This is a genomic window from Mesorhizobium sp. RCAM 06353 (genome assembly GCF_059683585.1).
This window is the reverse complement of sequence record NZ_CM185031.1, coordinates 3,541,995-3,653,902: the sequence shown is the minus strand read 5'-3', so window position 1 is coordinate 3,653,902 and position 111,908 is coordinate 3,541,995. Positions and strand designations below refer to the sequence as shown.

Genomic DNA, 111,908 nt, shown 5'->3' with positions numbered 1-111,908 from the left:
GGTAGACCGGGATATTCTGCGCCAGTTCGCTGACCTGCGTGGCGACGATGAAGCTGAACAGGGCAAGGGCCGCGAAGGCGCCCAGCACACTGGCGATGACGGCGGCGATGCGGGGAATGCCGACCCGTTTGAGCGCCGAGACCAGCGGCGCCAGCGCGAAGGTCAAAAGCAGCGCGATGGCGATCGGCAGGAACACCTCGCGCCCGAAATAGAGCGCCGCCACCGTCGTGACGGTGGTCGCTACATTGGGCAACGAGGTTCGCGGGTGGGGTGCTGCGGCCGCAAGAATGTCGTCCAGCCCATGCGCCGCAGACGCCGTCCCATTTCGACGATTGGCCACTCTTTGATCTCTCCCCCTGCCGGCGGCCATGGTCTGATATATTGAGCCGGCGTGCAACCTTGGCCGACGACTAGCCGGTTACCCTTCAATTTCGGACGCGGCGGTATGTTCCACGACCCGGGGTAATGGAGAGAAATGACTTAATCCGCTCATGCGGATCCGCGTTCCAGGGCTGCGGAAACCCTGGCATGACGCGGCACGGAGCGGATCACCGCGCCCCATATCTCGCCAGCGCATGCTCGATCAGCGCGTCGATGACCTGGCTGTAACCAATGCCGATCGCCGCCAGCGCCTTGGCGTACATCGAAATGTCGGTGAAGCCGGGCAGCGTGTTGACCTCGTTGACCAGCAGCGAACCGTCGGCGCGCAGGAAGAAGTCGACGCGCGCCATCGCCTCGCAGCCGAGCGCCCGGAAAGCTTGGCGCGCCATCTCCGCCGTCCTGGCAACGACATCAGCCGGGACGTCGGCGGGCACCTTCACCACCGCGCCGTCGGCGTCGAAATACTTCGCTTCGTAGGTGTAGAAGCCATGCTTGTCGGCCGGGATGATCTCGCCGGGCGGCGACACCGTCAACGAGCCGTCGGCCCGCTCCAGCACCGAACACTCGATCTCGCGACCGGCGACGAATTCTTCCACCAGCAGCTTGCTGTCGTGCCGGAACGCCGCCGCGACGGCTGCGGCGAAGCCGGCGCTGTCGGCCACCTTGCTTACCCCAAAGGACGAGCCCTGGCGCGCCGGCTTGACGAAGACCGGCAGGCCGAGCCGTGCCGCGATATCCTCGAACGCAACGAGCTCGCCGCGCCGCAAGGTGACGGAGCGGGCAACTGCAAGCCCGGCCTCGCGCAGCAACCGCTTGGCGGCATCCTTGTCCATGGCGGCGGCCGAAGCCAGGATGCCGCAGCCGACATAAGCGACATCGGCAACCTCGGCATAGCCTTGCACCGAGCCGTCCTCGCCGAACGGCCCATGCAGCACGGGAAAGACGACATCGACCGGGTCAAGCTGTTCGCCACCCCTGGTGACAGCCACCAGCCGGCCCTTGCCGCCCGGCAACAGGGCGACCTCCACGCCATCTTCCGACACCGCAGCCCCTGCCCCGTCGCCGCCGGGCTCGAACGACGGTTGCAGCAGCCATCTGCCATCCCTGGAAATGCCGATCGGCACCACCGCGTAGCGCGTCCGGTCGATCGCCTTCAGCACATTGGCCGCCGACAGCCGCGACACGTCATGCTCGGCCGAGCGCCCGCCATAGAGGATGGCAACCCTGATCTTGTCCTTCATCGAAAATCCCTCGAAATCAAATGCTGACGGCAATGCCGCGATTGGCAAAGAAGCGGTCGAAATCAGCTGGCGCCAACACTGCGTTTTCTTGTGTGGCCCTGGTATGGCCGGATGGGTTGTGAAAGCGGACACCGTCATCCGAGGCCGCAGTCACCAGCACCAAATGACCGCCTTTCGACGGCGGCTCGCGCTCGGGCCAGCGGATCGCGCTGCTGACCGAAGCAATGAAGAAGCGCGACCGCTGCATGATCGCCGGAATGTCCGCAGTCGCGACATTGGTCATCACCTGCGCCTGCAGGCCGAATTCCGCCTGCACGAAGGTGACGAAGGGCGCGTAAATCAGGCCTTTGATCGACCCTTCACTGACGACATAACCGCCATATCCAGTGCACCGCCTCGCCAGCTCGATCGTCGGCACGACCTCGCCGCGCGTCGCCAGGATCATTTTCAGGCACGCCATGCCGCAGATGTTGGCGGCCCAGACCGCGTATTCGTCCAGGCTCGCCGCGCCGGACCCCCGCCACAGCGGATCGCGCCTGAGTGCTGCCTCCGCGCCATCGGCCAGCACGTCCAGCGTCATGTCGGGCGTCTCCCACTGGCTGAAAAACGGCACGGTTTCAGGCAATGGGTTCATGGATTTCTCGGGTTGCATGCATCAATCTCGTATACGAGAATACGAGATTGATGCAAAGCCGCTTAAGGCCTGTCTTAAAAATTCGCTTCCAGCATACCTCCGCGATGGGCGCAGACATCAACCGTTTCGTCATCCTATGGCGGAGCAAGGAGCGCAGCGACGCAGCGCAGACCATAGGATCCATGCCGGGACTCCGGAGCGTTGCCTCGGTCCAGAATTCTGCTCCGTTGCACCCGTCAGCAAGGTCGCGGCATGGATCCTCGGGTCTTCGCGACGCCGCTACGCGGCTGCTCCGCCCGTGGATGACGACCTTGGGAGGCTTCGGCCAACCCCGAACTATGCTCCACCGAGCCGAACGACGAGACAGGTCATCAACCCATCCCCCCGTGCAACGCTCCTAGCGCGCCGCGCCGCCGTCTACTCAGTCTTCGTCCAGCCGAAAACCTGCCAGGCGTATTTCGATTTTTCGTCGGGTTCGACCGTGTAGGTCATCTGCATATCGCCGTCCTTGGCGTAGATGTCGAGCCTGGGCGCCGTATCGAGCTCGAGCCATAGCGAGCTCTTTTTGAAGGACCAGGTTCCGCACCAGACGCAAGGCCCCGATGTTGGATCGCCCGGCTGATGGAAATTGTAGCGGCCGTCCGCAGTGATCTCGAGATAGTCGAACGCGCCGTAAAACGCCGTCAGCGACTGCTGGAACTCGGTGGCCGCCGCTTCCTGCTCCGCCGTCGGCGCATCCGTCATGTCGCGCGGTGGCCGGATGGCTCCGCCGCTGAGTTTCCATTTGCCGACAAAGTCCTTCTCGGTCGGAAGATATTCCTCCTGAGCCCGCGCAGATGAAATATAAGCAACAGATGATATGATAGACAGACCCGTGGTTCCGACCGCAAGTAGAAGCGCGGCGGCACAGATCGCCCTGGTTGGATTTTGCATAAAAAATAGTCCTCGACGGTAAGGTAATGGATCTCAGTTCGGGAGTTCTATTGAGCAATTTTGGCGCGGGTTGCCTCGTTGCCGATTCCCGCCGCCATTTGCACGGTTAGCATCGGGCCACCAATCCGGCAACGCAACGCACCATCCCCTGCAAGGCCGGCCGCCGGACCTTGCAAACGAAAGCCCGCCGGGAGGGGGGTTCCGGCGGGCTTTTGGAAAGCTGATTTCCAGCTTTCATATGTCTGACGGGGGATCAGACGCAATGACAACTTTTATTGACCACAGAGGTTCCACCCGAAACAAAAGAATGGCGGCGGCTCGTTCAAATGCCCGGAATTCGAACGGTGGCGGCGATTTCTTTTCGCGGGACCACGTCCCACTGGAACCTTCCACTGCCGACCGAGTTTTGTGCCGCGGTCGGGAGGACTTGAATTGGACAGTTTTCAGAGGCTTGAAGCGCTGCTCGATAGCGCCGGCGGCGATGACATCGGCGAAGCGAACGCCTTGCTGCGCCGGTTCAAGGGCAAATCGCAAGAGGTCGCCGCAGCCATCGACGAGTTCATGCTCGACTTCAAGACCTTGGTCTTCGTTGTCGAAACCGGCGAGGAAGGGTCCCAGAAATCGCTACGCGAGTTGGCGCGCGTCAGGCTTTCCAATCTCAGGCAGCTCCTGAACGTGGCGGCATAGGGGTCCCCGGCGCCGGCTCACCCCTTCAGCAGCGCCGCCAGCCGTGGGATGCCCTCGCTCACCGCACGCCGGTCGGCCAGCGTGAAGGACAGCCGCAGCGTGTTGCGTCCGGTGCCGTCGGCATAAAAGGCATTGCCGGGCACGAAGGCGACGCGCGCCTCCTTCACCGAGCGTGCCAAGAGTTCGGTGGCGTCAGCCCCTTCCGGCAACGTCGCCCAGACGAACATGCCGCCTCCCGGGCGGCTCCAGCTCACGCCCTCCGGCATGTTGGCTTCGAGCGCGCCAAGCAGGCCATCGCGGCGCTCGCGATAAGCGCCGATGAGTTTTTCGACCTGGCCGTCGAACACGGCCTCGGCGACGCGGTGCATGACCAGCTGGTTGATCGACGGGCTGTGCAAATCGGACGCCTGCTTCATCAGCACCAGTTTTTCCACCACATGGCGCGGCGCGCAGACCCAGCCGACGCGCATGCCGGGCGACAGGATTTTCGAGAACGAGCCGCAATAGAGCGTGCGCGCCTTGTCGATACCGCCGGAGCGCCCGCAGTCGAGCGCCAGGATCGGCGGCACGCCCTCGCCGTCATAGCGCAGCGCCCGATAGGCGGCATCCTCGATGACGGCGATGTCGAGTTCGCCGGCAAGGTCGAGCACCGCTTCGCGCTGTTTTTTGTCCAGTGTGTTGCCGGTCGGGTTGGCGAAGTCGGGCACCAGATAGGCGAACTTGACCTTGCCGCCATTGGCGGCAGCCGCCGCGCGATAGGCATCCGGCGTCATGTTGCCGCCTTCGGGGCGCAGCCGGTCATAGCGCGGCTCGTAAGCGTTGAACGCCTGCAGCGCGCCGAGATAGGTCGGCCATGTCACCAGCGCGGTGTCATTGGGCGACAGGAACAGTTTTCCCAGATAATCCAGCGCCTGCTGCGAGCCGGAGGTGATGAAGATGTTGGCCTCGCCGCAGGCAACGCCGAGCTTGCCCATCTGCCCGGCGATCCAGCGCCGCAGCGGCAAATAGCCTTCCGAAACCTGGTATTGCAGCGCCGCCCCCGCCTCCGCACCGCCCAGCACTTCGGCATAGGCATCGCGAATGGCGTCGGCCGGAAACAGCGCCGGATCGGGAATGCCGCCGGCAAACGAGATGATATCAGGCTGGTCGAGCAGCTTCAGCAGCTCGCGGATTTCGGAGGCTTTCATGCGCGACGAACGCGAAGCCAAGAGGTTCATAAGGGTCAAGTCACGCCTCCCCAGACGATTTTTATATAGGTCAACCTGGCTGACCTATATCCGCTTTCTCGGGCGATTTGAATAGTGCCTGAAAGCCTTCCGCTATACGCCAGTCGTCGCAGGGGTGGAACGCTACAGCGCTTTCTTGTAACCAATATGGCTGCCGGTGAAGCCGAGGCCTTCATAGAAGCGGTGCGCGTCCGCCCGCCCCTTGTCGGTGGTCAGTTGCACGTGACTGCATCCACGCGCCCGGCATTGATCGATCGCCCACTCGAACATCAGCCGGCCGATGCCACCCGAGCGCCGATGGCCGGCGATACGAACCGCCTCGATCTGCCCGCGCCAGGCGCCCTTGCGCGACAGTCCGGCAAGGAAGGTGATCTGCAACGTACCGATCACCTCGCCGCCATCCACGGCAACCGCCAGCAACTGGTTGGGATCGGCATCGATGGCCTTGAAGGCCTCGACATAGCCTTGCGCCAGCGGCAGCGAGGCATCCTCGCGGGCGGCACCGAGCGGATCGTCGGCCAGCATGGCAACGATGACAGGCAGGTCGGCGGCTTGCGCCTTGCGGAAGGTGATCATGGTAGCGAGATAGCGCGAGGCGCCAGCCGGGGCAACGTGCCACTTGAGCCGAACGCGATCGGCTGCGATCATGCCCGTCCCACCATCTCACAAGAGGGCCGGCACGCATGCCAAGGAACCGCTCTACCGCAAAGTGAACACCCGAACCCGCCTGGTTCATCATGACCGTGGCGGCGAGTACAGATGGTCGCGAAACACAGGTCGCGAAGATCGGACCAACCGGGGTTCGATGCATGGCGGACACCAACGTGGTCTGGATTACACGCCGTTGTTCAAATTCCTGCTGTCGCATCTCGGCGACGACTGGGCCGCGGTTCACAGCGAGGCGGTGGCACGCCTGGACCGCGCCGAGCCAATCTTCTGGATGGTGGCGCGCAGCGAGGCCGAAAGGAAGCCGTTCATCAGGGTCGGCGAAAGTTCCTACTATAGCGGCCTCTATGTCGACGGCGACAACCGCATTGCGCGCGTCGATCCCGACTTGCGGGTGGAGGATATGGAACCATCCTGTTCCTGCTGTACCCACACATTCAACGGGTTGCCATTTACCAGAGCCTTCAGGCCCTTTGCTTCGCGCGCAACATAGCGCGGTCAGGAGCACATGCAGCCAACTACACCCCACCCTCGTAAACCCGCTGCGCCTGCGTCAACGCCGCGTCCAGCCTCTCGCCCTCGGCATATCCAGCTAGGTTCCCCGGCCGCTCTATCCCAGGCAGGATCCTCGGGCATGGCTCGGCCGCGCCGATCACCATCCGCACCGGGATGACGCCCGCCCACACCGGATGGCCGTAATCCTCCTCATCGTCGCCGACGCCCTTGGCGCGCACCTTGGCCGAGGCCTCTTCGATGCGCATGCCGATCACCGTCGTCGCCTTGGCCTCCTGCGCCGAGATCGGTCGCAAGGTTTCGCTGCGGCCGGGGTAGAAGCGGTCGACGACGCCGGCCAGCGCCTTCATCTTCGCTTCCGGCTCATCGACGATCCGCGCCGTCCCAAAACACATCGCCGAGCGGTAGTTGGCGGAATGGTTGAAGCCGGTGCGCGCCAGCACCAGCCCGTCGAGATGCGACACCGTCAGACAGGCCGGCGTGCCGCCGCGCAGCTGGCGCAGCATGCGGCTGGCCGACGAGCCGTGCCAGTAGAGCATGTCGCCCTCGCGCCAGTGGATGGTCGGTGTGCAATAGGGCTGGCCCTCGAACGTGTATGCGACGTGGCACAGCAGCCCGGCATCGAGCACCGCGAAGACGGCCTCGTGGTCGTAGCTGCCGCGCTCATGCAGGCGCTTGACCCGATTGCGGCTGGTGGTCGGAAAGCTGGCGGCAACGTCGTTCACGGCTTGCATCCTTGTCTCTGGTCTGCCAACCATGCGCTGTGATATTGGTCGATAAAAGGACCAATCGAATGGATAAAATTCAGACCAATCAGCCGGATTGGTCGGCGCTGATCCCCGTCCTGCCGGGCGATGGCCCGCGCAGCCGTGAACTATACGTGGCGCTCCGCCGGCTGATCGAGACCGGCGCGCTGCCCGCAGGCGCCAAACTGCCGACCACCCGCGATCTTGCAGGGCGTTTCGGCCTGTCGCGTTCGGCCGCGGTCGCCTGCTTCGAAATGCTGATCTCGGAGGGCTTTGCAACAGCCAAGGTCGGCGCCGGCACCTTCGTCGCGCCAGACGTGCCGCATTTGCCGGTGACGCTGATCAAGCCGCGCCCGCCCGAGATCGATGCCGCCACCTCGCTGCCTTGCGGCCTTGGCGTGGCGGTGTCCGACCCACGCACGCTTGATTTGTTCCGCATCCTGTTGTCGCGCCACCTCGCCCGCCCCGCGCCTGAGCATTTCCGGTATGGCGATCCGCGCGGCGGCCTCGGCCTGCGCACGGCGATCGCCACGTATTTGCGAACCGCGCGCGGCGTGCGCTGCGACGCCGGCCAGATCGTCCTGACCTCGGGGACACAGCAAGGGCTCGACCTCCTGGTGCGAACGGCGCTTCGCCCCGGTGATGCTGTCTGGATCGAAAACCCCTGCTATCCCATGGCGCACGCCGCGCTGGCCGGCAGTGGCGCCAAGATGGTTGGCGTGCCGGTCGACGCCGAAGGGCTCGATCCCGAGATCGGCGAAAGCCTTTGCCCGAACGCCCGCGCTGCCTATGTCACGCCCTCGCATCAATATCCGCTCGGCGTGACGATGACGATGCGCCGCCGCCTTGCCTTGCTCGACTGGGCTCGGCGCAACGATGCCTGGATCATCGAGGACGATTACGACAGCGAGTTCCGCTATGCAGGCCCGCCGCTGACCTCGCTGCAAGGCATGGATGGCGCGAACCGCGTCGCCTATCTCGGCACGTTCTCGAAAGTGCTCTTCCCCGGCCTGCGCATCGGCTATGTCGTGGTGCCGGAGCCGCTGCTCGATGCCGTCATGGCGGTCCGAGCGCGCTCCGACCGCTACCCCTCTACACTGGCCGAGGGCGCGCTGACCGATCTCCTCAACGAAGGCCACTTCGCCGCCCATCTCAGGCGCGTACGCCGCCGCGTGCAAGCCGCGCGCGATGTGCTGGTGGCGGGGCTAGAGGCGCATTGCGGCGATATGCTCGACGTGACGGTGCCAGAACAGGGCCTGCATTTGATGGCGATGCTGAAGGGCGGCGGGTCGGACACAGCCATTGTCGAGGCGGCAAAGGCGGTGGGCGTTGGCGCGCGTGCCCTGTCCGCGATGTTCATCGCCGGGGCGCCGGAGCACGGGCTGGTGCTCGGGTTTTCCGGGTTTTCGGATGAGGAGTTGAGAGCGGCTACGGTGCGACTGGGTGAGGTGATGGGGCGGCATCCCCTCCCTTGGTCATCCTAGGGTCTGCGCCGCGTCGCTTCGCTCCTTGCTCCGCCCTAGGATGACGAAGCCGCGGTTGTCGCCCCCTCAATCTCCATCCGCAGCAGGCTTCGCCTTGCCGCACTGCGCCAGCACCTTGCCGATGGCCCCGCTCGATCCCTTCAGCGGAAAGCTGACCGCACCGTATTTCGCCGCACTGACCGACACGTCGCCCTTCGAACGCAACAGGTCGAGCAGTGGATCGGCCTTGGCCAGATCGACCACGAAATAACCGTACATTTCCTCGAGTTGCAGCGTCTTGGTCACCGTCTTGCCGTCGGCCTTGAAGTCGAACGAGCCGCTGACGCCGGGCTCCGTCTGCTGGCCGCTGGCGCCCAGATCGTAGCTCAGCACCGGCGTGCCGAAACAGGTCAGCATCAGATAGGCATCGCCCTTCGGTCCGCCACAGACCGAGGCGGTCAGCACCTTGCCTCCCTCGTCCTCCTCCATCTTCGCGCTCCAGCCGCTGCACGACGCGGCAAAGGCCGGCTGCGCGGCCTGCAATGCGGCCAAGGCACCGACAACGACGAGATATTTTCTCATGACTTCCCCCCAATTGACTGCCTGCAAGACATTTGCAGCACCGGCCGACAGCATATAGGTAAAGCCTTCCGCTGGCATTGCCTGTTCGGCAAGGTTGTTCTGTCCCGGTCTGGAGAGAGTGGTGCTGAGAGTTCGTCTGTGTCTTCTGCTGGCCGCCCTGATAGCCTTGCCGCTCACCGCCCATGCCGAATGGAAGCCGGTGGAGAAGGTAGAGACCTATGCCATTTCAGGTCAGTCCGGACCGGAGCTCTACCGGTCGATCGGCGAGAACGGGCCGAATGTCGGCGTTGGCCGCGCCATCGCCCACACCAATTTCAAGCTGACCTGGACCAGGGACTATCAGGCGCGGGCCGGAGCCTGCGTGCTGGTGTCGGCCAGGCCCAAGCTGATCATCACCTACACCTTGCCCAGCCCCTCGTCGCCCTTGCCGACCGCCGTCGAGAAGAACTGGGAGGTTTTCCTCGCCGGCGTCAGCGCCCATGAAAGGGTGCATGGCGCGACCATTGTCGACATGGTGCGCAAGATCGAGGCGGCGACCGTCGGCCTCACGGTCCCAGATGACCCCAAATGCAGCAAGATCCGGGTAGAGATGACCAAGCGCCTGTCCGCACTCTCGCAGGCGCAGCGCCAGGCCAGCCGCGATTTCGACCGCGTCGAACTTGGCCAGGGCGGCAATCTGCAAAAACTCATCCTTGCCTTGGTGAATGGCGGCTGAGCGCCATCAAGCCTCGGACACCAGCCCCTCGAGAAGCGCCAAACCTTCCGGCCAGTCGCCCAGGCCGCTGTCGGCATTGATGTGGCCGAACGGACCGATGACGACCAAACGGCTGCCCCATTGCCTCGCCCGCGCCTGCGCATACTCCTGCGAGCCATAGGGGTCGTCGGTGCTGGTCACCACCAGCGAGGCAAAGCGCAGCCGGCCCTGCGGAATTTTGGCAAAGGCCATGCCGTATCCAGGAAAGACCGTTGACGCCGGATCGGGCACGCCTACCAGCAAGGCCGCCTTCACCGCCCGTCGCGAGATCTTCTGCCAGTGCGCGATCAGCAGGCAGGACAGGCTGTGCGCGATAAGTACCGGCGGCTCCGGTGCCGCGATCACCGCACCCTCCAGGGCCGCCAGCCAGTCGGTGAAATCGGGCAGGTCCCAGCTTGACGGCTGGAAGCGCCGCATCGCCGGATTGGCGCTTTCCCAGCGCGATTGCCAATGGCCCGGACCCGAACCGCCGCTTCCCGGCAGGATGATGAAATGCGTCATGTCGCCTTGCTCCTATCGATTGGAGGTGCATGGTGGTGTCTTGCGCCGGCAACAGGAATGGGAAACCATCGGAAAAATCACGTTGTTGCCGATGGATTCAAGGTGCCCATGAAGACCAACGATGAGCGCGCGCCGCTCGATCCGACCGACATCGCCATCATCGAGGCCATGCAGGAGAACGGCCGCATCGGCATGTCGGAGCTTGGCCGGCGGGTCGGCCTGTCGCAGCCGGCGACGTCCGAGCGGGTCAAGCGGCTGGAAGAGCGCGGCATCATCGCCGGCTACACCGCGGTGATCGATCCGGCGGCCCTCGGCCTCGGCATGATGGCCATCATCCGCGTGCGCACCACGCATGAGCACATCCGCCCCTGCCTGAAGCAGTTCACCGAAATGCCTGAGATCACCGAGGTGCACCGGCTGACCGGCGAGGATTGCTTCATCCTGAAAGTGGTCGTGCCCTCGCCCGCCCACCTTGAAACCATCGTCGACGCCGTGGCGCGCCATGGTGCGGTCACCACGGCGCTGGTGCTGCGCAGCGAGACGCCGAAGCCGATCGGCCGCGCGCTGATCCGGCGATCAGGCGGTTAACGGCTCAAGCCTAGCGGCTGAGATCGAGCGCCGCACTCAGGTCGCCCATCGGCGGCTGGTCGTTGTTGCGCAGCGCCTTGTCGCGGGCGACGATGCCGGTCAGCACCGGCAAATCGTAGCGCGCGGTGATGAAGCGCAGGATCGACGTCGTGTCGTATTGCGTGTGGTCGACCGTGCCCATCTTCGCATAGGGCGAGATGATGAAGGCCGGGATGCGGTTGCCCGGGCCCCAGCGGTCGGCCTTGGGCGGCGCGACATGGTCCCAGAAGCCGCCATTCTCGTCATAGGTGACGACGACCAGCATGTGGCTCCATTGCGGGCTCTTCTCCAGATGCGCGACGAGGTCGGCCAGATGCTGGTCGCCGCTTGCCACGTCAGTATAGCCGCCATGTTCGTTGAGGTTGCCTTGCGGCTTGTAGAAGCTGACGGCCGGCAGCTTGCCGTCGTCGATCGCCTTGATGAACTCGGTGCCGTCCAGGCCGCCATCCCTGAGATGCTCGGTCCGCGCCGCGGTGCCGGGCGCATAGGCAGCGAAATAGTTGAACGGCTGGTGATGGAACTGGAAGTTCGGCACCGGCGTGGCGTTCTTGCCGTCGAGCGTCGCCTGCCAGGCGCCGGCATACCAGGCCCAGTCGATGCCTTTGAGCGACAGCAGGTCGCCGATGGTGATGTCGTGCTGCGGCGGCAGCGTCGTCGGCTGCGCCGGGTCGGCAAGCGCCTTGTCGCCGCCTTCAACCGGCTTGTTGGCGCTCGGCTGATAGGGCGGCTGCATGGTGTTGACGGCATAGAAGTCGGGCGTGATGGCGCCGTCATTGACGAATTTCGGCGCGCCACCAAGTGCGGAGGCGGGCGAATTGTCGGCCACCTTCAGCGTCTTGCCATCAGCCTCGACGACGGCGATCTGCCCCTTCACCGGGCTGGTGTCGGCGTTGGGATAGACCGGCGCGCAGGCGCAGGCGAGCATGATGTGGTTGAGGAAGGAGCCGCCGAAGGCGCCCTGGAAGAAATTGTCGGCCAGCACGTATTTCTTTGCCACCGCCCACATCGGCAGGCCGGAGCCATCATAATGGCCCATCACCAGACCGCCGGAATCGGCCCAGGCGGCGAATTTGTCATTCTTCCCGCCGTCGATCTGCATCTGCTCCTGGTAGAAGCGATGCCAGAGGTCGCGTGTGATGACGGAGGTCTTCTCGTTGAAACCGCTGGCATCGTCGATGGCGAAGCTGGCATTGGCGAGATGCGCCGACTGCGCCTCGGTCACAACAGGCGTCACCCCCTTGCCGGTCAGCCCGCCCCAGGCCGGCGGCAGTTCGGCAAGCGGCTTGCCGTCGCGGTCAAGCTGACGGACCTGATCGGCCGAGAGATTGGCCAGCCCATTGGCGCCGGGGAAGCCGCCATAGAGATTATCGAAGCTGCGGTTCTCGGCATAGATGACGACGACGGTGTCGATCTTGTCGTAGCCGGGAGGAGCGGCGTTGGCCACGCCGGCGAACGATGCCAGCGCAGTGGAGGCGAGGCAAAGCGAGAGGAAAGATCTGGTCATGGTCGATTGGGTCATGGGGAAGATGCCTCGTGGCTGGCTAGAGGACGACACGCATGGGCAACGGAAATGCAGGAATGGAGCTACTTCCATGCCTTGTCACCTTTGTGACATTTGCCGACCCGTCGAACACGGTTTCGTGAACGCCGGGCTGGGTCATGAATCCGTTGCACAGGATACTTAGTTGCGGGATCGAAACCGGACTTCAGGCATGGCAACGGGACGATGGAAAAGCCGGGCGGCGGTGATCGCCGCGGCATCGGTGGTAGGCTTCGCCGCGCCCGCAAGCACGGCAGCACCGGATGGCGTCCACCCCGGCCCAATGTCGCGCGCGCAGGCCTACGCACGCGCCGAGGCGCTGACAGCGCTTGGCAAAAAAATGTTCTTCGACCCGGCGCTGTCGGCCTCGGGCAAGCAGGCCTGCTCGTCCTGCCATGATCCGCACCACGCCTTCGGCCCGGTCTCGGCCTCGGCGGTCGAAATGGGCGGCCCGAACCTCGACCAGCCGGGCGTGCGCGCCGTGCCGTCGTTGCGCTATCTCCAGGCGGCGCCTGCCTTCACCGAACATTTCTACGATTCCGAAGACGAGGGCGACGAGAGCGTCGACAATGGCCCGACCGGCGGCCTGACCTGGGACGGCCGCGCCGACCATGGCAAGGACCAGGCGAAAATACCCCTGCTCTCGCCCTTCGAGATGGCCAACAAGGATGAGGCCGCCGTCGCCGCCGCCTTGCGCAAATCAGCCTATGCCGACGCGTTCAAGGCCGCCTTCGGCGCCGACGTGTTCGACCACCCCGGCGACGCCTTCGACGCCGCCGCCGAGGCGCTCGGCACCTTCGAGCAGAGTGCCGCCGACTTCTATCCCTATTCCAGCCGCTACGATGCCTTCCTTGCCGGCAAGGCTGAGCTCACGGCACAGGAAATGCGCGGCCGCGCGCTGTTCGAGGACGAGACCAAGGGCAATTGCGCCAGCTGTCATCTCAGCGAACCGGCCAATGACGGCGAGCCGCCGCAATTCACCGATTTCGGCCTGATCGCCATCGCCGTGCCGCGCAATGCCGCCATCCCTGCCAATGCCGATCCGGCGTATGTCGATCTCGGCCTGTGCGGCCCGCTGCGTACCGATTACAAGGGACGGACCGAATATTGCGGCCTGTTCAAGACGCCGACCCTGCGCAACGTCGCGCTGCGCAAGAGCTTTTTCCACAATGGCGCCTTCCACACGCTGCGCGACGCGGTCGCCTTCTACGCCAGCCGCGACACCGATCCCGGCCATTGGTACCCCAAAAATGCCGACGGCACGGTCAGGAAATACGACGATCTGCCAAAGGCTTACTGGCCGAACTTGAATCAGGATCCGCCCTTCAGCGGCAAAAAGCCCGGCGACAGGCCGGCGCTGAACGATACAGAGATCGATGACATCGTCGCCTTTCTCGGCACGCTCACCGACGCCGACCAGCAGGCAGCGCCAGCGAACTGAACCGCCTTGCCCGTTTGGCCTGCCTGCCGGCGAAAGAAAGGTTCTGGATTTGCCGGATTTGACGCGCCCGCAACGCTTGGGACCGGTAAAGAAGGACATATCCCATTAGCGCTTCCTAAACCGCTTTCCGGTAATCCTCGTCACTCCATGGTGGGGCGCTGATGAACGCATTCAGGCGAGCGGCCGGATTTGTTGTGATCCTGTTGACCGGCGCGGCGACGCTGGCGGCGTTGCACATCGATGCCCAGCGAAACTTCGCGCTGGCCAAGGAGCGCTATCTCGAGAATTCCCAGGCAGCTTCCAGAGCGACGGCCAAGACCGTCGAGGACGCCTTGCGGGCCGTCTATGAAAATGTCCGGACCTTGACCTATCTGCCCAGCGTCCAAAACCTCGACCGGCATGGCACCAATCTGGGCGACGAAGGCCGCGCGACAATCCAGCAGATCTACAACAACCTCGCCAACAACGTCTCGATTTCCGAGGTCTACTTCCTGCCGCTGGATTTCGATCCGGACCGCTTCGATGCCGAAACCGGCAAGCTCGAGGAGCCGATCCTTCAGTTCGACCAGCTGATCGTGAATGCCAAGGCGAGATCCGATGCCGCCGGCGGCGCCAAGCACGCGAAGCTGGACGAAAATGCGCTGACCCGCCCCCCGGAGGAGGTCGAAACCTATGAATACCATGAGCTGGCAAAGCAGCTTGCCTGGCTGAAGGCCAACTATCCGAATTCGAGCGCCATCGACGGGCTCAACGTGCCGATCATCGGCACCAAGGAGCTCATCACCTGCGACAACACCGATTTCATCCATACCGGCAATGACGCGGACCGCTCCGGCTTCATCCTCTCCGTCCCGGTGTTCGGCCAGGACGGCGGCCTGCGCGGCTCCGTCTCGGCGATCATGCTCACCTCGGCGCTGCGCAAACTGTTGCCGAGCACCGACTACGTCATCGTCAATTCGGGCTACGGCTTTGAATCCGACCAGCACAAGATGTCGACGGCGCTGGCGGCCGATTCCCGTGCCTTCACGGCGGCCGACCCCAATCTGATCTATTCAGAAGTCATCCCGCTCTCGCTCAACGACCCCAGAAGCGCATGGCGTCTTTGGGCTGGTTTTCCCAACAGCCGGTTCGACGCCAACATGGACGCCCAGTCCGTGCGGGAATTCGAGCTGGCCGGCTATGCGGCGGTCGCTGTGGTCACGCTGCTGGCGCTCGCCTGCTGGTATGCGATCGGGCGCGCGATGATGATGCAGGCGAATGCCGCCGAGACGTTGGAACTGCGGGTCGAGGAACGAACCGCCGAGATCCAGCATCTCGCCACGCATGACATTCTCACCGGCCTGCCCAACCGGGGCCTCCTGGCCGACACCATGGACGAAGCGCTGACAAGCCTCAGGCACGGAGAGAAGCTGGCGGTCCATTGCGTCGACCTCGACCGTTTCAAGCCGGTCAATGACACGCTCGGCCATCCCGTCGGCGACGAGCTTCTCGGGGCGGTGGCGAAGCGGTTGAAACAGCATGCCGGCGAAACCGCCATGGTGGCGAGAATTGGCGGCGACGAGTTCGTTATCCTTCAGCTCCTGCTCGACGGCAACGACGAGGCCGGCGTGCTGGCAAGCCGCGTCATTCATGCCCTGTCCGACGAATTCTCCATCCAAGGCCACAAGATCAACATCGGCGGCAGCATCGGCATCGCCGTCTTCCCCGACGACGGGCAACGTTCGGAGACCCTTATCCGCAATGCCGACCTTGCTCTGTACAAGGCCAAGATGGAGGGTCGTGGCACCTGCAGGTCGTTCGAGCCGGGAATGGATGCAAGGCTGCAGGAGCGGCGCCTGCTGGAATCCGAACTGGCCCTTGGCGTGACCAGAGAGCAATTCGTTCTGCACTACCAACCGCTGCACGATGCAAAGACCTCCAAGCTCACCGGCTTCGAAGCGCTGGTGCGATGGAACCATCCGCGCCTCGGTCTGCTGCCGCCGTCGGAGTTCATCCAGTTGGCCGAGGAAACGGCTGTCATTGATGCGCTTGGCGAGTGGATCATGCGGCGTGCCTGCGCCGACGCCGCGAAATGGCCCCAGCCCGTCAAGGTCGCGGTCAATCTCTCGCCGGCCCAGTTCAAGCAGCAGGGGCTATCGCTTCAGGTTGCCTCGGCGCTCGCGGCTTCGGGCCTGCTGCCGTCGCGGCTGGAGCTGGAGATCACCGAATCGGTGCTGCTGGCGAACAACGAAAACACGCTAAACACGCTGCACAGCCTGCGCGACCTCGGCATCAGCATAGCCATGGACGATTTCGGCACCGGCTATTCCTCGCTGAGCTATCTCAGGTCGTTCCCGTTCAACCGCATCAAGATCGACCGCAGCTTCGTCAGCCTGATGTGCGAAAGCAGCGAAAGCCGGGCGATCGTCAAGGCCGTCGCCGAACTCGGCACCACGCTCGGCATGACGACGACCGCCGAAGGCGTCGAGACCGAGGACCAGTATCGCCTGGTCCGGGAGAATGGCTGCACGGATGTCCAGGGCTGGTTGTTCGGCCGCCCGATGCCGGCCTCCGAACTTCATACGCTTTTCGAACAGCCGGAAGCCTTGACCGCGTAGGCAGCGTGGAGCGCTAGCCGGCTATTACTGCGCGTCCGCGTTCGCCCTCAACTCCGCCCGCTTCTCGGCGACCTGTCGACTTGAGCACAGGAGCTTCAGCCAGCACGATCATCCGGCTGCCTTCCGAGCCCATTGCCAGAACGGATCGTCCGAAAAGGCTGCATCCATATCCGCCACGCACGTGACGATCTCGGAAGCAGTCCTTGGCACGGTCACATGAAAAGTGGATTCGACCCAATGCCTGAACTCAACGGGCGCGCGGTAAGGAATAGCGTGCTCATCCCCGCGATGCTCATTTGTGTAGGCCTCCTCAGGCGTCAGTGTGAAGACTTCTGGCCAGCAGATTTCTTCGTAGCCGATGGCTAGCAAGCGCAAGAAATCGACGGCATTGTCCGCCAGCACACAGGACAAGGTCGATCCTGATCCGGATCCCAGATGCACGAAGCGCTGCACGCCGTTGTCGTCCATCCAAATTCCTGCCTGCGACCCATCGCCTCCAGTAACAATGAACGGAGCCACCCGGCCCGTCACGGAAGGATCGTCATTGCCCAGCCACGCACTCATCAGGTCGGGATCGACCACGGTGAAATAGCTATTGGCTATCGCTTGTCTTTGGACCACTGTTGCCGGGTACAGCGAAGCACAGCGAATGGCCTCGTTTCGAACGAAGCCGTTTTCCTCCATCCAGCGGAATGCCATCTGCAATTCTTCCGGCATTCGCAGCATTGGAGGAAACGTGCGTTCGACCTCGTTCAAAAAGCTCGTCATGCCACGCCTCCGATGCTTGGTTCCGCCATCAACTGAGACGCGTTCGACATCCTCACAGATGCTGCCAGATCACCTTCAGCGGCGCGCCCATGGCTTGCTCGATCGTCCGCAATTGCTCGCTGGCGAGCGATGCCACACCGGGATTCACCACGGTCAGCGCGCAGACCCCGAACGCCGCCGGCCAGACATAGCGCAAATCGTTCAGCGACGTGGCCTTATGACAGCATGGCGTGGTGACCGAAAGGTCTTCGAAGCGTGACGCGGCGGCCTGGTCCATTGCCTCGCCCCACCAGTCCTCCAGATCGCTGCCACAAAACGGGCAATGGATGCTTTCCGTGTTGGCTCCGGCGTCGAAGAACGTCATGCCTTCCTCATATTCGACGGTGACATGCTCGGCCAGCGGGAACAGGCCGAGCGCAATCTTCACGGTTGCCGTGGCAGCCGCTTCGTCGGGATGCCAATGTGGGTCATTCGGAACCAGGCGCAGAAAAGTGTCGGACATGGCCCCTCCTCCTCATGGATTGAGGATGATCGTTCGAAGCGTGTCGCGCAATGGTCGAACGCCGATTGCCGGATCCAACCACCTCGACATCAGTGCCCACCGAGATGCGGCACCCGCCTGCCTCACAGCGCCCTGATGACACCCCCATCGACACGAATGTTCTGGCCGGTGATATAGCCGGCGCCTTCCGAGGCCAGGAACGCGATCGTCGCGGCGACCTCCTCCGAGGTGCCGTAGCGCTGCATCGGCACGTTGTCGCGGCGCTCTTCGGTGGCCGGCAGGCTGTCGATCCAGCCCGGCAGCACGTTGTTCATGCGCACATTGTCGGCGGCGTAAGTGTTGGAGAAGATCTTGGTGTAGGCGGCAAGGCCGGCGCGGAACACGGCCGAGGTCGGGAACATCGGGCTCGGCTCGGCGACCCAGGCGGTCGAGATGTTGATGATGGCGCCGCCCTTCTGCTTGACCATTTGCGGCGCCACGATGCGCACCGGCCTGACGACGTTGAGCAGATAAACGTCCATGCCGGTGTGCCACTGCTCGTCCGTGATTTCCAGGATCGGCGCGCGCGGGCCGTGGCCGCCGCTGTTGACCAGCACGTCGATGCGGCCATAGCGCCCGAGCGTCAGGTCGACGAGGCGCTGCAGATCGTCATTCGATTGGTTGGAGCCGGTGACGCCGAGGCCGCCCAATTCCTTGGCCAGCGCCTCGCCCTTGCCGGACGAAGACAGGATGGCGACCTTGAAGCCGTCCGCCGCCAGGCGCTTGGCCGCCGCCGCGCCCATGCCGCTGCCACCGGCCACCACAACAGCCACTTTTTCTACACTCATTGGATTTTCCTTTTCGCGGGCACCGCTAGCGGTGATTTTGGATTGTAGGTGCTGATATAGCTGGTTTTTCTACCCGGTTCGAACCAGAATGCCTGAAATCAACCAGTAGAAAAACTCCTGCATGCCCGAAGCCTTCCTCAGCCTGCCGCCATTGAATGCGCTGCGCGCCTTCGAGGCCTCGGCGCGCCATCTCAACTTCCGCATCGCCGCCGAGGAGCTGAACGTCACGCAAGGGGCGGTGGCCCAGCACATTCGCGGACTGGAGGCCGATCTCGGCACGAAGCTGTTCGAGCGGCTGCCGCGCGGCCTGGCGCTGACCGACGAAGGCCGCGCCTATGTGCCCAACATCCGCCGCGCCTTCGACCTGATCTCGGAGGCGACGCTGCTGTTGCGCCCTGAGCCGGCGCGGCTGACGATCAGCGTGACGCCGAGCTTCGCCACCAAATGGCTGATCCCAAGGCTGCAGGATTTCGTGACACACAATCCGCTGGTCGACCTGCGCGTGCTGGCCAGCGAAAGCCTGTCGAGTTTCCAGGCCGACGGCGTCGACATCGCGGTGCGCCAGGGCCGCCCGCCCTTCGGCGCCGGCCTGATCGTCGACCTGCTGTTTCCCCAGCAGATCATCGCCATCTGCAGCCCGGCCCTGCTGCCGGCCGGCACGACCGAAATCGCGGCAGCCGAAATCCAGCATCACGTTCTGCTGCACGATGCGCACAATCTGTGGCCGGAATTCATGGAAAAGGCGGTCGGCCTGAAGATGACGACCGAGCTGAAACGCATGCGCTTCAACCAGACCAGCCTCGCCATCGACGCCGCCATCGCCGGCCAGGGCATCGCGCTGGCCAGCCGCTTCCTCGTCGCCGCCGATCTCGCCGCCGGCCGCTTGGTCCAGCCGGTCAGCGGCGAAATGCGCGGCACGCAGGATTTCTATGTCGTCATGCCAAGAAAACAGCGCCACCCCGAGCCGACGCAAGCCGTGCGGCAATGGCTGCTGGATGCAGGGGAAGGCGCGCCGGTCTAGATCGGCGGCAAAGCGTCGGGCTTCAAGGCGCAAACGACCGAGGGGTGGTCGCGCGGTTTGACTGGGTACGAAATCATTTTTACGACTGTTGGATGCATTCGAATCCCTCCCCAAAAATCGTCGTCATCGGTGGTGGCATTGCCGGGCTGTCGCTGGCTGCCGCCGTGCGGGACTGGGCCGCCGTCACCGTCCTCGAGCGCGAGCCGCATCTTGGCTACCACGCCAGCGGCCGCTCTGCCGCTTTGTTCACCGAGACCTATGGCAACCGGGTGGTGCGCGGGCTGACGCTGGCCAGCCGGCAGGCAATCGTCGAGGGCGGCTTCGTCGCCCATCGGCGCGGCGCGCTGCATGTCGGCTGGCGCGGCGACGGCGCGGCAATAGACCGGCTGGCCGACGAATTGCAGGCGCTGGTGCCCAGCGTGCGCCGCCTGTCGGCGGCCGAGTTGCATGCGATGGTCCCGGTCATTGCCACCGACGACACCTGCGGCGGCGTCTATGAGCCGGACGCGGTCGATGTCGACACGGACAAGATGCTGGCAGCCTGCGCCTCGGCGCTGAAGTCGAGCGGCGGCACCATCCGCACCGGCGAGGAGGTCCGCGAGATCGCCCGTACGGGAAACGGCTTCCGCGTCACCACCAATGCCGGCACCCATCAGGCCGACATCGTCGTCAACGCCGCCGGCGCCTGGGTCGATGTCGTCGCCGGCATGGCGGGGCTCCCCGGTCTCGGCTTCCAGCCGAAACGGCGCACCGCCTTCCTGTTCGACCCGCCTGCCGGCACCGACATCGCCAGCTGGCCGCTGGTGGTCGATCTGCACGAACAATTCTACTTCAAACCGGATGCCGGCAGGCTGATCGGCTCGCTCGCCGACGAAACCGATTCCGAGCCTTGCGACGCGTATCCGGAAGACATCGATGTCGCCATCGGCGTCGACCGCATCGAGCAGGCGACCTCGATGCGCATCGGCCGTCCCTCGACACCGTGGGCGGGCCTGCGCACCTTTTCGCCCGACCGCACGCCGGTCGCCGGCTTCGACCCGCGCCTGCCCGGCTTCTTCTGGCTCGGCGGCCAGGGCGGCTACGGTTTCCAGGTGTCGCTGACGCTGGCCAGGCTGAGTTCGGCGCTGATGCGCGGCGAGCCTCTGCCCGGCGATGTCACGGCCGTCGGTGTCACCGCCGCGGCGCTGGCGCCAGATCGTTTCCTGACCGCGGCGACGACACCATGAAACCCACACTGCCGCTGCTGCTGAGCCTCAATGGCGGCTATGTCGATACGGCCGGCTTCCTGGCGCTGCAGGGCCTTTTCACCGCGCATGTGACAGGGAATTTCGTCACCCTCGGCGCCTCGCTGGTGCTGGGCATTTCGGGCGTGCTGGCAAAGCTGCTGGCGCTGCCGGTGTTCTGCATCGTCGTCATCCTGACCCGGCTGGCCGGCGAGCACTTGCGCCGGCGGGGGCATCAGGCGCTTGGGATCCTGCTGGCGACCAAACTGGCGCTGCTTGTCGTCGGCGCCGCTCTGGCGATCCGCTTCGGCCCCTTCGCCAGCGGCGACAGCGCGGCCGCGATCGTCACCGGCATGGTGCTGGTCGCCGCAATGGCAATCCAGAACGCCGTGCACCGGGTCCATCTGGCGGCCGCCCCGCCCTCGACGCTGATGACCGGCACCACCACCCAGATCATGCTCGACCTCGCCGACCTCATCGGCGGCACAGCACCGGAGGCCCGCCCGGCGCTCGTCGCCCGCCTGCGGCGCATGGCGGCAGCGGTCGCCGTCTTCGCCGCGGGCTGCGCGGCAGCCGCGCTCGGCTATGCCTTCGCCAATGTCTGGTGCTTCGTCGTCCCGCCAGTGATCGCGCTAGCAGCGCTGGTGCTGCGGCTATCGGCGCCGGATGAAGAAACCAGGTAGGCAGTCGACCAGTTCTGGCTCGCCGGAATCCTCGTGCAAGCTATCCCTAGCGCCGCGCGGGTCTCGGCGGGATGGAAAAGATCGATCGCCCTTTGCGGTGCTTCTTTAACGCGTTATAGAAGTTATCTGGGATGCAGACGAAGGCGAGATGACCGTGACGCGAAGGACATGCTTACTGTGCCTTATCCTATTCGCGATCTGCTTTAGCTCCATCGTATTTCTCGCGATCAGCGGCCTTGGACAATCGAGCTATGCAGAAACCCTTTCGCCAGTTTTCAATCTCTTCGTCGTAGCCTGCATACTTCTTTTCCCCGTCAGCATTGTTAGTCTAATGCTTAGTTTGGCATTTCCGCTGTTTGCCAGTGATTCTGTTTATCGGTCTCAACTCAGAGGAAATCCGATATTGATCCTTATCTGGCGCGATTTGCTGGTGAAGTACAAATTATTAGATTGAAATTTCTCGTGGATCGGGACCGAGCGACAGGGCACGAGGTACTGGTACCCGGCAACCACCTTAGCCGCCGCCGACCCGTCAGTCTTCTTCCACCCAGATCAGGCGCAGCAGGCGCAGCAGCGTCGCCCGCTCCTTTTTCGTCAGTCGATGCAGGAACCGGTCCTCGTGCCGGCGAACCTGTTGCCGCCAGCCCGGCATGGCCTCCCTTGCGGCCTGCGTCAGGGTCAGCATCCGCACGCGCTTGTCCTGCGCATGGTCGTCGCGTTCGACCAGCCCGCGTTCTTCCAGTTCGGCCAGCAGCGGCGCCATGTTGGCGCTCTTCATGCCGAGCAGGCGGCACAGTTCAGCGGCGCGGATGCCGGGTCGCTCATCGATCAACGCCAGCATGCCGTAGGTGACCGGGCGCAGGCTCGCATCGGCCAGCTCGATCGCAAAATCATTGAGCGCGAAAGCCGAGGCACGCCTCAGATTGTAGCCGATCTGCGCGTCGAGCGCGTCCTCGGACCTCAGGCCTGGCGCGCCGCTGCTGGCATGAACCTCTGTATTATCCATGCTGCAACCGATCGCCGCGATCACCCTCTCTTGTCAAGCGAAAAAGACTATGCGACATAGCAATCATGATAGCTATGATGCATAGCAATATTCGTCAAAGCCAATACAGAGTGGGAGGACACCGACCATGACCGACGAGACCGTTGCCTTCGATGTCGAGAACGGCATCGCCTGGGTGCGCTTCAACCGGCCGGACAAGCGCAATTGCATGAACCCCGCCCTCAACCGGCGCATGATGGAGGTTCTCGACGAACTCGAGTTCCGCGATGATGTCGGCGTGCTGGTGCTGTCGGGCGAAGGCAGCGCCTGGTCGGCGGGCATGGACCTCAAGGAATATTTCCGCGAGACCGAAGCCAAGGGTCTTGGCGCCATCCGCAAGGCGCAGTCAGAAGCCTATGGCTGGTGGCGGCGCCTGCGCTGGTACGGCAAGCCGACCATCGCCATGGTCAATGGCTGGTGTTTTGGCGGCGGCTATGGTCCGCTCTTCGCTTGCGACCTCGCCTTTGCCGCCGACGAGGCGCAGTTCGCACTGTCCGAGATCAACTGGGGCATCCTGCCCGGCGGCGGCGCCACCAAGGTGGTGGTCGACCTCCTGTCGATGCGCGATGCCATGTACCACGCGCTGACCGGCGAGCTGATCGACGGCAAAAAGGCGGCCGCCTGGAAGCTGGTCAATGAAAGCCTGCCGCTGGCGGATCTGAAGGCGCGCGTCACCGAGGTCGCCAACACCTTGCTGAAGAAGAACCCGATTGCGCTGAAGGCGACCAAGGATGCCATCCGCCGCGTCGCCGAGATGACCTACGACAATGCCGAGGACTATCTCGTCCGCGCCCAGGAGGCGGCGAACTTCCACGACAATTCGGGCCGCAAGGAAGGCATCCGCCAGTTCATCGACGAAAAGAGCTACAAGCCGGGCCTCGGCGCTTACGACAAGGCCAGATGACGCGATCGACGCAATCTTGGAGGAGATGCGAATGCCGGCCTGGACAACGCCCGATCCCGTGGCCCTGCATGCGAGCGCCCAGCCGGATCGTCTTGCTTGTGTCGACCTCGCAACCGGCCGGCGCTGGACCTATCGCGCGCTCGACGAGGCCATCCAGCGCGCCGTCGGCGTTTTCGAAACCGGCCACGGCGTCGAACCGGGACAACGGATCGCCACGCTTGCCCGCAACAGCGCCGATCTGCTGATCCTGCAGCAGGCCGCCATGCGCCTCGGCGTCATCTTCGTGCCGGTCAACTGGCGGCTCGCCGCCGCCGAACAGCAGGCGATCCTCAAGGATTGCGACCCGGTGTTGCTTCTGCATGACACCGCCATCGACCTGGCACTAACCAGCCGCTGCATGTCCGTCGAAGTCGCCAGCTTCGCGAAAGCGGTCGAGGCGCAGGCTCCGGCGCCGCGCCGTCCTCTGCCCGCCAGCGATGCGCCGTCGATCATCCTCTACACATCAGGCACGTCGGGCCGGCCGAAAGGCGTCATCGTCAGCGAGCGCAATGCGTTGGCCACGGCAGTCAATTTCGGTGTGCTGGGGCGGGTCGGCAATGCCAGCATCTTCCTCTGCGACGCGCCGATGTTCCACGTCATCGGCCTCATCACCAATTTGCGTCCGCCGCTGCTGCAGGGCGCCACGGTGCTGATCTCGGCCGGCTTCGACGCCGGCGCCACCAACCGTCGCCTCGCCGATCCCGCCCTTGGCGTCACCCATTATTTCTGCGTGCCGCAGATGGCCAGAATGCTGCGCGACCATCCGGATTTCGCGCCGGCGAACTGGACCTCGCTGACCGCCATCTTCACCGGCGGCGCACCCAACCCGGCCGCCGACATCAATTGGTGGCTGGCGCAAGGCGTGCGCATGGCCGACGGCTTCGGCATGACGGAAGCCGGCACGGTGCTTGGCATGCCGGTCGAGGCCGACCGCATTGCAGGCAAGGCAGGCTCGGCCGGCCTTGCCGCACCGATGATCAGCCTGCGCATCGTCAACGACAATGGCCGCGACGTCGCGGCCGGCGAACCAGGCGAGATCTGGCTGTCCGGCCCCTCGATCACATCAGGCTACTGGAACCGATCGGAAGAGACGGCTTGCGCCTTCACTGCCGATGGCTGGTTCCGCACCGGCGACATCGCACGGCAGGATGAAGAAGGCTTCATCACCCTGGTCGACCGCCGCAAGGACATGTTCATTTCCGGTGGCGAGAACGTCTATCCCGTCGAAATCGAGATGGTGCTGCTCGACCATCCAGACATTGCCGAGGTAGCGGTGATCGGCATCGCAGACGAACGCTGGGGCGAAGTCGGGCGCGCCTTCGTCGTGGCGAAAGCCGGTTGCGCACTCGATCCCGCTGATCTGGCTGCCCACTGCACCGCCCGCATCGCGCGGTACAAGGTGCCGAAAGAGTTCCTGCTCACCGAGGCGCTGCCGCGCACCGCCTCCGGCAAGATCCAGAAACACATTTTGCGCACATGGACAGCACCAGCCGGCGGCCAGGACTGAGCCATTCAGCCGGCCGACCGGAAGATAGCGACGGCCGCGGCAACGATGTCCCCATTGTCCCTCGCCACCGTCCCGTCAGGCAGCGTCCTGCCATCCTCCAGCCCGACCCGCGTCGACCAGCGCTTTTTCTGCGCCAGTTCCACGAACGGCCAGACCGTGGCGTCAACGCCATGCAGCAGGATCGGCCGCCGCACTTCGGCGCGCTCCAGCACGGCGGCAATGCCATGCGCCTGGTCGAGCGCGGCGGACAAATTCTGGATGTCGATCTCGATCAGGATGCGCAGCACCCGGCCGTGGTCGGCAAGCGCCACGAAGCGCTCGGCATCGGCAATCGTGGCAAGCCCGGCCTCGATGCCGACGCCGCGCTGGCGCAACAGCTCCATCACGGCGGGCGCGTCGGCCTCCGACAGATTGACCGAGGCATAGTCGGGCAGTTCGCGCCAGCCGGCGATCGCCGCGCGGGTGCGCGAAACATCGTTCTCGATCCAGGCGCCGGTCGACACGCCTATCAGCGTGCCCGGGCAGGCATGGCGCACGGCAAGCACCGTCGCGTCGACAGCGGCCAGGCTTTCGCGCCCGTCCGCACCGCGCGGATGGATGTGCAGTTCGGCGGCACCCGCGGCGACGCAGGCCGCGGCATCGCTGGCCATGGCCTGCGCGTCGAGCGGCAGCTTCGGATGGAAATCGCGCGGACGCGCGCCATTGATGCAGGCCTGGACGATCATGGTCCCTCCTCGGAAAACGCTAATCTAGCCGTGCCGCCAGGCATGGCAAAGCTTTGGGCAGCGTCACTCCTGACAGCTGCCCCTGACAACTCCTTGTCGAGGCGAATCACTGCCATTGGCCACGAGCATGGATGGGCACGTAGAAACAGCATCCCAGACAAATACCGGCCACTGATTTGGTCTCGGCGTCCATGCGCGAGCTTTTCGCCTCCTCCATTTTAGATATTTTTTGTCTTTAAAACAACGATAATCGATATTCTTGCAGAAGTTACGCTAAATTAGCGCTATATTAGGTCGCAAAGCAAGAATTTACGCGACTTTAAACCTAGTAAAATTAAGTATGCGCAATCTCTAAAGTACATCGATATTTTTGCTTTCCGCTTACCGCTCCTTATCACTCATATTAACTTTTCGTTAACTGTAAAGAACATAAATATAGAGAGAGATAATCTTGAAGTAAGCCTGCAAGCGGGAGGGCAAAACATGCCTGGGCAGACTCGTTCGTGCCGCTCCAATCGAATTGCCCTGCTTCTGGGTGTTTCGAGTCTCGCTGTAGCAATCGCATCGGTCGCCGGACCGGCATCCGCGCAAGACGCGACATGGACCGGCGTCGGCGGTACCTGGAACAGCGGCTTGAGCTGGAACCCGATCGGCGTTCCAACCGGAACCGCGACGTTCGACACGCTGGGAGTTCCCGCTGTCGCCTTCACGCCGGGGTCGTCGACCACGATCGGCGGCATATCGTTCACCGCCACCGCGCCGGTCTACACGTTTGCCGTCACCGCCCCGGCCTTGAACACCTCGCTGACGCTGACAGGTGCCGGCATCCAGAACAGTTCCGGGATCACGGCGCCGATCTTCAACATGTCCGGCACGCTTGGCGGCACCGGGACGCTGACCCTCAACGGGGCCGGCACCAGCGCCGGCAATGCCATCGTCAACGCCAGCCTGGGCGGCATTGTCAATTTCGCTGGCACCAGCACGGCCGCCAACGCGGTCATCACCGCCAGTGCCGGCGGCGACATAAATTTTGCCGGCAACAGTCTCGGCGGAAACGCCCAGATCATCGTCGGCGGCGCCGGCAGCACGCTCAATTTCAGCGGCTCGAGCAGCGCCGACAATGCCGCCATTTCGGTCAATGTCGGTGGTGCGGCGAATTTCGCCGGTACCAGCACCGGCGGCAATGCCGCCATCACCCTTGCCGGCGGCAGCCTCGGCCTTTCCGGCCTGACATCAGGCGGCATGAGCATCGGCTCGCTGGCGGGCACCGGCTCGGTCGATCTCGGCGCCAAGGCGCTGACGCTCGGCGGCATCGGCGGCAACACCAGCTTCAGCGGCACCATTACCGGCGTCGGCGGCTCGCTGATCAAGACCGGCACCGGCTCGCTGACCTTGTCCGGCGCCAACAGCTTCACCGGTGGCGTCGCCATTGGTGCCGGCACCCTTGTCGCCGGCAGCAACGGCGCGCTCGGCACCGGTGCCGCTTCGCTTGCCGGCGGTGCCACGCTTGGCCTCGCCAGCGGCGTCACGCTCGGCAACACCATCAGCCTGACCGGCGCCGGCAGCGCGACGCTTGACGTTGCGCTCGGCACCGGGACATTGAACGGTGCGATCAGCGGTGGCACCGCCCTGGTCAAGACGGGCGCCGGACAGCTCACGCTGGGCGGCGTCAACACCGGCCTCACCGGCGGCCTGACCATCGGCGCCGGTGGCGTACTGGCAACCAACGTCGATGCACTGGGCAGCGGCCCCGGCGGCATCGGCCAGGTCACGCTCGGCGGTGGCGCCGGGCTGACACTGGGCGCCAATGGCACCTTCAACAACGCGCTCAATCTCGGCGCCGGGCTCGGCGGCACGCTGTCGGCCGGCACCGGCCTCAATGTGACGCTGGGCGGCGGGCTGAACATCGGCACTGGAGCGACGCTTGGATTGGGCACGGCGGCTTCGCTGGGCAGCCTGACACTGGCCGGCCCCTCCACCATCGGCGCCGGTGCGACCTTGTCTGCCGATTTCGGCTCGGTGAAGTTTGGCGATGCCTCGATCGGCGCTCAGCTGGCCGGCGCGACGCTGAACATCGGTGCCGCCGGCGCGGTCGACATCAACGGCTTCGGCGCCACGATCGGCAATCTGACCGGCGCAGTCGGCGCAAGTCTCACCAATACGGGCGGAGCGGCCACCCTCAACATCGATGCCGGTAACTTTGCCGGTGTGATCTCCGGCAATATGGGGCTGAACAAGATCGGCGCCAGCACGCTGACCCTGTCGGGCGTCAACACCTTCACCGGTGGCGTATCGATCAGCGGCGGTGGCTCCTTGGTCGTGGCCAACAATCTGGCATTGGGATTGAACGCGGTGAGCCTTGGCGCCGGCACTTCGTTCGGCATCGGCGCCGGCACCATACTCACCAATGATCTCAACATCGCAGGCGCTGCGTCGCTCGACGTCTCCGCCGGCATCGGGACACTGAACGGCGCCCTCACCGGTGCGGCTGCGCTGACCAAGACCGGCGCGGGCCAACTCACGCTGGGCGGCGTCAACACCGGCTTCACCGGCGGGCTCACCATCGGCGCCGGCTCCGTGCTGGCAACCAACGTCAATGCATTGGGCAGCGGGCCTGGCGGCATCGGCCAGGTCACGCTCGGCGCCGGCACCGAACTGACCCTGGGCGCCAACGGCACCTTCAACAATGCGCTGAACCTCGGCGCCGGACTTGGCGCCACGCTGTCGGCGGGCCCCGGCATTGCGGCGACGCTCGGTGGCGGACTGAACCTCGGCGCCGGCGCCACGCTCGGCATCGGGACAGTGATCAACAATGGTGTCGTCGCCCTTGCGGGTGCCAGTACGATCGGCGCCGGCGCAACGATCTCGGCCAATTTCGGCACGCTGCAGCTTGGCGACGCGGCGATCGGCGCGGCACTTGGCAATGCGACGCTCAATGTCGCCGCCACCGGCGCCGTCGACCTCAATGGTTTTGGCGCGACGATCGGCAACCTGACCGGCGTCGCCGGCGGCACCATCGGCAATGCCGGAGCAGCCGCCACACTCGGCATCGCCGCCGGCAATTTCGGCGGCGCGATCACCGGCAACATCTCGCTCGACAAGACCGGATCGGGTACGCTGACCCTGACCGGCAACAACAGTTTCACCGGCAGCGTCACCATCGGTGGCGGCACCCTGATCGCCGGCAGCAACAATGCGCTCGGGCTCGTCGCCAATCCGGTGTCCCTGGCCGGGGGTGCCGCGCTCGGCATCGGTGCCGGCATTTCGCTCGGCAACGCTATCGGCCTGACCGGCGCCGGTAATGCCTCGCTTGATGTTTCCGCCGGCATCGGCACTTTGACCGGTATCATCTCCGGCGGCGCCGCCAACGGCCTCATCAAGACCGGAACCGGTACGCTGGCGCTCAACGGCGCCAACACCTTTGCCGGCGGCATCGACGTCAATGCCGGCATCGTCATCGCCGGCAACAACAGCGCGCTGGGCAGCGGTGCGGCCAATCTCGCCGGCGGCGCTACGCTCGGCCTCGGCGCCGGCATCACGCTGGGCAACGCCATTGGCCTGGGCGGCACCGGCGACGCCACGCTCGACGTCGCGCTCGGCATCGGTACGCTCAACGGCGTCATTTCCGGCGGCGCCGCGAATGGCCTGATCAAGACCGGCGCCGGGGTTCTGGCGCTGAACGGCGCCAACACCTTTGCCGGCGGTCTCGATATCACCGCCGGCACTGTCATCGCCGGCAACAACACAGCGCTCGGGACCGGCGCGGCCACCTTGGCCGGTGGCGCAACGCTCGGCCTCAGCGCCGGCATCATGCTCGGCAACGCCATCGGCCTCACCGGCGCCGGCGACGCCATGCTCGATGTCGCGCTCGGCAACGGCACACTCAACGGCGTCATTTCCGGTGGCGCCGCCAACGGCCTGATCAAGACCGGCCTCGGCACGCTGGCGCTCAACGGCGCCAACACTTTTGCCGGCGGGATCGACATCACGGCAGGCACCGTCATCGCCGCTAACAACCTCGCGCTTGGCACCGGTGCGGCTTCGCTTGCCGGCGGCGCGACGCTCGGCCTCGGCGCCGGCATCACGCTCGGCAACGCCATCGGCCTGACCGGCGCCGGCGACGCCACGCTCGACGTCGCGCTCGGCACCGGCACACTCAATGGCATCATCTCTGGTGGCGCCGCCAACGGCCTGATCAAGACCGGCGTTGGCACGCTGGCGCTCAACGGCGTCAATACCTTTGCCGGTGGCATCGATATCAATGCCGGCACCGTCATCGCCGGTAACAACAGCGCGCTCGACACCGGTGCCGCAACGCTTGCCGGCGGCGCCGCGCTCGGCATCGGCGCCGGCATCACGCTCGGCAACGCCATCGGCCTGACCGGTGCCGGCGATGCCACCCTCGACGTCACGCTCGGTACCGGCACACTCACCGGCATCATCAGCGGCGGCGCCGCCAACGGTCTGATCAAGACCGGCACCGGAACGCTGGCGCTGAACGGCGCCAACACCTTCGCCGGCGGTCTCGACATCACCGCCGGCGCCGTCATCGCCGGCAACAATCTCGCGCTTGGCACCGGTGCTGCTTCGCTCGCCGGCGGTGCCACGCTCGGCCTTGGCGCCGGCATTACGCTCGGCAACGCCATCGGCCTGACCGGCGCCGGCGATGCCACGCTCGACGTATCGCTCGGCACCGGCACCTTGACCGGCATCATCAGTGGTGGCGCCGCGAATGGCCTGACCAAGACCGGCGCCGGCGTCCTGGCGCTCAACGGCGCCAACACCTTTGCCGGCGGCATCGACATCAATGCCGGCACCGTCATTGCTGGCAACAACAGCGCGCTCGGCACCGGCGCGGCCACATTGGCCGGCGGCGCTGCGCTCGGCCTCGGTGCGGGCATCTCGCTCGGCAACGCGATCGGCCTGACCGGTGTCGGCGATGCCACCGTCGACGTCACGCTCGGCACCGGTACTTTGGCCGGCATCATCTCGGGCGGCGCTGCAAACGGCTTGATCAAGACCGGCGTAGGCACGCTGGCTCTGAACGGCGCCAACACCTTTGCCGGCGGGCTCGACATCAACGCCGGCACCGTCATCGCCGGCAACAATCTCGCTCTCGGCACCGGCGCGGCCTCCTTGGCCGGTGGCGCCACGCTCGCCCTCGGCGCCGGCATCACGCTCGGCAATGCCATCGGCCTCACCGGCACCGGCGACGCCACGCTGGATGTGGCGCTCGGCACCGGAACGCTGACCGGCATCATCTCTGGTGGCGCCGCCAACGGTCTCATCAAGACCGGCGCCGGAACGCTGGCGCTGAACGGCGCCAACACGTTCGGCGGCGGTATCGACATCAATGCCGGCACCGTGATTGCCGGCAACAACACCGCTCTCGGCACCGGTGCCGCAACGCTTGCCGGCGGTGCCACGCTCGGCGTCGGCGCCGGCATCACACTCGGCAACGCCATAGGCCTGACCGGCGTCGGCGATGCCACGCTCGACGTCGCGCTCGGCACCGGCACCTTGACCGGCATCATCTCTGGCGGAGCTACCAACGGTCTCATCAAGACCGGCACCGGCACGCTGGCACTCAACGGCGCCAACACCTTTGCAGGCGGTCTCGACATCACGGCAGGCACCGTCATCGCCGGCAACAACGCCGCTCTCGGCACCGGCGCGGCCACATTGGCCGGCGGCGCCACGCTCGGCCTCCGCGGCGGCATCACACTCGGCAACGACCTCGGCCTGACCGGCGCCGGTGATGCCACGCTCGACGTCGCGCTCGGCACCGGCACCTTGACCGGCATCATCTCCGGTGGCGCCGCCAACGGCCTGATCAAGACCGGTACCGGCACGCTGGCACTCAACGGCGCCAACACCTTCGCCGGCGGCCTCGACATCACCGCCGGCACCGTTATCGCCGGCAACAACAGCGCTCTCGGCACCGGTGATGCCAGCCTCGCAAGCGGCGCCACCCTCGGTCTCGGCGCCGGCATTTCGCTCGCCAACAATATCGGCCTGACCGGTACCGGCGATGCCACGCTCGACGTCACCGCCGGTACCGGCACGCTTGGCGGCATCATCTCGGGCGGTGCCGCCAACGGCCTCATCAAGACCGGCGCCGGCACACTGGCGCTGAACGGCGCCAACACCTTCGGCGGCGGTCTCGACATCGCGGCCGGTGTCGTCATTGCCGGCAACACCGGCGCGCTCGGCACCGGTGACGCGACGCTCAGTGCCGGAACCCAGCTGATCCTCGGCGCCAACGGAACCTTCGACAACGGGCTCGCCCTGGCCGCGGGCACAGCGGCGACGCTTTCCGCCCAGGCCGGCATCGACGCGCTTCTTGCCGGACCGCTGACGCTTGGCGCCGGCGCGGATCTGCATATCGGTTCGGCCGGCAACACCGGCACCGTCGCCCTCGATGGCGCCGGCGCCTCGGTTGGAGCCGACACGACGCTGTCGGTCGACTTCGGCACCTTGCGGCTTGGCGATGCGGCCGCCGGCATGCTGACGGCGGGCAACGGCGCAACGCTCGATGTTGGCGCGCAAGGCACGTTCGACCTCAACGGCTTCGGCGCGACGGCCACCAACCTGACCGGAGCGGCCGGCGCCACCATCACCAATGACGGCGGGGCAGCGGCAATCCTCAGCGCCGGCGCCGGCAGTTTCGCCGGCACGATCGAAGACGGCTCTGGCAGCCTTGGATTGGACAAGATCGGCAGCGGCCTGCTGACACTGTCTGGAACCAACAGCTTCACCGGTCCAACCACGGTGCTTCGCGGAACGCTCGACATCGCCGGCTCGATCGCCAATTCGGACGTCACCATCAATGCCGGCGGAACGCTGGCCGGCATCGGCACCGTCGGCGGCATCAATGCGGGCGCCGGAGCAACGGTCGCGCCGGGCAGCCCGACTGGCGCAAATCCAGTCGGCACCTTGAACGTTGCCGGCGACGTCGCCTTCGCCGCAGGCTCGACGCTCGCAGTCGATGTGACGGGGACTGGTACCAGCGACCTTATCGCGGCAACCGGCACGACCACGCTCACCGGCGGCACGGCCAGTGTCAGCGGCATGCTCGCCGCCAACACCGCCTACACGCTGATCACTTCAGGCACCGGCGTGAACGGCACGTTCGACACGCTGCTGGCGGGTGGCGGTTCAGCCTTCCTGACGCCGACGCTGGTCTACCAGCCGGACGCGGTGGTGCTGCAAGTGGACCGCAACGACGTCTCGCTTGGCGGCATTGGCCAGACCCCCAACCAGCAAAATGTCGGCGCCGCTGTTGACACACTCGATCCTGCCAATCCGATCCTGATCGCGGTTCTCAACAGCTCGGAGGCGCAGGCGCGGACGGCGTTCGACCAGCTCTCGGGCGAAGTCCATCCGAGCGCGACCAGTGCCCTGATCGACGAGACACGCTTCCTGCGCAAGACGATGGTCGACCGCATCATCACTGGCCTTGCCGGCGACGCGCGAGACCCCGACTCCTATGTCGACCTCAAGGATCCGCTCCTGAGCCGCTCCGAGGCCACCCCCGCGCCCGATCGCTTCGCGGTGTGGTCGCAGGCGATCGGCAGTTGGGGGAATTTCAGCAGCGACGGCAATGCCGCCGAACTCCACCATTCCCTCGGCGGCCTGCTGATCGGTCTCGACGGACCGGTTGGCGACAACTGGCTGGTGGGTGCCGCCGCGGGCTACTTGCGCTCCTCGTTCGACGTCGATGACCGCCAGTCCTCGGGTTCCGCCAACAGCTATCACATCATGGCTTATGCCGGCACGCAGCTCGACAAGATCGGCCTGCGCTTCGGCGCCGGCCACAGCTGGCACACGATGAAGACCGGTCGCACTGTCGACTTCCCAGGCTTTGCCGACCGGCTGAGCGCCGACTACGACGCCTCGACGAGCTATGCGTTCGGCGAGATGGGCTACAGCATGAGCGCCAACGGCATCGACTTCGAGCCATTCGTCAACGCTGCCTATGTCCATCTCGACGCCGACGGCTTCACCGAGACCGGCGGACCGGCGGCGCTGACCGGCGGCGGCATCACGCGCGACGTACCCTACACCACGCTCGGACTGAGGACAGCGACCGACATCACGACCGGCACGACGATGCTGCGCGTGCATGGAATGGTCGGCTGGCAGCACGCCTATTCGGATGTGGTGCCGACCGAGACCTTTGCCTTCATCGGCAGCGATGCGTTCGATGTTAGCGGTGTGCCGATCGCCCGCGAGGCGCTGGTGCTGGAAGCGGGTGCGAACTGGCACCTGCCGGAAAAAACCAACCTTGACCTCACCTATAGCGGGCAGCTTGCATCCGGCGCGCAGGAGCACAGCCTCAAAGGTACGCTCAGCGTCAAGTTCTGACGACACGAGCTAAGCAGCCAGCGCAGGGGCGGCGCGGACAGGCTCCGTGCCGATCCCACGCCGGCATGTTCGGCGGCATTTGAATAAAACTCGCCTGTGGATATTTACCCCGCGTTCCGCTGGGCCGGCCAAGATACATTAGGGCGGGATCATGGAGGGACCATTGACCAGCGACTTTTCAGCCGCCCGTATCCATCTCGAACGCGCCTATCACTATCTGCGCGGCAATGACGAGACGAGCCGCTTGACATGCGAGGCCCTCGACCTGCTGATCGAGACGGTGGCGGAAGCACAGCACAGGCGGCCCGAGACCGGGGTGCTGGAATTTCCGCATCAAACGGTACGGCAAACTGGCTGATCAGGATGCCTTGCGGACTCGGCTTGCGGGACCAGTCGCCCGCGCCACGATCTGTTCCAGCGGTTCCGGCCGGTGCAGCAGAAAACCCTGGCCGAAATCGACGCCCATCGCCTGCAGGATGCCGAGCGTCTCCGGTTCCTCAATCTTCTCGGCCACAACCGCGCAGCCGAGGCTGCGGGCAATGCCTGATATGGCCGAGACGATTTCGCGGTCGAAGCGGCTCTCGGCGATGTGCTCGATGAAGGAGCCGTCGATCTTGATGGCATCGACGGGAAAACGCCTGAGATATTCGAACGAGCTCATGCCGGCGCCGAAATCGTCGAGGCTGACCTTGCAGCGCCGCTCGCGCGCCTTGCGCACGAACGTCTCGGCGGCGTCGAAATTGGTGACGGCGGCGGTTTCGGTGATCTCGAAACCGATGCCGGAATGCGGCGCCCCGGTTTGTTCTATGATGCTGTCGACGAAGTCCCACAGCCCGGGATCGCTCAGCGTCTGCGCCGACAGGTTGAAGCCGAGCGTCAGCGCGCCTGAGCGCAACGCCGTGCCATGCCGCGACAGCGCCGTGCGGATGATCCAGCGATCGAGCCTGGCGGCAATGCCGAACCGCTCGGCCACCGGAATGAATTCGCAGGGCGGTACCAGCCGGCCGTTGCGCGCCGTGAGCCTGGCCAGCACTTCGACATGGCGGCTCTCTTGCCAGGGCTTGCCCAGCAGATGGATTTCCTGGCCGAACAGCTTTAGCCGTCCGTCTTCCATGGCGTCGACCGTGTCGGCAGCAATGCGCGCGGCGTTAAGCCCACCCGACCCCGATTCCACCGTCGCGGAAAACACCGCGAAGCGGTTGCGCCCGGCAGCCTTGGCCGCGTAGCAGGCATCGTCGGCGCAGGCCAGCGCGTCGGCCACCGTGGTGTTGGCGTCGTCGATGAAGGCGATGCCGATCGAGGCCGCCAGCTTGCGCGATGACGTGGCTGGGCCGAGATCGGCCTCACGCACCGCGCCAAGCACGGCTGTGGCAATCCGCTCGGCCTGCGAGGCGTCACAATGCGGCACCAGCAGCGCGAATTCGTCGCCGCCCAGCCGCGCTGCATGCGCCGATGGCGGCAGGCAGGCGCGAATGCCGGCGGCAACGCTCTTCAGCGCCAGGTCGCCGGCGGCGTGGCCGGCAAAGTCGTTAAGCGCCTTGAAGTAGTCGAGATCGACATAGAACACCGCCAGCGGCACACCCGCCGCGATATGGTCGGTGAGCAGCCGGTCGAAGGCGGAGCGGTTCCACAGGCCGGTCAGCGCATCGTGACGGGCCGCATAGGCAAGATCCTGCTCACGCAGCTTGTCCTCGGTGATGTCGCGCACCGTGCCGAGGACCTGGCCAGCGGCGCCCGCAGAGGCAATGAAGCGCACCAGCGATTCGACATGGCGGATCTCGCCATCGCGCTTGATGATACGGTATTGCGAGGCGGTGACTGCGTCCGAGCCGGGTGCCGGCTGGTGCGCGCGCTCGGTGGCTTCTTTGTCGTCGGGGTGCAGGAAAGTATGCCAGAGGTCGGCCGTCACCTCGTCGGTGTCGGCGACGAGGCCGAATATGTCCCTGGTGCGGGCGTCCCAATAGCTCGTGCTGGTGGCGATGTCGTGGTGCCAGATGCCGGTACCGCTGGCGGCGAGCGCCAGCCGGAAGCGCACATTGACCTTTTCGAGTTCGACCTCGGCCGCCTTCTGCTTGGAAATGTCGGTCTGCACGCCCATCAGCCTGACCGGCTTTCCGGACGTGTCGCGCTCGACGATGCCGCCGCGATCGAGCACCCACACCCAGTGGCCCTGCTTGTGCTTCAGCCTGAGTTCGGTCTCGATCGACGGGGTCAGGCCGGCAATGTGGGCGTCGCCGCTGGCCAGCGCCCGCTCACGGTCGTCGGGATGCGTCAGTTGCAGCCAGAGATCGGCCGTGTCGGCAAGCTCCCCCTCCTCATAGCCGAGCATGCGCCACCATGTCGGCGAATAGAAGCAGCTGCCGTTTGCAATATCCCAGTCCCAGACGCCGAGATGAGCGCGTTCGAGCGCCAGCGCCCAAAACTCTCCGTTGCGACTTTTCTCGTCCTGACGCGCCATCTTCTGTCTTCGCCGACCCCCACCCCGCGGGCAATCTGCCGCAAAACCAGCGAAGAAACAGTTACCGCACGCGACCATACGCCTCTTCGCCCGCCAATGTTCGCGGCACGGGTCTTTCGATTGGCCGGCAAGAACCGGAGTTTTGCGCGCGCCGGATCGTCCTAGGGATAGCTCAGGTCATCGGCGACACCGATGCCCCCCTAACACAAAAGGACCTCCCAATGACCAAGCAAGAAGACAACAAGGCCGTCGTCGTCAGATGGTTCACCGACTTCTGGGGTGAAACCTGCGATCTGTCGGTGGTCGACGACATCGCAGCACCCGACATGCTGCTCAGATACTCCTTGCATGAGCCGCGCCGGGGCCGTGACGACATCAAGGCCTTCATGACCGATTTCCGCACCGCCTTCCCGGATCTCAACTTCTGGGCCACGGCCGATCTCATCGCCGAGGGCGATTATGTCGTCGGCCAATGGGAGGGCGGTGGCACGCATACCGGCCCGGCCTTCGGCGATTTCCTCGCCGGCTCCCTGCCCGCCGCCACCAGCCGCACCATGCGCTTCACCGGCACCACCGTGCTGAAGGTAATCGACGGCCGGATCGTCGAGGAGATCGGCCTCGACGACGGCGTCTCGGCGCTGACCCAGCTCGGCCTGATCAAGACCGCCTGAGGCGGTCACGCGGACCGATCTTTTCGGGCCAGGCAGCATAAACGCCGCCTGGCCTCATTGCTTACTGGCTCGGCGCCATCGCGTGTTCACATGACACTTTCGGATTCATGTCGGCGAAGGTGCCGGCCGGGTTGCCCTTCCAGGCCCAGACGTGCAGTTCGTAGAATTCACCCAGGCCATAGCGGTTGGGCGCGCTGTTGAAGTTGAACAGCTGCCCGTCAAGCGACGCCGGACCCTTCGAGGTGATGTACTCGACCGCCACCAGCTTAAGCCGGCCGTCGGCCATCGGCTCGTACATCACGGCTTCAGGACGGGCGATGTCGATCTTGTCGTCCTTCAGATACGGGCCGTTGACGTAGTGGATGCCCATGGCGCCGCCGGTGATGCCGCTGGCGCAGGGAATGGGCGCATAGCCCCCGGCTGTCGCCGCCTTGACGTCGAGAAACCGGCTGTTCGCGGCCCGTACCTTGTCGGCCAGCGGGTTGGGGCCGGATGCGGCTTCGGCCGCTTCCTGATGCGCCCATGCGAAGCTGGTGCAGACGGCCAGCATGGCCCCCGCCATGACGAGCCTGTTGCGAAGATTTGATGTCATATCCATTCCATTCTTCTTGAGAAAGCACGGCTGGCCGGCCGCCGAAAATACGGAGGCCCGGCAGGCAAGCGCCGTGACTGTTGTTGCTTGGCGATCCCGAATTCGATGCGGCGACTGCCGGGAAGGATCATCCCTTCGGCAGATACGGGATCGTTCCCGCCAGATCGGTGTCGTCGATCAGTTGGAAGCGGCTGTCACTGCCACCCTGGCGCGCCGAAACGAAGGGCGCGTAGGCCGGATCGTTGGTGAAGGCGCGCGCCGCCGCTTCAGACGGGAATGCCATCAAGGCGATCAGCGTGGTGTCGAGCGGCTTGCCCTCAAGTGTCTTCACATTGCCGCTGCGCGACAGATATTTGCCGCCATGCTTGTGGACGATGTCGTGCACCGAGGCGGCATAGGCCGGCACCCATTTCGGGTCCTTCATCTTGATGTCTGCGATAACGTAAGCGGTCATGGGTAGTCTCCTGGTTGCGGCACACAGGGGTATCCCGTGCACCGGCCAAAGGGCTCGCATGGCAGGCCCTCGCCAACCAGTCCGCGATCTGTACCGGGCCGATACAGTTTCTGTACTCGTCGCTTCAATCATGAAGGGCTAATGTTCATCCCAGCTTCGAGGGAGGAACACCGATCATGACCCAGCACGGATACAAGCAGTTCTGCCCGCTATCGATGGCAGCCGAGGTGCTGTGCACCCGCTGGACGATGGTGCTAATGCGCGAACTGGTGGCGGGCTCGACCCGCTTCAACGATTTGCGCCGCGGCGTGCCAAAGATGTCGCCAACCCTTCTGTCGCAACGGCTGAAGGAGCTCGAGTTGGCGGGGATCGTCGAGCGCAAGGAGATCCAGGGAGAGAAGGGGATCTTCGATTACCGGCTGACCGAGGCCGGCCGCGATTTACGTCCCGTCGTCGAGGCGATGGGTTTCTGGGGGCAGAAATGGGTCGAGTCCCGGCTGTCGCTCAAGAACCTCGATCCGTCGTTGCTGATGTGGGACATGCGGCGCAATTTGAACCCCTCGCCGCTACCCGAGGGACGCACGGTGATACAATTCCTGTATCAGGATCTCCCAGCGTCCAAACGGTCGTGGTGGCTGATCGTCGAGAAGCATGGCGAGGTCGATCTGTGCTGGTACGATCCGGGCTTCGATGTCGACCTCTACGTCTCGACAGACCTGCACACGATGACGGCGATCTGGATGGGATTGCTCACCGTCGAGAAGGCCGGCGCGAAGGTCGCCCTGACCGGCGACCACGCGATCGGCAAAAAGATGCAGACCTGGCTCGGGTTGAGCCCGTTCGCGGTGGAGCCCAAACGCGCGGCGTAGGAGAGCCGAGAGCCCTTGGCAGGAAACGGGTGGCGAGCCCGGGTTTGCTCGGCTTCAATGCGGCCATGTTCGTCACCCTGGCCAGAGATCTGAAACCCATGCCGTTGCCGGTCACCGACGACCCGCGTTGGGCGCGCGTCGTCGCGCGCGACAAGTCGGCGGACGGGCAATTCTGGTATTCGGTGGCGACGACCGGCGTCTATTGCCGGCCCTCCTGCCCGTCGCGGCGCGCCAACCCCGGAAATGTGCAACTGCACGACACGCTGGCTCAGGCAAAGGCGACCGGCTTTCGCGCCTGCCGGCGCTGCAACCCGGATGGTCCCTCGCTGGACGCCGGCAATGTCGCGATGGTCGCCGATGCCTGCCGCAGGATCGAGCACAGCGAGGAGGAACCTTCGCTCGCGGAACTGGCTGATGCCGCTAGCCGCAGCGCTGGCTATTTCCACCGCGTTTTCAAGGCGATCACCGGGCTGACGCCGAAGGACTATGCCGCCGCGCACCGCGCCGCCCGGGTCCGCCAGGGTCTCGAGGACGGCGCCAGCGTGACAACGGCGATCTACGATGCCGGCTTCAATTCGAGCGGGCGTTTCTACGAGAAGTCGACCGGCATGCTCGGCATGACGCCGACGCGCTACCGCGCTGGCGGCGCCAACGAGGACATCCGCTTCGCCGTCGGCGAATCCTCGCTCGGCGCCATACTGGTCGCGTCGAGCCAAAGGGCGTCGCCTCGATCCTGCTCGGCGATGACCCGGATGCCCTGGTGCGCGATCTGCAGGACCGTTTCCCCAGGGCGAGGCTGATCGGCGGCGACCGCGACTACGAGGCGCTGGTCGCCGGCGTCGTCGGCTTCGTCGAGGCTCCACGGCTCGGTCTCGACCTGCCGCTCGACGTGCGCGGCACCGCCTTCCAGCAACGCGTCTGGCAGGCCTTGCAGGACATCCCGGTCGGCAGCACGGTTTCCTATGCCGGGATCGCTGAGCGCATCGGCGCGCCGAAGGCAACCCGCGCCATCGCCGCCGCCTGCGCCGCCAACAATCTTGCCGTCGCCATCCCTTGCCACCGCGTGATCAGGAAGGATGGCGCCCTGTCCGGCTATGCCTGGGGCGCCGAGCGCAAGCGCGCGCTGCTCGACCGCGAGGCGGGCGGAGCGGCGAAGGCCGCCGACAGGGCGGCCCGGTCTTCGGGGGCCTGACGACCGGCGATGCGCACGATGGCAAGGTCTCCCACAGCCGGTGCGAACAGCCAGATCGCCAACGGTGTTGCCATCGACGCGAAGTCACAGGTCCTGGCCGCCATCGGCGAACTGGTCGATGATGGCAAGGCCGAGTGGAGCCGCACTGCGAGTGGCGAGGTTGAGCTGCGGCTGTTGTCGGGCGAGGTGTTCATCCTCGGCGAGGTATCCGTCACGCGTGTCGCATAGGCACACTCGGCGCTTACCTTGGCGTCCTTCATTCTCGGAAGCGACGATTTGAATTTGAAAGCAAGCACCGGAGTGAGCGCCAACCGGCACGCGGCTAGGGTTCAGGCACACAGAAGGAGTGAAGGCAATGAACCTCATGCAAACTCAAATGACGACGGCGCACAACGCCCTCGACATCATCACCTACGCCATCGGCGAATCCGCGATCGGCAAGATCCTGGCGGCGCACAGCGATATCGGCGTCTGCGCCATCCTGATCGGCTCGGACACCGACACGCTGGAGCAGGACCTCGCCGACCGCTTCCCCGGCAGGATACTGCTCGAAGACAAAAACGGGCTGCGCGGCGATCTCGCCGCAATCGCGCGCTTCATCGAAATGCCCGGCGCCGGCCTCGACCTGCCGCTCGACATGCGCCACGGTACGCCGTTCCAGCAGCGTGTGTGGGACGCCCTGCGCGCCATCCCTTGCGGCGCCACCATCACCTACACCGCGCTTGCCCGGCAACTTGGCCAACCGAACGGCGCCCGCGCCGTGGCAACCGCCTGTGCCGCCAACGCCATCGCCCTCGGCATTCCCTGCCATCGCGTGGTCCGTGCCGACGGCACGCTGTCTGGCTACCGCTGGGGCATCGAGCGCAAGCGCGCCTTGCTGGACAAGGAGGCGGCGATATGAACGCCCATGCCAGGGTTGCCGCATCGGTGGTGGAAGCCGCCGAGACACGCATCGCCGCTTACGACTGGTCGGCGCTGACCACCGAACTCGACGGTTTCGGCTGTGCGGTGATGAAAAAGCTGCTCTCACCGCAGGAGTGCCGGCAGATCGCCGGCCTCTACCCCGAGGAAAAACATTTCCGCAGCCACATCCACATGGCCAGGCACGGCTTCGGCAAGGGCGAGTACCGCTATTTCCGCTATCCCTTGCCCGACCTCATCGGCGGCTTGCGTAGCGCGCTTTATCCCCGGCTGGCCGAGGTCGCCAACCGCTGGAACGAGCGCATGGGGATCGCCCTGCGCTATCCCGCGACGCATGCCGAATTCCTCGACCAGTGCCATGGCGCCGGCCAGGTCAGGCCGACGCCGCTTTTGCTGCAATATGTGCCCGGCGACTTCAACTGCCTGCACCAGGACCTTTATGGCGACCTTGCCTTTCCGCTGCAGGTGGCGGTCCTGCTCTCCGAACCAGGCGAGGATTTCACCGGCGGCGAATTCGCCTTGACCGAGCAGCGGCCGCGCATGCAGAGCCGGGTGGAAGTGGTGCCGCTGCGCCAGGGCGACGCCGTGGCCTTCGCCGTCCACAACCGGCCGGTGCAGGGAACCAAGGGCAACTACCGCGTCAATTTGCGCCACGGTGTCAGCCGCCTGCGGTCAGGCATGCGCCACACGGTCGGCATTATTTTTCATGATGCGAAGTAAGCGCCGGCTCACGCCTCCCAATAGGGCGGATTGCCAAAGGCATCGCGTAGCCATGCGGTGAGCGCGCGCAGTTTGGCCGATCCGCGCCTGTCCTCGGGACAGGCGATATAGAGGGTTGCCCCTTCAGGCTCGGCACCGACATCGACGACCGTCAATCGCTTGTCGGCGATCTCGGTCCGGATGAAGTAAGCGGGCAGCAGCGCCAGGCCGAGACCGGCAAGTGCTGCGTCGCGCATCAGAATCCCATTGTTGACGCGCAGCGCGGTTTCCGGGCGGATCGTCACCAGCCGCCGCGAAATCTTGAACCGCCAGTCGGCGGCACCCCGGATGGAATAGATGATGCCCTTGTGGCGTTTCAGGTCGTCGGTGGTCGCGGGCAATCCGAAGCGCTCGATATAGTCCGGTGAGGCCACGAGGAAGCGGCGGCTGGAAGCCAGCTTCCTGACGATGATAGGTCCGTCATCGACGACCGGCCCGTGGCGCACAATGGCATCGTAGCCATCGGCCACCACGCTGACGAAACGGTCGTCGACATCAAGCGTCAGTTGGATCCCCGGATGCCTGGCCAGGAAACCATACAGCGCCGGGCCGAGGTGGAGGATGCCGAAACTGGTCGGCGCCGAGATCCTGAGCGATCCAGCGAGGTCGCCGCGATGTTCGGCGATTTCGGCGCGGGCGTCGGTCACCTCCTGCATGATGCGCTTGGCGCGCTCGTAAAAACCGCGCCCCGCTTCGGTGATGGAGAGTTTGCGGGTGGTGCGGTCCAGCAGCCTTGCGCCGAGGCTGCGCTCAAGATCCGACAGCCGCTCGCTGATGACGGACTTGGACAGGCTCATGCGCCTGGCCGCTTCGGTGATCGAACCGGATTCCGCGACGGCGACAAACGCGGCGGCGGATTCAAGCTTCAGCATTGTTCGGTTTTCCCGAATTCACAATCAGGCGACCGGTGCCTGACGAAATCAAGGGCATGGTGCCATAGTCGAAAAGACCGCGATATGGCGGCGGCAGAATAAAAGCTCGGGGTAGCGCATCATGTTTCGTTCTTTGGTCATCGTGCTTGGTCTGCTGTCACTCGCCGCTCCGGCCTTTGCGCGCGTGACCCCGTTTCCGACGGGCTTCAAGACGCAGTCGATCGAGACCAATGGTACCAAGCTTTATGTGCGCGTCGGCGGACAAGGGCCCGCTGTCGTGCTGCTGCACGGCTTCGCCGATACCGGCGACATGTGGGCGCCAGCCGCGATAAAGCTGATGAAGGATCACACGGTGATTGTGCCGGATCTGCGCGGCATGGGCCTTTCCGCGCATCCGGACGGCGGCTACACCAAGAAGAACCAGGCGGCCGACATCGCCGGCGTCATGGACGCGCTGAAGATCGACAAGGCCGACCTGGTGACGCACGACATCGGCAACATGGTCGGCTATGCGCTGGCCGCGCAATATCCTAAGCGCATCACGAAATGGGTCGTCATCGACGCACCGCTGCCGGGCATAGGCGACTGGGACAAGATCAAGCAAAGCCCGTTGCTCTGGCACTTCAACTTCCGCGGCCCCGATATGGAGCGGCTGGTCGCGGGCCGCGAGCGCATCTACCTCGACCGCTTTTACAACGAACTGTCGGCCGATCCGAAGAAGATCGACGAGGCGACGCGGGTCCATTACGCAAAACTCTATGCGCGGCCGCACGCCATGCATGACGCCTTCGAACAGTTCAAGGCATTTGACCAGGACGCCATCGACAACCAGGCGATGCTTGCCACCGGCGGCAAACTGCCAATGCCGGTGCTGGCAGTCGGCGCGGAGAAATCGGCAGGCACGACCGAGGCCGATATACTGCGCTTCGTCGCGGTGGACGTGACGGGCGCCATCGTGCCCGCATCCGGCCATTGGATCATGGAGGAAAACCCGGACGCCACGGTCAAGCTCATCACCGATTTCCTCGCCAAATAACCGCGCGAAATGGCCGATATTATTCTGGCGACCGCGAACTTGGTGAAATAGGACGCCGCCGGTCATCCATCGGCGGCCACCATCTCCAGTATCCAGGGGCACGCATAATAATCGGCAATGCGGTCGATGACGCCGCCCTCGGCATGGACCCGCACGAGATAGGCCGGCCGCCAGGCCTCGCCATGCAGCCTGTCGACGACAAGCACGTCCTCCCCTTCGACCACGTCTGGCCGCATGCGCCAGGGCTCGCCTTGCTCATATTCGACGAAATAGGGCGAGCCGGAGAGCAAGCCATTGTAGCAGTCCGAAACCCGCAGCCGGGCATCGGCGCTGGTCAGCGCCCGCACCCCGTCCCAATCCCTGGCATTGAAGAGTTCGACATAGCGGCCGAGCAGCCGCTCCAGGTCCGCGTCGTGCACGGGCGCCGCGACCGGTTGCGCCGGCAGAGCGGCGAGCTTGGCGCGGCCACGATTGAGCGCCGACTTGACGCCGCCCGATGTTGAACCGACCAGGTCGGCGATCTCGTCCAGCGAATGGTCGAAGACATCCTTGAGCAGCACGCAGGCGCGCTCCTTGGGCGGCAGGTGCACCACCAGCCGCTCGATGGCACGGCCGGCGCCGGCGGGCTCGACCGGCAGCACGATCTCATCGCTGGCATAGCCTGCTTCGGCCTTGAGCCGCGTGCGACGGTTGCGGATAAAGTCGATGCACCTGTTATGAGCGATGCGGAACAGCCATGGCCGCAGCGCCTGCGCATCGTCGAGCAGCCCGATCTTGCGATAGGCCTCGAACAGCGCCTCCTGCATGATGTCCTCGCCGTCGAGAGCCGAGCCGGTCATACGCGCGCAATAGCGGTGCAGACGGACGCGCAAATGCGAGACCGTCTCCAGGAACGCCCTGTAGCGCAGGTCGAACAGGCCTTCGGGATCGAGGCGCGGCTCAAAGCCTTGCCTCGTCTCACGGGATTTGCGGATCTGCTGGTTCATCGCGGCACGTCGCTCGGCGTCACCGCAGCATCGCGCAAGCGTCGCGCATCCACAAGCCGGCCCATGGTCAGGCCGCTCTGTCGCCGGCGACATTGTCGCCAGCATCCGGCAGGCCAAGCTTCGGCCGCAGCCAGGCGGCGAAGCGGCCGATCGCGTCATCGGCTTCCGGCGCCCGGCCGGCCATCATCTGGAACGAGTGCAGCATGCCATCGAAGACGTCGAGCCGCACCTCGACCCCAGCCTGCCGCGCGCGCTCGGCGAACATGCGGCTTTCGTCGACCAGCGTTTCGTCGGCGCCGGCCTGCAGGAACACAGGCGGAAAGCCGGAGAGGTCGGCGTAGAGCGCGCTGACCTCCGGATCGAGCCGGTTGCGGTCACCGATAAAATTGGTCACCAGCCAGTCGACGCCCTCCTTCGCGAAGGCTGGATCCTTCTCGCGGTTGGTCTCATAACTGGCGCCGGTCAGCGCCATGTCGAACCAGCCGGAGATGATCAGCGTGGCGGCCGGCAGCGGCCGGCCCTGGGCACGCAGCCGCTGCAGCACGCCATAGGTGAGCATCGCGCCGCAGGAATCGCCGGCAATCGCGATCTGCCCGGTGTCGAACCCTTGGTCGACGAGCCAGTTCCAGGCGGCCATCGCCGCATCGAGCTGTGCCGGGTGCTTCGCCTGGTGCGCCAGCGGATAGTTATAGACCAATGCCCGGCAGCCGACGGCCTTGGCCAGATGGCCGACCAGCTTGCGGTGCGTGTAGATCGAACCACCGAGAAAGCCGCCGCCATGCGCGTAAAACAGTGCCCGCTCCTCATCGGCGCCCTTGGGCACGACCCATAGCGCCGGAACACCGCCGGCATCGACCTCGATATAGTCGACGCCGCCGGGTTCGCCGGTCAGCGCCGTCCAGCTGGTGTCGTTGAAGTCGGTCATCGCCTGCGGACTGTTGAACTTGCCGGCCTTGGCGACGATCGCCGCATAGTGGTTCCTGTTCGCCTCGCTCTCAATGCTCACCATGATAGTCTCCCGGGGTTGCGGATCGCGACTGCGCGACCTTCCAAAGCCAAGGACGGACGGGCGGACAAAAAGGATACGCTGCTGCGCGTTTTTTTCGCGGGATCGTGGCTCAGGCCGCGCCGCCGAACATCGCCGCATGGCGCCGGGCGAACTCGACGAACGGCGTTGGCTTGACGCCGAACATCTCGTGCGTCGCCAGATGCACCCGCGATTTCGGCCGCCGCAGCCGCTCGGCCAGTTGCTCGTCCAGCGCGTCGGCGAAACCGGGCGGAATGCCGGCGGCGAGCAGATTTTTCCGCCGCACTTCGGGGCTGACATCGACATAACGAACCGGCTTGCCGATCGCTTGCGATATACGCGCCGCGATGTCGCTCATGGTCAGCGCCTCTGGCCCGGTCATGTCGAGGCTCTCGCTTTCGTGCCCACCATCGCGCAGCAGCCGGAAGACCACCTTGGCGATGTCCTCGACATCGACCGGCGACAGTTCGGTGCTGGCAAGCGCGAGATAGAAGGCGCCTTCCGCGGCAATGGTCGGCGCGTCGCGCAGATAGACCTGCATGAACTGGCTGGGGCGCAGATGCGTCCACGCCACTCCAGCAGTTTCGAGATAGCGCTCGATCTCCTCATGCATGCGCGTGAAGCGAAACTTCGTCGCGTCATAGCCGATGTTGGATTCGGCACCGGAAAACTTCACCACATGCGCGATGCCGGCCTGCTTGCAGGCATCGATGAAACGGCATTGCGTTTCCGTCATGTCTTCAGCGGCGGTCGAAATCATCAGCACGCGGTCGATACCGTCGAGCGCGGCGCCAAGCGTTTGCGCCCGGCGCATGTCGCCCTCGACCAGTTCGACGCCGGCAAGGCCGCCGAGCCCTGCCATCGATGCCCGGTCCGCATCGCGAACCAGCGCCCTCACCTCATGCTTCTGCCGCGCGAACTCGCGCACGATCACCTTGCCGTTCAGGCCCGTTGCGCCCGTCACCAGGATCATCGTCTTGTCTCTCCGTCTGGGATTGCTTCGGCGGCCACACCGGCAACCGCACCTAGAAGACGAACAGGCGAGAGCAAAGGATTCAGCCCAAACAGGTTTTTTGGCGCCATCTGCAATTACCCCGCCGGCGCGTAGCGGTTGACCACCATGCCGCAGGCATAGGCCTTCGAGCCGAGCAGAAGCAGCTTGGCAAAACCACCCTGGTCGAAGATGCGGCGGCCAGCGCCCAGCACCGCTGGGTTGATGAACAGCTGGAACTCGTCGACCACCCCGGCCGCGATCAGCGCCGAGGCAAAGCCGGCGCCGCCAAACACGGCAATACCAGCACCCTCACCTGCCTTCAGCGCGGCGACCTCGCGCGGCAGGTCGCCGCTCACCACCTTCGTGCGCTCCCAGCGCGAGGCCTTGAGCTTGTCGCTCAGCACCACTTTCTGTGCCTCCACGATGCGCTGGGCGAAGGCGTAGAACGGATCGCGTGGAAACTTCTGCGCCGCCTTGCTCCAATGGGTGAGATAGCCCTCTTCGGCCATCTTGCGGCTGAGCAGAATGGTATCGATGCCGGCGAAGACGGTGTTGAAATCCTGTTTCAACTCCTCGTCCCAGCTGATGTCGTCGCCCCATTCCCAGAGCTGCCACGGCAGATCCGCATTGGCACCGACAAAGCCGTCGATCGACATCTGCATCTGAAGAATGAGCTTTTTCATGGGGTTCGCCTCGTTTTCGGATTCTATGCGGAAAGGCTTATGCCGCGCTTTGCGAGCGGGCGAAGGCTTGCGCCCAGTTCTCGAAACTGGTCGGCGTGGCGTTGCGCGCTGATGGCGCCTCCAGCGCCCAGCGCTCGCCCTTGTTGAAGCTCGCCGCCGTTTCGCCCAGCGCATCGGCGAAGCTCTCCGACAGGCCATTGGCGACCATGCTGGCGCGGGCATCGGCGGGGGATGCGGCATGATAGGCCACTTGCCTGCCGATCGCCTTGCCAAGGATCGCAGTGGCCCGTTCGAACGTGTAGTAGCCGCCGCCATGCAGTTCGATGACCCGCTCGGTGGGGAACCGGGCAGCGCCCAGCAAAGCGGCGGCACGCTGCCCGACATCGCCGGCGGCAATCAGCGGCATCGGCAGATCGCCGCGGAACGGCGTGGCGAAGACGCCGGAAGCGGCTTGCTGGACAAAGCCCATGCCTTTGGCAAAGTTCTCCATGAAGAACGAGGCGCGCAGGAATACCAGCTCATCGAGCCCGAGCACTTCCAGCCGTTCCTCCATCAACGCGGCACCGAGCGAAGTTCCCATCCTGAGATGGGCGTTGAGGCCGCTGAGCAGCACGACGCGGCGCACGCCTGAATGCGCGATCGCCGTTGCCAGCCGCTCGCCGACCTCTTCCTCGAACCGATGGAGATCCGGCGCGGCGACGTCGAACGGGATCATCACATAGGCGCTGTCGGCGCCGGAGAAGGCAGCCTTCAACGCATCGGCATTGTCGAGCACAACGCCCAGGCTGCGCGCCACGCCGCGCACCGCGTGACCCTGCCCTGCCAGCACGGAAGCGACTTCCGCGCCGACCTCGTTGGTGGCGCCGACAACCACGATGGTTCGCGGCGTGATGGCGGCATCGTTCTCGATCGCTTGCTGGTTCATGTCGTCCTCCTCCGAGAAACCCAGCCGTCATGCCGGAAAACGATTTACTTTTGGAACCATTTGACGGATGCAGCCAATGATGTCAATAGTAAAGTGATTTAAAAATGGAACCATAGAGATGTCGACGCGCGAAAGATCCGGCTGCCCGATCAACCTGTCGCTGGAACTGCTCGGCGACCGCTGGACGCTGCTCATCATCCGCGACCTGATCTTCGCCGGGAAAAAGCACTTTCGCGAATTCCTGCAGTCCGACGAAGGCATCTCCTCGCGCACGCTGGCCGAGCGCCTGCAGACGCTGCAGGACGAAGGCATCCTCACCCGCAGCGACGACCCGACCCACGGGCTGAAGGCGATCTACCGGCTGACCGAGGCCGGCATCGACCTCTTGCCGGTGCTGGCCACGCTCGGCGCCTGGGGCAGCAACCACCGCAAGGCGGATGACAAGCTCGCCCGCATCGCCGACGAACTGGCGGCCGGCGGCGAGCCGGCACTGGAACGGATGAAGGCGGCGCTGCGGGCGGAACATATTGTTTAGGCGGTAGCGCGGCCTTCCCTTCCCCCCTTGTGGGGGAAGGTGGATCGGCGCGCAGCGCCGAGACGGACTAGGAGTGTTCCAGCGGAGTGAGACCTTGGCGTTCCCTGGAACACCCTCATCCGTCGCCTTCGGCGACACCTTCTCCCACAAGGGGAGAAGGGAAATTTCCATGCCTCGGCTCACGGACGGGGGTATGAGTAAACGGTTTCCCTTGACAACAATCACCTTTTGTTCTCTATCTGTTCGCATCTATCAGCAACTGCGGATGAGCGGTCGGGATGGAAACGACAGCCACCATCCTGCATGCCGATCTCGATGCCTTCTACGCCTCGGTCGAGCAGTTGCTCGACCCGTCGCTGCGCGGCAAGCCGATCGCCGTCGGCGGCGGCGTGGTGCTCGCCGCCTCCTATGAAGCACGCGCCTTTGGCGTGCGTGGCGGCATGCCGGGGCGCAAGGCGCGCGAGCTTTGCCCGCAGCTGATCTTCGTCGGCGGCAATTTCAGCCACTACCAGCGGCTGGGCGATGCAGCGATCAAGGTGCTCGATGATTTCACGCCGGTGGTCGAGCGCATTTCCATCGACGAGGCCTTCGCCGATGTCGCCGGCTGCACGCATCTGTTCGGCTCCCCGCAAGAGATCGCCACGGCGATCCGCCGCCGCGTGCGGGCCGAGCTCGGCCTGCCGATCTCGATCGGCGTGGCGCGCACCAAGCATCTGGCGAAGATCGCCTCGCAGGTCGCCAAGCCAGACGGGCTGGTGGTCGTCGATCCCGGAACCGAGCTTGCCTTCCTGCACGATTTGCCGGTCGGGCTGATGTGGGGCGTCGGCCCGGCAACCAAAGCGCGGCTGGCCGAGATCGGCGTCGAGACCATCGGCGAGCTGGCGAGGACGCATAGCGGCGCGCTGACCAGGCTGCTTGGTCCCGCCGCCGGCGAAAAGCTCGCCGCCCTGTCGTGGAACCGCGACCCGAGGAAACTGGAGACCAAGCGCCGCGCACACTCGGCCGGAGCACAATCGGCGCTAGGCCAAAAGCCCGCCGTGGCGCAAGTGATCGTGCCGACGCTGCTACATCTGGCCGACCGTGTCGCCAGCCGTCTGCGCGCCAAGGCGCGGCCCGGCCGCACGGTGACGGTGCGGGTGCGCTTTGCCGATCTCAGCGCCGTCACCCGCTCGATCACGCTGGACCAGCCGATCTCTGCGACCACCATGCTGGCCGAAATCGCGCAGGACCTGGTGCGCGGCGTACTCGCCGACCATCCGCGCGAAAAGACGATCTCGCTGCTGGCGATCTCCGTTTCGCATCTGGAGGAGAGCGCCGAGCTGCAACTCGACCTGCCGCTCGGCCTCGCCGACGAGAAGCGCCGCCCCGGCAGCCAAAAAGGCCTCGCCCGCTTCGGCGCCGACCGCGCCATCGATAAGATCCGCGAACGCTTCGGCAAACAGGCGGTCGGCTACGGCACGGTGGCGCTGGAAGCGGCGCGCTCCGTGCCCGACGAATTCAGGGAATTGGCGGAAAAGGAGCTGTGAGCGCGCCTGGCGCCATTGGTCTCCTGAATATGACCGCGCCAGCATGGTAACCGAGGGGCGGCAGCCCGTGAGAAATCTTGATCTCCGCACACTGGCTATTCAAGTAAGGTGTAGTCGCCACAGGCCATGGAATCCGATGTTCGCACCCTTTATCGTTTGCGCGTTGGTCACAGCTCTCAGCGCAATTGTCAGCCTCGGTTTCTCCGTGGCCGCCGTGATGAATGGAACCGGCAGCGCCCGGACGGTGGCATTGTACGCCTGCGCACGCAGCGCGGCTTTGGTGGTGGCAAGTGCCGTGCCATTTTTTACGGGTTCGACGGAATGGCTTGAAGCCATCGCCTGGACAATGATCCTTGTGCAGGCTGGGGAAGCTGTCATAGGCACCACGATCGATGATCGTATGAAAACCTTCGGCCCGGCCGGTACATCGCTCACCAACCTTCTGGCTCTCCTGTGGCTCATCCAGTCTGTTCAATGAGATCACGACAAACAGGCTAAGCGCGCGAAACCGCCACGCTACAGACGAAGCGCCCGGCGGGCGCTGGCTTCCAAACCGCTCCATCTTCCAACGGTCGAAGGCGTTCGCCACCTTGAATGCTTGCCAAATCCCGCTATGCCGCCCATACAGCGGCTCGGGCAGATCGCCCGTCCCGAGAGGCTATCGCGCGCCTCACCTCAGTTTGCCAGGGATACTTGTCCGATGTCTGCGACGCCGTACCCTTGGTTCAAGCCGTGACGAACCCCTCAATCTCGCTTGCCAGCCTTGGCTGGTCGGATTTCTTCGCCGATCAGCTTGAGCCGAGCGAGGCAAGCCTCATCCCGACCCGCATCGCCATGGTCCATCGTGACCGGCTGAGCGGCCTGTCCCAGACGGGACAAACCGACCTGACATTGCCGCCGCAGGCCAACACCGGCGACTATGCCGTCGGCGACTGGGTGCTGGTCGAGCCGCATGATCAGCTTGTGAAGCGTCGCCTGACCCGCAAGACGGTGCTGGAGCGCCGCACCCAGGGCGGCCGGGTGCCGCAGCTGGCCGCGGCCAATGTCGACAGGCTGTTCATCGTCACCTCCTGCAATGCCGACTTCAACATCGCCCGGCTCGAGCGCTATCTGGCGCTGGCCAACGAGGCCGGAACGACACCGGTGATCCTGCTGACCAAGGCCGACACGGCAGAAGACGCCGAGACCTACCAAAGCCAAGCCGCCGCACTGCAGCGCGGATTGGCCGTGGTGACGCTGAACCCACGCATAGCGGATGCCGCGACCGCACTCGCCGCCTGGTGTGGCGCGGGGCAGACGGTGGCGCTGATCGGTTCTTCGGGTGTCGGCAAATCGACGCTGGTCAACACACTGGCCGGATCGGCGCAGCAATCGCCGCAGCAGACCGGCGCCATTCGCGAACACGACGCCAAGGGACGCCACACCACCACGGCGCGGTCGCTGCATGCCATTGCCGGCGGCGGCTGGGTGATCGACACGCCGGGCATGCGCACGCTGCAGGTCAGCGACGTCGGCTACGGCATCGACACGCTGTTTGCCGAGATCACCGAGCTGGCACCGCTGTGCAAATTCCGCGACTGCACCCATGTGCACGAACCGGGCTGCGCGGTGCAGGCTGCCATCAAGGCCGGGACGCTCGATCCCGAGCGTCTTGCCCGCTGGCGCAAACTGTCCGAAGAAAACCAGCACAACACGCCAGTGCAGAGCGGGCCTCGCGGAGCGAAGTCCCCCGCCGGCCGCGGCAAGCGGCGCTGAAACGACTGCCCTACTGCCCTACTGCCTGAGCCTCAAAGCCGCGCCGTGCCGAAAACCCGATCCCACAACAGCGACGTCACGCCGAAATTGGCATTGTCGTCGAGATGGTGGTGCACCGCGTGGCGGCGCTTGAGCGTGTAGAGATAGCTGGGATGGGCGGGATGCCAGTGGTGGATCATGTGGTGGACACTGATGTACCAGAGATAGCCCAGCATCAGCCCGCAGCCGACCGCGCTGGCGGTCGCGAAATCCGAGATCAGCCAGACGGGCAGTGCGATCAGCGCATGCACGCCGAGACTGAGCCAGGTCGGTGTGCCGACCGGACTGCGCTCCTCGACATGATGACGGTCGTGCAGATCCCTGATGTAGGGAACGTGATGCAGGACGAAGCGGTGCAGGACGTATTCGATCAACGTCCACAGAACGAGACAGATCAGCATCGTGCCGATCCATTCCGGCGCGCTCTCTTCCCCGGCCTCGATCAGCCCGGCCACGCCCAGGAGGGCGATCACTAAGGGATAGACCACGAAATCGCTGTAGTAGCCGATCAGACCGAGTTGCATTCCCGATGCCCCAACTGATTTTCGACTCGCCCCAGAAACGACGCTAACAGATTGCCGAACTCGCGGGTGAGGTGCAATCCGGATGCATCTGACATAGCGTCGCAATTTCCCGGTGCAAGTTCGGCGCCCATGATCCCTGCAGAATCGGCCGACTCGCACCACTACCGCAAACGGACATGCAATCATGGCAAAACGCAGTGCGGGCCTGCTGATTTATCGTCGAAGCGATGGCGAGCTCAGGGTGCTTCTGGTTCATCCCGGCGGCCCGTTCTGGGCGAAGAAGGACGATGGCGCCTGGTCGATCCCGAAAGGCCTCGTCGGCGAGGACGAGGACGAACTGGCGGCCGCACAACGTGAGACCGGGGAAGAACTCGGCATCACGGTCGACGGCCCTTTCGCACGCCTCGGCGATTACAAACAGCCGGGCGGCAAGATCGTCATCGCCTGGTCCATCGAGGCACGGGCCGAGATCGACGTCGCCACGATCAAGAGCAACACCTTTACGACGGAATGGCCACCGCGGTCCGGGTCGATGAAAGAGTTTCCGGAGGTCGACAGGGCCAGCTGGTTCAGCCTGCCCGAGGCCGAGGTCAAGATTGTCCAGGGGCAACGCCCGATGTTAAAGGATCTGGCGAAGCAACTGGCTGCCGAATAAACGAGGTAACCAACAAAATGGAGAGAGACACATCGAACGAACCGACCGCCATCCTGATGCAAAAAGTGAAACACGAGATGCAAGAGGTGAATGGCGGCAACGACGATGCTGAATTGAACTACAGACTCGGGGAAGAGCTCATCGAGAGATGGAGACGAGGATGCGATCTGGAGTTTCTCGTCGACCTACTGCGATCTGAAAAATCGGGTGAGCGGCTTCTCGGCGCCTACTACCTCGGCGAAGTGGGCGGGATAGACGGATTGAAGGGTCCGGCGATAGAGCTGGCCGATGACGTGCTTTCCAACTGCCGGCGCGCTTTCATCGGCTATGTGACAAGTTCCGGATGTTACGATGACACGATTGCCGACGCCCTGGCGAAATGTCTGCTGGACCTCGATTTGTACGTCCGAGTGACGGCCATGCGGTGGGCAATCCAGACATCCGCCGAAACATTCGAACAGTTTTCCCTGCTGGTTGAGTCTGGAGCGGGTGGCTTCGAACCCAAATTCGGCAATCCCCTCAGCAACGACTTCCTCAACGAGTCCAGCCTGAGGCGTGCGACCCGGGGGTTGGGTATCATTCGCCGCCTGCGCGCGGGCGAGAAAATTCAGGAGATCAGGAAGGACTTCCCCGAAGAAGACAGCTTTGTCCTCGACAATTTTCTTTTCTGGGAAACCCGTCGGGAACGCGATTTAGAATGGCGAAAAACAAAGGCAGGGCATTAACCGCAGACCGTGGCGCGAATCGCGAGTTTTCATATTCACTGCATGTGGGCCGTCGAGCGATTACTCTGCAAACCTTGCCGCCGTCCAAGCTCCACCGGCCGCATTCGACTCCACCGCCGCGGCAACAAACTTCACACCCCGCGCGCCATCCACCACATCCGGCACCTGCGCCGCGCGTGCCGGATCGATCGCGCCACCAGAGCGATGCGCCCGGATGATATCGGCGGCGTCGCGGTAAAAATTGGCGAAGGCTTCGATATAGCCTTCCGGGTGTGCGGCCGGCATGCGTGACACGCGCTGGCTCTCAGTGGTCGAACCATGGCCGCCGCGCACCAGCGTGCGGGTTTCCTCGCCATATCGGGAAAAGCGCAGTTCCTCCGGCCGGCCGCCCGACCATTCGAGCCCGGCCTTGTCGCCATAGATGCGCACGGACAGATCATTGTAGTGGCCGGGCGACGTCTGGCTGGCCAGGATCGTGCCGCGCGCGCCGCCCGTCCAGCGCACCATCACATGCGCATTGTCGTCGAGCCGCCGTCCCGGCACGGCGGTGAACAGATCGGCCGACACCGCCTCGGCCTCACAGCCCGAAATGTAGCTCGCCAGATTGAAGGCATGCACACCGATATCGGCCAGCACCGCCGACTGCCCTGCCCGCGCCGGATCGGTACGCCACTCCGCCTGCTTCTGGCCTTCGGCGTCGATCGGCTTGGTCAGCCAGTCCTGGATGTAGGCGCCATGCACCGACACGATCCGGCCAAGCTCGCCCGCCATCACCATCTCGCGCGCCTGGCGCACCATGGCGTAGCCGGTGTTGTTGAGCGTGACGACGAAGCGGCGTTTTTTGGCGCGCGCCAGCGCCACCAGCGCCTCGGCGTCACCAAGCGTCGTCGACAGCGGCTTGTCGCAGATCACGTCAATGCCGGCTTCGAGAAAGGCTGTCGCGATCGGCGCGTGCAGATGATTGGGCGTGACGATGACGACCGCCTCGATGCCATCAGGCCGCGCGGCTTCGGTCTTGGCCATCACGCGATAATCGGCATAGCTGCGCTCGGGCGGGATGCCGATCTCGGCGGCCGAGGCGGCGGCATTCTCCGGGTCGGAGGACAGCGCGCCGGCGACCAGCACGATCTGGTCGTCAAGCCGCATGGCCAGGCGATGCACGGCGCCGATGAAGGCGTTGCGGCCGCCGCCGACCATGCCGACCCTCAGGCGCTTGCCCGCCGATCCGTCCGATGTTGCGTAGACCATGTTTTCTCCTCCGAGTATGCGCGACCGTCAGCACCAGAACGCGGCCACCGCTTTCGAACACAATTTCCAATTTTCATATTGTAAAACGATCGTACCGCGCTAGCCTGAAATCATGAGTGGGGCGGGCAAATCTTCGGGACGATCTCTTGCCGACGAGGCAGCGACGCGCAAGCGCGGGCGCTCTCTTGCCGCGTTGGGCTATATCCAGCCGCAGACCTATGAGGAACTGCGCGCGGTGCTGTCGTCGGGCACCGTGCATTTCCCCAAGCGGCTGCGCCAGGTGGCGATCTTCATGTGGCAGCATCCGAGCGATGTTGCGCTCGGCACCATCGCCCAGGTGGCGGCGCAGGCGGGCGTGCAGCCCTCGACGCTGGTGCGCTTTGCCCAGATCTTCGGCTATTCCGGCTTTTCCGATTTCCAGGGCCTGTTCAAGGAGCACGTCAAGGGATCCTGGCCGGAAGGGCGTGGCGAGCAGCGCACCGAAGCCGAGCCCAACGCAAATCTGCATTTCCTGCACGGCATGGTTGGAGCCTCGCAAGCATCACTTGGCCGCATCGAGGCGGGCTTCGACGTCGACAGTTTCGAGAAGATGGTGGCGCTGCTGGCGGCCGCCGACCTGATCTATGTCATCGGCTCCAAGCGCGCCTTCCCGGTCACCGCCTATCTGTCGCTGACCTTGTCGCAGCAGGGCGTGCGCAATGTGCTGGTCGATAATGTCGGCTCCTCCGCTCTCGACCAGGTCGGCTGCATCGGCGGCCGGGATGCCGTGCTGGCGGTCTCCTTCAGCCCCTACAATTCGATCACGCCCGACCTCGTCGCCGTGGCGCATGAGCGCAAGGCCCGCATCGTCACCATCACCGACAGCACCTTCAGCCCGCTCATCCCTTTGTCGGACAGCTGGCTGGAAGTGGTGGAATCCGACTTCGCCGGCTTCCGCTCGCTGGCGGCGTCGCTGGCGGTCGGCATGGCGCTGGTCCAAGGCGTCGCGGCAAGGCGCGGCACATGAGGTGGCGCTGGCACAATTGACTATCGGGAATTGCCGTTCCATATTTCGAAAAATAGAAACTTTGTTCCGGGAGGAGGAATGGAGCTTCATCTTCAAGGCAAGGTCGTGTTGGTCACCGGCGCGACGCAAGGCATTGGCCGCGCCATCGCCGAGACGCTCGCGCGCGCCGGCGCCGGCGGGCTGCTGATCACCGGACGCGATGGCAAACGCGGCGACGCAGTGGCGGCGGAACTGTCGGCCATCGGCACGCCGACCATCTTCGTCGCCGCCGACCTTGGAGACCCGCAAACCCCTGCCCTTCTGGCGCAAGCCTGCATCGCGCGCTTCGGCCGTATCGACGGCCTCGTCAACGCCGCCGGGCTGACCGACCGCGCCTCCTTCCTCGACGCCAGCCTCGACGATTGGGCCTCGCTGTTCGCCGTCAATGCGCGCGCGCCGTTCTTCCTGATGCAGGCCGCCATCGCCGACATGAAGAAGCGCGGACAACCCGGCGCCATCGTCAACATCCTGTCGATCAATGCCCATTGCGGCTCGCCGGAGCTCGCCGTCTATTCCGCCACCAAGGGCGCTCTGGCGACGCTAACCAAGAATGCCGCCAACGCCCAACGCTTCGACCGCATCCGCGTCAACGGCATCAATGTCGGCTGGACCGACACGCCGGCCGAACGCGTGATGCAGTCAGAGACCCTGGGCCACGGCCCCGGCTGGCTCGACGCCGCCAACGCCGCGCAGCCCTTCGGCAGGCTGCTGACGCCGAACGATATCGCCAACCTTGCCGTCTTCCTGCTCTCCGACGCGGCCGGCCCGATGACCGGCGCCGTGATCGACCAGGAGCAATCGGTGATCGGGGCAAACCGGTGAACGCGGCTTCGGCATCGCCGGAAACACTCGGGCCAGCCTTGCTCGACCGGCTTCCGGCCGCCGTCCAGACACCCGGATATAACCGGACAACCCTTGCGCCCGGCATGGCGCATCTCGGTGTCGGCGCGTTCCACCGCTGCCATCAGGCCGAATACACCGACGATTTGCTTGCGCTCCAGTTCGACCGCTGGGGCGTTGTCGGCATCAACATCCGCCCGCCCACCCTTGCCGACACGCTCGGCCGGCAGGGCGGGCTCTACACAAGGCTGATCCGCGAAAACAGCCACATCGAAGCGCGCATCATCGGCAGCATTGTCCGCGTGGTGGACAGCCAGGACAGCGCCATTCCGGCACTCGCGGTGCTGTCTTCACCCGACATCGAACTGATGACGCTGACGGTGACCGAGAAAGGCTATTGCCACATCCCGTCGAGCGGCGCGCTTGATCTCGGCCATCCCGACATCGTCCACGACCTCGCCAACCCGGAAGCACCGCACAGCGTTCCCGGCATATTGGTGCGGGCGCTGGAGTTGCGCCGCGCCACGCATGGCCGGTCGATGACGCTGCTCTCCTGCGACAACATCCCGACCAACGGCGTCATCTTGCAAAATGTCGTGCGGAGTTTTGCCGAACGGCGCGGCAATGGTCTCGCCGACTGGATATCAGCCAACGCCGCCTTCCCTTCCGCCATGGTCGACCGCATCGCGCCGGCGGTGACGCAGGATGATCTCGACAGCGTCGAGCACTGGTTCGGCTACCGCGATGGTGCCGTTGCCGTCTGCGAACCGTTCCGGCAGTGGGTGGTCGAGCAGAAATTCGCCGGCCGCATGCCGCGCTGGGATCTGGTCGGCGCCACCTTCGTCGACGATGTCACGCCGTTCGAGCATCTCAAGATGCGGGTGCTGAACGGCGCGCAGACGACGCTCGCCACGCTCGGCGTGCTGGCCGGGCTGGAGCACACTTTCGATGCCATCGCCGACCCGCTGCTGTCGGCCTTCATCAGGCGCATGCTGACCGAGGAAACGCTGCCGACATTGATGCCGGTGCCCAGTGTCCTGCCTCTCGCCTATGTCGAGCAGAGCCTCAGCCGCTTGAGGAACACGGCGATCCGCCACCGCAACCACCAGATCGCCACCGACGGTTCGCAAAAGATCGTCCAGCGCCTGCTCAACCCGATCCGCGATCGGCTGCGGCAGGGCGCCAGCGTCGGCCTGCTGTCGGTGCCGGTTGCCGGCTGGATGGCCTATCTCATCCAGGCCTCGGCGCGCTTCGGCAAACGCTGGCCGGTGTCGGACCCCTATGCCGGTAAGGTCGCCGAAATCGCCGACGCGGCCGGCCGCGATGCGTCGGTGCTGGCTTCCGCCATCCTGGCCATCGACACGATTTTCGATCCCGGCCTTGCCGCGAACCCTGCGTTTCGCGCGGCCGTCACATCGGCGCTGGACGAATTGCTTTCGGACGATCCGATGGCGGCTGTCCGGCACAGTCTGGAACAAGATGAGATGGCAAGGTTGAAACGATCCAAACAATCGGCATTATGAACATCGGCCGTGAAGACACGGCCAGGGGAGGCAACATGAAACTTGGACTGCTCACCGCGCCATTCGCGGAGACGCCGCTTGCCGATGTCGCCGGCTGGGCACATCAGGCCGGCTTCGAGGCGCTGGAGATCGCCTGCTGGCCGAAGACATCTGGCGCCACGCGCCGCTATGCCGGCACAAGCCACATCGACGCCGCTTCCACCTCGCCCGCGCAGGCCAAGGAAATCGTCGCCTCGCTGGCGGAGAAAAAACTCACCGTTTCCGGCCTCGGCTACTACCCGAACCCGCTGCATCCCGATGCCGCGCACCGCGAGGCGATGATCGGCCATCTGAAGAAGGTGATCGCGCTGGCCGCCAATATGGGCGTGCCCGTGGTCAACACTTTCTGCGGCGGCGATGCCTCGAAGACCGTCGACGTCAACTGGCAGGACGCGCTGAAAGTCTGGCCCGAAATCGTCGCTTTTGCACGCGACCACGGCATCAAGCTTGCCTTCGAGAACTGCCCGATGATCTTCAGCTATGACGAATGGCCGGGCGGGCACAACATCGCCTATTCGCCACAGGTCTGGCGCCGCATCCTGGAAGCCTGGGGTGGCGAGGTCGGCATGAATTTCGACCCCTCGCATCTGGTCTGGCAGATGATCGACCAGGCCCGTTTTATCAGGGAATTCGGCCCTTACATGCTGCATGTCCACGCCAAGGATTTGATGATTGATCGTGATGGACTTTACGAGCGCGGAATCCTCTCGGCCGGGATAGGCTGGCAGGTGCCGCGCATGCCGGGGCTGGGCGATGTCGACTGGAGCGGCTTCTTCTCCGGCCTCTATCGCGCCGGCTATGACGGGTCGGTCATCATCGAACACGAGGACAGGCGATTTGAAGGCAGCGACGATCAGGTGAAGCGGGGTTTTATGCTCGCCCGCGACGTGCTGCGTCCCTTCGTCAAGTGAGGAAAAACATGTCGCCCAAAAGTGCACTGCGGTTTTGGGATAACGACATGGGTGAGGAAAAAGCATGTCGGCAACGACATGCGGAGAGAACAACGAGTTGAGCCGCCTGAATCTCTTTCTGAGCGACACGGCTCAACGACTTGGAACTGAAACTGAAAAACAATGTGGAGGAAGTCTGAAATGAAGAAAATCCTGACCATGGTCCCGTTGCCCACCATTCCGCTGCTTGCGGGCGCTGCCTTGCTGGCCTCGGTGGGCGTCTCGGCCGCCGCCGGCAAATACACGATCGGCATCTCTAACACCGTCCAGGGCAATGGCTGGCGCGAGGAGATGGTCTGCGCCATGAAGGCGCAGGCGCTGGCCTCCGGCGAGGTGGCCAAACTCAACATCGCCCACCGCAACACCGACGCCGCCGGGCAGCTCGAGGACATCCGCAATCTGATCAGCGCCAAGGTCGACGCCATCGTCGTCAACCCCGCCGATCCGGCCGGCATCAAGGCCGGCCTCGAGGAAGCCACCAAGGCCGGCATCGTCGTCGTCGCCGTCGACCAGGCGGTCACCGAGCCGTCGGCCTACATCATCTCCAACAACCAGGAGCAATATGCCTATCTCGGCGCCAAATGGCTGTTCGGCCAGATGGGCGGCAAGGGCGAGGTGTTCTACATGCGTGGTGCGGCCGGCGCTTCGGCCGACTCTGATCGCGACAAAGGCTTCAAGAAGGCGCTGGCCGAATTCCCCAATGTGAAGGTCGCCCAGGAAGTCTTCACCGGCTGGCAGCAGGATCAGGCCAAGCAGCAGATCCTCTCCTTCCTGTCGACGGGAACGCCGTTCAACGGCATCTGGACCTCGGGCATCGACAACGTCATCGTCGACGCGCTGGTGGAATCGCAGGCGCCGCTGGTGCCGGTGGTCGGCGCCGACAATGCCGGCTTCGTCGGCCAGCTCAGCTCGGTCAAGGGCCTCGTCGGCGCGGCCGTCACCAACCCCGGCTCGATCGGCGGTGCGGGCGTCACCCTGGCGCTGCAGATCCTCGACGGCAAGAAGCCGGCGCAGCAGACCGTGCTGGTCGACCCGCAGTTGTGGGACAACGCCACCGACGAAGGCAAGGCCAAGCTGAAAGCCGCCGCCGACCCGTCGCTGAGCCCCGAATGGCCGGTCTCGATCTCGATCCCGGATTGGACGACGTACACGAAGGAGCAGATCGTGGCTTGCAAGGGGCCGGGCGAGTAAGGCTCCGTTGAATTGCATGGCGAGGACGGCGCCGCCGTCTTCGCCATTGTAGGTCAGCACTCTACGAGGCCCCCCTCTGTCCTGCCGGACATCTCCCCCTCAAGGGGGAGATCGGCAGTCGCGACGCCGGCTCTCTTCTTGCAACGTCGAAAATTGGCGAAAGCCGAGACGACGTCTAATCTCCCCCCTTGAGGGGGAGATGGCCGGCAGGCCAGAGGGGGGCCTCATAAGGCGCCAACCGTCAGCCAGTTTGATCTAGAAATATTTGAACAGATTGACCCACGATTTGACCACCAGCCCCCTCCTCGACGCCTCCGGCGTCGCCAAAAACTACGGTGCGGTCGCCGCCCTGCGCAACGCGTCGCTGTCGGTCCTGCCGGGCGAAGTCCACGCGCTTATGGGCGCCAATGGCGCCGGCAAGTCGACGCTGGTGAAGATCCTGACCGGCGCCATTTCGGCCAATGCCGGCCACATCCTGATCCGCGGAGAGGCGCGCGACATCCGCTCGCCCGCCGCCGCCCGCCGCGCTGGCCTGCTGCCCGTCTACCAGGAGCCGTCGCTGATCCCCGATCTCGACGTGCTGTCCAATCTCAGGCTCACCGGCACGCCGGTCGAGCCGTTCCGCGCCTGGGTGCGCGAACTCGGTATTCCCGACCTCGACATCCGCGACACCGCGCGCGACATCCCGCTGGCCGTGCTGCGCGTGCTCGACCTTGCCCGCGCGCTCGCCGTCGAGCCCGACGTGCTGCTGCTCGACGAGATGACGGCCGCCCTGCCCGCCAACCTCGCCGAAAAGGTGCTGGAAGTGGTGCGCCGCCAGGGCGACGCCGGCCGCGCGGTGATCTTCATCTCGCACCGCTTCGTCGAAATCTCCGCACTCTGCGACCGCGCCACCGTGCTGCGCGACGGCGAGACCGTCGGCGTCGTCGACATCGTGCCCGGCGTCGAGGAAAAGATCGTCGAGCTGATGCTCGGCACCCGCATCGTGAAAACCCACGTCGCCGCCCGCAGCGCTGCTGAGAAGGCGGCTCCCGCCCCTGCCCAGCCGCGGCTTACCGTGCGCAACCTGCGCGTCGGCACCAAGCTCAGCGACGTCTCCTTCGATCTCGCCGACGGTGAAGTCGCCGGCGTCGTCGCGCTCGAAGGCCAGGGCCAGGACGAATTGTTCGCCGCCCTTGCCGGCTCGATCCGTCCCTCCGGCGGTACCATCGAGGTCGATGGCTCTCAGGTGAAATTCTCGCACCCGATCGACGCCATCAGAGCGGGGATCGCCTATGTGCCGGGCGACCGGTCCGAGGCGCTCGCCATGCAGCGCTCGGTGCGCGAGAACATCGCCCTGCCCTTCAGCGCTGCCTTGCGCAACTGGGGCCCGATCAACATGCGCAAGGAGCGCGCGACAGTGCTCAGCGCCATCGAGCGGCTGCAGATCGACACCCGCGCGCAAGGCGAGGTGCAGCGCCTGTCCGGCGGCAACCAGCAGAAGGTGACCATCGCCCGCTGGATCGCGGCGGACGCCCGCACCCTCCTGTGCTTCGACCCGACGCGCGGCATCGACGTCGGCACCAAGCAGGAGATCTACAAGCTGCTGCGCGAGCTCGCCGGCAACGGCAAGTCGGTGCTGTTCTACACCTCGGAGCTGGAAGAAGTGCAGCGCGTCTGCGACCGCGTCATCGTCATCTTCGGCGGTCGCCTCGTCGACATTTTTCCTGTCGAGGAGGCCGATGAGCCGGCGCTGATGCGCGCCGCCTACGGCCTGCCGCGCGGCGCCAAGGCCGATATCGGGATTTTGGCTGACCCCTCATCGAATTCAACGAATTCGACGGAGGCGACACCATGAGCCACTTCCTGCGCCGCCAGGGCTGGGTCATCGGCCTGCTCGCCCTCTTCGTCGTCCTGTTCATCGCCACCAAGATCATCCAGCCCGCCTATGGCAGCGGCGATTTCGGCTCGCTCGCCCGCGCCGTGCTGCCCTACGCCTTTGCCGTCGCCGCGCAGACGGTCGTCGTCATCGCCGGCGGCATCGACCTGTCGGTCGCCGCCATGATGGCGCTGACCAGCGTCACCGCCGCCTCGATGATGGCGGGCGCTTCCGAAGAATACGCGCTGTTCGTCGTGCCCTTCGTGCTCGCCATGGGCTTTGTCCTTGGCGCGCTCAACGGCCTCTTGATCGTCGTCACCCGCGTGCCCGACATCGTCGTTACGCTCGCCATGCTGTTCGTGCTGCAGGGCGCCGCCCTGCTGGTGCTCGATGCGCCGGGCGGTGCCGCTGCCGAGTGGCTGAAGGCGCTGATCTCAGGTACCGTGCCGATCCCCGGCCTGCCCGACGCCATCGACGCCTGGCTGCCGAAGGCGCTGCTGGTGCTGATCGTCTGCCTCTGCGTCATCTGGATCCCGCTCAGGCGCTCGCGCCTCGGCCTCTCCATCTACGCCATCGGCTCGAGCGAACTGGCGGCGTTCCGCTCAGGCGTGCCGGTCAAGCGCACCCGCATCATCGCCTATGCGCTGTCTGGCCTGTTCGCCGCCTTCGGCGGGCTGGCGCTGACCATGAGCACCGGCATCGGCGCCCCCATCCCCGGCCCTTATCTGCTCGCCAGCGTCGCCGCCGTGGTACTGGGCGGCGTCGCGCTCGGCGGCGGCAAGGGCGGCCTGCTCGGCCCCATCGTCGCCGTCTTCGTGCTGCGCCTGGTGCGCACGGATTTGACGCTGCTCGCCATCGACCCCAACGTCACCGCCATCATCGAAGGCGCCATCATGGTGGCGGTGGTGATGTTCGGCGCGTTCATTACGATGCGGGGGCGGCAGTGAGCGAGAGTAGCGCCCTACGGCGCCCCCCTCTGTCCTGCCGGACATCTCCCCCACAAGGAGGGAGATTGGCAGCTTTGGCGCCCCACTCTTTTCAGCAACGTTGGAGATTGGCGAAAGCCGCGACAACAGCCAATCTCCCCACAAGTGGGGGAGATAGCCGGCAGGCCAGAGGGGGGCGCCGTAGAGCACAATCCTCGCAGAACATCGGGCAAACCCCATGAGCACCACCGCGATCACCCCCGTCCCCTTCGGCCGCCGCGTCAAGCGCTTCATGGCCGACCGCCCGCTCGTGCCGCTGATCATCCTGCTCGTCATCCTGGTGGTGATCCTGCAAATCCTGCGTCCCGGCATCGTCAACGAGCGCTGGATCGGCAACACCATCAAATTCGCCATCCCCTTGGCGATCCTCGCCGGCTGCCAGACCATGACCATGCTGACCGGCGGCATCGACCTGTCGGTCGGCACGGTGGCGACGATGAGCGCCTTCATCATGGCGACGCAAATCGTCAACCAGGACCCGGCGGTGGCCTTCCTGCTGGCGATGATGCCGGCGGTGCTGATCGGCCTCGTCAACGGCATCGGCGTCGGCGTCTTCCGCGTCCACCCGCTGATCATGACGCTGGGCACCAGCCTGATCGGCACCGGCTGCCTGCAGGTCTACCAGCGCACGGTGATTGCGTCTGGCGCCAAAATCCCCGACTTCCTCGCCTGGCTCGGCACCGGCGTCACCTATGGCTTCCCCAACGCCCTGCTGCTGTTCATACCACTGGCAGCCCTCATCGTCTTCACGCTGGCCCGCACCGGCTTCGGTCGCCTGCTCTACGCCGTCGGCGACAATGAGCGGGCAACGCGCCTGTCCGGCGTGCAATACTGGCAGGTCATCACCGCGCTCTACGTCACCTCCAGCCTGCTCGCCGGCATCACCGGCCTGCTCTATATCGGCCTGATCAAGGCCCCGTCCCTCTCGCTCGCCGAACCGCTGGTCCTGCCCTCGGTCGCCGCCGCCGTCATCGGCGGCACCTCCATCTTCGGCGGCCGCGGCGGCTACACCGGCACCATCATTGGCGCCCTGATCCTGACCGTGCTGACGACGCTGCTGACGATTTTGCAGATGCCGGAGGGGGCGAGACGGATCCTGTTCGGGCTGATCGTGCTGTTCGTGACGGCGGCTTATTTAAGAATTGTGGAGGAGCGTTAATACCAGAAGAGCCAAGACGGTGGCCTATGGACATAACAAACAAGGCCCACAAGACAGCGAAAAGCGCGTCCAATTCACGACTCCAATTTCAAATACTGAATAAATCTATTGCGCAACATACCGCCAATATGCAGAAATCCGCGTCTAGAAGCGGGGGGCTGATTAGTATGTCGGAAAATTTCGAGAAAAAGCTGGCGCTATCTTTTGACGGCCCAGACAATTCCGCAACCCGAGGACATTCGCTGGATGCTGCACCCTATCTAGACTGGTAATTTCGAAAAGCTGTTGCATCCGCCCCTCGGAAACCAAATTACCACGTGGCATTCGAGTCCCAATCAAATCTCTTTTGGCAAGAAAGCGCTATCCCATGATTCCCGCCAGACTTTCAGCCCCTGCCCTCGCGAGCCTTCTCGCCGTGGGCCTTGCAGCACCCGCCCATGCGCTCGAATGTCCGTGGCAATTGCGTTTCTGGCTCGGCGTGGACACCAATGGCAGCGCCATGGTCCACAGCGGGCAAAAATGCGTATTTCCCATGAACGCCAGCGGTACCCTCAGTCTAAAAATCGTTTCCCGCCCTAAACATGGAGTGGTCACCCTCCCCAACCGCTCGACCATCGCCTATCAGGCGCAAAACGGCTACAAGGGCACAGACACCTTTGTCTTCGCCGCCACCGGCAAAAGCCAGATCAATCACGGCCAGTCGACAATCACCATGACGATGAAAGTTGACTGAGCAATCATCATGGCAATTCGCGTTGCTTTGCTATCGGCCTTTTGCCTGAGCGTTGCCGCATCTCTTATATCCTTGGCTGCGATAGCGTCGGCCGCCGGGAAACAGCAGGCGCCCGGCGAGTGGCCGATGAATTTTGCTCTGGTTCGCAACGGCGATTGCACGCAAACCTGCGTTCAATGGATATCAGCCGAAGGCGCCATAACACGCGACACCGCCAGACGGTTCAAGACATTTCTGAAGCGGCTGAAGGGCAAGAAATTGCCTGTGGTGTTTCAGTCTCCCGGCGGGGACGTGGTTGCCGCGCTAGCGATTGGACGCATGATCCGGAGCGCCGGCCTGGAAACAGCAGTGGGCAGAACGCAGCTGAACGGCTGCCCGATGCTGGTGCCGCGCTGTCCCGAAAAAATCGTCGAGAACGGCTGGTCGCAAGGCGAGGTCCATTCAGGAGGCGCCTATTGCTTCTCGGCTTGCCCGCTTGCCTTCATGGGCGGCCAGATCCGCGCTGCGGCTCCTGGTGCCCGCATCGGCCTTCATCAAGTAACGATCAACGGCTACAGAGGGCCCGAGCAGGCGGCAAAGAGAGACCTTAACGCAATTTCGACGCGGTCCGACCCTGAGTTGAAACAGATGCTTTCGAGCTATTTCGAAGACATGGGAGTCAGCAGCCAGGATGTGTTCGCCATGATGGGACTGGCGACACCTTACGGTTTTTACTGGGTCCAAAGCGCCGAAGCTCTGAAATCAGGCATCATTACAAAGGTCTTCGCGTACGCCGATGACCCGGGCTACATCATCAGCGGCATGGCGCATGCGGCCGCTCCGCCGACGACGGACATCGTGCAGTGAGAGGGATCTGTCGCTCGCCGAACCCCTTGTGCTGGCCTCGATCGCCGCCGCAGTCATCGGCGGCACCTCCATCTTCGGCGGCCGCGGCGGCTACACCGGCACCATCATCGGCGCCCTGATCCTGACCGTGCTGACGACGCTCTCGACGATTTTGCAGATGCCGGAGGGGGCGAGACGGATATTGTTCGGACTGGTGCGCTGTTTGTCACGGCGGCGTATTTGCGAATTGTGGAGGAGCGGTAGGGGGCATGCCACACTGACTTTTGCCGCCGCCGGACGTCCGCCTGGCATCAAGGCTGGAAGATTTTACGGGGGCCGTTGTCAAAACTCCTGCGGCCGCGTTTCCAGCCCGCAACCACTGGCGCGGCTTCGCGCACGGCCGCTAGCGGTCCGTCACAGTCCAGCAGAACGATATCGGCCTGCGCCCCGACCGCCAGACCATAGGGCGCTGACATCAATCGGGCAGCGCCGGACGTCACCATGGCAAAGACCGCGGCAATATCCGCGGCCAGCGCCAGTTGCGCGACGTTCGCGTAGAGATTGGCCATACGCATCAGCGACGCATCCCCGAATGGCGTGAAAGGGTTAAGCAAATTGTTGGTGGCGATCGCCACGGCGACGCCCGCTTTGGCAAGACGATCAGCGGGCGCAATCCCACGCGGAACCAATCTGTCGTAGCCTCGCCCGTTGAGGAAGAGATCAGTCGCCGGAAGCACCGCGAGTCCTATCCCGGCCGAGGCCAGTCGCGCTCCGATTTGGGAGACCTGATCGGGCGCCATCGCCGAAAGGTTGGTGACATGGCCGAGCGCGACGCGCCCTTGCCAGCCTCTTTCCACCGTCTCCGCGATGACGAACGGCAAATCCGTCCTGTCCGGGTCGAGGGTGAAATCCAGGTGAAAATCCGCTGCCACGTCGTATTTTTCGGCAAGGTCGAAGATGAGTTCGATATGACGCCGCGGATCGGGATCCGTGTAAGGGCATCCGCCGACCAGATCGGCCCCCTCGGCAAGCGCCTCGTCCAGCATGGTAAAAGTGTCGGTTTCATTGGTCAGCCCGTCCTGGGCGAAGGCGCAAATCTCAATGTCGATGGCGAAAGAGTAGTCGGTGCGGATGCGTTTGATCGCCTCGAAGGACCGGAAGCCCGCGCGCGGATCTATTTCCACGAAGCTGCGCATCCGCGTCGTGCCATGAATGATGGCCTTTTCAACCACGCGCGACGCTCGTTCGTAGACGTCCGCTTCCGTGAAGCCGGCTTTGGCTTTTGATGTCTCGCGGATCGCCTCGGCCAACGTGCCCTCGCAGATGGCGCAGCGATCGATAATGCAGGCCTTGTCGAGATGGATATGGGCGTCGACAAACCCTGCGCAGGCAAAACGGCCGCCGGCATCGACCTCTTCATTCGCTTCGCCTGATATAAGCGGATCGATCGCAGCGATCCGGCCATCGGCAACGGCGATGTCGACGATTGGACCGGCTTCTTCGAGCCAGACATTACGGAGAATGAGATCGAAGGTCATTGCGCGCTTCCGATGGCGCAGCCGTCGCTATCCGAGGCGTGCGGCGTATCTCGGTTTGAGGTTCATCCTGGTTGATCTTATGCAACGTTTCAAGTTCCACAACCCACCTTATGGTGATGATTCTGTTAATTTTTCCGTCGCCAACTCTTAGTGAAAATAGACGCCTCTCGCCTTAAGTACGGTCGTCTGACCCCTCGCCCGCCGCGTTCAACCTTAGTGGCCGCCACGTAGGACCGGCTCGAGGCGCAAAGCGGACGTTTAGCGTCAGGCGGGCACCGACGTGGTCGCATATCCATAGGCGAATGGCCGCCTTGCCAGTCCTGCCAATTCGAAAGTCCGACCTGCTGCAGGTCTTGACGAAAATCGGTGCGCCTGACACGAGGGCAAATGGGCATTCGCGCCATGGTGGATGAGCAGGCGGTGGGCAAGCTGTGAAGCGCTTTTTTCGATTGCTTGGCGCCGTGGTCATGGCGTCCGGCGTGGCCGGGTGCACCAGCGTCTCCTACTACGCGCAGGCGCTGGAGGGCCATGTGCAGATCATGGCCGCGCGGAAAAATGTCGGAAAGCTCATCCACGATTCCTCGACGCCGAAGGCATTGCGCGCGAAGTTGACGTCGGCGAGCGCCATACGTCGCTTTGCCACGGATGAGCTGGCGCTGCCCGATAACAGCAGCTACCGCAGCTATGTCGACATCGGTCGAGATAACGTGACCCTTGCCGTTTTTGCCGCGCCGCAATTCTCGCTCACGCCGATAACATGGTGCTTTCCGGTCTTCGGCTGCGTTCCGTACCGGGGTTACTTTTCCCAGAAATCCGCGGCTGAAAGTGCTGCCGAACTGCAGCAACAAGGCCTGGACGTTTACGTCTCGGGCGTCACCGCCTATTCCACACTGGGCTGGTTCAGCGACCCGCTGCTCAGCACCATGCTGCGTCAGGACGCCATGTATCTCGCAAGCCTCATCTTCCATGAACTGGCGCATCAGAAAATCTATGTGAACGGCGACTCCGCGTTCAACGAGGCTTTCGCGGTCGCCGTCGAAACCACCGGGGTGAGGAAATGGCTGCGCGCCACCGGCAATCGCGCCGGATTGCGCAGTTACGAGATCGATCGCCAGCGCAAAGCGGATTTTCTCGGACTGATAGCGAAAACGCGGGACGAGTTGAGGCAGGTCTATGCCAGTCCCCGCGCCTCGCAGCAGATGGCTGCCGCCAAAACAGCCGCGATCGACAGGCTGCGGGTGCGCTACCGGCAAATGCGCGACAGGCGCTGGGCCGGATATCGCGGATACGATGCCTGGTTCAATAATCCCATCAACAACGCAAAGCTCGCCGCGACTTCCGTCTACGGCGAACAGGTTCCGGCGTTCCTTCGCCTTTATGATTTGTGCTCAGGCGATTATCCAAGGTTCTATGCTTCCGTACGGCGGATCGCGGCATTGCCCGAGCCTTCGCGCGCGGAGGCACTGAGGAACGCGACGACGTGTAATTGACGTCGACCAGCACGGCGGCCGGCCTCGCAAGCTCGGCCGTGACCAGCGCCGGTTCCGACCGGCGCGCGCGGGAGCGGGGCCGACCTCACCGTCGGCTCGTCATCGCTGCGATCGTCTCCAGCAGCACCCCTTGCTCTCCCACCCAGAACCAGTGATCCTCCCCCTCCACCTCGACAAACCGGGCTCCCGGTATCCGCGCCGCCAGATACCGCCCGGCTTCGATGCGCACAGCGTGGTCGTCGGTGCGGTGCAACACAATCGTCTTGGCCGCGACTTTTGACAGCAACGGGCGGACATCGGCGTCGCGCAGCGCCTGCAGCAGGCCGGCGACGGCGCCGGGGCTGGAGGCGGCCCGGAGCAGGCCGGCCCACCAGGCGCGCGCCTGGCGGTCGGCGGCGACGCTGGGCGCAAAGGTTTCGATTTCCGCCGGGCCGCCCCAGCCGGCGAGCAGGCGTTGCTGCCAGAGGTCGTATTGCGCCGATGTCAGCGCGAAGGGATAGTCGGGCGCGTGGCTGCCCTTGGCGAGCGAGCCCCAGAGAACCAGGCCGGTCAGGCGGTCGGGGTGGTCGACGGCGAAACGTATGCAGCCCGGCCCGCCCTCCGAGGCGCCGACGAGCAAGGCTTTGCGGCTGCCGGCGGCATCCATCACCGCCAGTATGTCGCGCGCGGTCGCCTCGACTGTCGGGCGCGCGCCGACGCGGTCGGACAGGCCCATGCCGCGCCGGTCGAACAGGATCAGGCGACCGAGCCGCGACACAGCATTGAGCCAGGCGCGGCAGCTCCTGTCTTCCCAGATGCGCTCGACATGCGAAATGAAGCCCGGCACCAGCACGATGTCAGACGGGCCGCTGCCTATGGTCTGGTAGGCGATATGGATGCCGTCGACCGCGACATAACGGGTTCTCGGCACCTCGGCATCGCTCGCGCGCAGCAGAGCGAGCGTGGCAGGGTCCGGCGCCACGCCGAGTTCGTCGCGCAGCAGCCGCACACAGATCTCGCCCTGGCGCTCGGCCGCCGCCCTGTCGCCGGCGGCCAGATGGGCGCGGATCAGGTGACGGTGCGCGCTTTCGCTCAAGGGGTCGAGCGCCGCCAGGCGGGTGGCATGCATTACAGCGCCGCGCGGTTCGCCCCCGGCGATCTTGGCCTCGACCAGCCGCTCCAGCGCCTGCACCAGCCGGCTGCGCAAGGCCTCGCGGCGGAAGAACACCCATTCCTCGAATTCGGGACAATCCGGCAGCGAGAAACCGGCAAGATAGTCGCCGGTGTAAAGGCCGGCGGCATCGTCGAGCAGCCCGGCGTCGCAGGCGTGGTCGAAAGCCCGGGAGTCGGCCTCGACGAACAGCGGCGCGCGCACCACCAGGGATGCCGCGCTGGCTGATATGACCTCCTCGCCAAACGCGATGCGGATCTTGTAGAGCGTGCGCCGCAGACGGGCGCGGGCGGCTTCCGCGTCGGCTTCGGGCCACAGCAGCGTGGCGGCAACGTCGCGCGCCACCGGCCCGCCGGCCTCGGCGAGGTAGATGACGAGCGCCGCCGCCTTGCGCAAGGCGAGCTCTATCGGCCGCCCGTTCAGCCGGAACTCCGGAAAACCCAGAAGTCTGAGTTCTATCAGCTCCATCGATCCGCACGCGGCCGCCCGGTCAGAGGACGTTGAGGGGACGCCGGCCTTCTATCCATCCCCCGAATTCGAGCCGATCCGGCCCGATCAACTCCCTTGGAGCGAGAAATGTTACCGGTCAATACATCAAGCCATCGCACATCAGAACCGCTAGCCGGCGCCCCTGCCGCCGGGCATGGAGGCTGAACCATGTGCCAGACCTGCCTCTCCTGGTACGCACGCTGCGTCGCGCCCTATTTCGTCCACGCCGGCTGTTCGGCCGGCGCCTTCTCGCATATGCGCAGGCGCATCATCCCGCGGGCGCAAGGTGTCGTCGTCGAGGTTGGCTTCGGTTCGGGCCTCAACTTGCCCTACTACGATGCCGCCAGGGTAGAGCGGCTGATCGGCGTCGATCCCGACGGCACCATGCTCGGCCTCGCCGCACCGAAGAGCAGCGCCTCGCTATTCCCAGTCGAATGCATCCGGGCCGGCGGCGAAAGCCTGCCCTTGGCCGATGGCTGCGCCGACACGGTGGTCGTCACCTACGCCTTCTGCACCATTCCGGACCCTGAAGCCGCGCTCACCGAAATCCGGCGCATCCTGAAACCGACGGGCCGGCTGATCTTCATCGAGCACGGCCAGGCCGAGGGGCCGCGCTGCCGCCGGTGGCAGGAGCGGCTGAACCGGCTATGGGGATCGATCGCCGGCGGCTGCCACCTCAACCGCGATCCGTTGCGGCTGATCGGCGGTGCGGGCTTTCGCGTCATCGAGGTGCAGCACGGGCGCTTCCCCCTGCCGCTGTGGCAATTGGGCAGCCACCATGCCGGCATCGCGGCGGCAGGCTGACCGGTCGTCGCCGGCGCCTCACCAGAAGCCGACGAGCGACCTCAGCATCGCGGCTGGGCCAACCGCTTCGCGGCAGGTCTGGCGAAACCCGGCCCGTCCGGTTGCATCGAGCACGTCGTCGTCGATGGCGCGCAGGATGGTGCGGGCATTGCGCCATCCCATCCTGGCCAGCGCCGACGCCAGCTCGGCGCGCGCGGGGTCGAAGGCTTTTTCATCCGCCGGGCTTTCAGCGGGGTCGAAGTCGTTGCTGGCACCAAGTGTGTGCTCGGGGAGAGCCACCACCCGGCGGGCATCGAAGAATGAGTCAAGATCGAGAAAACGCGAGATCGAGCCCAGGCAATCGGCCGGGTCTGAAACCAGCTGCTCATAGCGCACGAAATGCACCGGCGCGCCGGAGCGGCGAAGCGCATCCATGGCGAAATAGAACTGGTTCCAGTAATCGGCCGGCGAGTGGAACCTGTATTCCATGCGCTTCGGCTCGGTGAAATCCTGCCTGACTTCGAAGGGCTGCGTCAGAAACGCGCCGAGATTCCCGTTCGGCTTGAAAATCGTGTCGTTCCTGGCAAGGCGGAACCACGACAGGATCTGGCTGACGGGATCCTTGCTCAGGACGACGATGGGCAGGTCGCCATATTGTATGTCGCGCCCGTTCATGAGCGCCGGAAAGACCCCGTGCTTCCAGAAGCCGTGATCGAAGACGATTTGTACGCCCAGATAGCGTTCTAGCAGATATTTCGCCAGATTGGTGCCGGATCGCGGCGTCCCCATCACCCGCACGGCAATATTGCCGGAGCGCTCCCGCGCCCCGCCGAGCGTCGACATATCGACAATGGTTCCCATCACGCCCCGCGAAATACCGGTTGATCGGCTGCTAATGCGCCGGGCTGCACTGGCCAGCCCGGCCGCCGCCGGATTGGGCCCGTAAATCCTCGGCACGAGATCGTCTGAAGCGACATCGGCAACGGCGCCGACTTCCGCGACTTGGTCGATCGCCGCGACATGGTCGACAATGGTCGCGAAAAAGTCTCGCTCGCGGATCGGGCGGTAGCGCGACGCAATCGTGTGGCGCAATTCCGCCAGCCAGACCGGATCGGTGCAGGCCTTGGCGACCGCGGCGCACCAGGCGTCGACGTCGCGGGCGGGAATGGTCGGCATCAGCCCTTGCGTCGCCTCCGTCAGCGACGGCGCGTCCGAAATCAGCACCGGCAGCCCGAAATCGAGGCACTCGGCGGCACCCAGGCCCCAGCCTTCGACCGCGGAGGGATAGACGCTGAATTCGGCGTCCCGGTAGAGTTCCGCCAGCTCCCGGTCGCTGAGGTTGGAGCGGAACTCGACATGTTCGCCAAGTTCCGGATGCTGCGCCATGAAGGCGGTGAGCTCCTCATACATCCAGCCCCAGCGGCCGCACAGCACGAGCGTCGGCAGCCGCTCACCCAGCAGCGGCAACAGCCGGTGCCAGACCTTGAGCAGCAGGATGTGGTTTTTGCGGATCTCGATCGTCGAGCAGTAGAGGACGAACTTGCGGTTCTGGTTCTGCCGCTCAGTCGACATCTCCCGATCGCTGACGCCTTCCCTCAAGAAAGCGCCGGGCGATGCAACCGCGACCTGCGGGACCCGGCCAAGACCGGAGGCCCTGGCATGGCACCTCACCCGGTCGGCGGTGTATTTCGACACGCAGACGAGCAGCTGCGCATTGTCCAGCTGCCATGCCGTGTTGCGCACGAATCCGCGCGCGTGATGCGGACCGACGAATTGCGGGAAGTCGATCGGAATGAGGTCGTGCATCAAGGTGAAGATGCCGCTCTTGGCTTTTTTCCCGCGAACTTGCCCGAGGCCAGTTCGTGCACGCTGGCGCTGGACAGAAAGCATATTGCGTTTTCGTCCTTCAGCGGATCCCCGCTATCGAGCCTGCTTGGACGGAGCGCCGACTTCACGATCTTGAACAGCCGGATGGCCGTCTTCGACAGCTGAAACTTGACCCCGCGCCGCATCTCGGAGCCCGAGAGAAAGATCGCCGCCACGCGATCGAACTCGCGCCCGGCGGCGAAGGGTGCCGCCCGCATGATCGACAGCAATTTCCACAGCCGCGCCAGATACGAGCTTGCCTCGCCGCCAATCGGTTGCGGCAGATCGCCGTCGACGAGCCGACGGAGATAGCGAAGTTCCGTTTCATCGAGCCTTTGACCCTGCCCCCAGGCATCTACGATGAAGAAGCCGACCGGCGAGCCCTTCCATCGCAGCGCCTGACGGACGAGCGCCGTTTCGACGCGCGGGATGCCCACTGGCGGATGCGGCCCCCATCGAAATGGCAGGGAGGCATCAATATACAGTTTTTTCAATGGTTTACCTTCGAGGTTGCTTCACCGAAAATCAACTAGATCCGGAGGCAACAAATCCGTGGCGGTCAAGCCGCATCATTTCGGCCGCATCATTTCGGCCGCATCATTTCGGATTGTCTTGCCTTGTTCCGAGGCCCGAGGATTTGGAACCTCAGGTGTCGATCCGATGTATGTGGGAAATTTACCCACGTCAAGAGCGTGCGATTGACTTGTGGGTAATTTTCCCACACATTGAATCCGTCAGCGACTGTGAGAGGAAAGGAAGCCAGGACATTCCATAGGATTCAGCGGACCGTCCGCCCCCCGCATGGTCCGCGGAAAGCAGCCGTGCCAAAAAAGCTCACGCCCCCTACCCAACGAGCCCGTACGGCTGCGCCGGCCGGTTCCGTCTATCGCAAAGGACGGGCCGGCCGGATTGTCGGGGCCTCCGGAACGCTGGTCCATCCATCGCTTCGTCATCCTGGGGCGGAGCAAGGAACGAAGCGACGCGGCGCAGACCCCAGGATCCATGCCGGGACTCGGAAGCGCTGCTACGGTGCAGAATTCTGCACCGCTGCACTCCACGGCTAAGGTCACGGAATGGATCCCAGGGTCTCCGCGACGGAGCTTCGCCCAGGGATGCCGACGCGATATGCTGCTTCCGAGAAACGATGAAGGCTCTAAGGCGCGCCCGGCCCACCAGGGCCGCCTGGTCCCCCCGGCCCCCCAGGTCCACCCGGCCCTCCAGGTCCGCCAGGCCCAGTCGGCCCGCCCGGTCCACCCGGCCCGCCGGGAGGCGGACCCGGCGGCATGCCGGGCCGGTTCGGTGACGGCCCGCCGGCACCTTGTCCACGCGACGCCGATACGATGCGGCCCTCTCGATCGAACCCGACCTCGAGGAACACCCGGACAGCAGCCGTCGATGTCACATCGCCGTTCTGATTGTCGACGGCGATGCCCAGACCCGATTCCAGCCGATGTCCGCGGCGCTGCAGAAACGTCTCGTAGAGAACATCAGCGACATGGGCCTGCGGCACCGGCGCCTCCGCTTCCAGATCCACGATCTTGTATCCGCCGGTGGCCTTGGTGAGGGTCAGTTCAACGCGCCGATTTGCCAGTGGCGACGATCCGTATCCGATCTTGAGTTGCCCAATAAACAACGCACCCGACCGCACCACCGCCAGGCCACGAACCAGATAGTGCGTTTCATCCGGCCTGGCCTCTACCAGGCTGGCAACGATTTTCCCGTCGGGCCGGCGAATACCATGGACGGCCACGATATCGCCCACCCCGACCGTCAATCCCTCCGCAAGCTGGCGGATGTCGACCTGCTGTCCCAGCACCCGCATCGAGCCCGTGGTTTTGCGCTCGACCGGCCCAATCACCTCGCTTGTGACATGTATGGCGGAGGTCATCACGCGATCGGCTTTTTGTGCCACCGCGACGCGGACGACATGCCCGACCTTCAGGCTGCTCGGGGTGACACGGACGCCGTCGATCCAGACCGGCACGTCAGGCTGATACTGAACCCGCACGCCATTGACGAAAATGCTGCCGAAACGCTGGATCGTTCCGACGATGCCGGTGCCGCCGATGCCTTGGTCGCCGTCGGTCCCCGCTGTCCAGCCGGTGCCGCCAATGCCCTGGTCTTTAGGCTGTTCGGTCGCCCGCGCAAGCAGGCTGAAAAACACCGCCGGCACGGCGGCTGCGAGCGTCAGGAAACCCCGTCTCGTCGGCCTGCCGCTCATGCCGTCTCTCCGCCGGCATCCCCAGTTTCAGACGTTTCTTCGGCAACGAGCGGCGTGCCGTCGGTGGTGAGGATATAGACCCCCCAGTTCCACCGGCTGGTGCCGCCCGGATCGCTTTGAATGGCCTGGTTTGCGTATTTGTTGAGGCGCAGCAGCGTTTCGACCGCGATCTCGCGGCTGTAGGCTTCGAGCGACCTGGCAAGCTCTTCCGACAGCCCGTCATAATGGACGGCGCGCTCGAGGAAGGGCGGAGCGTCGGCCAGGACGTTCTCGACCGAGGCGGCCGCATGGTCGCCGAGATTGCGGGCAAAATAGTAAAGCCGGACCTCGCCGTCGCCGCGCGGCACCATCGCCCCTTCCATCAGGACGATGCGATCCTTGCTGTCGATTTCGACCAGTTCCCGGTCGAGCCAGTCGTCCAGCACCGCGCGTGGCCTGAGATCGCGGGTCACCGATTCCACCAGGCCGGCAAAGGAGGGCTCTCCAGCCTCGTTCGTGCGCGCCAGCGGCAATGGCACGCCCTTGGCGTCGACGAACTGCGGATCGGCAAGCCAGCGCGCGACGATGGCGCTCGTCCGGGAAACGGAATCGGGCACAACCCGCACCGGAGCGCCCGCCCCTCTCAGCCGGCTGACTTCCTTCCTGTGGACGCCTGTCAGCAGGCTGACCCTGGAGTCGGTCTGCTGCTTGTCGGGCAAGGCGAATTCATGCTCGGCCACATTGACGTAGAGCTGGCGCAGCAGATCGACGAAGGCCGGAAAGGTCACCCCGCACTTGATGGCCAATCGCACCAGCGGGCGCAGAACCCGGTTCAACGCGTTCTGGACCCCTGCGGCATCCAGATATTGTCCCGATTTGCTCATCGTCGCCTTCACTTCTCAATCGCGAGATCGATCATCCATCCCTCGGAAATTCCTGCCGAAAATAGCTTGTGGGAAATGCTTCCACAAGGGCGCCAGCCAAAGAAGCGACATCGGCGGGCTTCTATCGCGTCAGTTCCGGTTCCCGCACCCCGACGGGGAAACGACGCTTCGACTTGGCCAAATCATCTGGTTCACGCCAGTTGACACGTGTGAAATTTTCCCACAACTATGATCCAGCAGATGTAACCACCAGACCATGCTCGTCAAGGAGAAGCCTTTTGAAGAAGCCTTATGTCAGACCAACCATCGTTCGGGCCGGGGGGATTTTCGAAGAAATGCCTGATGAAGTCACCGACGGCGCCGGCATATACGCCGGAAACGGCAAGCATATCGACCCGGTCATTTCCATAACCGCCGATATCGTCTCGTCCTACGTCTCGAACAACCCCATTCCCGCTGCCGAGCTTCCCGACTTCATCGGCAAAATCCATGCGTCAATCCGGAATATTTCCGATGGCGTTGCCGATGGCGGGCCCGACGAGATCAGATATGCCGTCCCCGTGAAAAAATCCGTCACGCCGGATTTCATCATCTGCCTGGAGGACGGCAAGCGTTTCAAATCGCTGAAGCGGCATATCGAGACGAATTACGGCCTGACGCCGGACCAGTATCGAAAGAAGTGGAACCTGCCGTCCAGCTACCCGATGGTGGCGCCAAACTATTCCGCCACCCGCTCGAAACTCGCCAAATCCATGGGGCTGGGCCGCAAGCAGAAATAGGTGGTTGAAAGCCGCGCGGCGCACCAACCTCACCAGAAGTCGATGAACGACCTTGCTATCGCCGCGGGACCGATCGCCTTCCGGCAGGTTATGCGAAATCCGGCCCGGCCCGTCGCATCGAGCACGTCATCGTCGATGTCGCGCAGGATGCGGCGCGCATTGCGCCATCCGATCCTGGCGAGCGCGGAGGCCAGATCCGCGCGCGCGGGATCGAACGGGCCCAGCTTGGCGGCCGCCTCCGCCGGCCGGTCGATGTCATTGCTCGCGGCGAGCGCATGCCGTGGGATGGTCACCGTGGCGCCGGCGTCGAAAGGCGGGGACAGGTCGAGAAAACGCGCAATCGAAGCGAGGCAAAGCGCCGGCGTCGAAACGAGCTGCTCATAGCTGACGAACTGCACCGGCGCGCCGGTGCGGCGCAGGGCTTCCATGGCAAAGTAGAACTGGTTCCAATAATCGGCAGGCGTGCGGAACCTGTAGGTCATCTTGGGCCGCGTGAAATCCTGCCTGATCTCGAAAGGCCCGTTCAGGAACGGTCCGAGATGTCTGGCCGGCCTGAAAAGGCTGTCGTTCCTGCTGAAACGGAACCATGACAGAAGCTGGGTAATGGGATCCTTGCTCATGACGATGATGGGCAAGTCGCCATATCCAAGGTCGCGCCCGTTCATCAGCGCCGGAAAGATCCCATGCTTCCAAAAGCCCTGGTCGAAGACGACAGGCACGCCAAGATGGGTTTCGACCAGGTGCTTGGCGAGATTCGTGCCGGACCTCGGCGTCCCCATGATGCGCACCCGGGCGGCATTGCCACCAGGCTGCCTCTGCGATCCGCCGGGATTTGAACGCGTCATCGCCTCCTCACAGTGCCAGGCTCCCCTGCTCCACCTCCTCGGCGTTGGGGTCGCCGGGGGCCGTGGCCCAGGCCAGTTCGACCAGCGTCACGGTGCGCTTTCCCGTGCCGTCGAGTTGGCAGACGATCAGGCCCTGCTCCTCGATATAGGTCAACAGGCGGCGGGCGCGGCGCAGCGAGTGCGAACCGTAAGCGCGCGCGATCGCTGCGTCGCTCGGGCACGGCCAGCCTTCCTTGGCCGCCCGCGCGATCATCATGAACACGCCCTGCATGTCGTCGGGCAGCAGCGACGCGCGGACGGAAACGTCCTGCCACGCGTCATCCTGCGTCTCGGAGCCAAGGCCGGCGCGGGCGCGCGTCAGCATGCGGCGGAACTCCGGCAGGTCCGGCACCACCGAGGCGAGACCCTCGATGCGGCAGCGCACGACGAATTCCTGGTAGAGCACGCCGATCACGCGAAAACCCGCGTCGGGCTGCGCAAGGATGGCACGCAGCACGCGGTCCACCCGCTCGCGCCGTTCCGCCAGATCCTCGGCGCTGATTTGCGGCTCCGCCGGTTCGGGGCGGATTTCCAGCGCAGCCGACTTCGCCGCCATCAGCTGGTCGAGCAGGTCCGGTGACGCCACCCGGCGCGGCGTGCGCGCCGTTTCGGGCGGCGGTGCCGCCAGGATGATCGCGCGGGCGTCCTCGAGGGCTGCCTCCGGCATCGCCATCAGCCGCGGCGTGCCGTTGCGTGGGCTGGTGTCGGTCGGGCCGATGCGCAGGCCGAGCGGACGGCGCGACAGCGCTGGTCCCAGCGCCATGAACTGCCCGCGCTCCAGGTCGCGAAACGCTTCCGCCTGGCGCCGCTCCATGCCGAGCAGATCGGCGGCGCGCGCCATGTCGATATCGAGGAAGGTGCGGCCCATGAGGAAATTGGAGGCTTCCGCCGCGACGTTCTTGGCGAGCTTGGCCAGCCGCTGCGTGGCGATGATGCCGGCAAGCCCCCGTTTGCGGCCACGGCACATCAGATTGGTCATGGCGCCAAGCGAAAGTTTTCGCGCTTCGTCGGAAACCTCTCCGGCCACCGCCGGCGCGAACAGCTGCGCCTCGTCGACCACCACCAGCATCGGGTACCAATGGTCGCGGGCAACTTCGAACAGGCCGCCAAGGAAGGCGGCAGCCCGCCGCATCTGGTTCTCGGCGTCGAGCCCTTCGAGGTTGAGCACGGTGGAGACGCGGTGGATGCGCGCCCGCTCGCCGGCCGCCTGCAGGCCGCGCTCGGTGTGCTCCTCGGCATCGATCACCAGATGGCCGTAGCGCTCGCCGAGCGAGACGAAGTCGCCTTCGGGATCGATGATGGTCTGCTGAACCCAGGGCGCGCTCTGCTCCAAGAGCCGGCGCAACAGATGCGACTTGCCGGAGCCCGAATTGCCCTGCACCAGAAGGCGGGTCGCCAGCAGTTCCTCGAGATCGAGGTTGGCTGGGGCGCCCGCCGTGGTGTGTCCCATCTCGATCGCAACGGTCATGTCTCGACTCAAAAAGGTCTCCTGCGCGGCTTGGGGCTTAGCAACCCAGGTGCTGCCCGTCGAGCGCCGATGGCCGACCATGGGGTGTTGCACACAGCTGTGAGGGACGGCGAAGGGTCCGTAAGGTGGTTGCCAGCCTGTGGATAGTAACCACCTGTTCACCATGGGCCAGCGTTCCGATTGAAGGCGCCCGGCATCCGCGTAGCCTGACCTTGCATCGCGCCCCAACGAGATGCACCCCAACGCCCCAAATGGCGGCCGGCGTCTTCAAGTTCCGTTTGTGTATGCGCCGGTCGTCTATTTGCCCCCCAACCGCCCCCGGTTTACGCGCCCTGCCGCGGCACCGGCGGCAAAGGCGGCGCTTCCAGCCCCTCGAAAGGGTCGCGCCAGGCGTCGATGGCTTCGAGCCGGCGATACCAGCTCGCGAGGACGGAATAATCCTCGAGCGGCAGGCCGGCGACTTCGTTGAAGGGCAGGAACGTCGCCATGCGGAAATCGGCATAGGAGACCCGATCTCCCACCAGCCATTGCCGGTTGCCAAGCGCTGCCTCCAGGATTGCCGCCGTCGAGTGAAACAGCTTCAGCCCTTCCTCGACGAGTTGATGATCGATTGGACCCAAGTGATAGCGCTGCTTGGTGCCGCGCTCGAAATGCACCATGTCGCAGGCCCGCGCAAAATTCTCCTTGCCCCAGCTCAGCCAGCGGATCATCTCGGGCTCGTCATCACCGGTGCGCCAGAAATCCGATCCGACGTCGCGCGACAGCCGGCAGGCTATGGCGTCCGCCTCCCAAAGACTGCCGCCCGGCCACGCCAGTATGGGGAGGGAAAGGTTGGGATTGAGCGGCCGGTACCGCTCCGCTTGCCCCGGCGCGAACGGTGACGCGAATTCGAAGGTCACCTCGGCCTTGAGATGACGCGCGACCGCGACCGCCAGGCGCGGATTGGGATTGCGGCTGAAATACAGTTTCATGTCGCCCGCAGCCAACATCGGCTCGATCTTGTCACGCATGAATGCCTCTCCTTGTCCTGGCCAACGTCGCAGACCTAGGACGGAGGTGGTTGGTGCAATCCGACATTTTTGTCTATTTCCCCCGAACCGGGGGCCAGGGTGCATCAAGGTGTTTTGGCTGCCAATCGAAACAGGACGGATGGCGCAAAGTTTGGGTTGACCGCCCCTGACAGCGAGGCGACACTTCACCTCGGACCAAGGCAGGAGGAATTGCGATGGACGAGCCCGAACGGTGGCGCCACATGTCGACGGCGCCCAAGGACGGCAGCCGGATCCTGGTCACGGTCCGTCCCTCCGAACAAGGACCGGCCGAAGTCGACCTCGCCTATTGGGCGCGCGGCGACCAGTTCGCCGGCGAAGGCTGGCGGGCGTCGGATTCCTCACCCGGCCGCGTCGTCGAATACGCCGACCCCGAGCTGAAATGCTGGATGCCCCTGCCCTCGGCCAACCTCAGCCGCGGCGGCTCGCTGCCGGCGCCCTGGGAGGGCGAGGATGCGCAGCAGCTGGATGGGTCCGGGATTTAGCGGGCGCGGACAGTGAAGCCGCCGATCTCCCCCTCGTGGGGGAGAGGTCCGGCAGGACAGAGGGGGGCGCCGTAGAGTGCTCACTTCAATCAAGAAGGCAGCCATGCCTCATACTCCATTGCCCCCTCAGAACCGATCAAACGCACGTTCCATGCGCAAAGTCATGACCGACGCGGAGTTAAAGCTCTGGAACGCACTTCGCGCGCATCGATTGATGGGTCTTGGCTTTCGCCGGCAACTCCCGATCGCCGGCTATCGTCGATTTTGCCTGCCCGCAGAAAAAGCTCATCGTGGAGCTTGATGGGTCGCAGCATGCGGATGCGGACCTTGCAGCCGCCGACGCATCGCGGACGAAGCGCCTGGAACAGGACGGTTGGGTCGTCCTTCGCTTCTGGAATGATGATGTCATCCGTGACATCGACAATGTCTGCCAACATATTGTCATCGCTGCGGGTTTGAACGGCACCGACTGATACGTCGGCGGGACAGCGCCCCCTTCTGTCCTGCCGGACATCTCCCCCACTTGGGGGGAGATTGGCAGCTTCGCCGCCCGCCCTCAGAACAAAAACGCCGCCGTAGCCGGGTTCGGGCCGTCGCGGCCGTCGGCCGAATCCATGCCGGCGATAGTCTCCAGGTCCTGCGCGTCGAGTTCGAAGTCGAAGACATCGAAATTGGCCGCGATACGGTCCTGGCGGACCGACTTCGGGATGACGATCAAGCCCTCCTGAAGGTGCCAGCGGATGATCGTCTGCGCGGCAGACTTGCCGTGCTTCCCAGCAATGCCGGCAATCGTCGGGTCGCTCAGCAGCCGGCCGCTGCCCAGCGGGCTCCAGCTTTCGGCGCGGATGCCGTAGCGGGCATGGAAATGCCTGAGGTCGCGCTGCTGGAAGCGGGGATGCAGTTCGATCTGGTTGACCACGGGGACCGCGCTGGTCTCGCCGATGATACGCTCCAGATGGTCCTGGTTGAAATTCGAGACACCGATCGACTTGATCCGCCCCGCCTGCTTCAGCTCGACAAGCGTCTTCCAGGCCTCGACATATTTGTCCTGGCTGGGCACCGGCCAATGGATCAGGAACAGGTCGATCTGCTCGACGCCGAGCTTTTTCATCGTGTCGTCGAAAGCGCGTAGCGCCGCATCGCGCTGGTGCGCGCCGTTGCGCAGCTTCGAGGTGATGAACAGCTCGCTTCTCGGCACATCGGAAGCGCGGATCGCCTCGCCGACCCCCTCCTCGTTCTGGTAGCCCTCGGCGGTGTCGATCAGCCGGTAGCCGGCCTTGATCGCCCAGCCGACCACATCGGCCGTGATGCCGTGATCGACCTGCCACACGCCAAGGCCAAGCTGCGGGATGGTGGCGCCGTCATTCAGCGTGATCTGTTCGGGCATGGTCGGGTCCTTTGTGAAGAGATGTCCGGGCGGTCGCCCAACGCAGCCTATCTAGGCACGACCTTGGGCGACGACCAGTCGCCGGCGGACAAATTCGCAAGGCTCGATCTGGCAACCCGTCAGGGAACCCGGCTCATTTCGGCCGGCGCACCGCCCGCACCACGCCGGTGGATGTGCTGCCGCAATAGAGGCGGTCGGCGCCATCGGATTCCAACCCGGAGATGCCGATACCAGCCGGCATGTCGAGCGTCTCCAGGAGCTTGCCGGTTTTCGGGTCGACGCGGCGCAGATCGCTCTCGTCGCCTTCCCAGGTGGCGTGCCACAGCTCGCCGTCCACCCAGGTCACTCCGGTGACGAAACGGCTGGATTCGATGCTGCGCAGGATCTTTCCGGTCTCGGGATCGATCTGGTGGATCTTGCGCTCGCGGTACTGCCCCACCCAAAGCGTGCCTTCGGCCCAGGTCAGCCCGGAGTCGCGGCCGCCGCCCGGCGCCGGAATCGTGGACAGCACCGCGCCGGTATCGGGATCGATCTTCTGGATACGATCATTGGCGAGCTGGAAGAAATGCCGGCCGTCAAAAGCGGTGCCGGCATGGGCGGCGACATCGATCGAGCGCAGCGTCTGCCCGCTTTCCGGGTCGAAGGCGTTCAGCCTGTCGCCTGAGGCGAACCAGACATTCTCGCCGTCGAAGCTCACCCCATGTATCCGCTCGATACCGGGAAAAGGTCCGTATTCGCGCAGGATTTCGGCCGGTGAATGTTTCATGTCTTGATCCTCGATTGTGGTCATCCACCCTTCCTAACTGCTTGGCAGCGGCGCCGGGAGTAACAAGGTGGTCGTGAATCCGGCCACCGGCGGCGTCATCCAGCGGCGCGCCCTGCCATGGCCGAAAGACTGCACCTTGCCGGCCTCGGCAAGCGGCTCGAGCGCCCGCTGCACGCTGCGCTGGCCGGTTGCGAGCGCCAGTGCCAGGGCCGAGCTCGACCAGGCTTCGCCGTCGGCGAGCAGCGCCAGCACCGCCGCGTGCCGCTCCTCGATCGGCCGCGCCAGCACCATCACCGCGCGCTCCTGGCGCGGCGCCAGCGTGAAGCCGCGCTTGGTGGCGCTGATATCGGCCAGCGCGCCAAGCTCGGCGCGCAGCCGGCCGATCTCGACGCGCAGCCGCGCGCGATGCGATTCATCCGCATGCTTGCCGCCAAAGGCCCGCGCCACCAGTTCCTCGCGCGACACATCGCCGGGCCACGCTTCGGCAAGCGCACGCGCCAGCGCAAACAGCACCGGCCGGCTGGCCAGCGAGACGGCTCCGTGCCCGGCGCGCACGGTGTAGCGAAACGCATCGACAACCAGCGCCGGCGATGCCTGGAGCGCCTCGACCTCTTCGAGCAGCAGCGGCCGCTCGGTGCCTTGCGTGATCAGCCGCGCCGCCGGTGTTTCCAATGCCAGCGATGCGCTGTCGACCTCCGCCATGAGGCCGGGAATGCCAGCCTGGCGAGCGGCGTGGCGCGCCCATTCCAGCGCCGCGCGCGCCGGCCTGGTCCGCAGCCGCCGCATGGCGATGCCGGCGACGGCAAGCTCATGCGCGGCCCGCGCGGCCGGCGGCAGCGGCGTCGGGTCGAGCCCGGCCAGCACATGCTCGGCCTCGTCGAGCCGGCCGATCAACAGCAGGCGCCGCACCTTGAGATGGCCGGCATGCGCCGCATTCAGCCGGTCGCCATGCTTTTCCAGCGTCGTGCGCGCCGCGTCGAGCGCCTTGGCCGGCCAGCCCAGATCACGCGAGACCAGCGCGATCTCGGCCTCGGCGACGACGCATCTTGCGCGCGCGACGGCCTCTTTCGGGCTGAACGCGCGGGCCGCCCGCCGCAAGAGCAGCTTGGCGCGATCGAAGTCGCCGAGCTGCGCCATAGCGATGCCGCGCAGCGCCAGCGCCGGCGCATCTTCGCGGAGCGCAACGCGGTCGAGCGCGCCGAGCGGATCGCCCGCCGCCAGCGCCAGCGCTGCCGCGGTGATCAGTGAATCCATTCAAATCCCGTCACACTTGTAACTCCCACCCCCACCGCATGCCGCCCTAACTTAGATCAACACCGCCGGCCGGCAAGCCGCGGTTGACGCCCAAACTAAGCATCTTAGTTATTTACATTAAGCATCTCACTAGAGGTAGCCGAAAATGCCTGCAACCGAAGATCTCGAACACACCGCACGGCCCCGCCACCCCTGCTGCGCCGGGCCGGAGGATTCAAATCCCGTCGCGGATGTAACTCACCCCACCCCGCTTCACCGCCCTAGCCTGGATCCCCAGGCAACAACAGACCGCACTGGCAAAGGAGAAGACCAATGACCAAGCACATGACGATGCAGACCCCACCGGTCGTTTCACAGCAGGAATGGCAGGCCGCGCACGCGCAGCTTCTCGTCAAGGAGAAGGCGACGCTGCGTGCCAAGGACGCGCTCGCCGCCGAACGCCGGCGCATGCCGTGGGTGGAAGTGGACAAGGCCTATGTGTTCGAAGGCCCCAACGGCAAGGCCAGCCTGCTCGATTTGTTCGAGGGCCGCCGCCAGCTGATCGTCTACCGCGCCTTCTTCGAGCCCGGCGTCTATGGCTGGCCCGATCACGCCTGCCGCGGCTGCTCGCTCGGCGCCGACCAGGTCGGCCACCTCGCCCATCTCAACGCCCGCAACACCACGCTTGCCTACGCTTCGCGCGCACCGCAGGCCGACATTGCGCGGCTGAAGACGCGGATGGGCTGGGACATACCCTGGTACACAATCACCGACAGCTTCGACAAGGATTTCGGCGTCGACGAATGGCATGGCCACAACGTCTTCATCCATGACGGCGACCGCGTCTTCCGCACCTATTTCATCAACAGCCGCGGCGACGAGGCGATGGGCACGGTCTGGAGCTATCTCGACGCCACGCCGCTCGGCCGCCAGGAGATCTGGGAGGATTCGCCCGAAGGCTATCCGCAGACGCCGCTCTACAGCTGGTGGAACTGGCACGACAATTACGAAGCCGGCGCCGACAAGAAATGGGCCGAGGTATCCGCCGCCGGCGAAGCCGCGTTCAGGGATAAGGGCGAGCAGTAAGGGCCTCCAGCTAGGGTTCCTCTCCCTCACGAAGTGGGAGGAACCCAAGTCCTGGTCTCGGCCCACCAAGTCCCGTCAAGGAAAAAACCATGAGCGATATCCATTCAGGCACCGGCAGCGCGACCCCAGAAAACACCGCCAGCCTCGGCATCGCCGACTGGCTTTGCCTTGCCGCCGCACCGACCTTCGCTCTGATGGCGCTGCTGTCCTGCCTTCAAGGCAGCAACGCCACGATGCTGTGTATGGGCACCTCACCGCTCACCGGCATGGCAGCCATGTATCTGCTGATGAGCGCCTTCCACCTGACGCCCTGGTTGCGGGTGATCTCCGGCCGGCAGGTCCGATAGATCCACCCCGCCCGCGGCCCCCGAACATCCCTACACGTCGGAGACAGACAATGAAGCTCGTCAGGCTGAGAGCGCCGGGTGGATTGGACAGGCTCGACCTGGTCGAGGAAGACCCGCCCCAGCCAGGGCCGGGTGACGTGATGGTCAGGATTCGCGCCTGCTCGCTAAACATGCGCGACGATTTCGCGGTGCAGGGCAAGACACCGCTGGCCGATGGCCGCGTGCCGCTGTCCGACGGCGCGGGTGACGTGATTGCCGTCGGCAGCGATGTCGATGCGTTCAAGCCCGGCGACAGCGTCGTCAGCACCTTCTATCCCTGGTGGCTGGACGGCGACATGACGCCCGCCACCAGGCGCGATGTGCCGGGCGACAGTTTTGACGGCGTGGCCAGTGAATATGTCTGCATGCCGGCGCAGGCCTTCACCAGGGCGCCTCGGGGCTACACCCATGTGGAAGCCGCAACGCTGACCTGCACCGGCGTCACCGCCTGGCGCGGCCTGGTTGTATGCGGCAAGGTGAAGCCCGGCGACACGGTGCTGGTCCTCGGCACCGGCAGCGTATCGCTGTTTGCGCTGCAATTCGCCAAGGCCGCTGGCGCCCGGGTCATCGCCACCTCGTCCGATGAGGAAAAGCTGGAGAGGCTCAGAGACCTCGGCGCCGACGCCGTCATCAACTACAAGGCCGTGCCGGAGTGGGGCCGCAAGGCCAGGGAGTTGACGGACGGACGCGGCGTCGATCACGTGATCGAGGTCGGCGGCCCCGCCACGCTGGCGCAATCGATAGCCGCCTGCCGCACAGGCGGCCACATCGCCCTGATCGGCGTGCTGACCGGCTTTGCGGCTGATGTCTCGATCCCGGCCGTGTTCTCGAACCAGATCCGCATCAGCGGCATTTCGATCGGCAGCCGGGCGGACCAGGAGGACATGATCCGCGCGATCGAGGTCAACGGGCTGAAGCCGGTCGTCGACCGCCGCTTCCCGCTGCGCGACATCGCCGCTGCCTTCACGCACTACGCAGCCCAGAAGCATTTCGGCAAGGTTTGCCTGGAACTTTGAGCCTTGCGGGCAGATGCACGCCTCAACGTGCCTTCATCCATCAACCGCTTGGACGGTCAGTGCCCGCATGACTTCGGCCTCGAAAGCGCCAGGCACACGCCCCGCCTCGGCCAGTTGCCTTGCATCCCAGTCACGCGCGATGCGGCCTTCGGCCAGGAGGACGGCGCGGTTGCACAGGCCAGGCACGGCCTCCACGACATGGGTGGAGATGATGACGGCATGGCGGCCACTCGAAGCCAGAGCCAGGATGATGCGCTTCACCTCGAAGGCGGCGAGCGGATCGAGGCCGTTCAGGGACTCATCGAGGATCAGCAGCGGCGGCGCACCGAGCAGAGCCGCGGCAATGGCGATCTTGGCCCGCGTGCCGAGGGAATATTCGGCGATCGGCCGCTCGATCCAGCGCTTCAGCCCGAGCCGTTCGGCGACATCGGCGCCAGGCCAGTCGTCTTCGGCGCAGCCACGGATCGAGGCGACGAGTTCAAAATATTGCCGCCCGGTCAGAGCCGCCGGCAGATCGGATGGATCCATGGCAAGACCGAAGCCGGACTTGGCGCGCTCCGGTGCGCCGGCAAGGTCGGCGCCGCCGATCGCCACGGTCCCCCCGAGCGGCCGGATCTGGCCGGTGATCGCCCTGAGCAAGGTGGACTTGCCCGAGCCGTTGGCGCCGAGCAGGCCAAGGATGTCGCCCCGGCCGAGCGACAGATCGATGCCACTGACGACCGCGCGGGGCCCATAGCCGGCGCTGAGTCCGCGAACCGCGAGGATCTCGGCAGGATTGGCGCTGCTATCCATGGCGATATCTCCGTTGCGCCCGATGCCACAGAAACAGGACAAGGGCTGCAAAGCCGATCAGTACCGTGCGCCCATATTCGAGCGATTCGTAGCTGGTGTAGGCGATGGCGCTGAGGAAGCTCAGCGCGGCGACGAACGGCGCGGTCATGAAATAGGCGGCGAACACCGCATAGGCGCCGTTCAGCGCCAGCAGCCAGAAGCCACTGGCGAGCGGCATCGCCCAGGCCGATGGCTCCGCCGCCAGCGCAGCGCTCGCCGGCATGAGAAAGAAGGCAAGCGACAATTGCAGGGGCAGCCGCGCAAGGCGCAGCCACGCCCTGACGAAACCTATTGGAGCCGTGCGCAGTACCGGCGAGCCGAGCGGATGGAACCGCGCGCTCAGCATGAAGACGAGAAGGCCGCCGGTCAGGCCGGCCATGGCCGCCGGCACGGCATCGTGATGAACGAGGCTGATCGCTGCGGAAAGGGCCGCGACGACACCGAGGAAGACGGCCGCGCCCACCAGTCGCCAGGACGGGCGCACATGGCCAGCCGGCAGGCCCCAGGCCCAGCTGGAGAGCCAGGCTGGTGCCGGACGATCGAAGGCAGCGAGCCAGGGCCGGCGCCCACTTGGATCCCTCGCCAGATCGGAATTGTTGATGCGGACGAGGTCGCGAGCGCTCCGCAGATGCAGCACGGCTGCCGCACAGAAGCCGGTGCCAAACAGCATCGCGGCGCCGAGACCCCAGACCGGCGCGAGTGGTTTTGCGATGACGAAACAGCCAAGGCCCACTGCCGCGGCGACAATGAAGGCAATGGGAACGCCCAGCATACACGCCGCCAACGCCGCCATGCGCCGGCGCTGCACGAGCGAGATCGGCAATGCCTTCAGGAACGGTGCAAAGGCGCGCAACATGCAAAGTCTCGCGATCGCGCTGCCAGCGAAACCACCAAGGCCGAGAAGTGCCGCCGGCAAGCCAAAGGTCCACAGCGCCTGCGCCTGCCGCAGCGTGGCGGATGCCGTCTGCAAAGCAAGAACGATGTCTGCGATGGCATAGGCAAGCAGAGCCCCGCCGCCGAGCCCAATCCAGGCAAGGTCGCGGCGGCGCATCGAGCGCAAGCCAGCCAAGAGCTCGCGCCAAAGCAAGGTCAGGACAAGCCTGTCGTGCCGCATTGTTCCATCATCGTGATCGCAGACCGGTTGGATATCGACATAGGTCGGCGACGATTGTGCCGCCAGTAGGGCCGTCGCGCCTCAACCTCCCACGGCGGGCTTGGCGTTGACATTCTTCAGCGCGGCCAGGAGATAGTCCTGCATGGTCGCCTGCAGGTTGGTCGTTGCACCGCGCACCGCCGCCATCGCGTCCTTCACCGCCGCTTCGTCAAAGGGTTTGGCTGTTTGTGCCGCCGCCAGATTGGCGCGCGCGGCACGCAGCTCGCGCAGTGCCTGGAAGGTGCGCGCGCGGTTGTCGCGCAGCACACCACGGAACTCCTTCCTCACCTCGGGCGGATAAGTGCTGGCAATCTCCGACAACAGCACGCGCGCCGCCGCGCCCTGGCGCAGCCCATGCACGGCATAACCGACCAGGAAGAAGTTGACGGCCAGCGACAGCGCAAGCAGCACCAGCGTCGCCGTCCATATCCAGGAACGCTTCAAAGCGAGCCCTCCTCTGCCGGATCATCCGCGACAACACCGCCGTCGGCCAATGACGATCCCGACGCCAGCGCCAGAAGCTCCGTATCGGACGGATCGTCCTGCAGCCGCGCCATCTGGTAGCCGGCCAGCGTCACCGCCACGACCACAGCAGCGGCGCATGCCGCGAACCCGGCTGGACTCAAAAGCAGGCGCGGCAGGAAGGACGGGCCAGCCGAGCCGGCTTCGATGCGAGCCAGCACCTTGCTAGCCAGTTCCTGGTCGTCGTCACCGGTCAGCGCCGCCTCGAGCACGAGGCGGTCGAGCGCGGCATCGGGATCGTCATTACGCTCCGCCGCCATCAAGGCCAGCGCCTGCTGGCGGAAGGGCGCCGGCCATGCCTCGACGGTGTCACCGAAGCGGCGCCTGTTTCGTTCAAATTCGTCCCGTGTCATGAGGACTTCCTTTCGCGGCCCACGGCCGCCATTGCCAAATGATCCCTGAGTGCGCGCCGTCCGCGCACCAGCAATTGCTCGGCCGAGCCGACGCTGCTGCCCATCACCTCCGCGATCGCCGCGATGTCGAGGTCGCCTACGGCCCTGAGCAGCACCGCCATGCGCTGCCGTTCCGGCAGGCGCGACAGCCCATCGCGAACGATCGCCAACTCCTGCCGCGCCGCGGTCGTCGCTTCGGCATCCGCCTCCGGTGACGCGACCTCATCCCTTATGTCGTCCAGCCCGATGAAACTGCGTAGCGCCCTGCGTCGACGCTGGTCGATGCAACGGTTGGCAGTGATCCGGTAGAGCCAGGTCGAAGCCCGCCCTCTGACCGGATCGAACCGCGCGGCCTGTTTCCAGACGGTCACGAACACCTCCTGCACCACATCCTCGGCGTCGCCGGCATTGCCGAGATAGCGCGCGGCAAATATCCGCAGCCCACGGCCATGGCGGGCGATAAGCTCGGACAGCGCGCTTTGGCTGCCCGCGGCGATGCGCGCCAGAAGCTCATCGTCGCCGCGGGGCTCATCATGTCGCACGGCGGCGGGCTTCCACGGACGAGACTGCTGGTTCGGCGAATCCGAAATTCGCATCGATCAGGAGGAGCGCAGAAACGAATTTCGGATTCAAATCCATCACACCAGATGTCAGCGCCGCCAGCGGCGGAAGCCGTGGACCGTGTTGCCGTTCGGGCCGGTGAAGCTGCCGACCGAGCGGCCCCGGAACGGCCCGCGCGCCGACACTCGTTTTCCCGAAAAGGTCTGCCCGTTCGGCCCGGTGCCAGAATAGCTTCTGGCGCAGCGGTCAACAACGCCTCCCACGCATTTGGAACTCGACGTGTAGGTGGCGCCATTCGGACCGGTGCGGGTGGTCGAACCGGTATAGACGCCGCCGTCTTTGGTCACACCGCGGCTGATCTCGCCGCCATGCACGGTCGGGCGCTGCCACTCCTCGGCCGAGGCCGGCGAAGCGGTCCACCAGACAAGCATCGCACCGAGACATAAAATCGGAATCTTTACCGAAGACAACATGTCGTACTCCTTGTTTTGTAAAGGGAATGATCGAGCCGATCAGTTGGCACGGTCGGCTATCATCTTGCGGACGGTTGCGATCTCGTCCGCAGAAAGCCTGCCGTCGCCGTTGCGATCAACGAGGTCGAACAGCGGCATGCTGCTGGCGAACTCCTGTTGCGACACCTTGCCATCGCCATTTGTGTCGAGGCGGCGCCAGCGATTGCCAAGCCGCGCCTGCGCCACCTCGGCGCGATCCTTGATCGCCTGGCGGGCGCTCTCGATCTCCTTCTCGTCGATGACGCCATCGCCATTGCGGTCGAGCTTCCTGAACAAGCGCTCGCGGGCGGCCGTCATCTCATCCTTGGAGATGGCGCCGTCGCCATTGGTGTCGATCCGTTGCAGAATGCGCTGGCCGGGCATGTCCTGTGCCTGCGCCGCGCAGAGCGGTGCAAGCCCGATGAGCAAGGCCGCAATCAGTACTGAGCGTTTCATGATGATGTCCTTTCATTGTCAGGCCGCGGTGGCGACTGCTGACCGATACGCAGCGAGAGCCGGGCTCCTACGCTCGACACGCAAGATTCTTTGCCGGCCTTGAATTCTCTATCGCGGCGGGGATAGGCGGCTGTGCTGGCCGCACCTCGAAAAAATCATCTCGCGTTGCGTAGGAGCACAAAAGGTGCCGCGTAGAAGACTCTGCAAGGACGGTCCGCGGCGGACTATCCGACCAATGCGGAGACCAGCATGAACAAGATCGTCATGGCCTTTGCCGGCCTGCTGCTTGGCGCGGGTAGCGCCTGTGCGGCGGACGGCGGTGCCAGGGAACTCTTCCGGCGCATAGACACCAACGGCGACCGCAAGCTCGAATTCAGCGAAATCCAGGCCGCGCGGGCGCAGATGTTCGACCGGATGGATGCCAACCACAATGGTTTGCTCGACGCGGGCGAAGTGCGCACCGCGGTGGAACAGGTGAAGTCGAAGCGCGACTTCCAGGCCGCGCAATTCGCCGGCTTCCAGGCCCAGGCTGGCCGCATCGACCGCAATGGCGACGGCAAGATTTCACGTGACGAGTTTGCCGCCTTCATTCCCGACCGGTTGCTGCAGGCGGACACGAACGGCGATGGCGCGCTTTCGATCTCCGAACTGCGGGCGCTCCGACGTCAGTAATCCCCGAACCCTTCGACCCCATCCAACAGGAGTGAAAAGATGAAACGGACAATCACAGCGTTTTGCGGTTTGACGATTGGAGCTACGGTGCTGGCCTCGCCGGCCCAGGCCTTGCCGGTCGTGCCGGCCTCTGCCCCGGCATCGGTCACCACAGCGCCGACGCCAGTCTGGTTTCGGCGCGGCTTCTACGTTGTCGGCGGCGGATACTACTACAATGGCTATCGCGGCTATGTCCGCGTGCGGCCAGGCTATCGCTATTACAACGGCTACTGGTTCCCCGCCGCTGCCTTTGCCGCCGGTGTCGCGGCCGCGACCGTCGCGCCATTGCCGCCGCGTCCGGCCATCCGCCTGGAAGCCGCGCATGTGCGCTGGTGCTATGAGCGCTACGTCTCCTACCGTGCCTGGGACAACAGCTATCAGCCCTATAACGGGCCTCGCCAGCAATGCTGGTCGCCCTATAGTTGAACTGGGGGAATTGGTCCTGGATCGCCCCTGCGCGGAACGCCATGGAGAATGACATGATCGCCAATCGCTCGATGCCCGCGAGCGCGGTCATACCCGTGCTGTCCTATCCCGACGTCGAGACGGCCAGCCGCTGGCTCTGCCAGGTTTTTGGGTTCGAACAGAGGCTGGTCATCGGCAACCACCGCCACCAGCTCGGCTTCGGCGACGGAGCGGTGGTTGTCACCGGGCCGAAGAACGGCGAACCGATCCCAGAGCAGGCCGGCGCGCAGTTCGCGGTGATGGTGCGTGTCGAGGATGTCGACGCCCATCACAAGCGAGCTGCGCGCCATGGTGCCGTGATCCTGAGCCCGCCGACCAGCTACCCCTATGGCGAGCGCCAATATTCCTGCCGCGACTTCGCCGGCCACCGCTGGACGTTCTCACAATCGATCGCCGACGTCGCGCCTGAGGACTGGGGTGGCGTCGTGATCGGCAATCGAGCAGTCTTGGAATAGGCGTCGGTCCCGCCTCGGTCGCGATATCGTCGACCGGCAGCGATGCTTTCCAATTCATAACTCCAGGAAGGGGTAGAAGGCACGTCACACCGTTCGCAACCATTCCGTCAGCAACAGCTAATTGACAGTTTACGGGAAACGGCGCTCACTGGCCTGCACAGGTGGATCGCAGCATAGGCGGGCGATATCAACCGCCGGCGTCACCCTGGGGAGGATGCCATGCCAACCGTAATCGGCCATCACAACATCACGAAAGACAGCAAGCACTGGCTCAGTTCACCCAAGCGCAAGGAGCTTTTCGGCTCGCTGGGGATCACCAACATCCGCACCTTCGTCGATCCGCAGAACCCGAAACGGGTGGCCGTGATGATGGACGTTCCGGACATGGATAAAATGGCGGCGATGATGCAAAGCAAGGCAGCCGCCGACGCGATGGCGCACGATGGCGTGGTGCCGGAATCGCTGGTGATCCTGGTCGAGACGAAGGCGTAGCTACCAATCGAGGCGGACCGCGATCTTGCCGAAATAGCCGCCCTCCGCGAGCTGGCGGAACGCCTGGCCGATCTCCGCGACACTAAAGGTCCGGTCGATTACAGGCTCGATGCGCGCGGCGCTGATGGCCTGCATCGCACGACCGAGATCTTCGACGGAGCCGGTGTTGTTGCCTTGCACTCGAAGCGCCTTGACGATGATTGGCATCAGATCGAGTTCGAGCTTCGTTCCGGTCAGGAAACCGATCGTGTAGATCAGGCCGGTGTGGCGGGCGGCCGCGAGCGAGCGGGTGAATGTTTCGGGCCCGACGGTCTCCAGCACCAGGTCGACGCCGATGCCGTCGGTCAGGCGCCGGACCTCGTCATCCCAATCGGGAAATTTGCGGTAGTTCACCGTCTCGTCGGCGCCGAGCGCACGCGCGCGATCGAGTTTGGCATCGGATGACGAGGTGATGATGACGCGGGCGCCCCTGGCCTTGGCAAGTTGCAATGCGAAGATGGAAACGCCACCGGTTCCCAGGAGCAGCACCGTCGAGCCCGGCCCGGCATCGGCAACAGCGAGCGCATTCCAGGCCGTGGTCGCCGCGATGGGCAGCGTGGCGATCGCTTCCCATGACAGATGGTCCGCCGCCTTCACAACCGAAACGGCATCCACCGTCGCGATCTCGAGCAGCGAACCCGGCAGCGATACGCCGCGCATCGTATTTGCTTTCGCTGCCGTGGGGCGGCCCGCGATCCACAGCGCCTTGGGGTGAATGGCGACACGATCGCCGACCTTCAATCCGGTCACCCCCTCACCGATGGCAATGATCTCGCCCGATCCGTCGGCAACCGGCGTCAGCGGAAAGACGATGCCGGGATATTGCCCCTTGGCAAGGGCGAGATCGATGAAGTTCAGGCTGGCGGCGCGCATGCGCACATTCACCTGGCCGTGTTGTGGCGCCGGCGGTTCGGGCAACTCGATCTGGCTCAGAGCGTCGAGCGAGGGCTTGTTCAGGATGATGGCACGCATGTCTCGGTCCTTTCGGGATCATTGCACTGATATCATTTGACCACTGCAAAAAATGAATTGAAGAGAGAAATATTGCAGGTTATTACTGCGAAATATGCAGCAACCGGATGCCGTTCCTGATACCGACGCCCTGGCGGCATTCATCGCTGTCGCCGAGGAAGGCTCGTTCAGCGCCGCCGGCCATCGCCTCCACCGCGATGCAACCGTCATCTCGCGGCGTGTCCAGAACCTGGAGCAAAGTCTTGGCGTCCGGCTGGTCGAACGCTCGACGCGGCGGGTGGTGCTAACGGAAGCTGGTTATCTCTATCTCGGCCGGATTCGCCCCCTGCTGAGTGGCTTGCTGGCTGCTGGCCAGGAAGCAGGGCGGTTCACTGATGGCGAGCCACGAGGACGCTTGCGACTGGCTTTGCCAGGCAGCTTTGGCCGCATGTGGCTGATGCCCATGCTGGTCGATTTCCTTGAGGCCTATCCCGGAGTGACGCTCGACGTCGCCTTTTCCAACCGTTTCGTCGACCTGATCGGAGAAGGCTTCGATCTGGCCATACGCCTCGGGGTATTGCCCGACTCGCGGCTCATGACCCGCAAGCTGGCGGAGCGAAAGCGGATGATCTGCGCGTCGCCCTCCTATCTTCGACGGCGGGGCGTTCCGGCATCGCCCGGGGATCTCATCGGTCACGAGTGCCTGATCTTCGCCGGCAAGACGAACCCCAATGCATGGGAGTTCATCATGCCCGGTGCGAGGCAACTCGTGGTGCCCATTTCAGGACCTTTCATCTCGGACGATGCAGAAGCCTTGGTTCTGGCCGCCATTGCCGGGCAGGGATTGCTCTACGCAACGGATTGGCTTGTTGGACGCGAGCTTGCCGACGGACGTCTCGTGCGGATTCTCGAAGGCTTTCCGGTTCCCAGCGAGGGCGCCGTCTATATGGTGCATCCCTCATCCCGCCATGTCCCGAACAAGACCCGCGCATTCGCCGACTGGATCGTCGAGCGGTTTTCCGGGAGCCTGCCTTGGCAGGCATGACGTATCGCAAGCAGGTGATCGAGGGGCCGAATAGACCATTCTCGCCCCTGCTAAACAGCCATGAGCGCGGGATCTCTCCCGCGCCCATGCCGCTATCTCAGTTGCACTTCGGCTTGGCGCTGTTGCAGGCGTCGACCAGTTCGGCCGGCGGATCCTTGTGGAAGACGGTCTTGTAGGATTCCAGCACGTTGGACTGCACCACCGGCAGCGATTGCACGCCGACCCAGGCGGGCGTGGGTTGCCCGATCAGCGCCTTCATCATCGCCAGCGCCTCAGCGACACCCTGGTCATAGGGGCGCTGCGAACCGGTTGCCTTGAGCGGCCCGCCCTTGGCGATCTCGATCGCCGACTGCAGGCCGAGATCGACCGTGGTGATCGGAATGTCGATGCCTTGCGCGCGCATGGACGACAGCGTGTCGAGCGCCGGCTGATCCCACACCGCGTACAGGCCCTTCACATCGGGATTGCCGGTGAGGAAGTCGCCGGCGATCTGCGAGACCTTCGAGGGATCGGTGAAATCGACCTGCTTCATGACGATGTCGGGCCGGTTCTTTTTCATCCACTCGCTGACACCCTTGGTGCGCTCATTGGTGCTGAAATAGTCGACGCCGAAATTGACCAGGCCGATCGTACCGCCCTTGGGCATGCAGGACGCCAGGATCGTCGCCGCGATCTGGCCGTTGCCCTGGCTGTCGGCCGAGATCATCGAGGCAAAATCCTTTGGCGATGAGAGGCCGACCGGAATGCTGTCCATGAACACCAGCTTGATGCCGGCCTCGCCCACCTTCTTGTAGGTCGGCGCCGTCGCGGTGAAGTCGACGGGGATGGAAATGATGCCGTCCGGGTGCTGCTGGATGGTGTTTTCGATATCGGCGATCTGCTTGTCGACCTGATATTCGGCCGAGGCCACGCCGGTGACGGTGACGCCATATTTGGCCAGCGTTTCGCTGATGCCCGCCACTTGCAGCTGCGACCAGTCGAGGTTCACCGTCTGCATGGAGATGCCGACCTTGAACTTGCCGGCCTTGACCTTGGCGGCTTCATCGTCGGTCAGTTTCAGCTCGTCGGGCGAGGCTGCCTTTTCCCCATGCGGGCCCTGCCCGACAATGCCCTTGGGTCCGAGCGTCGCCAGGTCGACGCCGGTAACGCATGTGTCGGGCGTCTGCGCCAGGCTCATGGACGTCGACAGCGCGAAGGCGCTGGCGGCGAGGCTCAATGTTCCGAACAGGATTCGTGCCGAATGCTTCATGACTTTCCTCCGTTGATTTCTAGTGTTCGTATGCCGTTTGGAGCCGGCGGTTTTCTGCTGGTATTCGGTGATATCCGGGGATGCGCGCCTTACCTCCTCGTGAACGCGACCGCGGCGACGATGATTGCTCCCTTGATGACGAGTTGCAGCGACGAGCTGACGCCGAGCAGCACCAGACCGTTGTTGAGCGTGCCGATGATCAGGCTGCCGAGCAGCGTGCCGAGCACGAAGCCGCGGCCGCCGAACAGGCTGCAGCCGCCGAGAATGACCGAGGCGATGACGTCGAGCTCCATGCCTTGCACCACGTCGGGCCGCGCCGCGTGCGAACGCGCCGACAGGATAAGCGATGCCAACCCGGCGAGCGTGCCTGTCAGCACGAAGGCCAGCGTCGTGACCTGCTTGATATGGACGCCGGAATAGAGCGCCGCCGTCGGATTGCCGCCCGCCGCGTAAACCCGCCGTCCGTAGACGCTGTAATGCAGCAGCAAGATGCCGGCGATGGTGACGCCGAGCGTCCACAGGATCGGCGCCGGAATGCCGAGCACCGAGCCCTCGCCGAAGATGGCGAAATAATACTCGTTGGTGATGATCACCGGCTTGGTGTTGGTGACCATCAGCGCCAGCCCGCGCGCGCCGCTCAACGTGCCCAGCGTCACCAGGAAGGACGGGATTTCGAGGCGGGTGGTCAAGACACCGTTGATGAGCCCGATCAGCGCTCCGGTGCCCAGCCCGGCCACCGCGCCGACGACCCAGTTGTTGGCGACGAACGCCATGGCCAGCGATGCGCTCATGCCCGAGAGCGCCAGCGTCGAGGCGACCGACAGGTCGATCTGCCTGGAGATGATGACGAACGTCATGCCGACCGCAATGATCGACACCAGCGTCGTCTGCCGGCCGATGTTGAGGAAATTGTCGATCGACAGGAACCAGGGCGACGCCAGGCTGAAGACGATCAGCATGATGGCGAAGGCGACGTAGAGCATGTAGGGACGCTCGCCTTGCAGCAGATGCCGCAGCGCCGAGCGACCGCCCGGCTGGTTGGCAGCTTTTGCCGGGCTTTGGGTTTCGGTCATGCCGCGTGCTCTTCCGATGGCTGCGAAAGTTGAATGAGGTGATGGAGGTCTTCAGCGCTGCCGAATTCCGACCGCGCAATCGTCTTGGTGATCCGGCCATCGACCACGATCGAGATGCGATCACAGAGCTGCAGCAGTTCGGACAGATCCGAAGACACCAGCAGCACCCCGCTGCCGGCCACCGCCGCGGCACGAATGACGCCGTAGATCTCCTCGCGCGCGCCGACATCGACACCGACGGTCGGCTCGTCGAGCAACAGCACGCGCGGCCGCGGCTCGTTCCATTTGCCGAACACCACCTTCTGCTGGTTGCCGCCGGACAGGTTCTTCACCAGGGTCGACGCACCTGGCGCCTTGACGGCCAGCCGGCGCATCGCGGCATTGGCGTGGTCGCTGGCCGGACCGCGCTGCAGCCAGCCGAGACGAGAAAAATACGGCAAGCGCGGCAAGGTCAGATTGCGCTCGATCGAATGTTCGAGCACCAGCCCTTGCAGGTGCCGATCCTCCGGCACCAGCGCGATGCCCAGTTGTATCGCCGCCGCCGGGTCTGTGCCCTTCACCGACACGCCGTCGAGGCTGGCCTCGCCCGACTGGACGGGCCGCAAACCGAAGATGGTCTGCAGGATTTCGGTGCGGCCGCTGCCGATCAGCCCGGCGAGGCCGTGGATCTCGCCGCCGCGCAATTCGAGGTTGACGCGATCGAGCCTGTCATTGCTGACATCAGTCAATTCGAGCACGGGCATTGCAAGGGAACCAGTCGATGGCGGCAAGCTCTGCCCTGATGCCGCGCCGTCCGCCTTCAGAACAGCGTGGTCCGGCCCGACGATAGCGCCGACCAGTTGCCGCATATTGGTCTGCGCCGTGACGAATGTTCCGGCGTTCTGGCCGTCGCGGAACACGGTCACCCGGTTCGAAATGCGGAAGACCTCGTTGAGGCGATGCGTGACATAGATCACCCCGACGCCGCGCGCCGCGACCGCGCGAATGGCCTCGAACAGGATCTTCTCCTCATCGTCCGTCAGCGCCGAGGTCGGCTCGTCCAGGATGAGCAAGCGAACATCGCCCATCAGTGCCTTGGCGATCTCGGTCATCTGGCGATAGGCGAAAGGCAGCGACCCAACCATGGCGCGGGCATCGAGCGGGATGTTCTGCGATTTGAGGAAGGCTTCGGCCTGCGCCACCAGCTGGCGTTTTTTCAGGAAGCCGAGCCGCGTCTTCGGTTCTCGCCCCAAGAGCAGATTGTCGGCAACCGAAAGCGACTCGACCAAGCTCAGATCCTGGTAGACGACCGCCACGCCGGCATCGCGCGACTGGGCGGGCGAAGAAAACGACACCGGCTTGCCGTCGATGTCGATCGAGCCGCCATCATGCACATGCACGCCGCTCAGGATCTTGATCAGCGTCGATTTGCCGGCGCCGTTTTCACCAAGCAGCGCGTGGACTTCACCGGATTGGATTTCAAGACTGACGCCGCGCAGCGCATTGACACCGCCGAACCGCTTCCTGACGCCCTCGACGCGCAGCAAGGGGACCTCGGAAATCAGCGCAATCGAACCCTGTTCGATCATGACGCCCGCACTTCCTCCCTTTGACGCGTCCCCTACCCTGGGTCATCGAGAGTCTCTTTTGAGACTTCTCTTACTTTTTTTGTGACTTTTCCATCAGCGATGTGAAATGTCAAACGGAGTCGGATGGCGGCCGGAATGAATCCGGCCCAACCTCGCCGTTCTCGGTGATCACCGCATCAAAACCGTCCATGACCGAGAAGAAGGCGCGCTTGAGCTTGCCGATCTTGCTGGAGTCGATGACCAGGTAATTTTCGCGCGCCAGGCTCATCACCTTCTGTTTCACCACGGCCTCGTGGAAATGCTCGCAGGTGGCGCCGCGCTTGGCATCGACGCCGGCGGCCGACAGGAAGGCGGCGTTGATGCCGACGCTGTTCAAGATGTCGAAATCATGCGTGCCCGAGAAGGACGCCGACGCCGGATGATAGACGCCGCCCAGCATGATGATCGTGACATTGGCCTTGCGGCTCAGGCGCTCCGCCACATTCATGGCGTAACATATTGCCGTTATTCGATAATTGTCGGGAATGAGATCAACCAGATGGATCAGCGTCGTGCCGCAGTCGATGAAGATCGTCTCGTCGGGCCGTATCCTGCGCACCGCATGCGCGCAGGCCTCGCGCTTCGCCGCCGCATGGCTGTCGGCCGCGGTCGCCAGCTCGTAGGGAATATCGGCCTCGATCTCGGCCGCCGCCAATATGTGTCCGCCGAGATAGGCGATCTGCCCCTGGTTGGTGGCGATGTCGCGCCGCACCGTCATCTCGGAAACGCCGAGAAGCGTTGCCGCCTCGCTGAGATGGATAACCCGCCGCTGCGACAGCAGATCGATCAGCCGTGCCGTCCGTTGCGCTTTGCGAGCAGTCATGCGTTGGGCCTGTGCATCCCTTGAAATGTGAGGATTTTAACAACCGCTCGCATTCAGATGCAAGCGCGGCGTGCGGGTTCGCTCCGGGTCTCGTCAGGTGCGGCGTGAAAGATAGTCGCGAAGGCGATGCAGGCGCCGTTGAATCTCCGGCGTGTCGAACAGAAAGGGGCCGCCGCCGGGTCTGTAGCTCGCAAGATCTATGACAGCACTTTGAACAAACTCATCGTCAGGATAAGCCGCGTCGAGCAACACTTCCAAGCTGTTGGCGGCTGCCAGGCTGGTGTCCTCTCCACTGACGAACCTGTCCAGCAGCGAGCTGAGGTCGTCCACGGTGTCACCCCTTCTTGGCCCCAAACCGCAGCCCGTCCATCAAGAGCTTGACCAGCCGCCGCGAGCGGTCCCGCCACTCCGGGGTGTCGGGCGCCGAATAGATGCCGGACAGCGCGTGCAGCACGTCGGAGGCGTCGACATCGCCGCGGATGGTGCCGTCGGCCACAGCCGCCTCGACCAGTTGCCGCAAGGCCTGCGATACCCGGCCCGACGTGTCCGAGAACAGCGTCGAATTGGTGCTGAGCAGGATGCGCAGGCTGGTCGCCAGGCCGCGCTTGGTGGCGATGTAGTCGACGAAGCGCTGCATCCACTGCTCCAGCGCGACATCGGACGGATGTTTTGCCGCGAGATCACCGGCGGCCGCGCACAGCCCCTCCGCCTCGCGCCGGTAGACCACCTCGACCAGATGCTCGCGCGTCGGAAAATGCCGGTAGAGCGTGCCGATGCCGACACCGGCGCGGCGCGCGATCTCCTCCAGCGAAGCGTCGATGCCGCGCTCGGCAAAGACCGATGCCGCCACCTCGACCAGCCGGTCGCGGTTGCGCTGCGCATCGGCGCGCAGCCGCTTGGCCACGGCGGCGTCGGTCTTCTGTTCAGCGCTGGATGGCTCTGCGGCCAATTTCTTTCTCCACATCGTGTCGGGGGGCTTGAACCGGGTCGGTTCAGGCCCCACGTTAATAAACGGAGGCACCTCCGCTTTAGTGGAGTGCCTTTATCATATAAGAAGGGGAAGCGGTATGTCACGTCTTTCGAACCTGCAAGCCGACATCTCCCCTGCCCGCCCGTTACCCGGGAGATCCGCTGCCATCTCCACCTCCGCCCACACCTGACCATAAGGTTACCTTGCCCTTCGCCGGCAAGGCACCAGTTCACGTCCCATCCGCGTCAAGCAAACTGGAGCCAGACGCCCATGACCAGCCTTCCCATCACCCTCACCATCAACGGACACCGACACGAGCTGGAGGTCGATCCGCGCGTAACCCTGCTCGACCTGTTGCGCGAGCGGCTTGACCTCACCGGCACCAAGAAGGGCTGCGACCGCGGCCAGTGCGGCGCCTGCACGGTGCTGGTCGACGGCAAGCGCATCAACTCCTGCCTGGCGCTGGCGGTCAGCCATGACGGCGCCGATGTCTTGACCATCGAAGGCGTCGCCCACGGTGAAGAGCTGCATCCGGTGCAAGCCGCCTTCATCGCCCATGACGGCTTCCAGTGCGGTTTCTGCACGCCCGGCCAGATCATGAGCACGCTCGGCCTGATCGCCGAGGGACAGGCCGGCGACGATCCAGAACGCATCCGCGAGGGGCTGAGCGGCAACATATGCCGCTGCGCGGCCTATGGCGGCATCGTCGAGGCCGTCCTGGAAGCCCAGGAAAAACTTGCCACAGCCGACCGGAGGGCCGCGGCATGAGAGACTTCGACTATATCAGACCCGCCACCATTCCCGACGCCATCGCGGCGGCGGCCGAGCCGGGTTCGGCCTACCTGGCCGGCGGCACCAATCTGCTCGACCTGATGAAGGGCGGCATCACCAGCCCCGAGCGCATCGTCGACATCTCTCGGCTGCCGGAACTCAACCGCATCGAGCGGCTGGACGATGGCGGCCTGCGCATCGGTGCGCTGGTCCGCAATGCCGATCTCGCCCATGACGCGGCGTTCGCAAAAGCCTATCCGGCGGTGGCCGAAGCGCTGCTGTCGGGTGCCTCGGCGCAGCTTCGCAACGCCGCCACGGTCGGCGGCAATCTCCTGCAACGCACGCGCTGCAGCTATTTCTACGACACCGCCAGCGCCTGCAACAAGCGTGTATCAGGCGCCGGCTGCGATGCACTGGGCGGCGAGAACCGCCTGCACGCCGTGCTCGGCTGGAGCGATGCCTGCATCGCCACCCACCCGTCGGACTTCTGCGTGCCGCTGGTGGCGCTCGACGCCGTCGTCGAGATCGAGGGCAAGGAGGGCCGGCGCCACGTCACGCTGGCTGAATTCCATCGGCTTCCCGGCGAAACGCCGCAGCGGGAGAATGCGCTGGAGCACGGCGACCTGATCGTGTCGGTGCGCCTGCCGGCGGAGGCCGCCTCCTTCGCCGCCAATGCCCGTTACCTGAAAATCCGCGAGCGCACCTCCTATGCTTTCGCCGTCGTCTCGGCCGCCGCAGCCCTTGTCGTCGATGGCGGCAAGATCCGCGCCGCGAGGCTGGCACTCGGCGGCGTCGCGGCCAAGCCGTGGCGAGCGCGTTCGGCGGAAGCCGTCCTGCTCGGCGCCGACGCCAACGAGGCGACCTTCGCCAGTGCGGCGGACGCCGCCTTGGCCGATGCCAGCCCCTCCGGCGACAATGCGTTCAAAATCGAGCTTGCCCGCCGCATCGTGGTCAGGGCGCTGAAATCTGCCCTGGCGGGAACGCCCGAGCGGCTGCCGGCCCTTCCTGCCTCCCCGTTCTCAAACACTCCCGGAGCGCGCCATGACGCTTGAACTCAGCCTCAACCAGCAGCCCGCCCATGCCCGGCAGGGCTCCAGCATCGGTCAGCCACTGACCCGCCGCGACGGCTTCCTGAAAGTCACCGGGGCCGCGCGCTACGCAGCCGACAACCATCCGCCCGGCATGCTCTACGCCGTGCTCGCTGTCTCCAGCATCGCGCGCGGCCGCGTTGCCTCGCTGGATGTCGAGGCAGCCAAGGCGCACAAGGGCGTGGTCGAGGTGATGACGCCCAAGAACCGGCCGGCGCTCGCCGCCGATCCGGATGCCAAGGACCATCCCTTCATGTTCCGGCTCGACCTGCTGCAGAACGACCGGGTGCGCTACCCCAACCAGAGCATCGCCGTGGTGATCGCCGAAACGCTGGAGGCGGCGACCGAGGGGGCGGCGCTGCTCTCGCCGACCTATGAAGCACTGCCGGCGCGCGTCGGTCTCGACGGTGCCGAAAGCTTCGTGCCGCGTGGGGTCGGCGTCGGCAATCCGGCCGTTCAGCACAAGGGCGATGTCGAGGCCGGCCTCAAATCGGCAAAGACCCGGATCGAGGCCACCTACGAGACGCCGGCCCAGTACCACAACGCCATGGAGCCGCACGCGATCGTCGCCGCCTGGGATGGCGACCGGCTGTCGATCGACACGCCGAGCCAGGGCCTGGCCATGGCGCAAGGCCGCATCGCCGGCCTGTTCGGCATCGCGCCGCAAAACATCCACATCCGCAGCCCTTTCCTCGGCGGCGGCTTCGGATCGAAAGGCATGATTTCCGGGCCGCAGGTGCTGGGCATCCTGGCAGCGCGTCTCGTTGGCCGTCCCGTCAAGCTGGTGTTGCGGCGCGAGCAGATGTACGGGCCGGTCGGCCACCGCGCGCCGACGCTCCAGACCTTGCGCATGGGCATGGATGGCGAGGGGCGGCTGACGGCCATCGACCATCACGCCAAGACCACGTCGAGCACCTTCGACGATTTCTTCGAACCGGCGGCGGACGCCTCGCACACGCTCTATGCCAGCCCTGCCATCACCACTTCGCACGAGGCGGTGCGGCTCGACACCGGCACGCCGCTGTTCATGCGCGCTCCCGGCGAAGCCACCGGCTCGATCGCGCTCGAGAGCGCCATCGATGAGGCAGCGCATGCCTGTGGCATGGACCCGCTGGAATTCCGGCTGCGCAACTATGCCGAGGTCGAGCCGATGACCGGCAAGCCGTTTTCCTCCAAGGCATTGCGCGAATGCTACAGCCAGGCCGCGAAGGCATTCGGCTGGGCGAGCCGCCCGCTTCAGCCCCGGTTGATGCGCGACGCCGACGGTTTCCTCACCGGCTGGGGCGTGGGCACGGCGACATTCCCGGCCCTGATGTTCCAGGCTGAAGCGCGGGCGGTGCTGAGGGCCGACGGCAGCGGCCTGATGGAGACCGGCGCGCAGGATATGGGGCAAGGTGCCTGGACCGCCTTCGCCCAGATCGCCGCCGACGGGCTGGGGCTCGACATCGATCAGGTCGATTTCCGGGCCGGCAGCTCCGATCTGCCCAATGCGGGCATTGCCGGCGGCTCCGGCCACACGGCGACTGCCGGCATGGCGATCCACAATGCGGGTGCCGCCGTGATCGCCAGGCTCGCCGATCTCGCCACCGGCAACGAGGCCTCGCCGCTGTTCGGCGCCGGCAATGAGGGCGTTGTGGCGCGCGGCGGCCGGCTGTATCGCCGCGACGATGAAAGCCGCGGTGAAAGCTACGCCGAGATCCTCACGCGCGCCGGCCTGACGGAGATCGAAGGCCATGGCAAGGGCGCCCCGGACCCGGCGTCCCAGGAGACCTATGCCAAGCACGCGCATGGCGCCGTCTTCGCCGAGGTCAAGGTCGATCCCGATTTCGGCCAGATCCGCGTCACCAGGCTGGTCGGCGCCTTCGCCGCAGGGCGGGTCATCAATCCCAGGCTTGTGCGCAGCCAGTATTATGGCGGCATGATCTGGGGCGTCTCCTTCGCGCTGCACGAGGAAGCCATCACAGACCGGCGCTCGGGCCGGATCCAGAACGCCAACCTCGCCGAATACCATGTCCCGGTGAATACCGACGTGCCGTCGGTCGAGGCGATCCTGGTCCATGAGGACGATCCTTACGTCAATGCGCTCGGCATCAAGGGCGTCGGCGAAATCGGCGTCACCGGCACGGCTGGCGCGGTTGCCAACGCCGTCTGGCATGCAACCGGCGTGCGGCCTCGCCGCTTTCCGATCCGCATCGAGGATCTGCTGGCCTGAGAAGTGACGAACCCCCGGAGCGAAAGCGCCGGACGGACAGGTGGGCCTCCACCTGTCCAACATGAAATAATTCCACCAGCGTCAAGCAACTGGAGCCCGACGCCCATGACGAAAATCCCCGTACATCTCGACATTAACGGCACACATCATCAGCTGGAACTCGAACCCCGCGTGACGCTGCTCGATGCCTTGCGCGAGCGGCTCGGCCTGACCGGCACCAAGAAGGGCTGCGACCACGGCCAGTGCGGCGCCTGCACCGTGCATGTCGATGGCGAGCGCGTGCTGGCGTGTCTCACGCTGGCGGCACAAGCCCAGGGCCGCACCATCACCACCATAGAGGGGCTTGCACGGGAGGGCGAACTGCATCCCGTGCAAGCTGCCTTCCTCGAGCAGGACGCCTTCCAGTGCGGCTATTGCACACCTGGCCAGATCATGTCGGCGGTGGCCTGCATCCGCGAGGGCCATGCCGGCTCGGATGAGGAAATCCGCGAATACATGGCCGGCAATCTCTGCCGCTGCGGCGCCTATCCGCACATTGTCGCTGCTGTCCGCCAGGCAGCCCTGGAGGTCGCGTCATGAGGGACTTTTCGTACCTGCGCGCCACTTCGGTCGATGCCGCACGCCAGGCGGCCGCCCTGCCCGGCGCCATGCTGCTGGCCGGCGGCACGACGCTGATCGACCTCGCCAAATGCGGCGTTGCCGAGCCCGATAGCCTGGTCGACATCACCCATCTCAAGGGGCTGGACCGGATCGAAGTGAATGAGCGCGGCGCCACCATCGGCGCGCTCGCCAGAATGGGCCATGTCGCCGACCATGCCGACATCAAGAGCCGCTTCCCCGCCATCTCCGAAGCGCTGTGGCAGGCGGCGTCCGCGCAGATCCGCAACATGGCGACCATCGGCGGCAATCTGATGCAGCGCACGCGCTGCCCCTATTTCCGCGATCCCTCCAACTTTTCCGCCTGTAACAAGCGTGAACCCGGCTCTGGCTGTTCGGCGATCGGCGGTGTCACAAGAGGACATGCGGTGCTCGGCACCAGCGAGGCCTGCATCGCCATGTATCCCGGCGACCTCGCCACCGCTCTGGTCGCCTTCGACGCAACAGTCCATCTCGGCGAGCGGCGCATCCCGGTCGACGACTTCTTCCTGCTGCCGGGCACCACGCCCGACAGGGAACATGCGATCGGGCCGGGCGAGATGATCACCGCCATCGAAATCCCCGCATCCGCCGCCGCCCGCCGCTCGACCTATCTGAAGATCCGCGACCGGCAATCCTATGAATTCGCTGCCGCAAGTGCGGCGGTTGGCCTCGAATTGGAAGCCGATGGCCGCACCGTCCGCGACCTGCGCGTCGCGCTCGGCGGCATCGCTACAAAACCGTGGCGGGCGCGGGCCGTGGAAGACGCGCTGAAGGGCAAGGTGCTGGAGCCGGAAGCCGTTCGCGCCGCCAGCCTGCTCGCCGTCGAAGGCGCCGTCGACCATGGCGCCAACCACTACAAGATCGAGCTCGCGCCGCGCGTTGTCGCCCGCGCCATCCTCAAATTGGGAGAGACGGCATGACCGTTCACATCGCAAGACATGGCGACGCCGCCGACGGCGTGGTGGCGGAAGCCGTCGGCGGCCGGCTGTCGCGCGTCGACGGCCCGGCCAAGATCACGGGTGCCGCGAAATACGCCGTCGAGCAGCAGCTCGAAGGTCTCGCCTATGCCGTGCTGGTCGAGAGCACGATTGCATCCGGCAAGGTGCGCGCGATCGACACGAAAGCAGCCGAGGCAGCGCCCGGCGTTCTGCAAGTGCTGACGCCCGACACCATCATCAGCCTGAGGACCGCGGCGGACTGGTTCGGCACGCCGCCGCCCGACAAGCCCTACTGCCCGCTGGCGCGCGACATCACCTTCTCGGGCCAGCACGTCGCCGCTGTCGTGGCGGAGACCTTCGAGCAGGCGGTCGCTGCAGCCGCGCTCGTCAAGGTCAGCTATGACGAGACGGCGGCAATCGTCGACCTCAGCGACGGCAAGGCCGGCGACGGCATTCCGATCGACGCCATGACCAAGGAATGGGGCGATGCGCCCGCCGCCTTCGCTTCGGCGCCGGTGCGGATCTGCGCCGCCTACAACACGCCGCGCGAATACCAGGCGCCTATGGAGCCGCACGGGCTGATTGCCCGCTGGGAAGGCGATCATCTCACCGTCTGGGAGCCGAGCCAGTGGCTCGACGGCATGGCCCGCACCTATGCCGAATGGTTCGAAGTGCCGTTCGAGAATGTCCGGCTGGTCTCGCCCTATATTGGCGGCGGCTTCGGCTCCAAGGCGCTGGCGCTCAGCCATGGCGCGGTGGCCGCCAGTGCCGCCAAAATGCTGGGCCGACCGGTGAAACTGGCGATGACCCGGCCGCAGACTTTTACCGGCTATGGCGGCCGCGCCGCGACGCGGCAGACGGTGACGATCGGCGCCGACCATGACGGCGTGATCCAGTCGATCGTGCATCGCGGCGTCAACGAGACATCGATGGACGGCATGTGGGTCGAGCCACTCGGCTCGGTCACCTCGATCATGTACGCGACGCCGAATTTCTCCTCCAAGCAGAATGTCGTGCGGGTCAATTCCGTCGTGCCGGGCGCCATGCGCGCACCAGGCGAAAACCCCTCGGCCTTCGGCATCGAAAGCGCCATCGACGAGCTCGCCTATGAGGTCGGCATCGATCCGCTGGAGATTCGCCTCAGGAACTACGCCGAGCAGGACCCGCACGCGAAAAAGGCATGGTCGACCAGGCAGTTGCGCGAGGCTTTTGCCGCAGGTGCCGAGCGTTTCGGCTGGGCCAGGCGCTCGCCAAATCCGCGCTCGATGCGTGACGGCAACCAGCTGATCGGCTGGGGCGTCGCCGCCGGCACCTATCCGGTGCGGCGCGCCTATGGCGAGGCGATCGTGCGCATCCTGGCCAACGGCTCGGTCGAGGTCGAAAGCTCCTCGATCGACATGGGCCAGGGCACCTACACCATCCTGGCGCAGACCGCCGCCGAGACGGTCGGCGTGCCGGCCGACGACGTGGTGGTGAAACTGGGCGACTCCCGCTTTCCCCGCGCCGGCGTCACCGGCGGCTCGCGGCTGGCGGGCGTGATGACAGGTGCCGTCTACAAGGCCGCGACCTCGGCGCTTGACCAGTTGGTGGGGCTGGCCATCAGCGACCCGCGCTCGCCCTTCCACGCGCTGCAGGCCAACACGCTGGTTGTCGCCAACGGCCGCATCGGCTCGCCACGCGGTGATGGCCCGGATATCTCGATCGCCGAACTGCTCAAGAGCGTCGGCCGCGACCAGATCGAAGCCACCGGCGACACCATGCCGGCCAATTCGACCGCCGAGGAGCGCTACAAGAACTACACCACCATCGCCATGTCGGTGCCGCACACCGAGGGCGACTATTCCCGTCACTCCTGGTGCGCGCATTTCATCGAGGTGCGGGTCGATGAGGATTTCGGCACGGTGCGTGTGTCGCGCGTCGTGTCGGCGCTGGATTCCGGCCGGCTCTACAACCCCAAACTCGCCGAAAGCCAGTGGAAGGGCGGCATCACCATGGGCATCGGCCAGGCACTGCTGGAGGAAGGCATCATGGACCGCCGCCACGGCCGCATCGTCAACAACAACCTCGCCGACTACCTCGTGCCGACCAATGCCGACATTCCCGACATCGAGGTGATCTCGGTCGGGATACCCGACCTGCATTCCTCGGTGCTCGGTGGCAAGGGTGTCGGTGAACTGGCCATTGTCGGCGTGGCACCCGCGATCGCCAACGCGGTGTTCCACGCGACAGGCAAGAGAGTGCGGGACCTGCCGATCACGCTGGAGAAGCTGATCTAAGGACGGCCGCCGCCAGTCTCGAATGCCTTGTCTCGGCAGCTGAACCAGCCTTACAGGGCAGTTCACTCGAGCCGAGCCGATCAGCGCCGACCGTTCGAGAAAGATGGTTTCACAAACCTGGCGGCCACGTGGGTATCGCCGCTGACAGGACCAGGCTGTGCGGCTCCTGAACCAACTGCAACATTGCCTGAACTGTTACCGCTCAACCGTTCAGAAGGGATTTTGCCCTCTTGCCCTTTAAAATAATGCGAAGAATCAATCCTCTGATTTTCACCGGTTCCGTAAAAGACAAAAGACGGCCATTGGCTATCGGCCTGTGATGGGGCGCCGAACGCGGGAGGACAAGCGCCGCAGAGCGCCGCTAGGACGACAAGAGATCTTCGCACGTCGACCGAAGCCTTCATAACGTGGCGACTGATAGCAAACATTGATCTTGGATACGTTAAACGGCACGCAAAGAATTTAATGACCGCTCGCCAATCGATCCTGGCGCAAACCCGACGAAAATCATGATTTGGTTTGCGCTTGGTCGCAGGCCAGCCTTTGACCGCAGAGCCCCCAATCACCATATCATCACTGCCAGATGACGATTGTCCTCCAAGAGGCGCAGTCATGATCGTTTCCATGGATTGCCGGCCAACGGTCCCCCGACGGGGCCCGATTGACGCCCTTTGCGACACTTGCCGCGGCCTTGCGCGATCGGAAGAGGTCGTGCCAACGGAGTGACGATCATGAACCCCATCACCTTGTTCCTCACCACGGTGTTCGCCCTTGCGGGCATCGGTCTCGGCGCCACAACGAGTCCGTGGCTCGGCGCGCCATTCATCATCGTCGCGCTGCTCATCGCAGCCTCACTGAAGATGGCCAACACCTGGCAGAAATTCGTCGTCCTGCGCGCGGGCAATCTGCAGGGCGTCAGGGGCCCCGGGCTGTTCCTGATCATTCCGGTCATCGACAATGTCGTCGCGGTGATCGACGAACGCATCCAGACCAGCGCCTTCAATGCCGAGCAGGCGCTGACCAAGGACACGGTGCCGGTCGATGTCGACGCGATCATCTTCTGGCATGTCCATGACGCACGCCAGGCGGCGCTCGAGATCACCAATTACCGCGAGGCGATCGACCGCGTCGCACAGACATCGCTGCGCGAGATGATCGGCTCGTCGATGCTGTCCTCGCTGTTGTCCGACCGCAAGGCGGCCGATGAGCATTTACGCGACGTCATAGGTCAGAAGACCGCCGAGTGGGGCGTCACGGTGATGTCGGTTGAGATCCGTGACGTGGCCATCCCCGTGGCGCTGCAGGATGCGATGTCGCGCCAGGCGCAGGCCGAGCGGGAGAAGCAGGCGCGTGTCATCCTCGGTTCCGCCGAGGCCGAGGTTGCAGGCAAGTTCGTCGAGGCAGCCAATATCTATGCCGGCCATCCCACCGCGCTGCAGCTGCGCGCCATGAACATCATCTACGAGACGACGAAGGAACGCGGCGCAACGATCCTGATTCCGACTGCCATGGTCGACAGCCTGAACCCGGCTGGCGCCCTTGTCCGCGCTGGTCAATCGGCAACGCCCAAGGGGACCGCGTAGCGCGCCTGAAGCGCGGGTGTGGTACGACTGCAAGTATCTTTTCGGGCAACGGGAGGAATTGCGATGAAGCATGCACGAAGCAAGATGGCATTTGCCGTTCTGGCCTTGGGATTGTTCCAGGGTCTCGGCGCGGCACAGGCCGAGCAGGTCAAAGCATCTGGCTGCGCAAGAGCCGGCACCGAAGCCGGTTGCATCATCCTGCAGGACGGCGACAAGACTTACGAGATTACCTCTGCCAGCCCGAAGCCGGCCATCGACACCTATGGAACCGTGACCGGCACCAGCAGCAGCAAAATGACTATCTGCATGGAGGGCAAGCCGCTCGAAGCCGCCGAATGGAAGCCGGATCCAACCAAGGCCTGCACCAACTAGAGCAGCGCAGTCGGCAGCGCCGCTCCCCTACTCCGGCGACGGCACTGGCGGCTAAAACGTAAGACA

At 64.8% G+C, this 111,908-nt stretch carries 109 protein-coding genes and 3 pseudogenes (1 of these 112 only partly in view); 59 read left to right on the top strand and 53 right to left on the bottom strand.

Going from position 1 to position 111,908, the window contains the following annotated elements; genetic code table 11:
* From AC56QX_RS17620 to AC56QX_RS17605, 4 genes are all read right to left on the bottom strand, one after another.
* On the bottom strand, window positions 1-370 hold the 5' end (the start) of the coding sequence (locus tag AC56QX_RS17620; protein ID WP_497109654.1) for an AI-2E family transporter. Its footprint begins 1,649 nt before the window's first position; the window shows 370 of its 2,019 coding nt (coding positions 1-370); the start codon lies at window positions 368-370; its stop codon lies beyond the left edge, outside the window.
* A gap of 178 nt (window positions 371-548) precedes the next feature.
* Complete coding sequence (locus tag AC56QX_RS17615) at window positions 549-1,622, bottom strand: D-alanine--D-alanine ligase family protein (protein WP_497109652.1); 1,074 nt, start codon at window positions 1,620-1,622, stop codon at window positions 549-551.
* Window positions 1,623-1,638: 16 nt separating this feature from the next.
* Window positions 1,639-2,256, bottom strand: coding sequence for a C39 family peptidase (locus tag AC56QX_RS17610; protein ID WP_497109651.1), 618 nt, complete (start codon window positions 2,254-2,256; stop codon window positions 1,639-1,641).
* A 417-nt stretch (window positions 2,257-2,673) separates the two neighbouring features.
* Window positions 2,674-3,189, bottom strand: coding sequence for a hypothetical protein (locus AC56QX_RS17605; RefSeq protein ID WP_497109650.1), 516 nt, complete (start codon window positions 3,187-3,189; stop codon window positions 2,674-2,676).
* Window positions 3,190-3,621: 432 nt separating this feature from the next.
* Here AC56QX_RS17605 and AC56QX_RS17600 point away from each other — a divergent pair, with 432 nt between their 5' ends.
* Window positions 3,622-3,876, top strand: coding sequence for a hypothetical protein (locus AC56QX_RS17600; protein ID WP_497109648.1), 255 nt, complete (start codon window positions 3,622-3,624; stop codon window positions 3,874-3,876).
* Between the two features lie 17 nt (window positions 3,877-3,893).
* Here AC56QX_RS17600 and AC56QX_RS17595 read toward each other — a convergent pair whose 3' ends face one another.
* Window positions 3,894-5,093, bottom strand: a complete 1,200-nt coding sequence (locus AC56QX_RS17595) for an aminotransferase-like domain-containing protein (protein ID WP_497117795.1) — start codon at window positions 5,091-5,093, stop codon at window positions 3,894-3,896.
* 132 nt (window positions 5,094-5,225) lie between these two features.
* Window positions 5,226-5,678, bottom strand: a complete 453-nt coding sequence (locus AC56QX_RS17590; protein ID WP_497117794.1) for a GNAT family N-acetyltransferase — start codon at window positions 5,676-5,678, stop codon at window positions 5,226-5,228.
* Between the two features lie 268 nt (window positions 5,679-5,946).
* Between AC56QX_RS17590 and AC56QX_RS17585 the strand changes: the two genes are divergently transcribed.
* The gene (locus AC56QX_RS17585; RefSeq protein ID WP_497109646.1) at window positions 5,947-6,261 is read left to right on the top strand and encodes a hypothetical protein; all 315 of its coding nucleotides are present in this window, start codon (window positions 5,947-5,949) and stop codon (window positions 6,259-6,261) included.
* A 25-nt stretch (window positions 6,262-6,286) separates the two neighbouring features.
* Here AC56QX_RS17585 and AC56QX_RS17580 read toward each other — a convergent pair whose 3' ends face one another.
* On the bottom strand, window positions 6,287-7,039 hold the full coding sequence (locus AC56QX_RS17580; RefSeq protein ID WP_497109645.1) for a pyridoxamine 5'-phosphate oxidase family protein: 753 nt from the start codon (window positions 7,037-7,039) through the stop codon (window positions 6,287-6,289).
* A 35-nt stretch (window positions 7,040-7,074) separates the two neighbouring features.
* Here AC56QX_RS17580 and pdxR point away from each other — a divergent pair, with 35 nt between their 5' ends.
* The gene (pdxR, locus tag AC56QX_RS17575) at window positions 7,075-8,511 is read left to right on the top strand and encodes a MocR-like pyridoxine biosynthesis transcription factor PdxR (protein ID WP_497109644.1); all 1,437 of its coding nucleotides are present in this window, start codon (window positions 7,075-7,077) and stop codon (window positions 8,509-8,511) included.
* Window positions 8,512-8,577: 66 nt separating this feature from the next.
* Here the strand turns inward: pdxR and AC56QX_RS17570 are convergent, their stop codons facing one another.
* Window positions 8,578-9,072, bottom strand: coding sequence for a hypothetical protein (locus AC56QX_RS17570; RefSeq protein ID WP_497109643.1), 495 nt, complete (start codon window positions 9,070-9,072; stop codon window positions 8,578-8,580).
* Window positions 9,073-9,193: 121 nt separating this feature from the next.
* Between AC56QX_RS17570 and AC56QX_RS17565 the strand changes: the two genes are divergently transcribed.
* A complete protein-coding gene (locus AC56QX_RS17565; protein ID WP_497109642.1) occupies window positions 9,194-9,787 on the top strand; it encodes a DUF922 domain-containing Zn-dependent protease in 594 nt (197 codons plus the stop codon).
* Window positions 9,788-9,793: 6 nt separating this feature from the next.
* Here the strand turns inward: AC56QX_RS17565 and AC56QX_RS17560 are convergent, their stop codons facing one another.
* A complete protein-coding gene (locus AC56QX_RS17560) occupies window positions 9,794-10,327 on the bottom strand; it encodes an RBBP9/YdeN family alpha/beta hydrolase (RefSeq protein ID WP_497109641.1) in 534 nt (177 codons plus the stop codon).
* Window positions 10,328-10,435: 108 nt separating this feature from the next.
* Here AC56QX_RS17560 and AC56QX_RS17555 point away from each other — a divergent pair, with 108 nt between their 5' ends.
* Window positions 10,436-10,915: an Lrp/AsnC family transcriptional regulator gene (locus AC56QX_RS17555; RefSeq protein WP_497109640.1), complete on the top strand. Its 480-nt coding sequence runs from the start codon at window positions 10,436-10,438 to the stop codon at window positions 10,913-10,915.
* Between the two features lie 10 nt (window positions 10,916-10,925).
* On the opposite strand, the gene AC56QX_RS17550 is transcribed toward AC56QX_RS17555, so the two are convergent.
* Window positions 10,926-12,458, bottom strand: a complete 1,533-nt coding sequence (locus AC56QX_RS17550; RefSeq protein ID WP_497117793.1) for an acid phosphatase — start codon at window positions 12,456-12,458, stop codon at window positions 10,926-10,928.
* A 208-nt stretch (window positions 12,459-12,666) separates the two neighbouring features.
* Between AC56QX_RS17550 and AC56QX_RS17545 the strand changes: the two genes are divergently transcribed.
* Together AC56QX_RS17545 and AC56QX_RS17540 are read left to right on the top strand one after the other, a co-directional pair.
* Window positions 12,667-13,935 (top strand): cytochrome-c peroxidase, encoded by a 1,269-nt coding sequence (locus tag AC56QX_RS17545; protein WP_497109639.1) that lies wholly within the window; start codon window positions 12,667-12,669, stop codon window positions 13,933-13,935.
* Between the two features lie 161 nt (window positions 13,936-14,096).
* On the top strand, window positions 14,097-16,532 hold the full coding sequence (locus tag AC56QX_RS17540; RefSeq protein ID WP_497109638.1) for a putative bifunctional diguanylate cyclase/phosphodiesterase: 2,436 nt from the start codon (window positions 14,097-14,099) through the stop codon (window positions 16,530-16,532).
* Window positions 16,533-16,640: 108 nt separating this feature from the next.
* Here AC56QX_RS17540 and AC56QX_RS17535 read toward each other — a convergent pair whose 3' ends face one another.
* The 3 genes from AC56QX_RS17535 to AC56QX_RS17525 form a co-directional block, all read right to left on the bottom strand.
* Window positions 16,641-17,300 (bottom strand): hypothetical protein, encoded by a 660-nt coding sequence (locus tag AC56QX_RS17535; protein ID WP_497109637.1) that lies wholly within the window; start codon window positions 17,298-17,300, stop codon window positions 16,641-16,643.
* Between the two features lie 52 nt (window positions 17,301-17,352).
* On the bottom strand, window positions 17,353-17,802 hold the full coding sequence (locus tag AC56QX_RS17530; RefSeq protein WP_497109636.1) for a hypothetical protein: 450 nt from the start codon (window positions 17,800-17,802) through the stop codon (window positions 17,353-17,355).
* 122 nt (window positions 17,803-17,924) lie between these two features.
* Window positions 17,925-18,629, bottom strand: a complete 705-nt coding sequence (locus AC56QX_RS17525; RefSeq protein ID WP_497109635.1) for an SDR family oxidoreductase — start codon at window positions 18,627-18,629, stop codon at window positions 17,925-17,927.
* Between the two features lie 121 nt (window positions 18,630-18,750).
* On the opposite strand from AC56QX_RS17525, the gene gcvA reads away from it, so the two are divergent.
* From gcvA to AC56QX_RS17510, 3 genes are all read left to right on the top strand, one after another.
* Complete coding sequence (gene gcvA, locus AC56QX_RS17520) at window positions 18,751-19,650, top strand: transcriptional regulator GcvA (RefSeq protein WP_497109633.1); 900 nt, start codon at window positions 18,751-18,753, stop codon at window positions 19,648-19,650.
* Window positions 19,651-19,742: 92 nt separating this feature from the next.
* On the top strand, window positions 19,743-20,876 hold the full coding sequence (locus AC56QX_RS17515; RefSeq protein ID WP_497109632.1) for an NAD(P)/FAD-dependent oxidoreductase: 1,134 nt from the start codon (window positions 19,743-19,745) through the stop codon (window positions 20,874-20,876).
* Window positions 20,873-21,556: a YoaK family protein gene (locus AC56QX_RS17510; protein ID WP_497109631.1), complete on the top strand. Its 684-nt coding sequence runs from the start codon at window positions 20,873-20,875 to the stop codon at window positions 21,554-21,556. Before AC56QX_RS17515 ends, AC56QX_RS17510 begins: the two co-directional genes overlap by 4 nt.
* Window positions 21,557-22,088: 532 nt before the next feature.
* On the opposite strand, the gene AC56QX_RS17505 is transcribed toward AC56QX_RS17510, so the two are convergent.
* Window positions 22,089-22,586 (bottom strand): MarR family winged helix-turn-helix transcriptional regulator, encoded by a 498-nt coding sequence (locus tag AC56QX_RS17505; RefSeq protein WP_497109630.1) that lies wholly within the window; start codon window positions 22,584-22,586, stop codon window positions 22,089-22,091.
* Window positions 22,587-22,689: 103 nt separating this feature from the next.
* Between AC56QX_RS17505 and AC56QX_RS17500 the strand changes: the two genes are divergently transcribed.
* A complete protein-coding gene (locus tag AC56QX_RS17500; protein WP_497109629.1) occupies window positions 22,690-23,505 on the top strand; it encodes a p-hydroxycinnamoyl CoA hydratase/lyase in 816 nt (271 codons plus the stop codon).
* A gap of 31 nt (window positions 23,506-23,536) precedes the next feature.
* Window positions 23,537-25,051, top strand: coding sequence for an AMP-binding protein (locus tag AC56QX_RS17495; RefSeq protein WP_497109628.1), 1,515 nt, complete (start codon window positions 23,537-23,539; stop codon window positions 25,049-25,051).
* A 5-nt stretch (window positions 25,052-25,056) separates the two neighbouring features.
* Here the strand turns inward: AC56QX_RS17495 and AC56QX_RS17490 are convergent, their stop codons facing one another.
* Window positions 25,057-25,776: a 3-keto-5-aminohexanoate cleavage protein gene (locus AC56QX_RS17490; protein WP_497109627.1), complete on the bottom strand. Its 720-nt coding sequence runs from the start codon at window positions 25,774-25,776 to the stop codon at window positions 25,057-25,059.
* Between the two features lie 483 nt (window positions 25,777-26,259).
* On the opposite strand from AC56QX_RS17490, the gene AC56QX_RS17485 reads away from it, so the two are divergent.
* Window positions 26,260-34,143 (top strand): autotransporter-associated beta strand repeat-containing protein, encoded by a 7,884-nt coding sequence (locus AC56QX_RS17485; protein WP_497109626.1) that lies wholly within the window; start codon window positions 26,260-26,262, stop codon window positions 34,141-34,143.
* Window positions 34,144-34,306: 163 nt separating this feature from the next.
* Window positions 34,307-34,501 (top strand): hypothetical protein, encoded by a 195-nt coding sequence (locus AC56QX_RS17480; protein WP_497109624.1) that lies wholly within the window; start codon window positions 34,307-34,309, stop codon window positions 34,499-34,501.
* Here AC56QX_RS17480 and AC56QX_RS17475 read toward each other — a convergent pair whose 3' ends face one another.
* Complete coding sequence (locus tag AC56QX_RS17475; RefSeq protein WP_497109622.1) at window positions 34,502-36,601, bottom strand: EAL domain-containing protein; 2,100 nt, start codon at window positions 36,599-36,601, stop codon at window positions 34,502-34,504.
* Window positions 36,602-36,822: 221 nt separating this feature from the next.
* Here AC56QX_RS17475 and AC56QX_RS17470 point away from each other — a divergent pair, with 221 nt between their 5' ends.
* A complete protein-coding gene (locus tag AC56QX_RS17470; protein ID WP_497109621.1) occupies window positions 36,823-37,272 on the top strand; it encodes an ester cyclase in 450 nt (149 codons plus the stop codon).
* Window positions 37,273-37,333: 61 nt separating this feature from the next.
* Here AC56QX_RS17470 and AC56QX_RS17465 read toward each other — a convergent pair whose 3' ends face one another.
* Both AC56QX_RS17465 and AC56QX_RS17460 read right to left on the bottom strand, forming a co-directional pair.
* Window positions 37,334-37,870, bottom strand: a complete 537-nt coding sequence (locus AC56QX_RS17465; RefSeq protein ID WP_497109620.1) for a hypothetical protein — start codon at window positions 37,868-37,870, stop codon at window positions 37,334-37,336.
* A 121-nt stretch (window positions 37,871-37,991) separates the two neighbouring features.
* Window positions 37,992-38,318, bottom strand: coding sequence for a DUF1330 domain-containing protein (locus AC56QX_RS17460; protein ID WP_044550660.1), 327 nt, complete (start codon window positions 38,316-38,318; stop codon window positions 37,992-37,994).
* A 176-nt stretch (window positions 38,319-38,494) separates the two neighbouring features.
* On the opposite strand from AC56QX_RS17460, the gene AC56QX_RS17455 reads away from it, so the two are divergent.
* The 5 genes and pseudogenes from AC56QX_RS17455 to AC56QX_RS17435 all read left to right on the top strand — a co-directional run bounded on the left by AC56QX_RS17455 (window position 38,495) and on the right by AC56QX_RS17435 (window position 42,020).
* Window positions 38,495-39,187 (top strand): winged helix-turn-helix transcriptional regulator, encoded by a 693-nt coding sequence (locus AC56QX_RS17455; RefSeq protein ID WP_497109619.1) that lies wholly within the window; start codon window positions 38,495-38,497, stop codon window positions 39,185-39,187.
* A gap of 65 nt (window positions 39,188-39,252) precedes the next feature.
* Window positions 39,253-40,379: pseudogene (gene ada / locus AC56QX_RS17450) on the top strand (bifunctional DNA-binding transcriptional regulator/O6-methylguanine-DNA methyltransferase Ada).
* An 18-nt stretch (window positions 40,380-40,397) separates the two neighbouring features.
* Window positions 40,398-40,607 carry a hypothetical protein gene (locus AC56QX_RS17445; protein ID WP_497109618.1) on the top strand — a complete coding sequence of 70 codons (210 nt, stop codon included), beginning with the start codon at window positions 40,398-40,400 and terminating at the stop codon, window positions 40,605-40,607.
* A gap of 127 nt (window positions 40,608-40,734) precedes the next feature.
* Window positions 40,735-41,280, top strand: coding sequence for a methylated-DNA--[protein]-cysteine S-methyltransferase (locus tag AC56QX_RS17440; RefSeq protein WP_497109616.1), 546 nt, complete (start codon window positions 40,735-40,737; stop codon window positions 41,278-41,280).
* Entirely contained in the window at window positions 41,277-42,020 is a 744-nt protein-coding gene (locus AC56QX_RS17435) for a 2OG-Fe(II) oxygenase (protein ID WP_497109614.1), read from the top strand. Before AC56QX_RS17440 ends, AC56QX_RS17435 begins: the two co-directional genes overlap by 4 nt.
* Before the next feature lie 8 nt (window positions 42,021-42,028).
* On the opposite strand, the gene AC56QX_RS17430 is transcribed toward AC56QX_RS17435, so the two are convergent.
* Window positions 42,029-42,931 (bottom strand): LysR family transcriptional regulator, encoded by a 903-nt coding sequence (locus AC56QX_RS17430; protein ID WP_497109612.1) that lies wholly within the window; start codon window positions 42,929-42,931, stop codon window positions 42,029-42,031.
* Window positions 42,932-43,052: 121 nt separating this feature from the next.
* On the opposite strand from AC56QX_RS17430, the gene AC56QX_RS17425 reads away from it, so the two are divergent.
* Window positions 43,053-43,967, top strand: coding sequence for an alpha/beta fold hydrolase (locus AC56QX_RS17425; RefSeq protein WP_497109611.1), 915 nt, complete (start codon window positions 43,053-43,055; stop codon window positions 43,965-43,967).
* Window positions 43,968-44,029: 62 nt separating this feature from the next.
* Here the strand turns inward: AC56QX_RS17425 and AC56QX_RS17420 are convergent, their stop codons facing one another.
* From AC56QX_RS17420 to AC56QX_RS17400, 5 genes are all read right to left on the bottom strand, one after another.
* Entirely contained in the window at window positions 44,030-44,953 is a 924-nt protein-coding gene (locus tag AC56QX_RS17420; protein WP_497109610.1) for a sigma-70 family RNA polymerase sigma factor, read from the bottom strand.
* Window positions 44,954-45,020: 67 nt separating this feature from the next.
* Window positions 45,021-45,962 carry an alpha/beta hydrolase gene (locus AC56QX_RS17415; protein WP_497109609.1) on the bottom strand — a complete coding sequence of 314 codons (942 nt, stop codon included), beginning with the start codon at window positions 45,960-45,962 and terminating at the stop codon, window positions 45,021-45,023.
* A gap of 109 nt (window positions 45,963-46,071) precedes the next feature.
* Window positions 46,072-46,953 carry an SDR family oxidoreductase gene (locus AC56QX_RS17410; protein WP_497109607.1) on the bottom strand — a complete coding sequence of 294 codons (882 nt, stop codon included), beginning with the start codon at window positions 46,951-46,953 and terminating at the stop codon, window positions 46,072-46,074.
* Window positions 46,954-47,069: 116 nt separating this feature from the next.
* On the bottom strand, window positions 47,070-47,657 hold the full coding sequence (locus AC56QX_RS17405; protein WP_497109606.1) for a dihydrofolate reductase family protein: 588 nt from the start codon (window positions 47,655-47,657) through the stop codon (window positions 47,070-47,072).
* A 37-nt stretch (window positions 47,658-47,694) separates the two neighbouring features.
* Window positions 47,695-48,582 carry an NmrA family NAD(P)-binding protein gene (locus AC56QX_RS17400; protein WP_497109605.1) on the bottom strand — a complete coding sequence of 296 codons (888 nt, stop codon included), beginning with the start codon at window positions 48,580-48,582 and terminating at the stop codon, window positions 47,695-47,697.
* Window positions 48,583-48,700: 118 nt separating this feature from the next.
* Here AC56QX_RS17400 and AC56QX_RS17395 point away from each other — a divergent pair, with 118 nt between their 5' ends.
* The 4 genes from AC56QX_RS17395 (at window position 48,701) to rsgA (ending at window position 52,398) form a co-directional block, all read left to right on the top strand.
* The gene (locus tag AC56QX_RS17395; RefSeq protein WP_497109604.1) at window positions 48,701-49,117 is read left to right on the top strand and encodes a winged helix-turn-helix transcriptional regulator; all 417 of its coding nucleotides are present in this window, start codon (window positions 48,701-48,703) and stop codon (window positions 49,115-49,117) included.
* 278 nt (window positions 49,118-49,395) lie between these two features.
* Window positions 49,396-50,643, top strand: coding sequence for a DNA polymerase IV (dinB, locus tag AC56QX_RS17390; protein ID WP_497109603.1), 1,248 nt, complete (start codon window positions 49,396-49,398; stop codon window positions 50,641-50,643).
* A 136-nt stretch (window positions 50,644-50,779) separates the two neighbouring features.
* On the top strand, window positions 50,780-51,121 hold the full coding sequence (locus AC56QX_RS17385) for a hypothetical protein (protein ID WP_497109602.1): 342 nt from the start codon (window positions 50,780-50,782) through the stop codon (window positions 51,119-51,121).
* A 242-nt stretch (window positions 51,122-51,363) separates the two neighbouring features.
* The gene (rsgA, locus tag AC56QX_RS17380; RefSeq protein ID WP_497117792.1) at window positions 51,364-52,398 is read left to right on the top strand and encodes a ribosome small subunit-dependent GTPase A; all 1,035 of its coding nucleotides are present in this window, start codon (window positions 51,364-51,366) and stop codon (window positions 52,396-52,398) included.
* 32 nt (window positions 52,399-52,430) lie between these two features.
* Here rsgA and AC56QX_RS17375 read toward each other — a convergent pair whose 3' ends face one another.
* On the bottom strand, window positions 52,431-52,961 hold the full coding sequence (locus AC56QX_RS17375) for a sterol desaturase family protein (protein ID WP_497109601.1): 531 nt from the start codon (window positions 52,959-52,961) through the stop codon (window positions 52,431-52,433).
* Between the two features lie 184 nt (window positions 52,962-53,145).
* Between AC56QX_RS17375 and AC56QX_RS17370 the strand changes: the two genes are divergently transcribed.
* Together AC56QX_RS17370 and AC56QX_RS17365 are read left to right on the top strand one after the other, a co-directional pair.
* Window positions 53,146-53,616, top strand: coding sequence for an NUDIX hydrolase (locus AC56QX_RS17370; RefSeq protein WP_497109600.1), 471 nt, complete (start codon window positions 53,146-53,148; stop codon window positions 53,614-53,616).
* Between the two features lie 17 nt (window positions 53,617-53,633).
* The gene (locus AC56QX_RS17365) at window positions 53,634-54,341 is read left to right on the top strand and encodes a hypothetical protein (protein ID WP_497109599.1); all 708 of its coding nucleotides are present in this window, start codon (window positions 53,634-53,636) and stop codon (window positions 54,339-54,341) included.
* A gap of 60 nt (window positions 54,342-54,401) precedes the next feature.
* On the opposite strand, the gene AC56QX_RS17360 is transcribed toward AC56QX_RS17365, so the two are convergent.
* Window positions 54,402-55,589, bottom strand: a complete 1,188-nt coding sequence (locus tag AC56QX_RS17360; RefSeq protein WP_497117639.1) for a Gfo/Idh/MocA family protein — start codon at window positions 55,587-55,589, stop codon at window positions 54,402-54,404.
* Window positions 55,590-55,701: 112 nt separating this feature from the next.
* Between AC56QX_RS17360 and AC56QX_RS17355 the strand changes: the two genes are divergently transcribed.
* From AC56QX_RS17355 to AC56QX_RS17305, 11 genes and pseudogenes are all read left to right on the top strand, one after another.
* Window positions 55,702-56,595 carry a MurR/RpiR family transcriptional regulator gene (locus tag AC56QX_RS17355; RefSeq protein WP_497117637.1) on the top strand — a complete coding sequence of 298 codons (894 nt, stop codon included), beginning with the start codon at window positions 55,702-55,704 and terminating at the stop codon, window positions 56,593-56,595.
* A gap of 78 nt (window positions 56,596-56,673) precedes the next feature.
* Entirely contained in the window at window positions 56,674-57,456 is a 783-nt protein-coding gene (locus AC56QX_RS17350) for an SDR family oxidoreductase (RefSeq protein ID WP_497117635.1), read from the top strand.
* On the top strand, window positions 57,453-58,997 hold the full coding sequence (locus AC56QX_RS17345; protein ID WP_497117633.1) for a mannitol dehydrogenase family protein: 1,545 nt from the start codon (window positions 57,453-57,455) through the stop codon (window positions 58,995-58,997). The genes AC56QX_RS17350 and AC56QX_RS17345 overlap by 4 nt, the downstream gene beginning before the upstream one ends.
* Window positions 58,998-59,032: 35 nt before the next feature.
* Window positions 59,033-59,947 (top strand): sugar phosphate isomerase/epimerase family protein, encoded by a 915-nt coding sequence (locus AC56QX_RS17340; protein WP_497117631.1) that lies wholly within the window; start codon window positions 59,033-59,035, stop codon window positions 59,945-59,947.
* 180 nt (window positions 59,948-60,127) lie between these two features.
* Window positions 60,128-61,177, top strand: coding sequence for an ABC transporter substrate-binding protein (locus AC56QX_RS17335; RefSeq protein ID WP_497117629.1), 1,050 nt, complete (start codon window positions 60,128-60,130; stop codon window positions 61,175-61,177).
* Window positions 61,178-61,463: 286 nt separating this feature from the next.
* A complete protein-coding gene (locus AC56QX_RS17330) occupies window positions 61,464-63,014 on the top strand; it encodes a sugar ABC transporter ATP-binding protein (RefSeq protein WP_497117791.1) in 1,551 nt (516 codons plus the stop codon).
* Entirely contained in the window at window positions 63,011-63,982 is a 972-nt protein-coding gene (locus tag AC56QX_RS17325; protein ID WP_497117627.1) for an ABC transporter permease, read from the top strand. The genes AC56QX_RS17330 and AC56QX_RS17325 overlap by 4 nt, the downstream gene beginning before the upstream one ends.
* A 217-nt stretch (window positions 63,983-64,199) precedes the next feature.
* Entirely contained in the window at window positions 64,200-65,180 is a 981-nt protein-coding gene (locus AC56QX_RS17320; protein WP_497117625.1) for an ABC transporter permease, read from the top strand.
* Between the two features lie 367 nt (window positions 65,181-65,547).
* On the top strand, window positions 65,548-65,913 hold the full coding sequence (locus AC56QX_RS17315) for an Ig-like domain-containing protein (RefSeq protein ID WP_497117624.1): 366 nt from the start codon (window positions 65,548-65,550) through the stop codon (window positions 65,911-65,913).
* 9 nt (window positions 65,914-65,922) lie between these two features.
* The gene (locus AC56QX_RS17310) at window positions 65,923-66,759 is read left to right on the top strand and encodes a COG3904 family protein (RefSeq protein ID WP_497117622.1); all 837 of its coding nucleotides are present in this window, start codon (window positions 65,923-65,925) and stop codon (window positions 66,757-66,759) included.
* A gap of 7 nt (window positions 66,760-66,766) precedes the next feature.
* A pseudogene (locus tag AC56QX_RS17305) lies at window positions 66,767-67,002 on the top strand (ABC transporter permease); the annotation flags it as partial.
* A gap of 47 nt (window positions 67,003-67,049) precedes the next feature.
* On the opposite strand, the gene AC56QX_RS17300 reads toward AC56QX_RS17305, so the two are convergent.
* Complete coding sequence (locus AC56QX_RS17300; protein ID WP_497117620.1) at window positions 67,050-68,276, bottom strand: amidohydrolase family protein; 1,227 nt, start codon at window positions 68,274-68,276, stop codon at window positions 67,050-67,052.
* Between the two features lie 467 nt (window positions 68,277-68,743).
* Here AC56QX_RS17300 and AC56QX_RS17295 point away from each other — a divergent pair, with 467 nt between their 5' ends.
* Entirely contained in the window at window positions 68,744-69,766 is a 1,023-nt protein-coding gene (locus AC56QX_RS17295; protein WP_497117618.1) for an aminopeptidase, read from the top strand.
* Between the two features lie 85 nt (window positions 69,767-69,851).
* On the opposite strand, the gene AC56QX_RS17290 is transcribed toward AC56QX_RS17295, so the two are convergent.
* On the bottom strand, window positions 69,852-71,384 hold the full coding sequence (locus AC56QX_RS17290; protein WP_497117617.1) for a bifunctional AfsR/SARP family transcriptional regulator/alpha/beta hydrolase: 1,533 nt from the start codon (window positions 71,382-71,384) through the stop codon (window positions 69,852-69,854).
* 189 nt (window positions 71,385-71,573) lie between these two features.
* Between AC56QX_RS17290 and AC56QX_RS17285 the strand changes: the two genes are divergently transcribed.
* Window positions 71,574-72,209, top strand: coding sequence for a class I SAM-dependent methyltransferase (locus AC56QX_RS17285; RefSeq protein ID WP_497117616.1), 636 nt, complete (start codon window positions 71,574-71,576; stop codon window positions 72,207-72,209).
* A gap of 18 nt (window positions 72,210-72,227) precedes the next feature.
* On the opposite strand, the gene AC56QX_RS17280 is transcribed toward AC56QX_RS17285, so the two are convergent.
* The 4 genes from AC56QX_RS17280 to AC56QX_RS17265 form a co-directional block, all read right to left on the bottom strand.
* Window positions 72,228-73,994 carry a glycosyltransferase gene (locus AC56QX_RS17280; protein WP_497117615.1) on the bottom strand — a complete coding sequence of 589 codons (1,767 nt, stop codon included), beginning with the start codon at window positions 73,992-73,994 and terminating at the stop codon, window positions 72,228-72,230.
* Window positions 73,994-74,491, bottom strand: a complete 498-nt coding sequence (locus AC56QX_RS17275; RefSeq protein ID WP_497117613.1) for a hypothetical protein — start codon at window positions 74,489-74,491, stop codon at window positions 73,994-73,996. Before AC56QX_RS17275 ends, AC56QX_RS17280 begins: the two co-directional genes overlap by 1 nt.
* A gap of 716 nt (window positions 74,492-75,207) precedes the next feature.
* The gene (locus AC56QX_RS17270; protein ID WP_497117612.1) at window positions 75,208-76,275 is read right to left on the bottom strand and encodes a DUF5666 domain-containing protein; all 1,068 of its coding nucleotides are present in this window, start codon (window positions 76,273-76,275) and stop codon (window positions 75,208-75,210) included.
* Window positions 76,272-77,138 (bottom strand): DUF6502 family protein, encoded by an 867-nt coding sequence (locus tag AC56QX_RS17265; protein ID WP_497117610.1) that lies wholly within the window; start codon window positions 77,136-77,138, stop codon window positions 76,272-76,274. Before AC56QX_RS17265 ends, AC56QX_RS17270 begins: the two co-directional genes overlap by 4 nt.
* Window positions 77,139-77,473: 335 nt before the next feature.
* On the opposite strand from AC56QX_RS17265, the gene AC56QX_RS17260 reads away from it, so the two are divergent.
* Window positions 77,474-77,917, top strand: a complete 444-nt coding sequence (locus tag AC56QX_RS17260; protein ID WP_497117790.1) for a Ros/MucR family transcriptional regulator — start codon at window positions 77,474-77,476, stop codon at window positions 77,915-77,917.
* A gap of 29 nt (window positions 77,918-77,946) precedes the next feature.
* Here the strand turns inward: AC56QX_RS17260 and AC56QX_RS17255 are convergent, their stop codons facing one another.
* The 3 genes from AC56QX_RS17255 to AC56QX_RS17245 form a co-directional block, all read right to left on the bottom strand.
* Window positions 77,947-78,762, bottom strand: a complete 816-nt coding sequence (locus AC56QX_RS17255) for a sulfotransferase family protein (RefSeq protein ID WP_497117609.1) — start codon at window positions 78,760-78,762, stop codon at window positions 77,947-77,949.
* A 7-nt stretch (window positions 78,763-78,769) separates the two neighbouring features.
* Window positions 78,770-80,269 carry a helicase HerA domain-containing protein gene (locus tag AC56QX_RS17250; RefSeq protein WP_497117607.1) on the bottom strand — a complete coding sequence of 500 codons (1,500 nt, stop codon included), beginning with the start codon at window positions 80,267-80,269 and terminating at the stop codon, window positions 78,770-78,772.
* A 323-nt stretch (window positions 80,270-80,592) separates the two neighbouring features.
* Complete coding sequence (locus tag AC56QX_RS17245; protein WP_497117788.1) at window positions 80,593-81,240, bottom strand: glutathione S-transferase family protein; 648 nt, start codon at window positions 81,238-81,240, stop codon at window positions 80,593-80,595.
* Window positions 81,241-81,494: 254 nt separating this feature from the next.
* On the opposite strand from AC56QX_RS17245, the gene AC56QX_RS17240 reads away from it, so the two are divergent.
* The gene (locus AC56QX_RS17240) at window positions 81,495-81,803 is read left to right on the top strand and encodes a hypothetical protein (protein ID WP_027046206.1); all 309 of its coding nucleotides are present in this window, start codon (window positions 81,495-81,497) and stop codon (window positions 81,801-81,803) included.
* A 103-nt stretch (window positions 81,804-81,906) separates the two neighbouring features.
* Window positions 81,907-82,276, top strand: a pseudogene (locus tag AC56QX_RS17235) (endonuclease domain-containing protein).
* An 83-nt stretch (window positions 82,277-82,359) separates the two neighbouring features.
* On the opposite strand, the gene AC56QX_RS17230 reads toward AC56QX_RS17235, so the two are convergent.
* The 3 genes from AC56QX_RS17230 to AC56QX_RS17220 form a co-directional block, all read right to left on the bottom strand.
* Window positions 82,360-83,190: an aldo/keto reductase gene (locus tag AC56QX_RS17230; protein ID WP_497117605.1), complete on the bottom strand. Its 831-nt coding sequence runs from the start codon at window positions 83,188-83,190 to the stop codon at window positions 82,360-82,362.
* A 133-nt stretch (window positions 83,191-83,323) separates the two neighbouring features.
* Window positions 83,324-83,956, bottom strand: a complete 633-nt coding sequence (locus AC56QX_RS17225) for a Vgb family protein (RefSeq protein ID WP_497117603.1) — start codon at window positions 83,954-83,956, stop codon at window positions 83,324-83,326.
* 33 nt (window positions 83,957-83,989) lie between these two features.
* Window positions 83,990-85,210 carry a helix-turn-helix domain-containing protein gene (locus AC56QX_RS17220; protein ID WP_497117601.1) on the bottom strand — a complete coding sequence of 407 codons (1,221 nt, stop codon included), beginning with the start codon at window positions 85,208-85,210 and terminating at the stop codon, window positions 83,990-83,992.
* Window positions 85,211-85,522: 312 nt separating this feature from the next.
* On the opposite strand from AC56QX_RS17220, the gene AC56QX_RS17215 reads away from it, so the two are divergent.
* The 3 genes from AC56QX_RS17215 (at window position 85,523) to AC56QX_RS17205 (ending at window position 87,677) form a co-directional block, all read left to right on the top strand.
* Complete coding sequence (locus AC56QX_RS17215) at window positions 85,523-86,275, top strand: DUF899 domain-containing protein (protein ID WP_497117600.1); 753 nt, start codon at window positions 85,523-85,525, stop codon at window positions 86,273-86,275.
* 89 nt (window positions 86,276-86,364) lie between these two features.
* Complete coding sequence (locus AC56QX_RS17210) at window positions 86,365-86,622, top strand: hypothetical protein (protein WP_497117599.1); 258 nt, start codon at window positions 86,365-86,367, stop codon at window positions 86,620-86,622.
* 50 nt (window positions 86,623-86,672) lie between these two features.
* Window positions 86,673-87,677, top strand: coding sequence for a zinc-dependent alcohol dehydrogenase family protein (locus AC56QX_RS17205; protein ID WP_497117597.1), 1,005 nt, complete (start codon window positions 86,673-86,675; stop codon window positions 87,675-87,677).
* Window positions 87,678-87,710: 33 nt separating this feature from the next.
* On the opposite strand, the gene AC56QX_RS17200 is transcribed toward AC56QX_RS17205, so the two are convergent.
* The 7 genes from AC56QX_RS17200 to AC56QX_RS17170 all read right to left on the bottom strand — a co-directional run bounded on the left by AC56QX_RS17200 (window position 87,711) and on the right by AC56QX_RS17170 (window position 92,083).
* Window positions 87,711-88,469, bottom strand: coding sequence for an ATP-binding cassette domain-containing protein (locus AC56QX_RS17200; protein ID WP_497117595.1), 759 nt, complete (start codon window positions 88,467-88,469; stop codon window positions 87,711-87,713).
* On the bottom strand, window positions 88,462-89,622 hold the full coding sequence (locus tag AC56QX_RS17195) for a hypothetical protein (RefSeq protein ID WP_497117594.1): 1,161 nt from the start codon (window positions 89,620-89,622) through the stop codon (window positions 88,462-88,464). Before AC56QX_RS17195 ends, AC56QX_RS17200 begins: the two co-directional genes overlap by 8 nt.
* Window positions 89,623-89,703: 81 nt before the next feature.
* Window positions 89,704-90,105, bottom strand: a complete 402-nt coding sequence (locus tag AC56QX_RS17190; protein WP_140656616.1) for a periplasmic heavy metal sensor — start codon at window positions 90,103-90,105, stop codon at window positions 89,704-89,706.
* Complete coding sequence (locus tag AC56QX_RS17185) at window positions 90,102-90,536, bottom strand: hypothetical protein (RefSeq protein ID WP_497117593.1); 435 nt, start codon at window positions 90,534-90,536, stop codon at window positions 90,102-90,104. The genes AC56QX_RS17190 and AC56QX_RS17185 overlap by 4 nt, the downstream gene beginning before the upstream one ends.
* Window positions 90,533-91,117: an RNA polymerase sigma factor gene (locus tag AC56QX_RS17180; protein WP_497117592.1), complete on the bottom strand. Its 585-nt coding sequence runs from the start codon at window positions 91,115-91,117 to the stop codon at window positions 90,533-90,535. The genes AC56QX_RS17185 and AC56QX_RS17180 overlap by 4 nt, the downstream gene beginning before the upstream one ends.
* 108 nt (window positions 91,118-91,225) lie before the next feature.
* On the bottom strand, window positions 91,226-91,609 hold the full coding sequence (locus AC56QX_RS17175; protein ID WP_497117591.1) for a hypothetical protein: 384 nt from the start codon (window positions 91,607-91,609) through the stop codon (window positions 91,226-91,228).
* 39 nt (window positions 91,610-91,648) lie between these two features.
* On the bottom strand, window positions 91,649-92,083 hold the full coding sequence (locus AC56QX_RS17170; RefSeq protein ID WP_497117589.1) for an EF-hand domain-containing protein: 435 nt from the start codon (window positions 92,081-92,083) through the stop codon (window positions 91,649-91,651).
* A 249-nt stretch (window positions 92,084-92,332) separates the two neighbouring features.
* On the opposite strand from AC56QX_RS17170, the gene AC56QX_RS17165 reads away from it, so the two are divergent.
* The 4 genes from AC56QX_RS17165 (at window position 92,333) to AC56QX_RS17150 (ending at window position 94,206) form a co-directional block, all read left to right on the top strand.
* Window positions 92,333-92,755 (top strand): EF-hand domain-containing protein, encoded by a 423-nt coding sequence (locus AC56QX_RS17165; protein ID WP_497117587.1) that lies wholly within the window; start codon window positions 92,333-92,335, stop codon window positions 92,753-92,755.
* 39 nt (window positions 92,756-92,794) lie between these two features.
* Window positions 92,795-93,220 (top strand): BA14K family protein, encoded by a 426-nt coding sequence (locus AC56QX_RS17160; protein ID WP_497117586.1) that lies wholly within the window; start codon window positions 92,795-92,797, stop codon window positions 93,218-93,220.
* 53 nt (window positions 93,221-93,273) lie between these two features.
* The gene (locus AC56QX_RS17155; RefSeq protein ID WP_497117585.1) at window positions 93,274-93,714 is read left to right on the top strand and encodes a VOC family protein; all 441 of its coding nucleotides are present in this window, start codon (window positions 93,274-93,276) and stop codon (window positions 93,712-93,714) included.
* A gap of 219 nt (window positions 93,715-93,933) precedes the next feature.
* Complete coding sequence (locus AC56QX_RS17150) at window positions 93,934-94,206, top strand: hypothetical protein (protein WP_497117583.1); 273 nt, start codon at window positions 93,934-93,936, stop codon at window positions 94,204-94,206.
* On the opposite strand, the gene AC56QX_RS17145 is transcribed toward AC56QX_RS17150, so the two are convergent.
* On the bottom strand, window positions 94,207-95,217 hold the full coding sequence (locus AC56QX_RS17145) for a zinc-dependent alcohol dehydrogenase family protein (RefSeq protein ID WP_497117581.1): 1,011 nt from the start codon (window positions 95,215-95,217) through the stop codon (window positions 94,207-94,209).
* Between the two features lie 94 nt (window positions 95,218-95,311).
* Here AC56QX_RS17145 and AC56QX_RS17140 point away from each other — a divergent pair, with 94 nt between their 5' ends.
* The gene (locus tag AC56QX_RS17140) at window positions 95,312-96,241 is read left to right on the top strand and encodes a LysR family transcriptional regulator (RefSeq protein WP_497117580.1); all 930 of its coding nucleotides are present in this window, start codon (window positions 95,312-95,314) and stop codon (window positions 96,239-96,241) included.
* Window positions 96,242-96,338: 97 nt separating this feature from the next.
* On the opposite strand, the gene AC56QX_RS17135 is transcribed toward AC56QX_RS17140, so the two are convergent.
* The 6 genes from AC56QX_RS17135 to AC56QX_RS17110 all read right to left on the bottom strand — a co-directional run bounded on the left by AC56QX_RS17135 (window position 96,339) and on the right by AC56QX_RS17110 (window position 101,957).
* Entirely contained in the window at window positions 96,339-97,490 is a 1,152-nt protein-coding gene (locus AC56QX_RS17135) for a substrate-binding domain-containing protein (protein ID WP_497117579.1), read from the bottom strand.
* Window positions 97,491-97,579: 89 nt separating this feature from the next.
* On the bottom strand, window positions 97,580-98,563 hold the full coding sequence (locus AC56QX_RS17130; RefSeq protein WP_497117577.1) for an ABC transporter permease: 984 nt from the start codon (window positions 98,561-98,563) through the stop codon (window positions 97,580-97,582).
* Window positions 98,560-100,131, bottom strand: coding sequence for a sugar ABC transporter ATP-binding protein (locus AC56QX_RS17125; protein WP_497117575.1), 1,572 nt, complete (start codon window positions 100,129-100,131; stop codon window positions 98,560-98,562). The genes AC56QX_RS17130 and AC56QX_RS17125 overlap by 4 nt, the downstream gene beginning before the upstream one ends.
* Before the next feature lie 109 nt (window positions 100,132-100,240).
* The gene (locus AC56QX_RS17120) at window positions 100,241-100,993 is read right to left on the bottom strand and encodes a DeoR family transcriptional regulator (protein ID WP_497117574.1); all 753 of its coding nucleotides are present in this window, start codon (window positions 100,991-100,993) and stop codon (window positions 100,241-100,243) included.
* Window positions 100,994-101,086: 93 nt separating this feature from the next.
* Window positions 101,087-101,323 carry a hypothetical protein gene (locus tag AC56QX_RS17115; protein WP_497117572.1) on the bottom strand — a complete coding sequence of 79 codons (237 nt, stop codon included), beginning with the start codon at window positions 101,321-101,323 and terminating at the stop codon, window positions 101,087-101,089.
* 4 nt (window positions 101,324-101,327) lie between these two features.
* Window positions 101,328-101,957: a TetR/AcrR family transcriptional regulator gene (locus tag AC56QX_RS17110; RefSeq protein WP_497117571.1), complete on the bottom strand. Its 630-nt coding sequence runs from the start codon at window positions 101,955-101,957 to the stop codon at window positions 101,328-101,330.
* 276 nt (window positions 101,958-102,233) lie between these two features.
* On the opposite strand from AC56QX_RS17110, the gene AC56QX_RS17105 reads away from it, so the two are divergent.
* The 6 genes from AC56QX_RS17105 to AC56QX_RS17080 all read left to right on the top strand — a co-directional run bounded on the left by AC56QX_RS17105 (window position 102,234) and on the right by AC56QX_RS17080 (window position 109,887).
* Entirely contained in the window at window positions 102,234-102,731 is a 498-nt protein-coding gene (locus tag AC56QX_RS17105) for a (2Fe-2S)-binding protein (RefSeq protein WP_183461428.1), read from the top strand.
* Window positions 102,728-103,786, top strand: a complete 1,059-nt coding sequence (locus tag AC56QX_RS17100; RefSeq protein ID WP_497117569.1) for an FAD binding domain-containing protein — start codon at window positions 102,728-102,730, stop codon at window positions 103,784-103,786. Before AC56QX_RS17105 ends, AC56QX_RS17100 begins: the two co-directional genes overlap by 4 nt.
* Entirely contained in the window at window positions 103,776-106,034 is a 2,259-nt protein-coding gene (locus AC56QX_RS17095) for a xanthine dehydrogenase family protein molybdopterin-binding subunit (protein WP_497117567.1), read from the top strand. Before AC56QX_RS17100 ends, AC56QX_RS17095 begins: the two co-directional genes overlap by 11 nt.
* Window positions 106,035-106,139: 105 nt before the next feature.
* The gene (locus AC56QX_RS17090; protein WP_497117565.1) at window positions 106,140-106,613 is read left to right on the top strand and encodes a (2Fe-2S)-binding protein; all 474 of its coding nucleotides are present in this window, start codon (window positions 106,140-106,142) and stop codon (window positions 106,611-106,613) included.
* The gene (locus AC56QX_RS17085; protein ID WP_497117564.1) at window positions 106,610-107,593 is read left to right on the top strand and encodes an FAD binding domain-containing protein; all 984 of its coding nucleotides are present in this window, start codon (window positions 106,610-106,612) and stop codon (window positions 107,591-107,593) included. The genes AC56QX_RS17090 and AC56QX_RS17085 overlap by 4 nt, the downstream gene beginning before the upstream one ends.
* Entirely contained in the window at window positions 107,590-109,887 is a 2,298-nt protein-coding gene (locus tag AC56QX_RS17080; RefSeq protein ID WP_497117562.1) for a xanthine dehydrogenase family protein molybdopterin-binding subunit, read from the top strand. Before AC56QX_RS17085 ends, AC56QX_RS17080 begins: the two co-directional genes overlap by 4 nt.
* A gap of 80 nt (window positions 109,888-109,967) precedes the next feature.
* Here the strand turns inward: AC56QX_RS17080 and AC56QX_RS17075 are convergent, their stop codons facing one another.
* Window positions 109,968-110,513: a hypothetical protein gene (locus AC56QX_RS17075; protein ID WP_497117560.1), complete on the bottom strand. Its 546-nt coding sequence runs from the start codon at window positions 110,511-110,513 to the stop codon at window positions 109,968-109,970.
* Between the two features lie 105 nt (window positions 110,514-110,618).
* On the opposite strand from AC56QX_RS17075, the gene AC56QX_RS17070 reads away from it, so the two are divergent.
* Both AC56QX_RS17070 and AC56QX_RS17065 read left to right on the top strand, forming a co-directional pair.
* Window positions 110,619-111,470 carry a slipin family protein gene (locus AC56QX_RS17070; RefSeq protein WP_497117559.1) on the top strand — a complete coding sequence of 284 codons (852 nt, stop codon included), beginning with the start codon at window positions 110,619-110,621 and terminating at the stop codon, window positions 111,468-111,470.
* A gap of 63 nt (window positions 111,471-111,533) precedes the next feature.
* Complete coding sequence (locus tag AC56QX_RS17065) at window positions 111,534-111,842, top strand: hypothetical protein (protein ID WP_497117557.1); 309 nt, start codon at window positions 111,534-111,536, stop codon at window positions 111,840-111,842.
* Window positions 111,843-111,908: the final 66 nt, after the last annotated feature.

Bases quoted from the DNA above. Each gene is read 5' to 3' on its own strand.
- AC56QX_RS17615 (WP_497109652.1), bottom strand. From the start codon at position 1,622: ATGAAGGACAAGATCAGGGTTGCCATCCTCTATGGCGGGCGCTCGGCC.
- AC56QX_RS17610 (WP_497109651.1), bottom strand. From the start codon at position 2,256: ATGAACCCATTGCCTGAAACCGTGCCGTTTTTCAGCCAGTGGGAGACG.
- AC56QX_RS17605 (WP_497109650.1), bottom strand. From the start codon at position 3,189: ATGCAAAATCCAACCAGGGCGATCTGTGCCGCCGCGCTTCTACTTGCG.
- AC56QX_RS17595 (WP_497117795.1), bottom strand. From the start codon at position 5,093: ATGAACCTCTTGGCTTCGCGTTCGTCGCGCATGAAAGCCTCCGAAATC.
- AC56QX_RS17590 (WP_497117794.1), bottom strand. From the start codon at position 5,678: ATGATCACCTTCCGCAAGGCGCAAGCCGCCGACCTGCCTGTCATCGTT.
- AC56QX_RS17580 (WP_497109645.1), bottom strand. From the start codon at position 7,039: ATGGTTGGCAGACCAGAGACAAGGATGCAAGCCGTGAACGACGTTGCC.
- pdxR (WP_497109644.1), top strand. From the start codon at position 7,075: ATGGATAAAATTCAGACCAATCAGCCGGATTGGTCGGCGCTGATCCCC.
- AC56QX_RS17570 (WP_497109643.1), bottom strand. From the start codon at position 9,072: ATGAGAAAATATCTCGTCGTTGTCGGTGCCTTGGCCGCATTGCAGGCC.
- AC56QX_RS17560 (WP_497109641.1), bottom strand. From the start codon at position 10,327: ATGACGCATTTCATCATCCTGCCGGGAAGCGGCGGTTCGGGTCCGGGC.
- AC56QX_RS17555 (WP_497109640.1), top strand. From the start codon at position 10,436: ATGAAGACCAACGATGAGCGCGCGCCGCTCGATCCGACCGACATCGCC.
- AC56QX_RS17550 (WP_497117793.1), bottom strand. From the start codon at position 12,458: ATGACCAGATCTTTCCTCTCGCTTTGCCTCGCCTCCACTGCGCTGGCA.
- AC56QX_RS17545 (WP_497109639.1), top strand. From the start codon at position 12,667: ATGGCAACGGGACGATGGAAAAGCCGGGCGGCGGTGATCGCCGCGGCA.
- AC56QX_RS17540 (WP_497109638.1), top strand. From the start codon at position 14,097: ATGAACGCATTCAGGCGAGCGGCCGGATTTGTTGTGATCCTGTTGACC.
- AC56QX_RS17535 (WP_497109637.1), bottom strand. From the start codon at position 17,300: ATGACGAGCTTTTTGAACGAGGTCGAACGCACGTTTCCTCCAATGCTG.
- AC56QX_RS17530 (WP_497109636.1), bottom strand. From the start codon at position 17,802: ATGTCCGACACTTTTCTGCGCCTGGTTCCGAATGACCCACATTGGCAT.
- AC56QX_RS17525 (WP_497109635.1), bottom strand. From the start codon at position 18,629: ATGAGTGTAGAAAAAGTGGCTGTTGTGGTGGCCGGTGGCAGCGGCATG.
- gcvA (WP_497109633.1), top strand. From the start codon at position 18,751: ATGCCCGAAGCCTTCCTCAGCCTGCCGCCATTGAATGCGCTGCGCGCC.
- AC56QX_RS17515 (WP_497109632.1), top strand. From the start codon at position 19,743: ATGCATTCGAATCCCTCCCCAAAAATCGTCGTCATCGGTGGTGGCATT.
- AC56QX_RS17510 (WP_497109631.1), top strand. From the start codon at position 20,873: ATGAAACCCACACTGCCGCTGCTGCTGAGCCTCAATGGCGGCTATGTC.
- AC56QX_RS17500 (WP_497109629.1), top strand. From the start codon at position 22,690: ATGACCGACGAGACCGTTGCCTTCGATGTCGAGAACGGCATCGCCTGG.
- AC56QX_RS17495 (WP_497109628.1), top strand. From the start codon at position 23,537: ATGCCGGCCTGGACAACGCCCGATCCCGTGGCCCTGCATGCGAGCGCC.
- AC56QX_RS17490 (WP_497109627.1), bottom strand. From the start codon at position 25,776: ATGATCGTCCAGGCCTGCATCAATGGCGCGCGTCCGCGCGATTTCCAT.
- AC56QX_RS17485 (WP_497109626.1), top strand. From the start codon at position 26,260: ATGCCTGGGCAGACTCGTTCGTGCCGCTCCAATCGAATTGCCCTGCTT.
- AC56QX_RS17475 (WP_497109622.1), bottom strand. From the start codon at position 36,601: ATGGCGCGTCAGGACGAGAAAAGTCGCAACGGAGAGTTTTGGGCGCTG.
- AC56QX_RS17470 (WP_497109621.1), top strand. From the start codon at position 36,823: ATGACCAAGCAAGAAGACAACAAGGCCGTCGTCGTCAGATGGTTCACC.
- AC56QX_RS17465 (WP_497109620.1), bottom strand. From the start codon at position 37,870: ATGGATATGACATCAAATCTTCGCAACAGGCTCGTCATGGCGGGGGCC.
- AC56QX_RS17460 (WP_044550660.1), bottom strand. From the start codon at position 38,318: ATGACCGCTTACGTTATCGCAGACATCAAGATGAAGGACCCGAAATGG.
- AC56QX_RS17455 (WP_497109619.1), top strand. From the start codon at position 38,495: ATGACCCAGCACGGATACAAGCAGTTCTGCCCGCTATCGATGGCAGCC.
- AC56QX_RS17445 (WP_497109618.1), top strand. From the start codon at position 40,398: ATGGCAAGGTCTCCCACAGCCGGTGCGAACAGCCAGATCGCCAACGGT.
- AC56QX_RS17440 (WP_497109616.1), top strand. From the start codon at position 40,735: ATGAACCTCATGCAAACTCAAATGACGACGGCGCACAACGCCCTCGAC.
- AC56QX_RS17435 (WP_497109614.1), top strand. From the start codon at position 41,277: ATGAACGCCCATGCCAGGGTTGCCGCATCGGTGGTGGAAGCCGCCGAG.
- AC56QX_RS17430 (WP_497109612.1), bottom strand. From the start codon at position 42,931: ATGCTGAAGCTTGAATCCGCCGCCGCGTTTGTCGCCGTCGCGGAATCC.
- AC56QX_RS17425 (WP_497109611.1), top strand. From the start codon at position 43,053: ATGTTTCGTTCTTTGGTCATCGTGCTTGGTCTGCTGTCACTCGCCGCT.
- AC56QX_RS17420 (WP_497109610.1), bottom strand. From the start codon at position 44,953: ATGAACCAGCAGATCCGCAAATCCCGTGAGACGAGGCAAGGCTTTGAG.
- AC56QX_RS17415 (WP_497109609.1), bottom strand. From the start codon at position 45,962: ATGGTGAGCATTGAGAGCGAGGCGAACAGGAACCACTATGCGGCGATC.
- AC56QX_RS17410 (WP_497109607.1), bottom strand. From the start codon at position 46,953: ATGATCCTGGTGACGGGCGCAACGGGCCTGAACGGCAAGGTGATCGTG.
- AC56QX_RS17405 (WP_497109606.1), bottom strand. From the start codon at position 47,657: ATGAAAAAGCTCATTCTTCAGATGCAGATGTCGATCGACGGCTTTGTC.
- AC56QX_RS17400 (WP_497109605.1), bottom strand. From the start codon at position 48,582: ATGAACCAGCAAGCGATCGAGAACGATGCCGCCATCACGCCGCGAACC.
- AC56QX_RS17395 (WP_497109604.1), top strand. From the start codon at position 48,701: ATGTCGACGCGCGAAAGATCCGGCTGCCCGATCAACCTGTCGCTGGAA.
- dinB (WP_497109603.1), top strand. From the start codon at position 49,396: ATGGAAACGACAGCCACCATCCTGCATGCCGATCTCGATGCCTTCTAC.
- AC56QX_RS17385 (WP_497109602.1), top strand. From the start codon at position 50,780: ATGTTCGCACCCTTTATCGTTTGCGCGTTGGTCACAGCTCTCAGCGCA.
- AC56QX_RS17375 (WP_497109601.1), bottom strand. From the start codon at position 52,961: ATGCAACTCGGTCTGATCGGCTACTACAGCGATTTCGTGGTCTATCCC.
- AC56QX_RS17370 (WP_497109600.1), top strand. From the start codon at position 53,146: ATGGCAAAACGCAGTGCGGGCCTGCTGATTTATCGTCGAAGCGATGGC.
- AC56QX_RS17365 (WP_497109599.1), top strand. From the start codon at position 53,634: ATGGAGAGAGACACATCGAACGAACCGACCGCCATCCTGATGCAAAAA.
- AC56QX_RS17360 (WP_497117639.1), bottom strand. From the start codon at position 55,589: ATGGTCTACGCAACATCGGACGGATCGGCGGGCAAGCGCCTGAGGGTC.
- AC56QX_RS17355 (WP_497117637.1), top strand. From the start codon at position 55,702: ATGAGTGGGGCGGGCAAATCTTCGGGACGATCTCTTGCCGACGAGGCA.
- AC56QX_RS17350 (WP_497117635.1), top strand. From the start codon at position 56,674: ATGGAGCTTCATCTTCAAGGCAAGGTCGTGTTGGTCACCGGCGCGACG.
- AC56QX_RS17340 (WP_497117631.1), top strand. From the start codon at position 59,033: ATGAAACTTGGACTGCTCACCGCGCCATTCGCGGAGACGCCGCTTGCC.
- AC56QX_RS17335 (WP_497117629.1), top strand. From the start codon at position 60,128: ATGAAGAAAATCCTGACCATGGTCCCGTTGCCCACCATTCCGCTGCTT.
- AC56QX_RS17325 (WP_497117627.1), top strand. From the start codon at position 63,011: ATGAGCCACTTCCTGCGCCGCCAGGGCTGGGTCATCGGCCTGCTCGCC.
- AC56QX_RS17320 (WP_497117625.1), top strand. From the start codon at position 64,200: ATGAGCACCACCGCGATCACCCCCGTCCCCTTCGGCCGCCGCGTCAAG.
- AC56QX_RS17315 (WP_497117624.1), top strand. From the start codon at position 65,548: ATGATTCCCGCCAGACTTTCAGCCCCTGCCCTCGCGAGCCTTCTCGCC.
- AC56QX_RS17310 (WP_497117622.1), top strand. From the start codon at position 65,923: ATGGCAATTCGCGTTGCTTTGCTATCGGCCTTTTGCCTGAGCGTTGCC.
- AC56QX_RS17300 (WP_497117620.1), bottom strand. From the start codon at position 68,276: ATGACCTTCGATCTCATTCTCCGTAATGTCTGGCTCGAAGAAGCCGGT.
- AC56QX_RS17295 (WP_497117618.1), top strand. From the start codon at position 68,744: ATGGCGTCCGGCGTGGCCGGGTGCACCAGCGTCTCCTACTACGCGCAG.
- AC56QX_RS17290 (WP_497117617.1), bottom strand. From the start codon at position 71,384: ATGGAGCTGATAGAACTCAGACTTCTGGGTTTTCCGGAGTTCCGGCTG.
- AC56QX_RS17285 (WP_497117616.1), top strand. From the start codon at position 71,574: ATGTGCCAGACCTGCCTCTCCTGGTACGCACGCTGCGTCGCGCCCTAT.
- AC56QX_RS17280 (WP_497117615.1), bottom strand. From the start codon at position 73,994: ATGCACGACCTCATTCCGATCGACTTCCCGCAATTCGTCGGTCCGCAT.
- AC56QX_RS17270 (WP_497117612.1), bottom strand. From the start codon at position 76,275: ATGAGCGGCAGGCCGACGAGACGGGGTTTCCTGACGCTCGCAGCCGCC.
- AC56QX_RS17265 (WP_497117610.1), bottom strand. From the start codon at position 77,138: ATGAGCAAATCGGGACAATATCTGGATGCCGCAGGGGTCCAGAACGCG.
- AC56QX_RS17260 (WP_497117790.1), top strand. From the start codon at position 77,474: ATGCCTGATGAAGTCACCGACGGCGCCGGCATATACGCCGGAAACGGC.
- AC56QX_RS17255 (WP_497117609.1), bottom strand. From the start codon at position 78,762: ATGACGCGTTCAAATCCCGGCGGATCGCAGAGGCAGCCTGGTGGCAAT.
- AC56QX_RS17250 (WP_497117607.1), bottom strand. From the start codon at position 80,269: ATGACCGTTGCGATCGAGATGGGACACACCACGGCGGGCGCCCCAGCC.
- AC56QX_RS17245 (WP_497117788.1), bottom strand. From the start codon at position 81,240: ATGAAACTGTATTTCAGCCGCAATCCCAATCCGCGCCTGGCGGTCGCG.
- AC56QX_RS17240 (WP_027046206.1), top strand. From the start codon at position 81,495: ATGGACGAGCCCGAACGGTGGCGCCACATGTCGACGGCGCCCAAGGAC.
- AC56QX_RS17230 (WP_497117605.1), bottom strand. From the start codon at position 83,190: ATGCCCGAACAGATCACGCTGAATGACGGCGCCACCATCCCGCAGCTT.
- AC56QX_RS17225 (WP_497117603.1), bottom strand. From the start codon at position 83,956: ATGAAACATTCACCGGCCGAAATCCTGCGCGAATACGGACCTTTTCCC.
- AC56QX_RS17220 (WP_497117601.1), bottom strand. From the start codon at position 85,210: ATGGATTCACTGATCACCGCGGCAGCGCTGGCGCTGGCGGCGGGCGAT.
- AC56QX_RS17215 (WP_497117600.1), top strand. From the start codon at position 85,523: ATGACCAAGCACATGACGATGCAGACCCCACCGGTCGTTTCACAGCAG.
- AC56QX_RS17210 (WP_497117599.1), top strand. From the start codon at position 86,365: ATGAGCGATATCCATTCAGGCACCGGCAGCGCGACCCCAGAAAACACC.
- AC56QX_RS17205 (WP_497117597.1), top strand. From the start codon at position 86,673: ATGAAGCTCGTCAGGCTGAGAGCGCCGGGTGGATTGGACAGGCTCGAC.
- AC56QX_RS17200 (WP_497117595.1), bottom strand. From the start codon at position 88,469: ATGGATAGCAGCGCCAATCCTGCCGAGATCCTCGCGGTTCGCGGACTC.
- AC56QX_RS17195 (WP_497117594.1), bottom strand. From the start codon at position 89,622: ATGCGGCACGACAGGCTTGTCCTGACCTTGCTTTGGCGCGAGCTCTTG.
- AC56QX_RS17185 (WP_497117593.1), bottom strand. From the start codon at position 90,536: ATGACACGGGACGAATTTGAACGAAACAGGCGCCGCTTCGGTGACACC.
- AC56QX_RS17175 (WP_497117591.1), bottom strand. From the start codon at position 91,609: ATGTTGTCTTCGGTAAAGATTCCGATTTTATGTCTCGGTGCGATGCTT.
- AC56QX_RS17170 (WP_497117589.1), bottom strand. From the start codon at position 92,083: ATGAAACGCTCAGTACTGATTGCGGCCTTGCTCATCGGGCTTGCACCG.
- AC56QX_RS17165 (WP_497117587.1), top strand. From the start codon at position 92,333: ATGAACAAGATCGTCATGGCCTTTGCCGGCCTGCTGCTTGGCGCGGGT.
- AC56QX_RS17160 (WP_497117586.1), top strand. From the start codon at position 92,795: ATGAAACGGACAATCACAGCGTTTTGCGGTTTGACGATTGGAGCTACG.
- AC56QX_RS17155 (WP_497117585.1), top strand. From the start codon at position 93,274: ATGATCGCCAATCGCTCGATGCCCGCGAGCGCGGTCATACCCGTGCTG.
- AC56QX_RS17150 (WP_497117583.1), top strand. From the start codon at position 93,934: ATGCCAACCGTAATCGGCCATCACAACATCACGAAAGACAGCAAGCAC.
- AC56QX_RS17145 (WP_497117581.1), bottom strand. From the start codon at position 95,217: ATGCGTGCCATCATCCTGAACAAGCCCTCGCTCGACGCTCTGAGCCAG.
- AC56QX_RS17140 (WP_497117580.1), top strand. From the start codon at position 95,312: ATGCAGCAACCGGATGCCGTTCCTGATACCGACGCCCTGGCGGCATTC.
- AC56QX_RS17135 (WP_497117579.1), bottom strand. From the start codon at position 97,490: ATGAAGCATTCGGCACGAATCCTGTTCGGAACATTGAGCCTCGCCGCC.
- AC56QX_RS17130 (WP_497117577.1), bottom strand. From the start codon at position 98,563: ATGACCGAAACCCAAAGCCCGGCAAAAGCTGCCAACCAGCCGGGCGGT.
- AC56QX_RS17125 (WP_497117575.1), bottom strand. From the start codon at position 100,131: ATGATCGAACAGGGTTCGATTGCGCTGATTTCCGAGGTCCCCTTGCTG.
- AC56QX_RS17120 (WP_497117574.1), bottom strand. From the start codon at position 100,993: ATGACTGCTCGCAAAGCGCAACGGACGGCACGGCTGATCGATCTGCTG.
- AC56QX_RS17110 (WP_497117571.1), bottom strand. From the start codon at position 101,957: ATGTGGAGAAAGAAATTGGCCGCAGAGCCATCCAGCGCTGAACAGAAG.
- AC56QX_RS17105 (WP_183461428.1), top strand. From the start codon at position 102,234: ATGACCAGCCTTCCCATCACCCTCACCATCAACGGACACCGACACGAG.
- AC56QX_RS17100 (WP_497117569.1), top strand. From the start codon at position 102,728: ATGAGAGACTTCGACTATATCAGACCCGCCACCATTCCCGACGCCATC.
- AC56QX_RS17095 (WP_497117567.1), top strand. From the start codon at position 103,776: ATGACGCTTGAACTCAGCCTCAACCAGCAGCCCGCCCATGCCCGGCAG.
- AC56QX_RS17090 (WP_497117565.1), top strand. From the start codon at position 106,140: ATGACGAAAATCCCCGTACATCTCGACATTAACGGCACACATCATCAG.
- AC56QX_RS17085 (WP_497117564.1), top strand. From the start codon at position 106,610: ATGAGGGACTTTTCGTACCTGCGCGCCACTTCGGTCGATGCCGCACGC.
- AC56QX_RS17080 (WP_497117562.1), top strand. From the start codon at position 107,590: ATGACCGTTCACATCGCAAGACATGGCGACGCCGCCGACGGCGTGGTG.
- AC56QX_RS17075 (WP_497117560.1), bottom strand. From the start codon at position 110,513: ATGGAAACGATCATGACTGCGCCTCTTGGAGGACAATCGTCATCTGGC.
- AC56QX_RS17070 (WP_497117559.1), top strand. From the start codon at position 110,619: ATGAACCCCATCACCTTGTTCCTCACCACGGTGTTCGCCCTTGCGGGC.
- AC56QX_RS17065 (WP_497117557.1), top strand. From the start codon at position 111,534: ATGAAGCATGCACGAAGCAAGATGGCATTTGCCGTTCTGGCCTTGGGA.